The following is a 115,343-nucleotide window of genomic DNA, read 5'->3' as shown; positions in this document are numbered from 1 at the left end:
CATTTTAACAAAGTCCATGTCATCGTACGTAATGTTTTCGCCGCACATGCCCCAGATAAATGTATAGTTGCTTGTAGCCGTTCCGGTATGGATGGACCAGCTTGGGGAAATAACAGCTTGTTCATTTTTCATGACTAAGTGTCTTGTTTCGTTTGGCTGTCCCATGAAGTGGAATACGCGGGTATCTGGCTCCATATCAAAGTATAGATATACTTCCATCCGGCGCTCATGTGTATGACATGGCATGGTGTTCCAAACGCTTCCTGGTGAAAGCATGGTCAATCCCATTTGCAACTGGCAGCTTTCACAGACATTTGGATGAATATATTGGTGAATTTTTCTTTCATTTAATGTTCCTGGTTCGCCAGCTTCAAGCGGCTTAATTTTGTTAATATCGATTTTCACTGTTGGATATGTGTGATGTGCTGGTGTTGAATTGATATAGAATTTTGCTGGATTAGCCGCATCTTTAGAGCGGAACAAGACTTCCTTCGTGCCTCTGCCAACATAAAGTCCGTCATAGCGCACCATATCATATTCCACGCCGTCAAGAATAACAGAACCTTCACCGCCGATATTAATGATCCCTAACTCACGGCGCTCAAGGAAGTAAGAAACGCCCAACTGCTTGTCAAGCTTGATGGTAAGTTCTTCTTCAGCAGGTGTGACGCCGCCAAAAATCATGCGGTCCACATGTGTGTAAGTTAAATGTACTTGTCCTGGTTCAAACAGTGTTTCCACTAGAAATTGATTACGAAGTTCCTCCGTATTGTAGCGTTTAATTTCCTCTGGATGATTTGCATAACGTGTTTCCATTTTCTATTTCCTCCTTAAACCTGTTTATTCCTATAAAAATAGTTATCTAACAATTCTTCCCGGTGCACTGTTAGCAAAGGAAAGAATTTCATCCTCCGAGAAGATGTTGCAGTCGCCATAAACTGTGTGTTTTAACACGGATGCTGCGGTGGCAAAGCCGATAAGTTCTTCAGGCGCAAGCCCTTTCAAAATGCCATGAAGGACTCCTGCTGCAAAGGCATCACCACCGCCCACACGGTCGACAATATGATCAATTTGAAACACCTTTGACTGATACAACACGCCATCTCTATAGAAGTTTCCTTGAAGCGTATTGGTTGATGCAGAAATGACACCTCGGAAAGTTGAGCTTATATACTTAATATTGGGATACTGCTCGGTAATTTTTTGATAATAGTAAGTCAACTTTTCAACCGGTTCCAAAGATTCCTCTGCTTTTGCAATTCCTAATAGGTAGATGGCATCTAATTCACCACATGAACATATGTCAACATACGGCAAATAGGTTTTGATTGTTTCCGCCGCTTCCTGCTGGCTCCAGAGCTTTGCCCGATAATTAAAGTCGAAGCTAACGGTGACCCCATATTCCTTGGCTTTTTGTAAAGAATATAAAACTATTTCTCTCATGCCAGGTGCCAACGCAGCAGTAATACCTGTTACATGGAACAGCGAAGCATCTTTAAAAATTTCGTCCCAGTTGAGTTCTGCTAATGTCAGCTGTGAAACACTTGAGTACTTGCGGTCATAGGTCACTTGAGCACTGCGCGGACCCACCCCGGATTCTACATAGTAGGTGCCCAGCCGGTCTCCGCCTCGCAGCAGAAAATCCGTATGTACACCATATGATTTTAAATGACTTTCTACTGCTGCTCCGAGCACGTTTTCAGGTACTTTGCTGACAAAATAGACATCATGGCCAAACAGCGCTAGTGAGATGCTGACATTGGCCTCAGCCCCGCCATAATGCATATTAATTTGTCTTGCCTGGGTCACTCTTTCTCCCATATCGGTCGATAATCTGAGTAGGATTTCACCAAATGTAACGACTTTTTTCATAGATTTATGCCCCTCTAGCTGCCTGAACTTTTTCTACATAAAGCCGGGCCATTTCTGTCACCTTGTCAAAATCACCTGTTTTAGCCGGCGCTACCAAGTTGCCTCCGACACCGACTGCAACGCAGCCATTCTTAATCCATTGATCCACATTTTCTAAGCTAACCCCACCGGTCGGCATGATGTTCACCTGTGGAAGCGGTGCCTTAACCGCTTTCACGAAGTCTGGACCGAAAGCACTGCCGGGGAATAATTTGACAACATCTACACCGGCTTCTAATGCCTGCTTCATTTCCGTAATTGTCATGCAGCCTGGCATATACGGAATTTGATATAAATTACATAGTTTTGCAGTTTCGGCATCAAAGCTTGGGCTCACAATATACTGAGCACCCGCCAAGATGGCTATTCTTGCTGTTGGGGCATCAAGAACCGTACCGGCACCGATTACAACCTCTTGATTATTTTCATAGAAAGATGTTAGTTCTTTAATGACAACATCCGCATCCTTCACTGTGAAAGTGACCTCAATCCCATTGATGCCGCCTTTTACGCAAGCCTCCGAGATATTAATCGCTTCTTCTTTAGAGTCTGCTCTAACGACCGCGACTACACCACAATCTAATAGTTTTGTGAGCGCTTTTATTTTTTTCATTAAATCACCCTACCAGCTTTGATTTCTTATTTGGAAATTAAATTTATTATATAGAAACTTACAAGTCAATTATATATAATTGTATTAAGGATTACAATCCATATACTAAATCTTATAAAAACTATTAAATTTTTTACTACTTATCTTAAAAAATTAAATACGAAAAAGACGGGTGGAACTATGACAGAGACAAAGCAGCTTTACGGAACGGTTCTCATTAAAGCCGATCAAATACTAGCCTACTTGTCCTCAACGGACACGCCACAGACATTAAATCAAATTGCAAAAGGGGCAGGATTAACGAATTCAACTGCTTTAAAAATCCTCGATACCCTAGTTGTAATTGGTTATGTCCGGAAGGATGAGGAAGCCAAAAAATTTAAATTAGGACCTTCTCTGATCCGGTATGCCAATAGGGCCATGAATCAATATGATATCAAAGAACTTGCCCAGCCTTATTTAAAACAGCTGCAAATCGAAACTGGAGAAACTGTCCACCTCGGAGTCAAAAACAAATCTCATATTGTCTATATCAGTAAACTTGAAAGCAATAAGCCGATTTGTTTATATTCTCAAATTGGAAAAAATCTGCCGTTATACTGCTCAGCAATGGGAAAGGCAGTACTTGCAGAGCAACCTGATTCAGAAATCGAAGCTTATATCGACGAAACAGAGTTTACTCGGTTTACCCAATTTACAATTACTGAAAAGCAGCCGTTTATGGATGAAATGAATCGAATTCGCAAACTTGGCTATGCTTTTGATAACCGCGAACATGAAGATGAAGTGTTTTGCATTGGCATGAGCCTCAGTATAAATGAAAAGAACTTCGGTGCTTTTAGTGTCAGCATTCCTTTTTTCCGAATCAATGAGCCATTCCTTCACGAAATCCTAACAGCGATGAAGAAATGTAAACAAAACATTGTTATGGACTTGGAAGCTGCATTTCCGTTATAAAGACATAGCAAAACCTCCATCAGTAGAAATAAACTGTACCTGCTGATGGAGCATTTTTTAGAAACTTTTCCGATATTCTGCAGGTGTGTAACCTGTATATTTTTTAAAACAAATACTGAAATACTGTGGGTTGCTGTAGCCAACTTTGTCACTGACCTCACTGGTTTTTACTTTTCCTTCCCGAAGCAGTTCCATCGCTTTTTTCATCCGCAGCTCTAACAAATAGTCCCCAAAGTTAAACCCTTTTTCTACTTTAAACAGATTGCTTAAGTACGGGGTACTAACATGGATCACGTCGGCCAATTTTTGCAAGGTCAATCCCCGATCATGATAGTTTTCTTTCATATACTTAATCGCTTGGTCCACATGGCTAAAATTATTTTTTTCCTTTCGTTTGGACATGACCACCGACCATCGCTCAATGAGTTTATTGAGAATTTCCATCATGCCCGCGAGCGTTTGCAGGCGCATTATGTCCTGGTACATTTCTGAAGAGTTAAAGCTCTCCGTTTGTTCCTCATTCCATTTTTCCATTTCAAAAAACAACATCGTGCTGAATTTTAGGGCAAGAACCCGCAAATCAGACAATCCAACTGTTTTAGTATCAAGGATGGCCTGTTTTAATCTTTCAAGGGTCGACTTTGCCTTATCGGGAAGTCCTAACTTGATTTCATTTTCTATTTTGATTTGCAATTTCACGATTTCATTTTCCTGTTGTTCATCCCGCGAAACGGTTTCCTCAAAGGAGATGACTCTGCCTGTTCCCATGATATGCCGCAAATCCATGGCTAAGCAGGATTCCAGAAAAGCATTTTTAATTTCAAATAGGTTGGAGTAGGTTCTGCCATAACTAATGGTTACGGGGTCATTTGCTTCTCGGTTCACAAAATCTAACAGCTCCTGTGCAAGATGTGCTTTGGTGCCATCACCATTATTCTCAAGAGATAATACGATGGCGAACTGATTAAAGCTTACATCCATCACGACGGAATCTAGATTGATAGCCAATGTTTCAGCCAGTTGTACGGCCTGCTCTTTAAAGCCTGGCTTTTCTCCCTCTTTATTGTACTGCAAAAGAATAACAGAGTAGTACGGCCCCGCCATTTGGATCCCCAAATCAGATAATTCCTGCTCAATATCCATCTGCCGGTCGCCCTCTTCAGCCAACCTTTGGAAAAAGCTTTGCTGTAGAAGCGGCAAGGATTCATGGATACGTTTTTCATTTAGCATCTTTGCTTCCCATTCAGCTACCGCCTCTTTTGCTTTCTCAAGCAGCTGTTCACCCGTAACAGGTTTTAACAGGTAATCAAATGCCTTCAATTTGATAGCTTCTTGGGCATATTTAAATTCTTCGTATCCAGTTAAAAAGATAATCTTCGTGTCTGGGCTGACTTCTTTTACATGTTTGGCCATTTCAAGGCCGCTCATAAACGGCATATTAATGTCAGAAACCACCACTTGCGGTTGTTCTTTTTTTATTAAATCAAGAGCCATTGCACCGTCAGCGGCTTCCCCTGCTACGAAAAATCCGTGTTTCTCCCAAGGAATGGCCTGGCATAGTCCCCGTCGAATAATTCTGTCATCTTCTACAACAATTACTTTATGCATGTTTCACACTCTCCCCTTTTGTTTTGGGAATTCGGATCTTCACAGTTGTCCCATAACCTGGTTCACTCAAAATCGTCAGGCCATACTCTTTTCCAAAATGAATCTTAATTCGCTCATTGACACTTTTCAAGCCAATTCCGATAAACGTCTTTTTATCTTGATAGGAAGACTCCAACTCTCTTGTAATCTCATGTAATTTACTTTTTTCTATTCCATTGCCATCATCCGCAACTTCTAAGATAATGTCATTGTCCAATTGATAGCCCTTTAGGGTGATAGTGCCCTTGCCACGCTTTTGTTTCACACCATGGTAAATCGCATTTTCAATCAAGGGCTGTAACGAAAGCTTAATAATATTATAGGATAAAATTTCCTCTTCGACATCTATGTGGTAGGCAAAGTCATCGCCATAGCGCATCTCTTGAATATATAGATAATGCTGGATATGCTCCACTTCCTCTTGTATGCTGATAATTTCCCTTCCTTTGCTGATACCAATTCTGAAGAAACTGGACAACGCACTGATCATTTGGCTGGCATCGTGGTTGAGACCCATATCGCACAATCCCTTAATCGAATAAAGTGTATTGTATAAAAAGTGCGGGTTGATTTGGGCGTGCATAATCGCAAATTCCAATTGCCGTTTTTCTTCTTGTTCCATTTGAATCTGGTCCATTAACGTATTTATCCGTACAATTAATTCCTTGAAGCCGTTATGAAGTACTTTCATTTCTTGTGGTCCTGATAACGGATAGTCAAGGTCCAAATTCTTTTCATTAAATCTCCCCATTTGATAGGCCATCTTTTGGAGTGGTTTTGAAATGTATCGACCGATAAAGTTTGCTAGAAATATAGCGAAAAAAGCCAGCATGACGATCAATAAAATCGTAAAATGCTTGATATAATTCACCTTGTTCAGAATCTCACTTTCAGGAACAACGGCAGCTAGTTTCCAATTGTTTGAATTGAGGGTGTCGTAGATCACAATCATATTTTCACCCATACTGCTCTTATAGGTAAACTGTCCACTTTCTTTATCTTCCATTTGTAAAGAATGCAGTGTTACATCGTCGAGCTTGTACTCTTTTTTTACATTCTTTGATTCGAAACTTCCATCCGCGCTAACTAAAGTCAAGTAACCATTTTTCCCGATTAATGATTTATTCAATACCTGTTCAAAAAAATCCGCCCGCAGGTTGAATAATACGGTACCTCTGGTTTTTTCACTTTCCATTAATCTAAAAACCGATATGACCTTATTGTTCTTATTAAAATTGAGGTCAGGATGTAGATTCTCCCAATAGTACCCTTCGTTATTCCCTTTGAATTTAGAAAAGTAATCTTTATAGTTAATAGTTGGATACGTATTATAAGGAGTTCGATAAAAAGGGTGCTGCCCTCGTTCATAATCGATCAGCACTGATTCCAGAATGACGTTATACCGGGAATAAATCATTTGCAGATTGCGGTCAATTTCGATCCTTGTTTCAGGTTCAACTTCTGACTCCTCTGCGTACAGGAGTGATTGCACCTTTGGGTCACTTGATAGCGACACTAGCTGCAAAAAGACATCTGATAGCATGTAATCGAGATAGTTCTTCGTTTGAAAGATGGTATCATTGACATTTTTATAGGCATTTTCCTCAATTTGTGAAGTAGCAAGCATGGATGAGACCCAGCCTGAAATGAATATAAAAATAATAATGATAGGAAGATACAGTGTATTAATTGTGGATTTAAAGGAATTGAAAAAATAACGTTGGAAAAGCTTCTTTATCTTTGCAGCCATCATTACCAGACTCCCTGTAAGCAATTCATGGAAGCGTTTGCTCCTACTTAAACAATAAACTATATTTGCCGCTTGGTAAACAGGTATATTTTATCTGAAATTCTTCATTCGCGAAGTGAGTTTTGTCTCATTAAAGGCAAAGAGAAAGCTTTCCACTAGTTGGAAAACTTTCTCTTCTTTTAAAATATGATTATTTTATTTTTTTGGACCGTTTCCATTTCCATTACTGCGGCTAAAATCCTTGTTAAGGGTAAGGGTTATGCTTGGTCCAGACCCACTCCATCTATAGCCTGGAACTGCTACAAGACCGTTAAGATTTTCCTCACTGCCAGCTAATCTTTCACGTTTGGAAAATTTGATTCCCTTTGCGACAGCTTCCACTTTAAAGGTGTATTCTTTCCCTCTCTTAAGATCTGTAATGGTATAAGAGGTTTCTTTTGTGGTCATGTCAGTATTGATTGGGGTAAATTCTGCCCCTTCAGGTTTAATCGGTTGGCCATTCACATATACACGATAGCCGAAAACTTCTTGATTAGCAGCGGTTGCTTCATTCCAAGAAAGGGTTACACTTTTCCCATCGTCTCCCATTTCCGCATGGATGCCGCCGGCAAATTTTGGAGCCCCGATGCTATATGGGACAGCTGTTTCCAGTTCATAGGAAGAACCATATCGGGCTGTATTTCCTGCCAAGTCGACTGCTTCAATTTCAATATTATATTTGGTACCAGGTTGAAGGTCAGTTAAGGTATAGCTATTGGTTTCAGCAAATCCATGTAATTCTCCGTTAGCATAAACATTGTATCCGGCAATACCCGTGTCATCGGTTGCTGCCTGCCAAGTAACCGATGCCCAAGTGAATCCAGGGTATACCACCTCTACTTTTTTCCCGCTAAAAGTATCACTTGCAGGAATAGTTGTTACAGGCTCTTTTATTTCGACATTGCTTGGAACAATAGGAGCAGTCTCATCTGCTTTTCCACTTGTTGTTACTTGGGTTTTCGGACCATCGGAAGTACGGTTTCCCGTTGCATCCGTTGCTTCCACCTTGAAGTTGTACTCCTTGGCTGGGGTTAATCCAGTAACCGTAAAGGTTGTATTTTTCGTTGTTGTATAAGTGTTTCCGATTTTCTTTCCATCCTTAAAGATTGTATATCCTGCAACGCCTGTGTTGTCTGACGCTCCACTCCATGTTAATGTTACACTTTTACCGTCGACCGACGAAACTGCTTCTACAGCTGCCTCTTTAGACCATTCCGGTTTCTGAACGGCATCGTCAGGAGCTGCTGTTGTATTTTCAAATACAAGACCTGTTGAGTTTGCAATCCTCCAAGGATTTCCACCATTATCGAGAACATTTGTAAACGATACATTAATGAATTTTAAATCCTTTGCGTAGTTCAAATTAGTCGAAAAGACTTTATCAAATTTTACATTTTTAAATATAATGTTTTCGTGATAGACCTCACCAACGTCACTGTTTCCTGTTACCAGAATCGATTGTTTCTTGCTTCCACCTTGGTTGCGAACTGTTGTATTCTCTACTCGAATGTTCTTAAATTGCGATATTTGCTGTGCTGGCTCATAAAGAATAGCGGCATTGGCATCTTCATAAGAGGATGTAAAGACGAACGGGCCGTCACCATCAATGCCTTCCAATGCATTGTCCCGGAATAGGATATCCCTTGCTCCGCCTCCCATTGGCGTGTTCGTTTTTGCGCGCAGGCCGACATCTGTTTTATACATGATATTATCTTCTACTAAAAAGTCCTGGATCCAACTGCCGGTATGGCTTCCTGTAACCACTCCACCGTGGCCTTCGCGAATATAGTTATTAAAAATCCAAGCCTCTCCAGTAGGTTCTTCATCAGCTGCAGCTTGTCCCATTCCTGCCGCAAAGTTGATAGCATCATCACCAGTGTCTACAAAATTATTAAAAACCATAATGTTTTGCGAATCGCCAAACTCGAAGCCATCAGCATTATTGGCATCATAGGTTTTAGCTGTGGTTCCATTTACGACAATATTTTTGCTATGAAGGTTGACAATCCCATGGAAAGACGGGTTCAGTTGGGTAATTCCCTCATAATACATGCCATCAACACCGCGTACCGTAATGAGATTGGAACGAGTAGAATAGGCCGACTTAGCATTCATCCCATCCACTTGAGCTGCATACGTTTGGGCTGCTGCCAATATCCCGTATGTATTAGGAGAATCAAGGTGGAGCGGGCTCATTTTTCCATTTTCAACTTTTACATCGCCAGTTACTTTGGAATTGTTACCGGCCAGTAAGCGAGGCAATTCATTCCCTGCTTCATCGACGGTTGGGGAATTGGGATCCTGCTTCCACCCATTTCCATCTATCGTTCCTTTTCCAACAATGCGGATATTCTTAATACTTCCGTAATCATAAGTATGGGCGTTAATGAGTGCATAGGAGCGCTCATCTGTCGAATAATCGTATACCCAGAAATTTCCGCTGTAATCTTCAGGATCTGGTGATCCAAGTAAATAGCCGTCAACTTGTAATGTCATATCAGATTTCAGCCAAATGGCTCCAGAGATAAACTTGCCTTCAGGTATTACCACTTTCGCCCCAGGTGTTGCGGCATCGATCGCTGCCTGAATTGCTTTTGTGTCTTTCGTATCATCGTTTGGAGTAGCTCCATAATCTACAATATTGAAAACGTCAGGCACAGGCGTTGTTTTTGCCACAATTTTATTAGATGGTGTAGATTCAACACCATCTGTATTGACAGATGTCACATAAAACTCATATGACTTGTTTGGTTTAAGATTTTCTACTGTGAAATTATGAATCAGAATATCAACGTGGAAATTGTCTTTGTCGATATTTTTATAGAAATTATCAATATAGGCCTTTGCTGGTCCTCCGTTATCTTTTAAAGCGCTTCCAATCCTTTTGCCATTCATATAAACATTGAAGTCTACGATATCACTGTAATCCTGTGGTTTGTCCCACACTAGGGTAATGCTGTCTTCATCAAAAGCAAGGTTTGGTACTTGTAAATTTACAGGCGATGAGGGTACAGAGGTGTCTGTCTTTGCAAATGTTTTTGCACCGAAGTTACTGAAAACCAGTAATGTTACTAACATCATCGAGAGAAATACATTATATCTCTTCATTTACTTTAACCACCTTTGGCATGTCTTTAGTTTTACAATCTAGTAAAATAGTCCTCCTTCCCCAAAAATTATAGAAACCTTTCCCTATGCTTCAAATGCAGGCATAAGGAAAGGTTAATATCTACTGTCCGTATGTTAAAAACTTAGAAGTGAAATCAAATTATTTAATAAGGTCGTAATAAGCCATGCTGCCTAAAATGAAGGCACCCATTCCATGCAAGTCGTTCGTGGAGGTAGGACGTTCCACATAATAATCATAAACACCTGCTGATGTGCCGATACAGATACCATTTAGATTCAGCGTTGTTTCTTTTTCTTCTACCATGTACTCCAGCAACCCTTTGTAGGCCTTGTCAACGACTGCACGATAAGAATCATCCACGTAGCCGTGTTTAATTGCTTTGGAAATGAAGTAAATAAATAATGCAGAGCAGGAGGACTCGAGCCAGTTGTCTGCCCGATCACCTTTATCAACGATTTGATACCAGAGACCGGTCTTTTCATCCTGGAATTGGACAATGGCTGGGATAAAGCTTTGAAGCGATTTGATTAATTCTTCTTGACCACGTTTCTTGTCACCAAGGATTTCCAGCAAATCGATTAAGGCTGTGCCATACCAACCTACAGAACGTCCCCAAAATTCCGGTGAACAGCCGGTTTCACGGTTTGCCCATGGCTGTACCCTTTTCTCATCCCAAGCATGGTAAAGCAGACCGGTTGTTTCGTCCGTCATATGCTTTCTCATCAGCTTTTCTTGCAGAAGCACCATTTGAATCAATTCTTCTTCATGGAACTGCTGGCTATACAACAGCATGAAAGGTCCACCCATAAACAGGCCGTCTAGCCACATTTGATATGGATATTTTTCCTTATGCCAGAAACCATTTTCGGTCGTTCTGTTAATGGTGTCTAAAGCACTCCTTAAACGTTTTGCAGCAATCAGATATTTTGGATTTTTAGTCTTTTCATATAAAGGGAACAGTAAAATTCCTGCCATTGTTGAATCCAATTGGTCACGATCAAAGCAGACGTTGCCTTCTTCATCAATCAAGTTATCGTAATATGCCTTGATATATTCAAAATACTCTTCATTACCTGTTGCTTGATACACTCGGTATACCCCATAGAGATAAACTCCCTGATGATAATGGAAAGCATTTACTGGTGGAAGGTCCTCAGCACGGAACGTTTCCATCAGTGCACGGCTTGCCTTTTCCGCCATCAATAACGGAGTTTCGGTTGTGATTTGTTTGGTTGTCATTTCTCCTATCTCCTTTACCTATAATGTCCGTTTAATTGCGAGAATACTAGTTTCTTTTGCGGATTCTGCTATTTGATTTGCAAATTTAGAGGTATAGACAAACTGGGTGTTAATCGTATCAACACCCAGTAAGGCTAGCTTATTTTTTGCTAAAAGTCTTGTCGTATTTTGCTTTGGAATCTTCGATTGCTTTTGCCCATTGATCTAAGAATTCTTTAGCAGTCATCTTTCCGCTCATAACACTTTGTACGCCTGGGTCAACAATAGTGTCAAGGATGGAGCGGTAGTCAGGCAAATAGAATGGTGGCATATAGATTTTTGTTTTAGGATTGTTGTAAACTTCGAATGCCACTTTAATATGTTGTGCGTTTTGTACCCAATCATCATCTAATACATCTTTGTTAGTCGGAATTTGACCAGTTTGTTCATTCCAGTAACTTTGAGCATCTGCAGAGTTCACGAATTCGATAAATTTCCAAGCTTCATCAGGATGTTTTGTTGATTTGAACATACCTAGGTTAACAGCGTTTCCACCTTCAGCCACATATTGGCCCTTGTCGGTTGTTGGAAGTGGAATCATCTTATAAGTGCCTGCTGGTAATGCTTTGCTGTGCTCGCCATAAGAACCTGGGTTATGGTGCACCATTGCTACAACACCAGTATCAAATGCAGCTGTCATTTCTTTATAGCCGTTTGTAATATCGCTCTTTGGAGTCCATTTGTCATAGTAAGAGAAGTACTTTTCAACAAACTCTACGTGTTTTGGATCATTGATGTTCGTTTTGCCATTTTTATCAAAGTAATCTAAGCCGCTGTAAGCAAACATCGCTCTTTGAATGGTGAAGGACGCACCAGCACCACCGCGGATAGTAAAGCCATACCGATTTTGAGCTGGGTCTCTTAATTTTTCGATATCAGTGAAGAAATCGTCCCAAGTTTTTGGCTCTTTTACGCCTGCTTGCTCAAACCAATCTGAACGAATCCACAGGGCATCCAAGTTTTGTGCATATGGAATACCATAAAGTTTCTTATCTTGGGTAATTTCTTTGTTTACATTAATAGCGCCTTCGTTCAATTTCTTGCTGACTTCTGATTTCTTATAGTAAGAATCAAGTGGTTTCAAAGCTCCGCGAATAGAGAACTCTGGAAGCCATGTAGTTTGCATAGAACCTACATCTGGAGTATCTTCAGCAGCAATGGCTGCATCATATTTTGATTTTGCGGAAGCGTTCGGAATTCCTACATATTCAACAGTAATATTAGGATACTTAGCTTCAAATCGCTTAATGACTTCTTCCCAAACTGGTGTACGAGCTGGCCCTGCGTTTTCATCCCAGAATGTTAATGTTACTGGTTCATCAGTTTTAGCGGCTGGTTTTTTTTCTGTGCTGGCTTTTTCCTCTGTGCTGCTCCCGCCACATGCAGTTAGAAACATACTGGATGCTACGGTAAGCGCAAGAGCAGTCGTTGTTAATTTTTTCTTATACATGAAATTGCCTCCCTTTATTTTTTTAGCCGACAGGGTAGTATAAAACTTTCCTGTCATGCATAAGTACAACTACGCCTCATGAACCGCCCTTTAGGGCTCGCCAGTCGGTGAGTTTTCTAATATTAACCTTTCACAGCCCCACCCATACCATTGACAAGGTGTTTCTGCGCATAGGCGAATAACAAGATTGCCGGAATTAAAGCGATTACACTTCCTGCTGCCAAAGCCCCATAGTTAACGTTAAACTCACCCATCATGGAACTTAATCCTACTGGGAGGGTAAACTTGTCTTGTTTGTTGGTCAACATCAAGGCGATTAAGAATTCATTCCAAGTATAAATGAAAGTGAATACCCCTGTTGCAACTATACCTGGTAATAATAACGGAAACACTACATGGCGCAATGATTGCAGTTTATTACAGCCATCTATCATAGCAGCTTCTTCTAATTCTTTTGGTACGTTTGCAATGAACCCACTCATTAAGATGGTAGTAAACGGAATTTCAACTGCTGAATACGTAATGATTAAGGAAAGAGGACTACTGATTAATCCGAGATTTTTGAATATGATAAACAATGGAATAATCATCATCGCTCTTGGGATAAATTGGGTACATAAGAGCATGAGCATGAAAGCCCGTTTTCCTTTAAACTGGTATCTTGCTAACGCATAACCTGATAAGGTTGAGCAGACAAGAACCACAATCACAGCTGTTACGCCGACGATTGCACTATTTTTAAAGAAAGTGGCAAATCCGATATTCGTCCAAGCATTAACAAAGTTATCAATTGTCGGATGAGCCGGTAGATACTGCAATGGACGTTTGATAATATCTCCCTCTGGCTTAAACGCTGTGTTAACTGTCCAGTATAGAGGGAAAATGGTGAAACACAGCATGAAAGTTATCGGAAGGTACATAGTTAGCAATTTATCAACTTTTTTATTATTAAATAACATCCAGACGTCACTCCTTTTCATAACGGGATAATTTCAGATAAATCATCGCAAAGATTAACAAGATGCCGAAGGAAACGACTGTTAATGCAGAGCCATACCCGAAATTGCTTCCATGAACCGCTAAGTCAGCAATGTACATGGTTAGTGTGGTTGTAGAATGTGCTGGACCACCGCCCGTTAAGTTAAACAAAAGATCGACGTTGTTGAATTCCCAAACAACCCTTAGTAAGGTTGTCAAAACAATCGTATTTTTCAATTGCGGTAAGATAACATAGATGAAGGTTTTCCATCTACTTGCGCCATCCACTTTAGACGCTTCATATAATTCTGTAGGAATACTTTGTAAGGAAGCCAGCAAGGTAATCGCGAAGAATGGAATTCCTCGCCACATTTCGGCTAGGATTACCGCTGTAAATGCTGTAGTGGTACCAGCCAAGAAAGCCTGTGGTTCATTCACCAATCCTAATTTCAAGAGTAAATCGTTCAGTACCCCCATATGTTCGTTGAAAATTAACGACCACATTGATGAAGCAAGTACCCCAGAAATCGCCCAAGGAATAAAGGCAATCGCCCGTACCAATCCTCTAAGTTTAAAAGTTTGATTCAACAGTAAGGCAACGATCATACCAAAAACCAATTGAAGTCCTACTTCTGATACAACCCATTTCAAGCTGTTTAACAAGCTTGGCAGGAACATTTTGTCTTCCGTAAAGATGGTTTTAAAGTTGTCCAGACCAGCAAAGCCATTATAGAAAGGCGCTGCTATATCATAGTTTTGAAGACTGTAATAAAATACAGTTCCTATTGGGTAAAAAAGAAATCCTATTATTAAGATAAGGGAAGGCAGTATAAAAAGATAGGGGGTAAGATTACCCTTATTTATTTTCTTTTTTTTCACTGTCTTTTTGCTTTCGATCGATGTTTCAGTAACTCCACTTGAAAGATCCATCTGATTTCCTCCTTTCTTGATTCCATTCTAATGAAAACGGTTTCTTTAATAAATTAAAGATTTTAATATGTTTTATTAAAATTTTAAGATATTTTAGGCAATTTTTTGTCTAAATTTATCGTAACCTGTCAAATCGATTTTATTAAACTGCGATTATTCCATTCTTTTAGTGCCTGCCATTCCCAAATAGATCAACAATATGGCCTGCCTCAAACTTCTGGTCCGAATAGTCTCAACGCCTTCAATGGATCATCCCCGTTATTAATAATGGTAAAACTGGAAACTTGGGATGGTATGAACAATTGGTCACCTTTGTTTACGTTTTGGGTTATTCCATCCGTAATGATGGATGCGTTGCCGGATAGGATGTAGATTCCCGAAAATACTCCGTCCCCTTGAATCCTCATCTGATCAGTAATTTCCAATTGGGTCATCCGAAAATATGGTGTTTGCCTGTATCCAATTAGTTCGGTTTCCCGATTCCCCTCTGATTCAGTTAAGACTTGGGGATTGACTTGCCATTTTTTTAGCGTTTCTTCCCAAGAAAAAGACTCATACTTAAAGATATCGAACATTTTATCGAAACCGATTCCCTGGTGAATTAAGTAATCTTCAATATACAATCCTGAAGGGGATGTTCTTTCCATTCGAATCGTGTAGTCTGTCGGTTCCTGAATTTCTACCAATAAACAGCCTGGCCCAATGGCATGGGGAACGCCCGCCTCAATGAGGAAAGTATCACCAGGTGAAACATAGTATTTATGAAGGCAGCTGAGCATGCCCTGGATATCTTGATCCAGAAACAGCTTTACCCACCGTTCCCTTGTGACACCTGCTTTAAAACCAACATATACATGAGGCGGTTCCCCATTGATTACTCTGCCCCCCACGAAGTGCCAACACTCGGTTTTACCATATTTTGAACCGAAGAAAGCTTGTGCCTTCTCCTTATCAGGGTGCACCTGAATAATTAACCGCTCGGCAGAATCGATCAACTTGACTAAAACCCCTGTCTGAGAGCCGATTCTTTCAACATGTCTTTTTCCTAAAAACTCTTCGGGATTAGATTCCACTATTTCTTTTAAGGTAATGTCCGTATCTGAAAGGTCAATCTTGTTCAACCCATCGTCTTCGCGGCCAATTGTTCTGCTTGAAACAATGGAAATCATCCATTCTTCCGGGAAATGGCTATCCTTTGGATCGTCAATTCCATGCAGTTGATCAATTAATTTTCCACCCAAATAGGTACGCCAAGATCTGGTTGGCTTTAGCTTTATCGGCTTGGAACTCTCAATTTCCACTTGTACATCCTTCATAACATGCTGCCTCCCTGCAAATTGGTTGTTCACTTCAAATGTTAAATGAAAACGATTTCAGTTGAAATTAATAATTTTTCGGACTTTTTATAATATTTTAAGATAATGAGAGAATGCAAGTTTTACACGAGGCAATAAAAAAAAGAACATCCACCTGTCTCTTATGAGACTGGAGGTATGTTCTTTCAGAGAAATTATTTTTGGACTAATTCCTTTGGTTCTTGGAGTAAATCCTTAATCTTGATTGGCTTGTTTTCCTGAACAGAACGCCATACTCCTTCCCCAACGGCAATTGAATAAGCACCTGCTTCTGAACCAGCTAAAATTGGGTATTTTCTGGCCGGGTCTGGTCCTAGGAATAAATCCGCAATTAACACTGGATCCCCTCCGCCATGGCCCCCAGCATTTTTGACAACTTCAATGGTTTCTTTGGCGCCGAAAAGCGGAAAATATTCAATGGTCTGCTCAGGGTATTTAAACGGTATCCGCGAAGGTTCATGGAATTCTGTTGTTTCGATACGGCCTTTTGTTCCGTTAATCGCCAGACGGTACCCTTCATACGGAAGAGAAAAATTGATAGAATAGCTCAGCAGACTGCCACCATCATATTTCACTGTTGCAGTGTAGGTATCTTCGATATTAATCTCTTCATCATATATACAAGCATCAGGACGATAATTAGTATATGGAACATCTTTATACACACCTGCAAGAAGGTGGTCATCTTTTACATTGTTGGTGCCGCTGCGAGGATTCCATCTCATGAAGTAATCGCAATTTGCTTTATCCTCACATGTTCCGCAAAACCGGCTAGGCACTTTGCGAGGATTAAGGTCGCCGTTCGGACCATAATAGTTTAGGGCACCAAAGGCAAACACCTCTTCGGGCTTTTGGTCGAGCCACCAGTTCACCAAATCAAAATGATGGGTCGATTTATGAATGGATAAGCCTCCAGAATTTTCACGGTTACGGTTCCATCTCCTAAAGTAGCTGGAGCCATGGAAGGTGTCGATATACCAGTTTAGATCAACTGATGTGATTCTTCCCAATTTTCCTTCAAGAATCATTTCCTTTATTTTACGATGGAAAGGGTTATAACGATAATTGAACGTCACAATTACTTTTGCTTTGCTCTCTTTTTCCGCCTGCATCACACGATAGGCATCGGCAGCATTCGTTACCATAGGCTTTTCTGTCATTACGTCTATATCGTTTTGTAACGCTCCGAGGATATAATTCACGTGGGAATCATCTCTGCCTGCAACAACAACATAATCAGGTTGGGTTTGGTCAATCATTTGATTAAATTGCTCTGGTGAATAGGTAGGGACGTGTTCCAACTGTGGAAATTGCTCTTTGCAAACGTTAAAACGCAGTGAATCTGGGTCGAGCAGCCCAACAATACGATTCTCTTCTGAGAATTCGTTGATTAATGGTTTTATAAACATATTGATTGCCCGATTACTGACTCCACAAATAACGTACTTTTTCATTCTGCGGCCTCCTTGAGTTTGAGTTCCTTGTATTAATGTTAACGTTAACATTTAAAAGAACACCATAATGTCATCGCTTTCTTTTATTTTAATAGATTTTATTTTTAATTCAATGAAGAATTGATGAAAAATTGTTTTTTTGTTTGAATACAACCTAAAGTTGATTATGTTTTTTCCTAATGATTGTATAGTGGTGCCCATTTCACTCCTATATAGGCAGAAGTGAAATGGAAATCCTGATGTGAGGCTTTAGCAGGCCAGTCCGCAGGAACATCTTGTTTTCCCTAATAATAGTGAGTACGCGGACGGAAACTCTTGGTTGACACGCTGGACTTCTTTTGCAAACTCCTCTTCGGTTTTTGGCACTTCTTTTAATGAATCGGCTTTTGTTTGCGTGTCGATGTAGGCTCCTGGAGGGACAAAGCTTTTAGGCTTTAGTGTCACTCCCCCAGTCACAACTGCCGCAGAGGAAATAAAACTGCCTTCTCCCACTCTAGCGTTATAGACAATTGCTTTAAAACCGATAAATACATTGTCCTCTAATAAACTTGGGCCATGGATGAGGGAACCGTGGGCACATGAAACTTCATTTCCAATATAAATAGAAAATGTTTGATTATTTTTTTCAACATATTTGTCCTTTAGACCATGAAGGATCACACCATCCTGGAGATTGGTATTACGGCCAATATAAAAAGGAGTGCCCTCGTCTGCACGGATACTGACGAACGGAGCAACAAATGAGTTTTCCCTAATGGTGACATCCCCGACAACAAAGGTAAACGGACTTAAAAGAGCATGCTGATGGATTTTGGGACTCTTGGGAGATGGGTTCCAAGATGTAGGTGGGTTTGTACCGACAAAATAACTGTAAATATTATAAGGCCCATAACCATTCATTGGATTTCTCAAAGATCTTTCTCCTTTCTGTGAATGTTTTGCTTTTTAATACTTACGTGCGGTATTGGAAATCATGCATTCCACCTAAAAATATATAAATGAATTTGATGTAGAACGTATTTTAAGAAGCTGAGTAAGGCCCAATGGATTTAAATTTTTTTAGAATAAAGCCATTAATTGGGTGAGACATTAAGGATGGTTAGAACCGTTTGTTTGACAATTAAATTTTCCCGTAATATCTTAGTAAAGGTCTAATAATATTATTCCAATATAATAACTAGGAGTTGAAAGACATGAAGAAATTTGCACTTATCTTTACCGCAATCCTTTTTGCCTTTGCCTTAAGTGCATGCGGCAATAATGATGATAAAAAAGAGAGTACTGGCGAAAAACAAAGCCATTACGATCAAATAAAAGAAAAAGGTGAAATCACGATTGGAACAGAAGGAACCTACGCTCCGTTTACCTTTCACGATGATTCAGGAAAGTTAACTGGTTTCGATGTTGAAATTGCAAAAGAAGTTTTCAAACGTCTGAAAATTAAACCTGTCTTTGTTGAAACTAAATGGGATGGCATGATTGCCGGCCTTGATTCCAAACGTTATGACATGGTGGCAAACGAAGTGGCAGTTCGCCCTGAGCGCTTGGAGAAATACGACATGTCCGATCCGTATATTGTTTCAAAAGCCGTTTTAATTGTAAGTGAAGATAATAACGATATCAAAACTTTGGATGACTTGAAAGGCAAAAAAGTAGGACAATCTCTAGACAGTAACTACCGCAAAATTGCTGAAGAACATGGAGCTACCAATACCGTGGTTGACGGATTTAATCAAGCCATAGACCTGATTACTTCGGGCCGTATTGATGCAACACTTAACGACAGTCTTTCTTACCTTGATTTGAAAAAGCAGCGCCCGGAACTGCCAATTAAAGTCGCTTATGACAAAATTGAGAGTACAAACAATGCGTTCCTTTTCAGGAAAGGTGAAGATGAACTGGCTAAGGCTGTGAATGGTGCTCTTGCTGATATGAAAAAAGATGGTACGTACCTAAAAATTTCAAACAAATATTTTAACGAGGACGTATCTAAGTAAAGGACTGGAGCCAAATGTTTGCCGATCAAGAACGATTTGACCGTATTGTAGGAATCCTTAGTGATTCCTTTTTTCCTATATTAAAAGCAGGAATCCAGTTTACGATTCCATTGACATTAATTACTTTTGTATTAGGGCTCATTTTGGCCTTTTTTATCGCCTTGGCCCGGATTACCAATATCAAGGTGCTTAACGTAATCGCCAGATTCTTTGTCTGGATCTTCCGTGGCACCCCCTTGCTAGTGCAAATTTTTATTCTATTCTATGGATTGCCGAGTTTAGGCATTACTTTAAACCCGTTCCCTGCAGCCGTGATTGCCTTTACGATTAACGTTGGAGCATATAGTTCAGAGATTATCCGGGCCGCGATTCTTTCTATCCCGAAAGGACAGTGGGAAGCTGCCTATTCCATTGGGATGACCAAATCTCAGGCGATGCGGCGTATCATCATTCCACAAGCGATTCGTGTATCCCTGCCGCCGCTTGGCAACTCGTTTATCAGTTTAGTCAAAGACACATCGCTTGCGGCCACAATCACGGTAACGGAACTGTTCCAGAAAGGACAGCAAATTGCTGCCTATACCTACGAACCGCTTTGGATCTACATCGAAGTGGCCTTCATTTACCTGATATTCAGTACCGTTCTCTCTTATCTCCAGAACTGGTTAGAAGCCCGGTTTGAGAGAAGTGTCGCTAAATAATGGAGGTGAAACTCGATGATACAAATTCAGAACTTGCATAAATCGTTTGGTACGCTTGAAGTTTTAAAGGGAATTGACCTATCCATTCCAAAGGGGACAACCGCCGTCATTATCGGACCGTCTGGCTCGGGAAAAACCACCTTGCTCCGGTGTTTAAACCTTTTGGAGATTCCGGATCAAGGTAATATACAGCTAGGTGATCAAATCATCCAGTTTAAGGCAGGAGCGAAACTGAAATCAAAGGAAGTAGTGGATTTTCGAAAAAACACCGGGATGGTCTTTCAAGGCTATAACCTTTTTCCTCACTTGACTGCTTTAGAAAATGTCATGGAAGGGCAAGTGACGGTTTTAAAACGATCAAAAACTGACGCCGAGGCAAAGGCAAGAAAACTTCTAGAAAAAGTCGGACTTAAAGAACGGGCCGATATGTATCCTCATCAATTATCTGGCGGTCAGCAGCAACGTGTTGGGATTGCCAGGGCGATGGCGATGGATCCGCAGGTATTACTGTTTGATGAACCTACATCCGCCTTAGACCCCGAACTTGTTGGAGAGGTTTTAAAAGTGATGAAGGATTTAGCCAAAGAAAATATGACCATGGTCGTTGTCACTCACGAAATGCAATTCGCCCAAGACGTGGCCGATCAGGTCATCTTTATGGACCAAGGTGTTGTCGTCGAAAAGGGAACACCGGAACAGGTTTTCCAACAAACCAGCAATCAGCGAACCTTACAATTTTTAAATAAAGTATCGAGTCGATAAAAAACTGCTAGACAAAATGAAGCTGTTTAATTTCAGCTTCTTTTTTTATATTTCCAGTTACTGCCTCCTAATGTAATGACGCAGGTCACAGACGTTCTCATAAGAATCGTTTAAGATTATTGATAGGACTGGAGGAAATAAGCATGACACGATTTGAACTTCAGAGAAATTTTTTAAAGTCTAACTTTGTTGAATTTAAGAAAATCCGAACAGACAAGATGAACGGACTTCCAAAGCCTTCAAGTATAAAGGCATATGAACCCGAATCAACGATTGTCCCTCTCCCAGAGGTTACGGAAAACGTGGTGAAAAAACATGACATTTACCATCTTATTAAAAATAGAAGAAGCACCCGTTTTTATAGTCAAGAGTCATTGACGCTGGAAGAATTATCTTATTTGCTTTGGGCCACTCAGGGCATTTCCGGTTCGACTAAAACCGGACTGACATTGAGAACTGTTCCCTGCAGTGGAGCCACCCATACGTTTGAAACCTATCTATTTATCATGCGGGTTGACGGCATTCCACAGGGAATCTATCGGTATTTACCAATCGAACACCAGCTATTATTTATGTTTCAGTTGGATGAAATTGACAACAAACTCGATGCAATCACACTCGAGCAGCCATTTGTCCCGAATTTCGCCAAAAAAGCAGCCGTAGCCTTTGCGTGGAGTACGACCCCTTACCGCTCGGAATGGAAATATGACGTTTCCGCCCACAAGAAGATTCTTATCGATATCGGACATGTCAGCCAAAACTTGTATTTAGCCAGTGAATCAATTAATGCTGGAGCCTGCGCTATTGGCATATATGACCAAAAGATGGTGGATGAGATTTTGCAATTAGACGGAGAAGAGGAATTTGTCCTGTTTTTGGCAGCTGTCGGAAGAAAAAGAAAGTAATTCGCCTACAAAGGGGTGCCACTGTCAATAGGCTGACTCCGAAATGAGCCAGCCTTCCATTATCATTTACTTTTGATATTTATTCAATTTAGAAAATACGGATTCCGTGGATTTATGAGGCGTTTTAGCCTTTAAACCGGAAGCCCAAGAAACTTTCGACTCATAGTTTTGGGTATGCTCCTTATTGACTAGGCTTTGCAAGCGTTCCTTATTTTTCTCAAGGGTTTCTTCAAGACCATGGAGGCGATGGCTGGGAAATGACAGCCCTGCTAAAATGGTTGTTACCGTCGGGTCAGATTCAGAGATATAAGTACCCTCAAATAATTCCAGCGGCTCCCCTACTCTTTCAAAGATTGATGGGATATTGATCAGTTTAGCGATTGGCTCAGGACCTTCATAAATTAATCCGGCACGAATTACGCCTGCAGATTCAACCGGACAAAAGATGGAGGTTGCCCAAGATTGTTGTATTTTGCTAGCCACATCTGCTGTAGTCTTGGCATCAGTGATGGCAGTCGAAGCTATGACCGTTACACCTCTAGTATTGAGAATATTCATAAGGTCAGTTTCATCAAAATTCCCATAAAAGGAGCTTTTTTTGGTTACTTGCAGCACATGATTGATGGATTCCATTACTTGTCGATTAGAGGAAAGATAGATTTGATGTTTACTGGATTGCGGGTTTAATTTGCGCAACTGGTCATTATCCACGAGGAATACAGACGAAAGCCCAGTTATTTTAGAAAGCTCCTCCATGCATTCCGCAGCGTTAATCCTGTTGCCCGCTAATACATTGCGGTCTGGCAATACTGGAATGGCACCAATATGAATACCTGGCAACTGGTCTATCAGTAAATCTATAAGTAACGGGCTCATGCCGGACCCGGTGCCGCCGTCAGTAGAGAAGGCCACCAATAAAAGCCTAATATTTTTAAAAGACTTCTGTACAAAATCGATAATTTCCCGGTAGTTTTCATTAACCGCCCGCACACCGATAGAACGATCCTGCCCGGCACCACTGTAACCCGGAACAAAGTACTTTTTCTCCACTCTGGCATTGACCGCGCCATCGCGCTGGTTCGTGTTGATCAACGCGGCTTGAAAGCCCATGGTGGCAGCTATTTCGGCTATATTCCCGCCGGCTTGGCCGACGCCTAGTATTCCAATTGATTTCATCCTATCCCTCCTTCTCTTACTAAAATCATACTCATGTTTTAAAAAATTAGACTGTTTCATTTGCACTTGCACGAAAATAGTTGGGAGCAAAAAGCTTGTTGCTCCTGTCCTTTCCTTAATAAAAAAGCCGGCACAGGACCATTGGCCCCGAGCCGGCTTCATTGAAAAAAATACAAAAATCATTTACCTGGTAAAAACAAAGACTAAATAATTGCGATCGTTCTCATAATCCCATAACATAAATAAATCTTCAATAATACGGGGAAATAAATCCTCGAATTGGATCTTGTGCATCATATATCCCCGCTTAATCTCAATAGATTGATAGAGCAGCAGGTCCATGTTCCCTTTCTTAAAGACAAGTTCCTCCAGCTGTGACAACACTTCTTTTAATTCAATCGCACAAATATTGTGTGTGTATTTCACAACCTTTAATTGGGATGGGCTTTTATGATAATGCATGCCTACCTTTTCAATTAGCTGAGCCAATTCCCTTTCAAAAGGCATGTCAATTTTCGCCACATCATTAGAGAAACCATTTTCCAACAGAATCATTCCTGTATTTGTGTCACAATTCCAGTCATGGTAAAAGCGGTCAAACTCCACTCCCAACACTTCTGAGACTTCCGGAATAAATTCCTTGATAACGGCATTAATCACTTTAGAACGGAATTTATGTGCCAGATACAACTCATCACTTTCCAGCAAAACTTCTTCTGCCGGCGTCAAATAGCTCTTTAAGTAGACGTATAATCTCATCCCCTTAAGAGACACATAACACGTCTCAGGGCCTTTGCCAAATCTGCGCTTAACCAGTTTGCTGAACACACTGCTAAGATAAAGCAAATTTTCTTGGGTCGATTTAATGACTATCCCTCCTTTTTCGGCAATAACAAAAATGGCCCAACTTCCAGGTTAAGAAGTCAGGCCACGGTAAGACGACTATTTATATAGTTTCTTCCATTTACCATACATATGTTGAGCATCATTTAGTTTTTTACCAATATAGATTGCAAACCTAATGACTGCTAGACATTAGACTCCTTTAGTGTAACACGATAACAACTTATCTAGCAATATTAAGTTACCATTGGTAATTGGACCTCAACGCAAGTTCCTTGCGTATTGCTCATAATCTTAACCTTCCCCTTATGCTCTTCAATAATTTGGTAACTAACAGACATGCCAAGTCCCGTTCCACTTTCTTTCGTTGTAAAAAATGGCTCGTGAATTCGTCCGATAATATCTGATGGGATGCCTCCCCCTTGATCAATTACTCGAATCTGGACCCAGGATATATCTGAATAAGACCCCTCAATGAAGAGACTTCCTCCATTTGGCATGGCCTCAATGGCATTTTTGATATAGTTAATAAACACTTGCTTAAGCTGATTTTGGTCGCCGATTATGGTTTCATCCGTAAACCTATACTTTTTTTCAACCTCTACATTATATAATAACGCCTGAGATTCCATCAGGGCGAGAACTTGTTCTAGCAGCACATGGATGTTTACTTCTTCATAGTGGGTTTGGTTTGGTTTAGCAAGAATCATCAGTTCTTTTAAAATGCCTTCGATTCTATTTATTTCTGATTCTACCACTTTAAAATACATCATATCCCCTGTATATTCACTCATGATTAACTGTAGGAATCCTTTAATTGCCGTGATCGGGTTCCTGATTTCATGGGCGATTCCGGCTGCCAGCTGTCCGGCCACTGCCTGCTTTTCAGCGAGCAGCTCTCTCTCCCTTTTAATCATTGTGATATCCTCTAGAACAACATAGTTGCCCACTACTTCCTTATCAAAAAGAATTGGGAATGCCGTAACGTTCACATCCATGAATTCCCTCGATTTTAGGGTGATTTTTGAATCAAAATTTATTAATTTATCCCGGCTCTTTTGATGAAAAAAGGATTGACTCTCATCTATAAATGTCGGACTAAAAAGATCATTGAGAAATAGCTTTTCTAATTCTATTTTAGGGCACTTCAAAAGTAATTCACAGTGTTTGTTCACATAGGCCAATTTTCCAGACATATTAACGATAAAGAAGGGATCTGCATCGTTTGATAGAACGGAGAAATAACGTTCCAAATTTACATCAATATATATATCGAGCAAACAGTTTCGTCGTTTTACTTCATCGACTCCATGTTGCATCCAATCCCTCCCCTCCACCGCATATTAGAAAATAAAAAAGCCAAAATAAGCGCACCCCTAACAGTGGCTTATTTTGGCTTAAGTTCTAGCATCCATCTAGAAAATCATTGCCTTCTAATTTAAATGTCTTAATGACAAATTAATCATTATAGATTAGAGCAAATTTTCTCTATATCCAATATTAATACTATACTTTTTTGGATAATATTTCTAGAGGTTTTTAATAAAAAATTTTCTTATTTATTTAAGAGATGTTTTACAGCATAAACCGGATGATAGACCAGCATCCATGGGCCGGAATAACGCATGACCGTTTTTATTCGGTTTTGGTAATCACGCTGGTAGCAATGGACTTTACAATTAGAACACGCCGTTTTTCCCTTCCCAAACCGACAATAGGAAAGCCGTTTAAGAGCATAGTCCTGTAAGTCTTGACATTTTGGGCATAGTTGACGCTGATGATGTTTCTTTTTACAATACAAATGGATCATTTTAGTGGCGGTTTCTTTTTCCTTTTGGATTACTGGACCACTGTTCAACTGTTTTACCATTACAATTCACCCTTTAATCGACCATTGTTTCCAAAAACGATAGCACGGTTTCCATATCTAGTACGTAGCGATTCCTTACAATTTCCTTACAATTGGGATGTAACGCATTTAAATAGGGCCTATCTATAAAAAGACAGACCCTTTAGCCATACTATTTATCTCTTATTATACAAGCTTATGTGCATACCACTTTTTCCCTTTAAATCTCCAAACAAAAATCGTCCCCCGCACACCCCACTCGATAATCATGGCGACCCAAACCCCAATTATACCAAATCCAAAGGTAATACCGAGTAGATAACCAAGCACCACTCTTAACAGCCACATCGACAGTAACGATGCAACAGAAGTGAAATTTGAATCTCCTGCTGCTCTTAATGCAGCGGGCATATTAAAACTGATCGGCCATAATAATGGCTGGGCAATCGCAGATACTACAATTAAGGTAAAGATAGTTGGGACAATTTCATCTGGTGTATGAAACAACTTCATTAACAACGGGAAAAAAGGAAGTAAAATCAAAGATGTGACCACAAAAAGAATCGAAGAAAGTCCCATCAATGATTTGGTAAATTTCCTTGCATCCTGTATATTCTTTCTTCCAATGCATTGGCCGACTACTGTCACCAAGGCAATACCAATGGCATTGGGCCCAATTTGAAATAATAGAGTAACCGACCCGCCGATCGCATTTGCCGTCATCGCTAATGTCCCCAATGTTACGATAAACGTTTGCGTGAGCAGCTTACCCCCGTTGAAAAAAATTTGTTCAGCCGCAAAAGGCAGTCCGATAAACATGACCTTCTTTAAGATGGAAAAATCAAAATGAATGGCATTTCTTATTTTAAAATGAATCGTATCGTTGTATTTAATGATATACAATAACGATGCGGCCATACCCAGCAATCTCGCCGCAATCGTCGCGATAATTAGACCTTCCACACCCAAATGGAATACGATGATCAATAATACGTTAAGAACTGTATTGCTCAGGTTCAGTAATAACGATAGGTTTAAGCATGGTTTCGTTTCACCAACGCCTCTTAGCGCACCTGTTACTGCTTGGAAGATGGCGATGAACGGATAGGATAGGCAGCTGCCGATTAAATAGATTCTGGCATTTTGCATAACATCGGCTTCCGCCTTTCCAAACAGAAGGGTTAACATCTGCGAATGAAAAACAATCACGAGTGCCCCCAGCAACAAAGAGAAAATCGTCACAGCCGATATCGCTTGTGTAGCTGTTTTTGATACCATCTTCATATTACCGCTGCCCTTAAATTGGGCCACGATTACCGTGCCCCCAGTAGCAACCGCTATAAAGACATTCACCAAAAAGATATTCAATGAATCTACCATACTGACAGCACTCACTGCCGCCACACCAGCAGAACTCACCATTGCCGTATTCAGCAAACTCATTAACACCAAGAAGGCCTGATCGACAAACAAAGGAATAATAATATCAATGATTTGATTGTAATCGATCGAATCACCGGTTAAATATTTATTTAACAAAAAAACCGTTCTCTGCCTCGTCCTCAACGCCATGCTCTTCATTTCGCTACACTTCTTTTTTTATAAATGTAAACTCACCAATAATACGCAATATTATAACACGATTGCTAAGAGAAAACAGCGATTTTTCGCCTATCTAAATAAAATGTTATCGCCCCTTTTCAATGGCCCCATAATGAACAGTGTTACTTTCGAAAGAATCCTATAAAATAGGAATAAAAGTATGTTAATAGAAGGGAAAGTTATGATGAACATTACATACGAAGTGCTGACTGAAGAATACTTATATTCAATTCAAGATTTATGCAACGAGTTAATGGCCTACCAGAAGACGAAGGCGTCTATTCATCCGGAGTTTTTTGAAAACATGAGTTTTGAAACACGAATGATTCCGTCGGTTCAAAGTGCGACTGCAAATTATATTATTACCGCAAAAGTGGGGGAGAAAATGGTGGGATATGCGTATAGCAATATTTCTCCAAAGGAAACCTATTCGGGTGGTTTTGCTACGTTAAATTGTGACGCATTTTTCGATTTCGGCTCCGTCCAAACGGAAGAAGTAGGCTGCCTGTCCCAGTTCTATATCAAAGAAGACTATCGAAGTTTAGGAATTGGCAGCACCCTTTTTCAAAAGTCTATGGATTGGCTGCAGTCATTTGAAACCATTACAGATCATTTTATCTTTGTATCAAACGGCAATGACCAAGCCTTAAAATTCTATCAGCGCAAAGGCTTTACAGTCAGCCACCACATACTCGACGGATTTATTACCGTATTAAGGAATAATTAACAGGGACGGTTCTCCTGCTTCATGCATGACTCCATTCTTGGACCCATAATTTTCTCCTTTTATATGGAAATTTAGTGTAAAATAATTTTATGCATTACCATAATAAGGGGGAAAACGATGAAAATATTAATTCGTGGAGAGAAGGTTAAGTTATCCGACTACACTCCTTCTACTCAGCTTCAAATCGAAGTCAATGTAGCCTCTGGCTTTGAAATCGACATTACCTGTTTTGGCTTGAGCGGAGAAAAAAATCTAACGGATGACCGTTATATGATTTTTTATAATCAGCTCCAATCGCCTGCTAATGAGATTCATCTGCTTTCGCACCGCAGCGGCTCCGGCACTTTTCAGGTCGATTTATCGAAGCTGCCTGCAGCTGCTCAACATCTCGTATTTACAGCAACGATTGACGGCGAAGGAACGATGGGAATGATCTCCTCTGGGTCACTTAAAATCCAAGCAAATGGACAAACCATCCTAGAGTATTCCTTTACAGGGCAAGACTTTAAAAATGAAAAAGCTGTCATTATTGCTGAGATTTATAATAAAACAGGGTGGCGAATCTCTTCTGTAGGACGGGGATTTGATGGTGGATTGGCTGCTTTATTGAAGGACTTTGGCGGCGAGGTGGCCGAAGAGCAAAATCAACCTGCTACTCCTTCCATACCGACAACATCGGCAGCGCCAGTGCAAGCATCTCCACAGCAGCCTCCTGTTGCTGCAGCTCCAACACCGCCTCCGGTTAATACGAAACGGGTCATGCTTGAAAAAAAGATGGAGCAAAAAGCACCAAAAATATTAGACCTTTCCAAAAAAGCCAAGGTTTCCTTAGAGAAGGTCGGCCTGCAAAATCACACTGCCAAGGTTGCTTTATGCTTGGATATATCCGGGTCGATGTCGGGCCTATACCGCTCTGGAAAAATTCAAGAGTTTGCGGAAAGAATTTTGGCATTAGGTACCCGTTTTGATGATGATGGCTCGATTGATATTTTTTTATTTGGCGGCAAAGCGCATGATGCAGGCGAGTTGACGATTGATAACTTTAACGGTTTTGTGAACCGGTTAATCAAACAATACCCACTTGAGGGAAGCACCTATTATGGAAAGGCAATGCACGTAATCCGTCAGCATTATATCGGGTCAGCTTCCAAGCGGAACAAGCCATTCTCAAAAGACATCCCTGTCTATGTCATGTTTGTTACGGATGGAGCTACTTTTGATGAAAAGGAAACCATTAGTCATCTGCAAAATTCATCTTACGAACCTATATTTTGGCAGTTCATGGCGATAGGAAAATCAAACAAAGGCACCAAAAAACGTGGATTCCGCGCCCTCTTTCAATCCGACTTTACCTTTTTGGAACAGCTGGATAACTTAACGGGAAGATACATAGACAATGCTGATTTCTTTAGTGTGGAAGATCCTCAAGCCGTTTCGGAGCAGGAATTGTATGACTTGCTGATGCAGGAATACCCGGAATGGGTCAAAACCGCATCTGTAAAAGGGCTCATTCAACCGGCGGCAACTGCCATTCGCTAACGATTAAACAATTTTGCAAAATAAAGGAACCTATCTTAATGCGACAGGTTCCTTTTTTGCTAATAAAATATGCCCTTAAACCACACGAGCACTGGCTTAACGACCTGTCGATAAACCCAACGGAGTGGGTAATAAATAAAGGTCTTCCACATCCAGCGGACAGGATAGTAGACGAGATGAAGCCATAACCATTTAAGACCGTTAAGCAAGTACTTTAGAATGAGTCTACAAACGCGCAAAACCGGAATAAAAATCTCTCGGTAAAACCAACGCAGCACATATTTCCACAACAGATAAAACGGATAATAAATAACATAATACAGAAGCGGAAATAACAGATAATACCATACAAATTTTAAAAATGGAACTAATACATTATTCCAAACTAAGGAGAAAAGAGGAAACAGGATTCTGTGCCACAACCAACGAAACGGAACATAAATAATATAATGCCAGATTGGTATTATAATGATTTTCCATATAAATACAAGAACCGGCAAAATAATTGTTTCCCAAAGCCATTGAAGCGGTACACCAATTAAATAGGTCCAGATAAATTTCAAAGCCTGCCAAATCAGGTAAAAAGGAAAATAAACAATGAAAACGATGCCGCGGAGAATATATTTTATAAGAGACCCTATTTCTCGCAAAAACTTCACGTCCTTCAATCAACTTGTTAAAAATCCAAGGTGCATTTATTCTACCAAAAATTTGACTGAATAGAAGGGATTAGATCATGAAAAATCTCATAAACGATCCCGCCAGCCATCACTAATGCAGGTACAATTAACATTCCAAAAAAGATATAGTTGAAAACAATCCTCGTCTTTGATTGGCCAAACCAACTTATCATTTTATCAACCAAATAGGATAGAAGAAGTCCGCCCAGAATAAACAATGCAGAAAATAAGCCAATTCCTAAAGGAGCTTGGGGACCAAATAAATCATTGTCAGGATTCGATAAGAAGAAAGGGATCCCATAAATCACCAAGTTTATACAACCATACAGTACTCCCTTGCGTACCCACCCCGTTGGCAAATAATGATAAATGGCCGTAAAAATAATACTGTTCGCCAATGAAAAGCCTACACCCACAATTATTAATATAAACGTTCCTTGAAAAGTAAACCCTCTCGCCATATGGGGGAAGGCAAGGGCAATGATTCTCATGATGAAGCGAAGCAATAGCCCAGATATAACTCCCGTGATCACGGCTGCTAAGAAGCCAATCCCTAACCTCCTAGCGACTCCTGTAATCCGAATCAAAATGGAATTCCTTATCACTGAATCGTTTTGTGTTTGACTCTCCAATTCGGCTCTCTCCTTTTCATGCTAAATGAATTCTGTTTTAATATATTTTATCGTTCGTAATTAAGAACAACCAATCGAATAAATATATACTCATTTACTTGAAAAATGCAAACCTTTTTTAGTCCTTTGCAGATAAATGGGAAGCAGGAACCATTATCCGGTTCCTGCTTGTTCAACTGCATATTTTTTGTTTTCTAGTTTTCATACTCAATCTTGACGAATTTATCCAATGCCGCCAATGATCGTTTGACTTTTTCCGTATCAATGCAATACGCCATCCGGAAATATCCTGGACATCCGAAACTATCGCCTGGTACCAGTATTAAATCATATTTTAATGCCTTCCTACAGAATAGGTTGGCATCCTCTTCCAATGCCTTTGGAAAAATATAAAATGTACCGTCTGGCTTTACGCAGGTAAATCCCAGTTCAGTTAATTTGTCATAAAGTAAGTTCATATTGGTTTCATAGACAGTCATATCTGCTGTCAAATCCACTACTTCTGCTACAGCGAGTTGAATTAAAGATGGCGGGCAGTTGTGACCGATCCCCCTCGAAATTTGACCACACATACTCACAATTAAATCAGAATCCTTACAAGCAGGATTGACCGCAACATAGCCGATTCGTTCTCCCGGCAGTGATAGAGACTTAGAATAGGAATAACAGGAAAGGGTATTTTCATAGTAATTAGATGCATAGATGGAGTCTACCCCTTCGAACAAAATCTCTCTGTAAGGTTCATCAGAAATAATAAAAATTTCATGCCCGTATTCTTTTTCTTTTTGACGAAGAAGATTGGCCAGTTTCTGAACGGTCTCGGAAGAATAAACGACTCCAGACGGATTGTTGGGAGAATTAATTAATATGGCAGCGACCTTCTCGGTCAACATTTCTTCAAACAACGAGAAGTTGATCTGAAAATCCTCTGTATTAGGAGGAACCACTTTCAGTACTGCCCCTGTCAAATCAATATATGGATGGTATTCAGGAAAGAACGGTGCAAACGTCAGCACCTCATCTCCCGGTTGGGTCACGCACCTTACAGCATGGGCAACTGCTCCGGCCGCACCTGTGGTCATAAAGATATGATTTTCCGTATAATCCATGTGGAACCGTCGATTTAAGGAATCCGCTATTTTTCTCCTGACGGACGGAATTCCTAAACTTGGACTATAGCCATGAAGTTCTGCAGGGTTTTTAGTGGACAACAAGTCTATCATCACCTGGGTAAATTCTTCCGGAACAGGAACCGAAGGATTGCCTAGGCTGTAATCAAACACATTCTCATAACCGATTTCTTTGCCGCGCTCTGCCGCAAATTCCGACAGTTCTCTAATAACTGATTTTCCTTGTAACATCTGCTTGTATTTTTCTGAGATCATATGATTACCTCTTCTCCTTCAATCCAAAGTATATAACAATACTATAAACCTTCTGGGAAGTGAGGGCTAACGTTTTGAGAAAAAATTATGAATTATCCAACAGATGGTTGGAAATAAAAAAAGCACCCTCAAGTTCGAGAGCACTTAATATTATTCTAAACCTTTTTTGCCACATACACTCCACATGTGCTGAGTATGCGGCATCACATGGGGTGCTGTTAGTATGAAATTTATTATTCCTGGACTGATTCTTCATTAAATATAGATTTCGATAAATTATGGATAATATCTCCACGGCTTATAATCCCTACCACTCTCCCTGCTCCATTCACGACAGGAATCTTTTTAAAATGATGTTCGGATATTAACCGAATGGCAGTTTCAAAGTCATCATCAGGGGATAATGTCTTAATATGTTTCTTTACCATAATTTCCTCAATTGGGGTATTCATTTTTTCCCTTAATACATCTTCTATTTTTTGAGCGTCTTCTAAATAGGTTATATAGTAAGCTAAATATAATTTCTCTTTATGTGGGGAAAGAAATCGAACGATATCCCCATCTGATACAATTCCCACTAAGTTTCCTTTATCATCAACCACTGGGACACCGCCAATTCGATTGGTCTCTAGAATAGAAATTAGTTCTTTGACAGTAGTTGAATGCTTAGCAGTAATTACTTTACGAATCATAAAATCTCGTACTTGCACGTAGACCGCTCCCCTTTCTTCTCTCCTTTAAGGGATCAATTACCTTTTAGTTATACTCTTCGACTACATGACGATCCTCTGTTTTCTTCCTGCCTGCTAAAGCGAAGTAAGCAAAACCTCCTACCACGATAAGGACGATTCCAGAAATAAAAACACTGCTATATCCGAATGAATTTGCTGCAATACCCAGCACAAATGCACCAATAGCCATTCCTAAATCCATTGAATTAAAGAACAATGAATTGGCAATTCCGACACGATGTTTTTCTACCGAACTAATAACTTGTGTTTGGAGAATTGGTGTAACAGAACCGTATCCGATTCCAATAATCGCACCTGCCACAATCATAATGACTGCTGTTTGAGGCAATGAGAGCATCACCATCCCAATGGCAAATAGAATAATACAAGGATAAACAATTTTGTTTGCCCCATAACGGTCAGCCCATACACCTGTAAATGGACGGAACACAAACATTAATCCCGCATAAAGAATAAAGAACGTACTAGCGGCTTTTACAAGGTCAATTTCTTGTGCATACAATGCTAAGAACGAAGCAATCCCTGAATAGGCACATGCTAAAATAAATACGACAAGTGCAAATGGTGCGGCTTTTTTATCAACCAAGTCATTAAGATTAAACCCTTTACTCGCTATTGAAGCTTTTTCTGACTGCTTTTGTTCTGGAACATGAATAACCATTGACAGTATGATATTTACTACTGAAATGACAATACAAAGAATATATGCTGTGTTGTATGCTCGAATGTTAGCTAAATTAAGACCTATTACCGGCCCAACAACCATCGCCAAACCCATTGCTAATGAGAACCAGCTTAGCCCTTCACCTCGCCTTGAATCTGGTATGATCTCTGCACTAATGGTACCTTTCACAGTAGTTATGATTCCAAAAGTGATACCATGTAAAATTCTTAGGATATATAATGCCCAAATATTTGAGACAAATGGATAAAATAATGTGGCAACAAAAAATGCTGCTGCAGAATAAATCAATATTTTCTTTTGTGATCCTCCACTTACCCACTTACCAGCAAATGGCCGAATAACAATAGCTGCAATTAAAAATAATGTTAATAATAAACCAGCCTGGTCCGCACCCCCGCCAAATTCTTTCGTTAATTGAATTGGAAGTGCCGTTAATAAGATATAAAAAGCTAAAAAAATAAAAAAGCTGATAGTAGTAATATTTATGAAGTCTTTAGTCCATAGTTTTGGTTTACCCATATCCTATTTCCTCCTTAAATTCTCTTTTTTAGTCAATTGAATGTTCTACTACTGTTTTCTTGTAAGGAAAGCGACCCTTTTATTATACGCCCCTGAGTTATGCGTACATAATTGTATTTTTTATACCATCTATGCATAATAGTAATATCATTTCATTACAAGGAGAATATTGAATGGATTTTGACCAACTTTTTTATTTCCATGTCGTTGCAAAACATAAGAGTTTTACAAACGCCTCCGAGAAATTAAATCTTTCACAGCCAGCATTAAGCCGCTCTATTTTGCGGCTCGAAGAGGAAATAGGTGTCCCTTTATTTGAAAGAAAAAGCCGTGGTGTCGTGTTAAACCAATATGGGAAGGTTTTTCTTGACTCTGCAAATCAGGTTTTATCAGAAATGAAAGAAGTAAAACAAAAAATCCATGATATGGTCGATCCTAACCATGGAACCATTTCGCTCGCATTTATCCAAACGCTTGGCTCCACTTTTGTACCTGATTTAATCAGTGATTTTCAAAGAGAATTTCCCAACATCCAGTTTCAATTATCTCAAAATATTTCGAGTAAAATTTTAAAAGAGATACAGGCCGCTAACATTGACATTGGCTTCTGTTCGCCGCTGGAACCGCATGAAGGTCTGTGTTCCATACCCGTATTGTCTGAAGAACTATTCCTCATAGTTCCAACTGCACACAGGCTGGCAGGAAAAGAGCGGGTAAATTTAAGTGAAGTAGCGGACGACCCATTTATTTCTTTCAAGCCGCAAACAGCCCTTCATGATTTAATAGACAATCTCTGTCATGAAGCAGGATTCCTTCCAAGGAAGGTTTTTGAAGGATATGAAGAGAGGACAGTCTCAGACTTAGTTGGAGCCAATTTAGGTGTTGCCATTGTGCCTTACATCCCGAATCTTGACGAAAGTAAAATTTCACTGATTCGCGTACAGTCACCAAAATGCTTTCGAGCCATCCAAATGGTATGGAGGCTAAATGGATATATGTCACCTGCTGTAAAGAATTTTAAAGAATTTGTGGAGAAAAGAGCTATAGGCACTGCAAAGGAGAGAATTTAAAACAATATAGAAAATGCCTGGCACCCCCAGTATGATGGTTTTAATACGAAAAGTTTTGGGGTAGTCTAGGTAATTTCTTTAATCATCTATCTTTTTCCTAATAAGTTGTGCCACACACTCCAATACGAGGACTGTAATGGACAACACAAAGAGATATTGGTAGATTTACTTAGATTTTTTTCAAGAATACACCTTACAACAAATTGTGGAACCTAAAGTACCGTACCTGCATCAGAATCATTTATAGTTTTTTTCAAAATTAAAGACTCCTTTGTTGAGGACTTGCTTGACTCGGAGACATACCAGGCCAACACCTTCTACAACAGGAGCTTTAATATAAAAAACCTTTATTTTCCCAGCAAATTATTTCCTATAATGTATAAATCCGCAGCCGAATTCAAATATGGTCCGGCATTTGTTATTGATTGACCATTATTATTTCTTAATCCTTCTAAGATGTATTTGTTCGCTTTTCTTTGTTCTGCAATCATTTCCTTTGTAATAGTATACAGCTCCTGATCGGCATCATTACTCGGCTTTGCGTCATTTTCATATACTTCCAATAGTTCATTGAATTCATTGGCCCAGGTAATTAAGTCATCAATTAAATCTGAGCTGTAATCCCCATCCTTTATTAATTCAAAATTGCTGCCAAGAAGATCCAAATAATTCTTATAGGATTTGTAATACTTTTGGTTATATTCTAAAAATTCTTGTGAAAGTTCTCTTCCCTCATTTGGTTGGGTTTGATTATTTTTTTCTGGTATCGTAACATTGGTTTTTAAAGGATAGGTGTTCTCTGAATTGACGGTAATATTATAATGAAATAAACTATAGTCCTCATCGCTGATAGGGTCTTCTTCCAATATCCTTTCGACAAATACCGTATCTGAATCACTATACTCCTCGTCCAATTCTTGAGAATCCCCGCCGACTCTCGGATCATCAATCATAGATGTATTTACCTTATAGTCAGGATTATCAGGATCATAGTACACACTGATAAACAATTCTATCCCATAGTCGCTGCTAATTACTTGGTTGCCTTCACTTATAGGAAAGGTAAGTTTTGTATTTTTTCCTTCATGGATTGTCGCATCGATGTTTACATCTTGTGCAGACAATTCATCTGGAAAATTGAGCCAAGCAGTAACATCAACCCCATCTGGTAAATTTGTGGAAATTTCTGCATATACCTTATTCCCTTTAGGGTCATAAGACATATTTTCTATCTTCAGTCTTATTTTTTCCCGCTTTATTACCTCATCAGCTTTTTCATCTTGCTCATCGCCGTTTCGAAAAGAGAAAACAATCAAAAATAAACCTATGACCGTAACTACGGCGATTAAACTTCTTTTAATTGTTTCACTCATTTCGGACTTTTTATTGTTTATAGTCTTTTTACTCATTAATGCACCCCGTTGCATTTTAACTAATTTTTAGTAATGCCCTATAAATTTTTTCCTATGTAAGGTACTTAGCAGGGGGCAATATCAAAATAGAGTAGATAAATTACTCTTTTGAAGATAACTCAATGTTATGTTGGGAGAGTTGCTTTCTACCCAACACAAGAATCGTAACTCTACACACAGCTTTATAAGACTTTTTTAAAGAAACTATTAAGTCCAGTTCTTTAAAATAAGAAGGATAAGGAAGCTATTGCTACCCTTTCCCTTAAATCGTTTAATTCTCTTTTTGACCACTTATGTTTTTCAGCAACTTCTTAATCCTTCTTTTAATGAATACAGCCCCTTCAAACTCATTTAACAAATTTACAGGCTTATATTTCAAGAATACCTACTAAAATAATGACGTTGAATCATGCACATTCTTATTGCATTATGATATTCATATTCAACGTCAGCAAAAACTCATCGATTAATTCTCCTTCATACTGAAAACCGAGTTTCTTATAAATATATATTGTTCTTTTATTAATCTTCTTTCCCCCTGATTATGAATATGTTTATCATATAAATCCTGCAATCCAACAAATGACTTATATGATTTCTCAAACCAACAGGACATAATATTTAATTGGTTCGGAAAAGTTTATTTTAGGGTTACACCTTTAAAAGGAGTAGCGGCACACTCCACATGCGTAGAGTATATGTGGCAACACATGGGGTGTTGATAAGTTTACAGTTGTTTTAAAAAGGCATAGTTTAGAAGTCACCCAACTTCTTCCTGTTTTCTGCATTTATCACCATATAGGAATAACTCATATTTTACCTTCTGGTTCTGTTGTATAATAGAGACTTACCCCATTGTTATACACCCGCGTATAAATTAATCAATAATCTCATTTTATTAAGATGGGGCAGACTTTAATTTTCACCAAAAAAAATTTCAACATATAAAAAGAAGCAAAAATCTAGTAAAATATCCACATGTGACATTAGATAAGGAGTTAAAAGAATGAGCGTATTAAACGTACAAAATTTAAGTCACGGTTTCGGTGATCGTGCAATTTTTAATAATGTGTCTTTTCGACTTTTGAAAGGAGAGCATGTTGGCCTAGTTGGAGCAAATGGTGAGGGTAAGTCCACTTTCATGAATATTGTGACTGGGAAGCTGCAACCCGACGAGGGAAAAGTTGAGTGGTCACGAAAAGTTCGTATTGGGTATTTAGATCAGCATGCTGTACTCCAAAAAGGTACAACGATGCGCGACACTTTGAGTACTGCTTTTCAATATCTTTTTGATGCTGAAGCAGAGATTAATGAACTTTATGCCAAAATGGGTGATGAAGGTGCTGATATCGACGCATTACTTGCAGAAGTTGGAGAGCTCCAAGAAACGTTAGATAGTAATGATTTTTATCGAATTAATTCAAAAGTTGAGGAAGTTGCTCGTGGTCTTGGATTAGACGACGTTGGACTTGACCGGGATGTAGATGATCTTAGCGGCGGGCAGCGTACGAAAGTTTTGCTAGCTAAGCTTTTGCTAGAAAAACCTGAAATCCTATTACTTGACGAGCCAACGAACTATTTGGATGAGCAGCATATCGAATGGTTGAAGCGCTATTTGCAGGAATATGAGAATGCATTTATCTTGATTTCACATGATATTCCATTCTTAAACAATGTTGTTAACTTAATCTATCATATGGAAAACCAAGAGTTGAATCGTTATGTTGGTGACTATGATAACTTCTTAAAAATACATGAAATGAAGAAGCAACAGCTAGAGGCAGCTTACAAGCGTCAACAACAAGAAATTGCGGATTTGAAAGATTTCGTTGCTCGTAACAAAGCAAGTGTTGCGACTCGTAATATGGCAATGTCCCGCCAGAAGAAGCTCGACAAAATGGAAATTATTGAATTGAGCGCAGAGAGACCGAAACCAGAGTTTAACTTCAAAGAAGCTCGAGCAGCTAGTCGTTATATATTCACGGCAGAAGATCTTGTTATTGGTTACAATGAACCGCTTTCCCGCCCTCTAAATTTAAAAATGGAACGCGGACAAAAAATTGCATTTGTAGGTGCAAATGGTATTGGTAAATCAACTCTATTAAAAAGTATCCTTGGGTTGATTGATCCCCTGGAGGGTAAAGTGGAACGTGGTGAGTATCAACACATTGGTTACTTCGAGCAGGAAGTGAAGCAGGCCAACTATAACACTTGTATTGAAGAAATTTGGAGCGAGTTCCCAAGTATGAATCAGGCTGAAGTCCGCGCGGCTCTAGCAAAATGTGGATTAACGACGAAACATATTGAGAGTAAAGTCGAAGTCCTTTCTGGTGGCGAAAAAGCCAAAGTTCGCTTGTGTAAAATTTTAAATACAGAAACAAATATATTAATTCTAGACGAACCTACCAATCACTTGGATGTGGACGCAAAAGAAGAATTGAAACGTGCTTTAAAGGCATATCGCGGAAGTATTTTGATGGTATCCCACGAACCTGATTTCTATCGTGAAATTGCGACCGATATTTGGAATTGTGAGGATTGGACCACGAAAGTCTTTTAAATAAAAATTAAGGGGTACCCACTGGCTGAAATCTCCACATGGGTACCCCTTTTTATCAACCATCTAAAATTTTTTATAACTTACCTGTTTCTCTTCGAACGATTGGAGCAATTTCCGTTGCCAACAATTCAATACCCTTTGCTACATTCGTAAACGGTTGACCACCTATATCTAACTGCGCTAAAAAACGTTGGTGCCCAAAGAGTTCGTATTGTTGAAGGATTTTTTCGACTACTTGCTGCGGACTCCCCACGAACAAAGCGGTTTCCGGACTAGCCATATGTTCAAAGTCATCTCTTGACATCCTTGTCCCCATTCCACGTTGACGGTTCACATATCCCCAGTAATTGGAATAATAAGGATAAAACTCCTCTTTGGCTTGCTGGGTTGTTTTAGCTAGATAAGCATGGCCAGTTACACCAACCTTCAATGTTTCTGGCGAATGTCCTGCGCCTATTCCTGCTTGACGGTAAAGATCGACAAGTGGCTTGAAACGTCTTGGATTACCACCCAATATAGCCAAAGCCATTCCAACTCCAAATCTTCCAGCACGAACTGCACTTTCAGGTGTACCTCCGACTCCAATCCAAATTGGCAATTTTTCTTGTACCGTTCTTGGGGCAATTTCAGCATTATTTAATGAAGAACGGAACTTTCCCGACCATGTGACGGTCTCCTTTTGGGTCAGTTTTAAGAGAAGGTCCATATGTTCTTCAAACAATTCATGATAATCGTTTGTGCTATACCCGAATAGAGGAAATGATTCGATAAATGCTCCTCTTCCAGCCAGGATTTCAGCCCGCCCATCCGAAAGTAAATCCAATGTAGCAAAATCTTCAAATAGACGAACCGGATCGAGCGTACTTAAAACACTTGTTGTGCTTGTTAATCTAATACGATTGGTTACTTGTGCAATAGCAGCCAATAGTACTGCTGGAGAAGAAGAGGCGTAATCCAGACGATGGTGTTCTCCTACACCAAATACATCAAGTCCTGCCTCATCAGCAAGTTTTGCAGCTTGAATAATCTCTTTTACTCGTTCTTTAGCTGTTATCGTTTTTCCAGTCAGGGGGTCCGGGCCAATATCTGCAAGTGTGTAAATACCAATTTCAATACCGGCACCTTTTTTAGTAACCATTTCAGAACCTCCCATCCTATACAGCTAACTCGATTTTGTTTCCAGAAGGATCAAAGGTGAAGAATTGATTGTTTTCTTCTAAAACCTTTGCACCAATCTGCTTCAAATTCGTTACCGCTTGGCTACGAGCCACTTCATTATCAAAAATGAGCGTAAACGATTCAAGTCCTACACTATTGTTGGCGGGAGATGGAGCCCCAATGCCATTCCATGTGTTAACCCCAACATGATGGTGATAGTTTCCGTAGGAAAGGAATAAGGCCTGTTCTCCAAATCGATTGACAACATCCATTCCCAGTCCTTTTACATAAAATTCTTCTGTCTTTTTAAGTTCTGACACGTGTAAATGAATGTGACCCATTACCGTTTCAGCAGGCATTTTTTTCCACGGATTATCCGGTGTAGCATGCATTAACAACTTTTCAAAATCTAATGGGATAACAGCCATTGCCACTTCACCGCCGTCCCAATTCCATTCAGCAGGAACACGATCACGATAAATTTCTATCTCATTCCCATCGGGGTCGTGAAGGTACAATGCTTCACTGACAAGATGGTCAGAAGATCCAAAGCGAACTCCTTTTTCCTTCAAATGAAAGACAATATTGGCTAAATCCGTTTGGCCTGGCAATAGAATTGCAAAATGATATAAACCAGTCGTTCTTCCCTGTTTTGGTATGACATTTTCAGGTTGTTCCAGTGATAAGAAACTCGTTTTCCCATCTGTTGTTAGTTTGACTGTTGAAGCTGTTTGTTCTAAAATATCGAATCCCAGGATATCTTTGTAAAATTCGATTGAACGTTGTAAATTTAACACTTTCACTTTTACATCCCCAACAAAAGTTGTTGGTTTCATGTGAAATACCATATAGTTAACCTCCTAGAGTACATTTTTTTATTAAGTTACTTTATGTAAGTTAGTATATTTATATAATCAAATAATGTCAAGTAATTAAATATCAGTTTGTAATTTAGTATCTACTTTGTGGTATAATAGAGATCAAGAGAGGTGCATATATAATTATGAAACAACCTACAATTTGCCCCAAATTTGAAAAGGCCATTTCCCTTTTAAGTCAGAGATGGACAGCTTTGGTTATCTATCAATTATTATTGGGACCGCAACGGTTTAATGAAATTCAGTCTTCTATTGGTATAAGTGGAAAGGTATTATCAGATCGTCTAAAGGACCTCGAGTCTCAAGGGCTAGTAAATCGTAAGGTAATACCAGATACTCCTGTCATCATTGAGTATTCTTTAACGGAAAAGGGGCTTTCCATGGAACCCATTTTAAGAGCAATTGAGAATTGGTCCCAGGCCTGGGTTAAACCGGACTCTGAGTTCTCTGAGGATTAGTTTTCAATAGTGTTCATACAATGAAAAGAAGGGTTGTCCTCTAAAATCATTTAGCTGATTTTGCCGAACAACCCTTTTACATGAAGATAAGATTACTATCACTTATTCCTGTTCTTCTATTTACACTATTCATTATAATTCCCTCAAATTGAATATCGTATCACATCATAATTCTACGAATGGTTTCAAATTAAAAGGTTTTAGGTTAAGATGCAAAAGGATTCATTATGTATAATCCTGATGGTTATATGTCCGCACAAATCATGGCTTCAAGCCGATCTGCAGGTCCCGCACTCTCTAATTGAAAAGTATACTTTTAACCACGATGGCACTATCCATATTCACTACAGCTTTGTAAACCACTTTAAAACACAAAAAAGGCAATGCCCAAAGGGTTAGTTGCCTTTCTTGTGCCTAATTAACTACTCAATTCCTCGTTATTCCTTTGTTCGCTATTAAAATAAAGGTTTTCCTTCTCCCCGCTTTTTCATTATTGTTGATATGTTGGGGATAACTGGCTTTTTCACTTACTTTTTTATACAAACTTTATTTCAATGTTAATAAGATGTGGATAAAGTTTATTTTACGATATTGGATTTCTTTTTTTAGTCACACTTTAAAATGAGCTGCGCCACGCACTCCACATGTACGGTATGAGGAAACAAATCAACCGGCTGTACAGCCTTTAACTCGTAACCGAACGGTTCCAATTCTTTAATATCTGTTGCGAACGTATCTGGATTACAAGAAATATAAACGATTCTTTCTGGTTTCGAGCGGCCGATTTTTCTCATTACCTTGCCGCCTGCACCTGAGCGAGGAGGATCCAATACTAATAACTCTGGATTCCCAAAGCTCTCCAACACCTCGTCAATCCCTTTGCGCGCATCTCTAGCTAAGAAGTAAGTATTAGTAATTCCGTTATCACTGGCGTTTCGTTTAGCTGATTCAATCGAGCTCTCGACAATTTCAATACCGGCCATTTTTCCTACACGGCTGGCAAATGGCAATGAGAAGGTGCCGACGCCGCAGAAAAGGTCAATCATTTTTTCCGTTTTCTTTGGCTGACCCATTTCTAAAGCTAAATCCACCAATTTTTGCGCCTGTGTCGGATTTGTTTGAAAAAACGTATCAAACCAAAGACGATAGCGATAGCCGCTCATTTCATCGTAAATAAAATCCCGGCCTGCCAAAACATTTGTATTTTCCGATTGTGTGCGGTCAGCCCAGTCGGTATTTTCAAGCCATAACAAGCTTTTCACTTGAGGAAACTTCTGTTCTACCCGTTTCACTAAATCATCTGCCGCCTGTTGATGTGCCTCAGGAGCCTCTGTTGCAAATAAAGCCAGCATCATTTCCCCTGTTGCAAACGATTGTCTGACCATCAAATGGCGCAGCAAACCCTCGTGAAGGTCCTTGTTATAACCTGTTAAGCGGTATTCTTTTGCCCATGCTGCAATTTCCATGGCTGCTTCAACCATTTCCTTGCCGGCAATCAGGCAGGATTCAAGAGTAATAATCTTTCTAAAATTGCCTTGTTCGTGGAGACCAAGGGATCCATCCGTAGCGAACGTAAACTCCATCTTATTGCGGTAATGCCAAGGCTCGTCCATGCCAATCGTGTCTTTTACAAGATTCGGGTCAAATCCTTGTGATTCGACAGCATGTTTCACATGGAACGTTTTTTGGTTTAATTGGCCGCGGTAATCCCAATGCTGCCATACACAGCCGCCGCAGGTTTCGAAATGCGGGCAGGCCGGCCCAATTCTTTCTGGATGTGTCTCAAGGATTTCATCCGGCATTGCCCTTCTTCTTCTGCGATCCGGCTTGTCCACCGTTACACGCACTTTTTCTCCAGGGAGCGTTTGCGGGATGGTAAGCCTTAATTTCCGTTTGTTACCCTGTTCAGTTTCAAGCCAAACGCTAACTTGTCCTGAACCCTTTTCATCTAATTTCTTTATCTCAACAACCATTTCTTCTGGTTTTGTAATAGTCAATTTTAAACCTCCCCATGAAATAAGGAATTCATAAACATTTATTATACGTCAATTTTAGCCACTAAACTAGTATATCGAACAATGAAACAATTGGGAATATCGTATATCCTAGCAGTTTTCGCTAACATATTATACTTGTTGCCATATTGTTAAATGGTTAGACATATTATATTGGGGCAGCAGAAAATTTGGGGAATAGGAGGAGTTGCTTTATGGCTGCATTAAAGCCAGGGGAAATAGCAAGGCAATCAGGTGTTTATGTGGAGGTAGGACATGGCGGCGGCAAAGTCAAGAACGCCCGACGTGTAGAGGTTAAACAAGGTGAATCATTGCCGGAATTAAAGCCATATACAATTACGATTGAACATAAGGGGATAAAGAAAACAAGGACCCGTCAACACAGCTGGAGGCTCGAGTAATCAGGAAGCTTTTCTACGATTTCTGGAGATGGCTTGGTGTGCCACCAAGTCATTTCTATTTTATGGTTTAACCCTTATCCACAAAAAATAGAGAAACACTATGGTAGTCATTTCCCTGCACCGCTCCATTATCATAGATAAGGTACTTTCTATTCACAAAGTTGAAAGGTCTTCAGCACAGCTTCCCCTATTTTATAATTATTGGCTTTTTCGTCTAGAATGTTAGTTTCCCTCTTAAGGTTACCAGTATATGTATAACCACGGCTGTCTTGGCTTCTTTATTTAGGAACAAATTCATAACCTGTTTCCTTATTAATAGAACCACTTGATATAGATGTAATCTCGTAGAGTCTTTTCACCAGTAACCATCCTCCGGCCTTTTCAGCAATATTTGGCTGTTTTCGTGGATATTGTTGTTTTCTTATTTGAAGTACTGATAAAGTGCGTCTTCAAATACTCGTTATCCAATTAGGGGTATAATCGGACTTGAGTTTTGTCACGAAAAGGCTATTACCTACCATTCTCGCGATTTTTTCGGGAGTTCGGTCGTTAATAAAAAGCTATTAGCTACCGTTCTCGAGATCTACTGGAGAGATTGGTCGCTAATAATAAACCGATCTGCTTACACTTCGTCCGAAGGTCTATAAATGTAAAAATAGCAACAAGCCTTTAGAAAAGAGCCAAAATAGTTAGATACCCCAATTTTCATAAATCTTGTCTTCATAGAACGAACTACTGATATTGTATCCCATAATAAAAGCCGAGACCTAGTCCCGGCTTTAGCTTTTCTATAAGTTTTCTCCATTAGACGCGATTACATCCTTATACCAGAAGAACGACTTTTTCCGGCTGCGCTCAAGAGTGCCGCTGCCGTCGTCATGTTTATCGACATAGATGAAACCATAACGTTTCGAGTATTCACCAGATGAAGCACTGACAAGGTCAATACAGCCCCAGCTTGTGTACCCCATTAAATCAACGCCATCCTCAATCGATTCGCCCATCGCCTTGATGTGCTCACGAAGGTAGTCAATGCGATAATCGTCATTAATAGAACCGTCTTCTTCCACCTTGTCATATGCACCAAGGCCATTTTCCACAACAAACAAAGGGACACGATAACGGTCATATAGCTTGTTCAAAGAAATGCGGAGACCTTCAGGGTCGATCTCCCAGCCCCAGTCGCTGGCTTTCAAGAATGGATTCTTGACGCCGCCAATCATATTCCCCTGGCCAATCTCTTCCTGTGTCTTATTCTTCTTCTCGGTACGGGACATATAGTAGCTGAAACCGATATAGTCCACTGTTCCTTCCTTGATCAATTCAAGGTCACCAGGCTGAATTTCCAGGTTGATATTATGCTCCTTAAAGTAGCGCTTAATGAACGCTGGGTATTCACCGCGCACCTGAACATCACCGCAGAAGAAGTTAAACAAGCGCTCTTGATCAAGGGCATACATGACATTTTCAGGGTTGCAATCAAAGGAATAGGTCGGCGCAAAAATAATCATGCAGCCGATTTGAGAACCAGGGATGATCTCATGTCCAAGTTTCACTGCTTTGGCACTTGCGACAAATTGGTGATGATAGGCCTGGTAGGTCGGCTGATACTTGTCTTCTTCCTTTTGAATCGCAAAACCAAGGCCCATGATTGGCATCATTAAACCGCTATTGATTTCGTTAAATGTCATCCAGTATTTTACCTTGTTTTTATAACGGTTGAAGATAGCCGTTACATAGCGTTCAAAGAAGGTCACCACTTCACGGTTTCTCCAGCCGCCATACTCTTTAACGAGGGTTACTGGCATTTCGTAGTGGGAAATCGTCACTACCGGTTCGATACCGTACTTATGAAGCTCGTCGAATACTCGGTCATAGAACGCCAAACCTTCTTCATTTGGCTCGAGCTCGTCCCCTCTTGGAAAAATTCGTGTCCAGGCAATCGACATCCGGAATGCCTTGAAACCCATTTCCGCAAACAGAGCAATATCCTCTTTGTAACGATGGTAAAAATCGATACCCTCATGGTTTGGATAATATTTGTTAGGATCGATTTCAAAGTTAAAACCAGGCTCTGCCAAAATGCTGAGCCGCTGTTTCCCGCCAGGAAGAACATCGGCAATATTTAAGCCTTTGTTGCCTTCATGAAAACCACCTTCCATTTGGTTAGCAGCAGTTGCACCGCCCCATAAGAAACCCTTTGGAAATTTGTATCCCATGGTTTACTCCTCCAGTCTTCCTTATTTCGCTAAATTATTTGTGCTTAACGTTTCTGCTAAAGAAGCAAGTGCAGCATCTTCGTCACTGCCATTTGCAATAATTTTAATATCTGCGCCTTCACGGACACCGAGAGACATTACACCCATGATGGATTTTAAGTTTACCGCTTTTCCGTTGTATTCTAGTTGAATATCGGAATTAAATTTACTTGCAGCCTGTACCAAAACGGTAGCCGGTCTTGCATGAAGCCCTGCTGGGTCAATTACCTTAAATGTTTTTTCTGCCATGTTGCATTTCTCCTTTCAAAATAAAAAACCTAAATAAGCATGCTTTGGGTACACCAATAGCATTCCTACTTAGGTTTTGCCTGCCGGACAGTAACAATCCTTAAAAGTCAGATAAAATTTTAAAGTTGTTCACCATTAGAGGCGATAACATCTTTATACCATTTAAAGCTTTTTTTCTCAAGTCTTTTGAGTGTTCCATTTCCTTGATTGTCCCGATCGACATAAATATAGCCATAGCGTTTTTTCATTTCGCCGGTTCCAGCGCTTACCAAGTCGATTGGTCCCCAGCTGGTGTATCCGAGAATCTCCACGCCATCTTTAATCGCTTCGCCCATGGCGGCGACGTGTTTTTTCAAATAATCAATGCGGTAATCGTCGTTTATTTCTCCTTCAGGAGTCACCTCGTCAACAGCACCAAGACCATTTTCGACAATAAACAACGGTTTTTGATAGCGGTCATGCAGCTGATTGGCGGTAATTCGTAAGCCTTTAGGGTCAATCGTCCAGCCCCAATCGGATTTTTCGAGGTATGGATTTTCTATGGACCCGAACACGTTGCCTCCGGTTACATTTTTCAACACTTCCGGATCCGTGCTGGCAGTGCGGCTGGCATAATAGCTGAACCCTATATAGTCAACCGTGCCTTCTTCCAGAAGCTCCAAGTCGCCTTCTTCCATTTGGATATCTAATTGATTTTCCTCGAAAAATCTTAGGGCGTAGCCAGGATATTTGCCTCGGGATTGAACATCAATGAAGAAAAAGTTTTCCCGGTCCTTGTTCATTGCCTCAAATACATCATCTGGATTACATGTGTATGAATAAGTTTGTCCTGCTGCCAGCATACAGCCAATCATGGCATCTGGAATCATTTCATGGCAAGCCTTAACGGCAAGGGCACTTGCCACAAGCTGGTGGTGTGCTGCCTGATACTTAATTTGATTCTTGTCTTCCCCTTCCTTGAAAACTAGGCCAGCGCCTACGAACGGAAGGTGAAGCAACATATTGATTTCGTTAAAGGTCATCCAATATTTCACTTTATCTTTATATCGTTTAAACAGTGTTGTAGCATAGGTTTCAAAAAGGTTTACCAGTCTGCGGTTTCTCCAGCTTCCGTATCTTTCGACCAACGATAAGGGAACATCAAAGTGGGCAATGGTCACAACCGGCTGGATCCCGTATTTTAACAGCTCGTCAAACACATCATCATAGAATTTCAGACCCGCTTCGTTTGGAGTTGCGTCGTCGCCGTTAGGAAAAATTCTTGCCCATGAAATCGAAAGGCGAAGCGCCTTGAAGCCCATTTTGGCAAACAGAGCAATATCCTCTTTATATCTATGGTAAAAGTCAATCGCTTCATGGGAAGGATAAAACTCTCCTTCTTCTGGTTGAAAAGACTCAAGATTACCTTGGGCAATTTCCCAACGCTTTTTACCTGTGGGCAATAGGTCCACTGTTGTCAGTCCCTTTCCACCTTCTAAATATGCTCCCTCAGCTTGATTGGCAGCAATCGCGCCGCCCCATAAAAAACCCTCTGGAAAAGTTGTTTTTGTCATTATGTAAAACTCCTTTCAAAATACGGAAGGAAAGCATTCAACTGCTTCCCTTCCCATTTACTAGTAGTTATTATGCTTGGATTAATAGATCTCCAGCTTTTAATTGTTTTTTCTCAGTAGTAACAATCTTATATTGATCAGGGTTGGTTACGACAACTGGAGTGGTTACAGGATAACCTGCTGCTTTAATTGCCGCGATATCAAATTCGATTAACAATTGGCCTTTTTCTACTCGTGCACCTTGTTTTGTATGTGCCGTAAAGTGCTGGCCGTTTAACTGGACAGTGTCCATACCAATGTGAATCAATAGTTCTGCACCTTCATCAGTAGTAATTCCGATAGCATGGTTCGTTGGGAATAGGACGGAAATAGTACCGGAAACCGGTGCAACCAATTTGCCTTCTGATGGCTCGATCGCAACACCTTTACCAAGTGCACCTGAAGCGAACGCCGCATCATTGATTTCAGATAGTGACATTACATCTCCTGTTAATGGGCTGGCAACCACTAAATTTGCTACTTTTACTTCTGTTGCATTAGCTTGAACCTTTTCACTGCCTGCAGTTTGACCTGCTTCTTTTTCTTTACCCATACCGAATAGGTAAGTAAGAACGAAACCTAATACAAATGCTACCATAATAGCGATTACAGAACCAATAAAGTCAGAACCGATTCCTTTGTCAGGAGAGATATATGATGGAAGTCCGAAGATTCCAAGACCACCAATGATGTATCCTTTAACACCAAAGATACCAGAAATCGCACCGCCGACACCTGCTGCGATACAGCTGATGATAAATGGCTTTTTCGCTGGAAGCGTAATACCGTAAATAGCTGGCTCAGTTACACCGAAAATACCTGAAATGAAAGCTGGAATACTTAAGGATTTAAGCTTTTGGTTTCTCGTTTTCAACCAAACACCAAGTACAGCACCTGTTTGAGCAAATGATGCTGCGAAAACAGTAGCTAAAATAGTGTCATAACCTAAAGTTGATACGTTATTGATGGCAAGTGGCACAAGACCCCAGTGAAGTCCGAAGATAACGAATACTTGCCAGAAAGCACCTAAGAACAGACCTGCAACAATTGGGCTTAGATTATAGATCCATAGAGTAAACTGTCCTAGTAGTTGTCCTGCCCAAGTAGCAACTGGTCCAATGACCAAGAAAGTTAACGGAACAATGACTAATAATGTAAAGAATGGAACTAAGAATGCTTTTACTACATCTGGAGTGACTTTCTTAAACCAGTTTTCTAATTTAGCACCAAAAAACGCTGCGACGATAATTGGAATAACAGAAGATGAATAGCTCATTAAAATAACTGGTAATCCAAGGAACGTGATATGAATCTGTGATGAGAATAAAGTTCCATCAAACAACGTGTACAATGGCTTACCTGCTGACAATGTCGACAAGGTTGGATAAACCAGGGAAGCACCGATTGCCATACCGATAAAATGACTCCCGCCGAATTTCTTAATTGCTGTATAGCCAAGGAAAATAGGGAAGAAATAGAATACGGAATCACCGACTGCATTTAAAATATGATAAGTTCCCGATGTGTTTTCATATAGTTTTAGTGATAGAAACAGTGCATTAAAGCCTTTAATCATACCAGCAGCTGCCATAATACCAAGGATTGGCGTAAAAATGCTGGAAATCATGTCAATAAAGCGGTTAAATAAATTTTGTTTTTTGCCATCTGTTTCTTCGTCTGCTGCTACAGGAGATGCTGATTGGAAGCCTCCGATTGCAACAACATCTTTATAAACATCTGGAACATGATTGCCAATGACCACTTGATATTGGCCGCCGCTTTTCATAACTGTCACGACGCCGTCCATATTTTTCAACACTTCTGTGTTAGCTTTACCTTCATCTTTTAACTTAAACCGTAAGCGGGTGATGCAGTGAACAACACTGATAACGTTTTCACGACCGCCGACATTTTGGATGATATCTTTGGCTAATTGCTCGTATTTCATGGTTTGGACCTTCTTTCAAATTGGATTTTTAGAAATAAAAAACCTGATCCGGGTTTGAATACACACACTGGCATGTATGTGTTTTCAAACTAGATCAGGTTATGCCCTTTACAGGTAACATCCCTTCGAAGGATTACTATTTAACTTTATATTAGGATAATAACACGCTTACATTTTAGTGTCAACGTTTTCATAAAAAAACTTTTATTTTTTTTCTTCCTTGTTTTTGTTGAGCTGATGCCGGTTTGTCACTCGATGGATATGCACGGTTAAATAAATTTCTTCATCCCTAGACAGATACCATTTAAAGTTGCTTTCTAAATAGGTAGCAATCTTTTGGGTACAATTAAAGGCCTCAGAGTATTTTAAAGAAATTTGATCATAGAAAAATTCATCAATGGTATCTTCCAGCTTTTCTCTTCGTACAAAACGGACAGCGAAAAAGCGAAGATGGGTCAAAAATCGCTCATAATTTAACGAGTTTTCGTCCAGTTCCATTTTGAAATGGTATTTCACGATGTTCAGTATGTTATTGACCATTTCAGTGACTTGAATAGCCGCTGCCATATTTTCACCTGAAAGCTGACTATTGACCAAATGCAGCGCAATGGATGCCGCTTCGTCTTCCCCAAGCCGCACACCTGTCGCTTCCTCGATTATATTAAGTCCCCGTAATGCCACTTGGTATTCTTGTTTATAGTATTTGCGTATCTCCCACTGCAGAGGATTTTTCAGCTCAATTCCCTGTTTATGTCTGCTGATGGCAAAACTTAAGTGATCGGTTAGAGCGACATACAAATAGTCATCCAATTTATACGATAGCTGAGACTGAGCATATTCAATGATTTTGGAAGCAATATTTAAATATTTCTCTGGCGTTTCTTTTAACAATTTTGCCAGTTTTTCCGTCATGCCCTGTGTCTCCAGCACAAACGTCTTCTCTATTTTAGAAGCATCAATTTCCTGACCGACTTTTTTCTGGAAAGCTAGCCCTCTGCCCATGACCACAATTTCTTGATGTGCTGCATTAGTTGATACGACGACATTATTGTTTAAGATTTTTACTATTTCCATAACGCACTCGTCCTCGATTAATGTATTTATAATAACGATAAAAAACAAACCTAAATTTGCAAAAAGACACAACTAAATAGTCATCTTTTTACAAATTTAGGTTTTGCCTGCAGAGCAGTAACAATCCATCTAATATTCAATATAAATAATAATTGATTTTAAACTTTTTCAATCGTGGCTGTCAATCCTATTTTTGCAAAATTTGTCGAATTCACACGTTTTTTCTAAACACATAGTTTCCTTCACCGATTGCAAGTGTCGTTCCATCTAATTTTTTTGATGTGGTTTTAAAATGAATTTGGGTGAGCTGGTTGGTATCTCCTTTTGTGAAAATAAATTGCTTGCCTCCAATTGCCAGACTTGAAGAACCAACCATCGGGAGATTAAATAGTTGCTGCCAATGCATTGCTGCAGCCTCAGGGTTTGACACAGTAAAAACGGCACTTTCAATGGAAACATCACCCGCCGGATGGTTCTGGATTACCCCTGTTTCAGCTAGATTCTTTAACCGTTCCTCATCGGACTCCTTCCACTGAATAAAAAACGGATATACCAGCCCATGAAAATCACCATCAATGGTGACCATCTTCCATTCAATCAATTTGCCTCGGGAGTCCAACCGTTTTCCTGCCATAACGGGTGACGGCTCTATACCGTTTGCCGTTAACCTTCCAACTGTCTCATCTATATTGTCTGTACGAATGGCAATTCGTCTCAATGCCTCATTATTAGGCAATAACTTAACGGTGTCTTTAACTAATACGTTTGGCCCCTCCAAACGAATAGCCACGTCCCGATGCTCAACCGCTAAAAACTCAACATAGGTCAATCCAAAATAGCTCAAAGCATTATATGTTCCCCAATTTGTGTGAGAACCTCCTTTGAAAGCAAATAGTCCGTTGTCCCGAAACATTTTTATTGGTTTTTGGAGATCATTAACATAATGAACGACATGGTCCCAATGCAAAGTCGTCAATATACCCACTCCCATCACGGCGCTTGGCTGCTTATAAAGCTAATTGCCTTTCTTTAACAATAAAATGGAGTAACACTGATTTCAAGTTTTATCCAGAGTGTTTACAAAAACAAAACGTACAAAGGAATTGACTTAGGGAAAAATACATCTGAAACTACAAATAAGGCTTTATGTTACAATCATTGTATTGGAATAAATGGAGACTTAAACTGCAGGGTGTGTGTTTTATGAAAAAAGTTGGATTAGTCATGAGAAAGATACAGTTTACAGAAAACCATGGACCTCGAATTTTTGCGGAGCGATTAAAAGCGATCTGCCATGAGTTTGGGGTTGAGATTGTGTTCATATCACCGGAACGGTATGTTAGTGGATATGACCATCTTCCAGGGTACGAACATGAAAAAGGCGATTTAGTCAATTACGATATTGTTTTGGACAAACTCTATGCTGAAAACATTGACCATGTAATTTATACGGTATCAGGTTTTACTTTTTTAAAGATGTTTATAAAAAATAGCGTGCTATTTCCGCATAGTTTTCCTGATCCAGCCCTGACTGGCTATGAAATGATGAAACCTTTTTACGCCATTGTCGACAAGGCCATCGTTCAGACCGATTTTCTCAAACAGGAGTTGCACTCAAAGTTTGGTGTCAATGATGTCACGGTGATTCCAATAGGGTTTGATGAACGTTTAGCTGAAAAGCATTTTGACCCTTCGCAAATCGTCGACAACCGGGTGCTTTGGATTGGCAGGGACGAAGAGAATCGCCAGCCCGCTCTGGTGTTAGAATATGCTAGACAAAATCCTCATGCCGAAGTGGTCATGGTATTTGGCGGGGAGCGATATCGGGAAAGTGTGAAGAAATATACAATACCGGACAATGTGAAGCTAAAGTTTGCACTATCACAGGATGAAGTTTTTGCTTTGATGAATACAGCTAAAGTGTATTGGAATAGTTCTAAGTTTGATACGTTCGCCATGCCGTTAACGGAAGCGTTGGCAATGGGAAAAATAATTGTGAAACCCTCACATCCTTGTTATAGCCACATAGATTCAACACATGCTTTTTCAGGTAACGATCAAAACTGGTTTGAGCTAGTAAACATGGCTCTTGCCTCACCTGTTAAATATTCCTTGGACAATCGGTTAGCTGGTTTCGAGAGATTCTCCAGCACCGTGATGAAGCAGGGATATTATGACTTCTTCGATCAATGGTTTGCTGGTAAATTAACGGGGCCTGTCCCCCAGCCGATTAACGCTTTACCACAGTAAATATTATTGCCCCTTCTCCTAATTAGGAGGGGTTCTTTTTGTTTATCATTTCACGTTAGGTATGCATGAGATATAATGATATTTAAGGAGAGGTGAATACATATGAAATACCGTGCATTAGGAAATACTGGATTAAAGGTGAGTGAAGTAAGTTTCGGGACATGGGCAATTGGCGGCAGCTGGGGAAAAACCAATGATGAAGAAGCCCTAAAAGCTCTCCAATACGCCATTGATCAAGGTGTAAACTTCTTTGATACTGCTGACGTATACGGTAATGGGCATAGTGAGGATTTGCTAGCTAAAGCAACAAAAGGGAAGGAAGATCAAATTTATATCGCTACAAAGTTTTGCCGTCAAGGGGATATTACCGACCCCAATAATTATTCTTATGAAACCATAAGCTCTTATTGTGACGCTAGTTTAAAGCGTTTGCAACGAGAAGCGATTGATCTCTATCAAATCCACTGCCCAGCAACGGAAATATTAAGAGACGGAGAAGTTTTCCATGTATTAGACAGGCTCCAAAAGGAAGGAAAAATCAGAAACTATGGGGTTAGTGTAGAATCCGTCGAAGAAGGATTGATTTGCTTAGAACACCCTAACGTGAAAGCGTTACAGGTTATCTTTAATATCTTCCGTCAAAAACCATTAGAAGAACTTTTTCCAAAAGCCTACGAACAAGGAGTCGGCATACTTGCTAGGGTACCGCTTGCTAGTGGATTACTGACAGGCAAATTTACAAAAGAGCATGTCTTCGAACAGGACGACCACCGCCGATATAATGAAAGTGGAGAATCGTTTAATGTTGGTGAGACATTTGCCGGCGTTGGGTTTAAAAATGGCGTTGAACTAGCAGATCAATTGAAGTGGATTGGCAAAGGAAGACCATCAATGGCCAGTGCTGCATTACGCTGGATTCTTGACCAAAAAGAAGTATCCTGTGTAATTCCAGGATTTAAGAACGTCCAGCAAATCGACAGCAACCTACAAGCATTGGATACAGTATCTTTCACTCAGGAAGAACTGGACAAACTCAAAAACTTCTATCATGCTCAAGTTAAAGATATAATTCAAGGCGTTTATTAATAAATTGACGATATAAGTGAAATTTTAAAAGAGCATCCAACCGATGGATGCTCTTTCACTGTACAATAATGTTATCCCATCAAGAAGCTTTCCCCGGGAAATATCGACAAGATCCGTGTATTTTCATTTTAAATATTGGTTTCTGACCAGCTCCGTCAGCCCTATTTTTTCAAGATAATGGATTGGAGCAAGAAAGGTAATCGTCACAACCCCAGGGTGGCGCCCTATTTCTATTGACCCAGTTATAGTAGCGCGGTTCATCACTTCAGGGATGGTTATACCAAATAATTCGGCTGCCCGTTTTAGTCCAATATCGGTTGCCTCATTTAGGTTTGCACCGGTACCGATGATTGAGATTGGGAGTGATTCTTCCAATTTCTCTACTCCCCATTGATTCGCTACACTTAGCGCCCTCTCTTTCTCAGCATTAGTCATCGGCTTTGCTAAATATGGCAAATCCTCCTCTACTGGTAAAAGGATTGGTCCTTCAAGTTTCAGGCCTTTTATCACATGTACCTGCAGCGAAACAATACCGGCAACATCAGTTGTATGACCGGCAATCTCACCATTTCCCTGCATGGCATGCATATCCCCTATATAAACACCGCCACCAGGGACTTTTACCGGACATAAAACAATTGCGCCTTCACGGACCCGATTAATATCCATATGGCCATCCGTGCGCTCTTCAAGTTGTTCTTTAGAAAGTCCGTATTCATGTGGGGCATTGATTAAAAACTGCCCAAAATCACCAGCATTGTGTGAGTCAGGAAACTTTCTCGAAGGAGTGGTTCCAAGCTGGCCCAGAAATGGCCGAAGTCTAGCAACCGTTCCAACCATATCGTGTGGCGCAAACGTCACAATAGGATTTTGAACAGAGTTTTCAGGAGTTGACATGTATTTTTTCCCGTCTGTTGCGACCTTTTCAGCGGCTGCTTTATTTAATGTAACCCCGATTTTTCGATCAGGATCGAAAGCAATTGTATAGCCGTTTGTAAACACAAATGGAGTCACATCAGCCCCGCAATTTTTACAGCGGATTGCCTCTGGCCCTGTTCCATCTATAAATGTTTCAGGGTGCATTTCTCCACATTCAGGACATTTGACTGCAACAAATGGATCACCTAGAAACCTACCCTCAACAGGTTTATCATTTCCGGACGAAGTAACGGTTGACGTAACTTGAATATTTTTAATCTTGATTGCGATTGCATCACCGACTTCTGCTCCTTCAACATACACGGGCTTTGTCACTTCATGGCCCCCGCGAAGGCAAGGAGTAATCATCGGTCCCCAACAGCCTGGCGCTGTATTGGCAATAATGTGCCCACCATCTTCGACAGGTCCAAGCATCTCCTGGTCAGGATCCAAAATTCCATTGGTAAATTCATTTACAAATATCGTTTGTTTCGCCACCATTCTCAATCCCTCCTAAAAGTATCTATGTAATTACATTCATTATAACGCATACTGCTGTATATTTTTGGTAATAAACTGAATTTTCACAGGATATTAATTTTTAGCCACTAAAATTGGTTATAAAAAAGATGCCTGATTTCCATCACAGAAATCAGGCTCTATTTTTTCAAAAGAAATAGTAATTATTTACCGTTATATTTCATTCCCATATAAGCATTGCCGGAATAAAGTTCATCGATCATTTGCTTTAATCTTTTTTCCCTTGTTTCTGGCCGTTTAGCACGAGTAATCCAACCAATGTAATCATTCTGTTGATAAGGAGGCCTTACCTTGTACTTTTCCATTAGCCCCTCCTCCTCTAATTTGTTTTTTACATCCTCCGGCATCGGATAAACTGGGCGTTTTAACCTTGACGCATCGATAAAATCACATCCTTTTCCTTACCTACGAACTTAACCACAGCTCCATTGCCGCATCGAGTTCTTTGGATAATTCCAGCTTTCTAGCATACAGCCGATTAAGTTCTTCATAATCTATTTGTTCGGTGATCATAGATAAATCAATTAAACGAATCTCCCTTTCTAGGATTTCAATCTTTTCGAGAACCTTGACCGCTGCCGTATCCTTTTTGGAATCCTCCAAATTACCTTTTCGTTTGGTGCTTGCTTTTTCAACGATTGCAACGGGCCTCTGCCATACTTGAAGGGCTGCTTTCTCTTTTTCGCTCTTATAATCATCATAATTTCCAAGGTAGTTTCGCAATAAACACTCTTCTAAAGCTATTACCCGATCAGCCATTTTATTAATAAAATATCGGTCGTGTGAGATAAAGAAAATCGTTCCCTTGAAATCTTCAAGCGCTTCCTCTAAAGTCTCAATCGAATCGATATCCAAATGATTAGTCGGCTCATCCAATATTAAGAGATTGATTTCCTGATATAAAAGTATCGCCAGTTTCAGCCTACTGCACTCGCCTCCTGACAAATGCTTTACCTTTTTAAAAACACTTCTTTTGTAAAACATGAATTTTGCCAGATACTCCCGTGCTTTTCCCTCGAGGATAGAAATATCCTCCCTAAATGCCTCAAGTACCGTAAGTTCTTCATTTTTAAAAATAATGTTCTGCGGCAAATAAGCTGCCTTTACATTTGCACCTAATTCAACCACTCCTTCATCCGGCTGCACTTCACCCAACAGCATCTTTAAGAATGTGGTTTTCCCACTTCCATTCCGACCAATCAAACCCACTCTTTCTCCGTAATGAATCATCAAGTCGGCATTCTGTAAAATCACCTTGTCCTCGTAGCTTTTAAAAAGTCCGATTGCTTTAATGGTTTCTTTTCCGGACCGCTGTGTCTCTTTAAAATCAAGCCGCATATTTCTTCTTTCCAAAATCGGTTTATCGATACGCTCCATTTTATTGAGCTTCTTTTGAATACTTGCCGCTCTTCGGAAGAACTTGTCATTCCCTCCGCGCATCGCCCAGTCCCTCAAAGTCGTGACCGTCTTTTCCATATTTCCTATCTTTTTCAGCTGCTCCCGAAAATGCTCAAATTGGATTCGCATATTTTCTTCTTTCTGGCTGACAAACGAAGAATAATTGCCCTTATAGGTGATGGATTCCATATCCGCGATTTCTACAATTTTCGAAACCACTTTGTCGAGAAAATAACGATCATGTGACACAATCAAGACAATTCCTCTGTAGGTCTTCAGATACCCCTCCAGCCACTCGATGGATGGCATATCCAAGTGGTTGGTCGGCTCATCCAGCAATAGGATATCGGGCTGATGGATTAACAGCTTCCCGAGCACGACCGTCGTTTTTTCTCCCCCGCTGAGCAGGTCAAAATCCATGTTTAAAAAGCTATCGGAAAAATCAAGGCCAGTACAAACCCTGCTTAATTTCTCTTCTCGTTCGTAGCCGCCTTTTACTTCATATAACTGAAGCAAATCACTATACTTATTTAAGGCTTTCTCCAGGCCAACACCTTCCAGCGTCTTCATTTGTTCCTCTATCTCGCGCATTTGCTTCTCGATGCTGTCAATTTCCTCAAATGCCAAATTTAATACCTCAATGACTTTCAACCTTTCCGGATAAACGGGTGTCTGCTCAAGATACGCCCTGGTCGCTCCTCGTGGCTGGTGAATGAGTCCTTCATCGTATCCTGGGCTTGATGTTTGCGGATACCCTGGGTAATAGTTCATTGGTTCAATGCCTGCGATTAATTTCAAAACCGTGCTCTTGCCGCTGCCGTTCGCACCAACAATCCCAACCTTCTCTCCTTCATAGGCTTCAAAGGTTATGTTTTTTACGACAAGAGTCGCTTCCATGAATTTTTTAATACCGTTCACTTTTAATTCCAACATAGGACTTCCTTCTTTCATCCATGATTTGCAATCTTATGGACAAGGCAAAAAAGACACTATTTACTTTTCAAATGGCTCTGTTAAACGATAATGTTGATTTTTTAACCCTGTTGATTGAAGCGGAAGGCGCTCGACTCCTGCGGGAGTACGGGGCTGGGGAGACCCCGCAGGCGCTAAGCGCCGAGGAGGCACCCCGGCACGCCCGCGGTTCGCTGAGCGACAGGAGCGGAAATCAACAGCCAAATTTAACAGAGCCTTTCAAATAAAAAAGACCATAAGAAGAGGTTCTTCTTACAGTCTTGTGCACTCATGAATATAATCATGCAGCCAAAGCAGAAATTTGCTAAAGCATGCGGAATACTTAGATAAAGTATTCAAATTATAATCCCGATATCAGTAAAGAAAGTTACCATCTAATTTACCTTGGTCCATAAAGAGCATGACAAATAAGCCTGCATAATTAGGCAATTTTTCACTCCTTACAAACTCCTATTAATTTTTAGAAAATTAATATTGGCAATTAGCTGGTTCCATAAACTTACTTCCCTCCTTCGCTATTTCCCTTATTATCCCATTTTTCCATTGATTTGTAAATTATGAATTAGCCTGCGTACCCCTGAGTTAATTGATTGTTGTAGAGATCGGAATAAAAACCCTGCTTCGTTAGGAGCTGTTCATGTGACCCCTGTTCAACAACTTTACCATTATTGATGACCAGTATCGTGTCTGCCTCACAAATGGTACTGAGCCTGTGGGCTATGACAAAACTGGTTCTACCCGTCATTAGAGCCTTCATTGCCTCTTGGATATGGAACTCCGTTCGGGTGTCCACACTGCTGGTTGCTTCATCTAATATGAGAATGGCAGGACTAGCCAACACGGCTCTGGCAATAGTCAATAGCTGCTTTTGGCCTTGGCTAAGATTGCTTCCCTCCGCTTTTAACTCCGTGTCATATCCCTTGGGGAGCTTTCTGATAAACGAATCAGCATTCGCTAGACGCGCAGCTTCCTCCACTTCTAAGTCAGTCGCATTCATACGGCCATAACGGATGTTTTCCCGAATCGTTCCGGAAAACACATAAGCATCCTGCAGCACAAGTCCAATTTGTTTCCTTAAAAATTGTTTGCTCATTCTACGGATGTCTTTCCCGTCAATAAGAATCGTGCCGGATTGAATTTCATAGAATCGCGTCAACAAGTTAATAATAGTCGTTTTCCCTGCCCCCGTTGGGCCTACCAAGGCAATCATCTGGCCAGGCTGGGCATGGAACGAAACATTTTTCAGTACAGGAGCATCTGGTGCATACCCAAAGCGGACCTGGTCAAAAACGACGTCTCCGATTATTTTTTGATCAAACTCTGTTGCCTGCTCATCTAAAAATTCCGATTCATGCTCCATTACCTCAAAAACCCGCTCTGCACCGGCAATGGCCGATTGAAGTAAATTATACTGGTTAGCCAGTTGATTAATCGGCTGGCTGAATTGGCTGGAATAATTAAGAAAGCTTACGATAATTCCAATTGTGATGATATCGTAATAGGTAAAAACTCCGCCAACGGCGGCAATAATGACAAAAGTCAGATTGCGTGTCGCATTCATCAGCGGACCCATCGAACCGGAAATGCTTTGAGCTTTTAATCCCACCGCTCGCAACCGCTCATTCATTTCCCGGAATTCTTCAAGTGATTTAGCTTCCCTTCCAAATACTTTAATGACCCGCTGACCCGATATACTTTCTTGGACAAACCCGTTCACTTCACCCAAGCTCTTTTGCTGCGCAGAAAAATACTTGCGTGTATATTTGGTTATTCTTTTCGTAATTGTGGTAATGAACGGCACTGTTAAAACGACAATCAAAGTCATCCAAACACTCAAGCTCAGCATCATCACTACGCTGCCCACGAGCATAAACACACTGGAGATGAGCTGAACTACTGTCTGGTTTAGTGTATTAGACACATTTTCCAGGTCATTGGTTGTTCGGCTCATCAGTTCCCCATGTGTCCGTTGGTCAAAAAACGGAATCGGCAACTGTTGATATTTTTCAAAAAGATCTTGGCGCATGTCCCTGACGGTATTCTGGGCCAGCCCCGCGCCACATATTGCTGGAGCCAGGTAAATACCGCACCTAAAAGGTAAACACCAAGCAAAGCCAAGCCCATGTGCAGAAAACCACTTAGTTTGTGCGGAACAATATAATGGTCAATCGTTTTTCCGATTAAGTAAGGTCCCAATAGCGTGAAGCAGGAAACTAAAGCCGTGCCAATGACCACGAGCCACAGGGCTTGACGCTGCCTTTTTAAATAGGACCATATCTTAAGCAGGGTCGCCCTCGCATTCTTTGACCTTTCTTTCGGAACCTCCCCTGGACGCGGTCCCCGGTTAGACATTTGGAAAGGGTTTGGATTGCTGTTAGCTTGATTGCTGTTGTTCGACATAATCCTTCTCCCCCCCGCCGTATTGGGACCGATAAATATCTTGATAGACGGCACATGTTTCCATCAATTCTTGATGGGTCCCATATCCTGCAATCGCGCCATCCTCCATGACAAGAATTTTTTCAGCGTTGATTACAGATGAAATCTTTTGAGCGATTAAAAACGTGATACTTTCTTTCATTATATTGGCTAAGGCATCACGGAGCCGTTTTTCCGTTCCAAGGTCCAGAGCGCTCGTGCTGTCATCCAATATTAAAATGGGGGGCTTGACCAGCAGGGCACGGGCAATGGCAAGTCTTTGTTTTTGTCCGCCAGACAAATTGACGCCTCTTTGCCCCACCTTTGTTTCATAGCCATTTGGAAGTCTTGTGATAAAATCATGCGCCTGGGCGATTTTGGCAGCATTCTCAATCTCCGCTTGTGTCGCTTCGGGTTTACCAAAGGCAATATTTTCACTTATGGAACCTGTAAATAAAAAAGACTCTTGGAGAACCATTCCGATTTGGCCTCTGAGCTCTGGCAAAGGCAGATGGCGGATATCCTTCCCGTTCAGTAAAATGGAGCCCGACGTGACATCATATAATCTAGGAATCAACTGGACAAGCGTGGACTTTCCGGAACCTGTCGACCCGATGATGGCGACGGTTTCCCCTTGACCAGCCTCAAAGCTGACATCCCTCAAGACCAACTCTTCTTGATTAGATAATCCTCCATATGAAAATCCAACTCTATCAAACTTAATATGTTTTACTTGAATATTGGAATCCTTTGCTATTGGGTCACTGTTAATAGTCGGTTCCGTTGTCAGGATTTGTTGAATCCGTTTGGCTGAAACATTGGATTGTGAGATGTTTACAAGGAGGTTACTCACCATTAGCAAGGAAGAAAGAACTTGTGTGACATAGTTAATAAACGCCACCAAATCCCCCACTTGGACAGACTTCACCCAAACCAGGTTTCCTCCGTACATCAAGATGCCAACTAAGCAGACATTCATGATGAGTGTGACAATCGGCGTATTCATCGCGATAACCCGAGCAGCTTTTATGGCCGACTGTGCGTAGTTTTTATTGGCATGATAAAATTGTTCATTTTCATAATCCAAGCGGACAAAGGCTTTTACGACCCTAATGCCGGCCAAATTTTCCTGCAGCCGGTTGTTCACTGCATCTAGCTTAGCCTGGACGTTGGAAAACAGTGGATAAGAATATCGAATAATGACAATCAGGATAATAACCAAAATGAACAATGTCCCCAAAAGGATAAGTCCTAAACGGAGGTTCAGCAATAAAGCCATGGTCACGCTGCCGATTAATAATCCGGGTGTCCGGATTAGTGATTGTAGAAATATTCTTAATAGATTTTGTACCTGGACGACATCGTTGGTCATCCGGGTAATTAATGATCCTGTTTGAAAGGTATCCAGATTATCAAAAGAGAAGGTTTGCACCTTTGTGAATAGGCCTTCCCTAATATCGGCACCAAAATTCTGCGATGCCCGGCTGGCAAAAATATTGCATCCAACCCCTGCTAGTAAACCAAGTACCGCTACCATAACCATCAGTGCTCCCGTGTGCTGGATAGTTTGCAAATCCCTCCCGACCACTCCTTGATTGACGATTTTGGCCGCAAGGGTTGGCTGGAGCAAATCAGAAAATACTTCAATTAGCATAAATAAGGGTGCGATTAAAACTGATTTCCAGTATGGCTTTATGTAGTGTCTTAACCCCCACATGAAATTTCTCCTTTCACCTGACATTCTATCTACCTTTGGCGGCTTATTTTCCTCCGCTTGGGCTTTTGGTGCTCTCTCTAGTTACCTCTCTCGCTCTTTTCGACTCCTATCGGGCGTTTGGGACTTCTCCTAGTTACCCTCCCAGCTCTTTTTACCGCCTTTCGGGCATTTGGGCTTATCCTTTGGGATTATTCTGAGGTCTTTACATCCTCTCATTCTCCCAATCTCGCTGTCTCTTTCATGTCTTCTACCTCATAGAGTTCAAATTGCTGGATAAATTCATCTATGATGAGTTCAATCGCTTTTAACTCACCAAGAATAACCGGTTTAATATCTTGGAACTCTGGCGCCTCTAATTGCTGTTTTAAGGATAACCGCTTTAGCCGGAGTCTTTCTAAAAAATCTATTGCTCGGCCTCGTCGGAAGGTTTGGGCCCCACCATGATTCTTTCGCTTATGACCCCCTCCCCGATGCTTCTCACCTTTCAAGTGACCATTCAAATCCTCATGCTTCAATTAAACCCCTCCCTAGCATACATTTGTATACAAATATAATTTATAGCATATAAATTTCCAGACAAGATGTCAATAATTTGGATATAGTAAAGCACTCGATACAATATCGTATCGAGTGCTTCGAGAGCTCTTTTTTGACGTTTTTATTTAAGTGCTGCTTTCACATCATCCACCATTAATTGTGTGGATTCAATACCATTTCCTGCAATGTACCAATTGATCGGATCTAGGTAGATAATTTTCCCATTTTTATAGGCAGTGGTTTTCTTAACCAAGTCATTTTCCACTGTTTTTTTCGCACCAGCTTCTCCACCGATTGCAGCTGAACGGTCAATAACAAATAGTATATCTGGGTTTTTCTCTAAAATGTATTCAAATGAAATACCTTGACCGTGCTGGGAAACTTCTAGATTTTCATCTGCTGCTTTGAACCCAAACACATCATGAACAAATCCGTACCGTGAGCTTGGTCCAAACGCACTGACTTTTCCTTCATTCGCTAATAAAATTAATGCTTTTTTATCAGAGGCAGAGGCTTTTTCGTTTAGTTCAGCAACACTTTTTTCCAGCTGCTTCATTTTTGTATCAAGAACATTTTCTTTTTCAAAGATTTCCGCTAACAGGTTGAAATTCTTTTCAAGCGAGGACATGTAGTTCGTGTAATCCACATCCATATAAACGGTTGGAGCAATCTCTGCAAATTGATCATATAATTCAGCCTGTCTTCCTGAAATGAAGATGACATCTGGTTTTAATTTGTTGATTGCTTCAAAATCGGGCTCTTTTAAGCTGCCTACATTAGTGTATTCAGACCCGGCATATTTCTTTAAGCTCTCTGGCACGATCGCTTGCGGAATACCAACGACTTTCACCCCTAATGCATCTAACGTATCCAGTACTCCAAAATCAAACACAACGACTTTCTTCGGGTTCTTTTCAAGCACAACTTCTCCATATTGATGTTTGATGGTCATTTCTTTTGATTCTTCTTGCATTTTTTTCCCTTCATTGCTTGCGCTTGTACTCGTTTTCTCTTGACTTCCACAAGCAGCTACTATAATAAGTATTGTGAGAATCAGAGAAAACAAACCTAGTTTTTTCCTCAATCCGACCAACTCCCCTTTATTATGTAATTGATAATGATTATCATTATCATAAATATATAATATAACCAAATTCAACCATCGTCAATAACAATTGAGAACATTTTTCAATTAGGTTTTTAGCAGGTAGCACTGGTTTCTTCTCAAGACAGATGATTGACAAAATTACCCCGCATGATAATGGACGTTGCCTTCCGTTTGACACATTTACATCAAATTCCGATGGTATGGTACACTGTAAAGGACATATGTATCATATGGTTTTATATTCGAGGTGACTCAAGTGAAAACAGTAGTAGTAATTGGTGGCGGAATTACAGGATTATCTGCCATGTATGAATTACAAAAGTGGAAGATGACTACCGGTGAGGATGTCCGGCTGGTTCTAGTAGAAGCGTTTGAACAGCTTGGCGGAAAAATCCGAACCGTCAAACAAAATGGATTTGTCATGGAGGCAGGGGCCGACTCGATTGTAGCCCGCAAAATAGAGACGATGCCGCTATTTCAAGAACTTGGTCTTGAAAACGATGTGGTCTACAATGCAACAGGCCGATCCTTTATTTATATTGATGGTGAATTAAAGCCTATACCGGAGGATGCGGTTTTCGGTATACCAGCAAGCATTGAGTCCTTAGCAAAAAGCACCCTGATATCAGCAGAAGGAAAAGTTGCCGCGCTGAAGGATTTTTATACGAAAAATGAAACGTTTACCAAGAACGATTCCATTGGTGCGTTCCTTGAGTATTTTCTCGGGAAGGAAATTGTAGCAAAACAGATCGCCCCAGTGCTTTCCGGTGTCTATTCCGGCAAACTCAGTGACCTGACCATAGCCTCCACCCTACCGTATTTAATTGATTACAAGAATCAATATGGAAGCATCATCAAAGGGCTGGAAGCTAATAAGCAGAAATTTAAAGGCGGGGAAAGGAAGTTTGTTTCTTTTCAAAACGGCTTAGACTCCCTTATTGATGGCCTAGAGGCAAAGCTTGGTGATACGGAAATTTTAAAAAACACGAAAGTATACACTATCAAAAACAGCCATAAAAAATATCAAGTATTTCTTAGCAATCAGGATGTGATTGACGCGGATTCCATCATCCTTAGCATCCCACATTCAGCAGCGCAAGACATACTTGATAATTCGAATATTCAAAGTGAATTTTCCGGATTGAAAAATAGCTCGTTGATTAGTGTCTATCTTGGTTTTAATGTTCCAGACAGCATACTTCCAGCCGATGGGACGGGCTTCATTACCGCTAATACGGATGAATTATCCTGCAACGCCTGCACATGGACAAGTCGGAAATGGGAGCATACCTCAAAGTCTGGAAACCTGTTGGTCAGGCTCTTTTATAAAAGCAGCCATCCCTCCTTCACTTCCTTGAAGGATTTGAATCGCGAAGAACTGATCGGGGCGGCGCTTGAAGATGTTCACAAAAGCCTTGGGATAAATGCTCAGCCTGTTGTAAGTCAAGTAACCAAATGGAACGATCAGATGCCGAATTATTTGATTACCCATCCAAATAGTGTGAAAGCACTTGAAAGCAAAATGGCAGCTTCCTATCCTGGAATCATCCTTGCGGGTTGTTCTTATTATGGTGTGGGGATTCCTGATTGTATCGAGAACGGGATCGATTCGGCAAGGAAAGTTATACAAATGTTATGATTCATTGTGGAGGATATCTTGCCCTTAAAGCGGTTATCCTCTTTTGTTTGTCTCGATGTGGTTTTTCCTTTCAAGCTTTATCAGCAAACGTTAATCCAATTGGAGTAACAATCCCATCCATACTTAAAGAATTTTTCTTTTCTCGATATTCCACTAATTCTTGTTCACCCTTAGTAACAGCCCATTTTTGCAGTGTATCCCTTTCACCATCGTACGAATAATAAGGTACGCTAAAACCACATGATGTTTTTACCTTCTCAATTTTGGCATAAATAATTTGCCGCGCACCGGGGAGAATGTTGAAATGGCCGGCAATGTTATCCCATTCACGGGTTTCAGGTAGTATCACTTTCCCTTTCCCGTAGAGGCGCAGTATCATCGGAGGGCCTTCAAAGGCTAAGAACATAAAAGTGATTCTTTGATTCTCTTTTATGTGTGCACTAGTTTCATTGCCACTTCCTGTTAGATCTAAGTAAGCTACATCAGTTGGTGAAAATATCCGCAGAACATCATGCCCTTTCGGGGAAATGTTGACGTGTCCGTCCCCTGACATTGGTGCTGACCCGACAAAGAAGATGTGCTGCTTTCTTATAAATTCTTCGTGGCTTGGATGTATCGACGAAAATACTTTCCCCATATATAATCCTCCTTAATTTAACCTATTGGTTTTTAAAGCCTTGCATCTAATGGATTTATAGACCCCTAGGCAGCACTCTTCATCTTCCTCCCAAGGTTCGTACGATTAAATTTTTTTTATCTTATTATGTGCTAGGTCATGCGTCAACCAAAATTTTCCTTTAACAACAATAAAGTGCCATCACCCAGTCGGATGAGGCACTTTTATATTTTCTATTACAATTCTTCTCCATTTGTCGCAATGACCTTTTTATACCACTCGAAAGATTTTTTCTTTCTTCTTTCCATCGTACCATTGCCATAATCGTCTTGGTCGACATAGATAAATCCGTAACGCTTGGACATTTCGGAAGTGCTCGCACTGATTAAATCAATGCAGCCCCAGCTTGTGTAGCCCATTACTTCTACCCCATCTTGAATCGCTTCACCCATTTGATCAATATGGGCCCGCATATAGTCGATCCGATAGTCATCGTTGATGGAGCCGTCTTCCTCGACTTGATCGTATGCTCCTAAACCATTTTCAACGATAAATAATGGCACTTGGTAGCGGTCATACATTTTCTTCAAAGTAATCCGAAGCCCTTTAGGGTCAATTTGCCAGCCCCAATCAGATGCTTCTAAATAAGGGTTTTTGACTCCCATGAAGAAGTTTCCGATTTCCTTTTCTTTATCTGCACCGCTGGCAACCATGGACATGTAGTAGCTGAAGGATAAGAAGTCTACTGGATGCTGAAGAAGGAGTTCTTCATCGCCAGGAAGCATGTCGATTTGGATATTATTTTTTTCAAAATAGCTTAGCATGTAGCTTGGATAATAGCCGCGTACTTGAACATCAGTAAAGAATAGGTTCTTCTGGTCTTCTTCCAATGCCGCTAATACATCATCTGGGTTGCAAGTTTCCGGATATACCTCCATACGGGCCAGCATACAGCCGATTTGGGCACCAGGAATGATTTCATGACAAGCCTTTACTGCTCTTGAGCTGGCAACAAATTGGTGATGCAGCGCTTGGTACACAGCTTGCTCTTTATTTTCCACGCGGTCTACCAGAATCCCCGCACCAATGTATGGAGAATGCGTAGAAATATTGATTTCATTAAACGTTAACCAGTATTTCACTTTGTCTTTATAACGCTTGAATACTGTTTCAGCATAATGGACAAAGAAATCGACCAAGCGGCGGTCGGTCCAGCCATTGTATTTTTGCACTAGGTGAAGCGGGATTTCATAGTGAGATATTGTAACCAATGGCTCAATACCGTATTTTAGCAACTCATCAAATACTCGATCGTAGAAAGCTAATCCTTCTTCGTTTGGTTCCAGCTCATCTCCATTTGGAAAAATCCGCGGCCAAGAGATGGATAAACGGAAGGTTTTAAAGCCCATTTCCGCAAACAACGCAATATCCTCTTTATAGCGATGGTAGAAGTCGATACCGCGGCGTTTCGGGAAGTTGCCCTCACCGTTATCGGCCAATAATTCTTCCAATTCTTTCTCACTATATACATCCATCGAGAAGTCATTCCCACGTTCTTCCTTTGGCACAAATTTCACCATATCGAAAATGGACAAGCCTTTGCCGCCCTCATTATAAGCACCTTCTAATTGATTGGCTGCTGTAGCGCCACCCCATAAAAACCCTTCAGGAAAACGAGACTTTTTCATACTATTCCCTCCTGCTTATCTATAATTCATTCAAAATATGATTAAAAGACTATGCAGTAATCGTAATCGTTTTACCATTCATAGTAAATAAGAGAAGGCAAACTAGTTTGATATAACGTCAATAGTCACTTGTTACAAAAATGTAACACCACGTTTCAACCCGGCATGCTAAAATAGAAACACAAACACTTTGTATGATAACGCGTTAATTGAGTGGGGGCCTGTCCCCCAGCACAGTAGCGCGTTAATAAGGAGGGGGACAGGCCCCCGGCACGTTAATGTGGTGAAGGGCTGACCCTTTAGAAGGGAATATGATTCTATGTTTTCTAGTGACATCATTGCTTCTTTCAACGAGTTAGAGACTTCTATATATAGTTATATTTGCCACAACGGTGATAAAGTGGCTTATATGCGGATTCGGGAGCTGGCGGATGAGACCCATGTATCGACTGCGACGATTTTGCGTTTTTGCCGTAAACTAGATTGTGAGGGTTTCTCCGAGTTTAAGGTAAAGTTGAAAATGCATTTGGAGAAAGAGGCTATGACGACGATTAAAAGTTCCCAGCACTCGATCGTAGAATTTTTTGAACGGACCTTAAAAGGGGGTCTTGACCAAAAAGTTAAGCAGGCTGCAGAATTAGTTACTCTTGCAGATAACGTTATTTTTATTGGGATTGGCAGTTCCGGCATTTTAGCGGAATATGGTGCCCGATATTTTTCAAGCTTAGGGAAGTTCTCCATGTACATTAAAGACTTTTCTTTCCCCATCCATTCGAAGCTGCGGCATAACAGCATCACAATTGCGTTATCCGTCTCAGGGGAAAATGAGTATACCGTCACCCATCTTAACCAGCTTAAACAGATTGGAAGTAAAATTATCAGTATTACCAATGATAAACTTTCAACGGTTGCGAAAATTTCTGATATCAATATCCCTTACTTTGTTACCGAAGAATTTTTTGAACACGCAAATATTACGACACAAGTGCCCGTTGTCTATATTTTAGAATCCATAGCGCGGGAGATACACCGACTTCAGGAATAATGCAGGGGCATTCACAACCGCCCCTTTCTACATGATTTCATACATCAAATCTTAGTAAATGAAATGCTCGCAATATTGTCAAAAAAATTCACAAAAATGACAATATTTCGTCAACATTTTTATATTTATTCCGATATAATATAGTTGTATAAGTTCAAACATTTTTACCTCTTCATACCCCATACGGTTAAGCTAACTTTCTACTATTGTTAACACCTATTTTATATATCATTTCAGAAAAAAATAAGGAGGTATCTTACCATGGATGTTTGTATTAATTGTGGCCAAGAATTAGCGATTATGGAGAGAAATCGGACTGAGTGCTGGGAGTGCCGAGATAAAGCAACGGAATCCTACTCAGATGATGATGATGTGGAGCTAGCAGGTTAGGAGTTGGTCCATCCCCAACATACCCATTTACTCGAAATCCACGAACAATCTAGAACGATCACACAAAATTTACCCGCAATGACCATTTCCATTTATAGGTGTTTTTAACAACAAAGCAACGCATGCAGGTGCGTTGCTTTGTTTCATTATCAATCTATGAAAAAGTTATTCCCCATTCACAGCATTGGGATATTCCAGCGGTTCATCAACAGGGAATACGCATGCTTTCAAGGCATCTTCTACCGCTATAGTATGTTTTCGTGTATCCTCATCCGTCCATTTGAAGCAATCTGCCATATAAGCAATCACTTGTGTTTTCCATTTTTGTACGTTTTGAATATGGAACAGCAGGTCTCCTGTCCTGCGGTTCAGAAAATCAATCGGAGTTGCGACCATTTCATGTTCCATGGCATAGACAAGACGGATAAATAACTCCAATGGCAAATTGTATTGTACTGCCTCTTCACTTTTCGCAGCTAACAGTTCGTATACTGTATCCACATTAGAGCCGTATATCCTAACCAACTTTTTCGCCTCTTGTTCTGATAGTCCTGCATCGATTCCTTTTTGATAGTGAGTCGATATATAGGAGTTGAAGTTCTCTGAACCTCCGACGTCACCTCCAGAGATTGGCAGGTTTTTCGTCTGGCAAGCCGGATAGTTTTTACCTTCTTCCCCATGAAACATATCAGCTAGAAGATCAACGACAGTTTCTGCCATTTTGCGATAGCCTGTCAATTTTCCACCGGCAATTGTGATTAAACCGGTATCCGATTCCCATATCTCGTCCTTTCGGGAGATTTCCGAGGCGCTTTTTCCTTCTTCATTGATAAGTGGACGGACACCGGCCCAGCTGGATTCAATATCCTTCTCGCAGATTCCCACCTCTGGGAACATGTAGTTGATGGCATTGATAATGTAGCTGCGGTCGTTAACGGTCATGTATGGACTTACCGGGTCTTCACTATAAAAGGTGTCAGTCGTGCCCACGTAGGTCTTGCCATCCCGTGGAATCGCAAATACCATCCGGCCATCTGGCGTATCAAAATAAATTGCTTGTTTCAAGTGAAATCGCGACTGGTCAATGACCAAGTGCACTCCTTTGGAGAGCTGCAGGGTTTTGCCTTTTTTTGAACGATCCATCTCACGAATTTGGTCAACCCATGGGCCTGTTGCATTAACAACCTTTTTGGCCCGAATTTCATATTCTTCGCCAGTCAATTGATCCTGAATCAAAGCACCAGCCACTTTATTATTTTCATAGACCAATTTTAATACTTTTGAATAATTAAGAACCATTGCCCCTTTCTCAACGGCAGCTTTCATGACTTCAATCGTTAACCGGGCATCATCTGTCCGATATTCGACGTAGTACCCGCCGCCCTTGAGTCCAGTTTTTTTAATCAATGGCTCTTTAGCAAGTGTTTCCTCTGCTGACAGCATGGTGCGCCGTTCTGACTTTTTGACTCCAGCGAGAAAATCATAGACTCTTAAACCGATGGATGTTGAAAGTTTTCCGAAGGTCCCGCCTTCGTGAATCGGCAGCAACATCCACTCCGGGGTGGTAACATGCGGACCGTTCTCATAAACAATTGCCCGCTCTTTTCCAACTTCGGCTACCATTCCAATCTCAAATTGCTTTAAATAACGGAGCCCGCCATGGACGAGTTTAGTCGAGCGGCTGGAGGTTCCGGCAGCAAAATCCTGCATCTCAACAAGCGCCGTTTTCATGCCTCTTGTCTGGGCATCAAGGGCAATTCCCGCTCCAGTAATCCCCCCTCCAATGACTAATACATCATAATTCTCCTCTTTAAGCTGCTTTATGATCTTATCACGATTCAAATTTGAAAATTCCATGGTTTTTCCTCCTAGAATTAGAAGCCTTTTATTTTATGCTAGAGGTACTTAAAAAGAGTCACCAGCTAATTAGATTTCAAAAATCTTCTGCATTACTGTTTCATGAAAACAAACATTGGAACAGTTTCATAATTTTTGTCCTTATGACCGACCGTCTTTCTTTGAAGTTAAAATCAATTAAAAAGAGACCACAAAAGACATTACCGTTATAGATAATGTTTTGTGGTCTCTCCAAATCTCCTGACAATTATTAACTTATTTTTATTATATCATATACTATTCACATTGTTTATGTTTTTATTTAAAGGCAATCGCCGCTTGAACTGCCTTTTTCCAGCCATTATATAATTGCTGGCGGGTCTCTTCCGGCATTTTCGGCGTGAATTTCCGTTCAACGTTCCACTGCTTAGAAATTTCATCCTGGTCTTTCCAAAAGCCAACCGCCAGCCCTGCCAAATAGGCTGCGCCTAAAGCAGTCGTCTCGTTGATAACCGGTCTTTCCACCAAAACATTGAGAAGATCACTTTGGAAATCCATTAAAAAGTTATTTTTGACAGCACCGCCGTCCACGCGAAGGGTTTTCAGCTCGATACCGGAATCAGCCTCCATAGCCGACAAGACATCCTTTGTTTGATATGCAAGGGATTCAAGCGTAGCCCGAACAAAGTGCTCTTTCGATGTGCCACGAGTTAGACCAAAAACCGCCCCGCGGACATCACTGTCCCAATAAGGGGTGCCTAGTCCAACAAATGCAGGGACCACATAAACGCCTTCTGTTGATTTGACCTTTAAGGCATATTCCTCGCTATCCTTGGCGTCCTTAAGCATCCGAAGGCCGTCGCGCAGCCACTGGATCGCAGACCCTGCTACGAAAATACTGCCTTCAAGCGCATATTCCACCTTGTCGTTTAATCCCCATGCAATCGTGGTCAACAAACCATGCTTAGAATCAACCGCCTTCACTCCCGTATTCATTAGCATAAAACAGCCCGTACCATAGGTGTTTTTCGCCATTCCCTGTTCAAAACAAGCCTGGCCGAATAAGGCCGCTTGCTGGTCTCCGGCAACACCGGCAATCGGCACTTCCCTGCCAAAGAAGTGGTAATCCACAGTATTAGCATAAATTTCCGATGATGGGTGGACTTCAGGAAGCATGGATTTCGGCACTCCAAGAATATCCAACAGTTCATCATCCCATTTAAGCTCATATATATTAAACATCAGCGTGCGTGACGCATTCGAATAATCAGTCACATGAGCCCTGCCTCCGGAGAGCTTCCAAATTAACCAAGTGTCAATCGTGCCAAACAGCAGCTTCCCTTGCTCCGCTTTTTCGCGCGCACCTGGAACGTGGTCAAGGATCCATTTCACTTTTGTCCCTGAAAAATAAGCGTCAATGAGCAGACCGGTTTTTTGGTGGAACAAATTATCATAACCTTGTTGTTTCAATTCATCACAAATTTCACTCGTTTGTCTGGATTGCCAGACAATAGCATTGTAAACAGGCTGCCCGGTCTCCCTATCCCAAACCACGGCCGTTTCCCGCTGGTTGGTGATACCTATGCCTGCTATTTGTTCTGGCGTAATGCCCGCTTCTGATAAAACCTCTGAAATCACGGAAAGAATCGAGCCCCAGATTTCGTTCGCATTATGCTCTACCCAGCCTGGTTTCGGAAAATATTGCGTAAATTCCTTCTGTGCGCTAAAAACACTTTCTCCTTTTTTATTAAAAAGAATCGCACGAGAACTTGTCGTGCCTTGATCTAAAGACAGAATATAATTTTCCATTTTATTGCCCCTCCCCGTTGAAAATACTGATTTTATCATTTTAACCTTTGCTGGCAAAATAGTCCCATAATTCCCATTTTGAAGTGGTAATCGCCTCTGCGCCGGCTTCCAGTGCTGCTTGGACTTCTTCAGCCGTACGAATTAATCCTCCGGCATAGATAGGAATATGAACTCGTTCCTTAACCTCTGTAATCATCCACGGCATCGCGCCAGGAAGTACTTCAATATAATCTGGCTGCGTCTTTTCAATTAATTTATAGCTCTTTTCCAAGGCATGGCTATCAATCAAGAAAACCCGTTGAATGGCAATGACTCCTTTTTGTTTTGCCTTTTGAATAACGTTTGACTTGGTTGAAATCAGCCCGTATGGTTTAAATTCCTGGCAAATGTATTCGGTTGCGTATTCATCACTTTTCAACCCGTGGATTAAATCCACATGGTAAATCATCTTCTTTCCATTTTGTTTTGCCATCTGACTGATATGCTTTAATTGAGTCACATGCATATCCAAAAACACCCCAATTTCATAGGGGCTTTTCAAAAATCGCTCGAATTCCTTCATGTTGCCCGAAGCAGGCAATATTTTCTGGTTCATGGGTACTAGCATCCCTTTCCTTCCTCACGGTGAAACCCTTGCCTTCTATAAAATGACAAGAGAACCGTCCCCCTGCATCACAAATGTGCATTGATCCATTCTATTATATCGTTTTGGACTTCGTTTTTATTGATTTCGTTTAGTAGTTCATGGCGGGCTTCCGGGTATAGTTTGATACTGACGTCTTGTAGGCCGGCATTTTTAAATTGCTGCATGGTTTGGATGACACCTTTTCCTTTTTTTCCTCCGACTGGGTCTTGGTCTCCCGATATGAGGAAAATAGGCAGATTGGTTGGAATCACGCCTATATTTTGGGGCATGTTGGTAGTCAGAAGTCCATCGAGTAAGTCATAGAAAAAACCAGCGGTAAAAATTCCTCCGCACAGCGGGTCCGCTATGTATTGATCAACTTCCTTTTCGTCCCTTGTTAACCAATCAAACTCGGTTCTGTTGGGCTGAAAAGCTTTATTGTAACTGCCAAAAGTCAGGTTATTTAAAAATGGACTTGGTGTCTTTGAACCTTTCTTTTTGGACTCTCGTGCTGCAATCACTTTGCCGATTTTCCCCATGATGCCTGGATTTCCGCTAGTTCCGCAGAGAATAGTGCCAGACAGCAGTCCCCCAAACCTTTGAATATACCGTCTGGACAAAAACGATCCCATGCTATGCCCAAACAGGTAGATGGGAATATCGGGGTATTCTTTTTCTATAATAGTAGTGAGATTCCGCATGTCTTCAACTACTTTTTCGAAGCCCTGTTCGTCTGCAAAATATCCGATGCTGTTTGCCTTTTTTCCTGTCTCGCCATGACCGCGATGGTCATTCCCGTATACAAACACATTTTCCGTGACCAAATTCCTCGCAAAGGTATCATAACGTGCGATATGTTCCGCCATTCCATGGGCAATTTGAACGATGGCTTTTGGCGTGCCCACATCTTTGTTCATCCACTTTTTTGCAAAAATATCAATACCATCCATTGTTTGAAAAGTAAACTCGGATACTGTTGCCATGGATCTCTCTCCTTTAGGTTGCTTCGCTTTTAAATAATATCGCAGACTAATAGAGCGCTTACATTCCCTCTCTCTCTCCCTAGCATACAAGAAGAACAGCCAATATTAAAGATTTAATCACTCCGTTTAATCTGCGGTCTTCATTTCTCCCCTGTAAAACTCACTTTAAATATGCAAATAATGAACAAATATAATGGTTTTGTTTATTATTGAACAGAATGAATTTATTTAACAATTGTAAGCATCCTGTTTCTGTTTATAATGGTAACATTGCATTATTAATCTATTTGTTAAGTAAACATTATAAATCTCTTAAAAACATCTAAGTTATCAAAAAGGAGACAACGTTATGAAGCTTATCGCACTTGATTTAGACGGTACAACACTGAATTCAAAAAAAGAAATTAGTCCAGAAAACTTACAAGTCATAAAAAAGGCCCAACAACAAGGACATATTGTTATGGCACTTTCAGGACGTTCACCAAAATCGATTAATATGGCTATAGCAAAATACGGATTAGATTGCCCAATTGGCGCCAATAATGGCACAGCATTATATGCAGATGGAAAATTGATAGAATTAATCTCTTTCTCCCGCTTTCAAGCACAAAAAATTGCTCTTGAGATTGAAAAAGAATTCATGCCGTATAACTTTACTACTAATAAAGGTTCATTCGGCCTTAAGGATTGGAAAGAGCGATTTGATAAAGTTCAATCTTCTGGCCGTGTTCCACAGCAATACACCGAAAGTAAACACTATAAAATGTTCACCACACCTCCTTGGGAATATGGTCATACTTTGTTTGAGAATTACGAGGACATTCTCAACAATCAGAAAATTAAGGTACAAAAATTCCAAGTATTAGCACTTGATCCAGAACAGAAAGAACGATTACGTACAAGATTAGAGGCAATTGAAGGCACCTATGTTACTTCTTCTTCTCCATTTAATCTTGAACTCACACATATTAACGGAAATAAAGGGAATGGACTAAAAGCCATGGCCCGGCATTTTAATATACCATTAGTGGATACGGTAGCAATTGGTGATGAGAAGAATGATATTCCAATGTTTCAGTCTGCCGGACTCTCTATTGCTATGGGAAATGCGGAAGAAGAAGTGAAGCAAAATAGTGACTTTGTCACTTTAACCAATGATGAAAATGGAGTTGCCTACGCCTTTGAGAAATATATTTTAAAAGACTAATCATTAGACTCATAAGGGAGGTATCTACAAGGCATTCCACCATTTCCTTGTAGATTACTATTAAATTGGCTTTATTTAATACTTGTATGCAGCCAATTTCTATTTATAATCAAATACATGTGAAGGTAATCTATTTAGGCTTATAGTTGGAGGAAACATGACGATACAAGTTCAAGATTTAAATAAATCTTTTCGCGTCCATGTCCGGCAGGAGGGCTGGACGGAAGCACTACGCAGTTTGTTTAAACGGGAATACCAAACCGTTCAAGCAGTGAAGGACGTGTCCTTCACCATTAATACCGGTGAGATTGTAGGATTTTTAGGGCCAAACGGAGCTGGAAAAACAACCACGATGAAGATGTTAGCCGGCCTGCTGCATCCTACTTCAGGAACCATTGAGGTAGATGGCTTTAAACCACAGGAACAAAAGAATGAGTTCAAAAAAATTATGAGTCTGGTCATGGGACAAAAAAGTCAATTGATATGGGATATCCCGCCGATGGAGACATTTCTTGTTAATAAGAGTGTGTATGAAATTGATGACCATTCGTTTCGTCAAACCTTAGACGAATTGGTTGAATTGCTGGAATTACAGCCATTACTCGGGCGGCCCGTCCGGAACATGAGTCTAGGACAGAGGATGAAATGTGAATTGGCTTGCTCATTATTACATCGTCCTTCGGTTTTGTTTTTAGATGAACCAACAATTGGGTTAGATGTTAATACGCAGGAAAAAGTGCGTCAATTCATTGCCAACTATAATCGGGAGCATAAAACAACGATTCTCTTAACCTCGCATTATATGGGGGATGTAACCGCCCTTTGTGATAGGGTCATGATTATTAATCATGGGAAGCTTCTTTACGACGGAGAACTGCAAGTTTTATCGGAAAAATTAACTCCTTATAAATTGTTGGAAGTACGACTTCCTTCCAGTACCCGTGGTCCTTGGGAATCTTACGGGGAAGTGGTTACATTTGAAGATGGAAAATTGACGCTGCGGGTTGCTCGGGACCGTGTCCCCCTTGTCTCCTCTGAACTGCTGGCTAATTATGAAATCAATGACCTCAATATACAAGACCCGCCGATGGAAGAAGTCATTACCCTGGCGTTCCAGGAGGAGTCCCATGATCACTAAGTATCTGGCGATTTTGCGGATGAAATATGTAGAGATGTTTGCTTACCAGCTCTCTACCATGGTCTGGATGTTCGGCACGATGGTCCAGCCTTTGATCACCATGATGGTATGGATGAATATATATCCGGATCAAGGAGAATCTTTCGTGCTATATTTTGTGGCCCTGATTATGGTGGAGCGCCTGACAAGTGCTTGGGACGTCTGGGAAATGGATCGACAAATACGGGAAGGCACCTTTTCCTATCAAATTGTCCGGCCCTTTCATCCAATTCATTGGGCAATTGCCGAGAATATTGTTTATAAGGGGCTGTTTTTAGTTGTCCTTGTCCCTTGTTGGATCATCTTAGCGTTGTTTATTCCTTCACTTCGGCTGCACTTATCTGTTACCGGATGGGGCCTGTTTTTAGCTGCATTGTTACTTGGAGCAGTGATCCGTTTTGCGATGAGTTTTTTATTTGGGATTTTATGTTTTTGGATGAACAAAGTGACCGCCATCTACGCCATGTTCGAAACGGTCTCACTGTTTCTGTCCGGGCAAATCGCACCTTTTTCCCTTTTACCGCCTGTCGTCAAACAGATCAGCACCTTTTTCCCTTACCGTTATATGATTGGATTCCCTTTGGAAATCCTGACAGGTACAGCAAATTCTCATACCCTCATGATCGGATTTATAGGATCGTTCATTTGGGCGGTCGTTCTGATTGTGATAATCAGTTTGCTGTGGAATGCCGGTTTAAAGAAAAACCAAGCGGTGGGGGGATAACATGAGGCGTTATTGGCGTATATTTAAAGAATTCTTTCGAACTTGTCTGGTTGAGGAACTCGAATACCGCAGCGAGTTTATGGGGAACCTGTTTTCCAGCCTTCTTGGAATTATTGTTTCCATCCTAATGGTCCAAATCTTCTTCTATCAAACGGATCAACTTGGTGGCTGGGCTTATGCGGATGTTTTGATTCTTCTTGGCATTTTCAATACGTTGCAGGGGTTAATTAATTTCGCGCTCCGCCCCAATATGCCCCGGCTTCTTTTGCATATCCGGATGGGCACTCTCGATTATGTGCTGACCAAACCGATTGACAGCATGTTTTTCGTAAGCCTAAGGCATCTTGTTTTCTGGCGCTTGATTGATGTGGTGTTGGGGATAGGACTCGTCATTTATGGACTGGGGCAAAAACATTTCATTCCATCCTTTCTTGATGTCGGGTTCTTTTTGCTAAGTATCCTAGCTGCGTTAGTGATTATTTATTCGTTATGGATGCTGTTGATGACGACCGCTTTTTGGGTAATCCGAATGGATGATTTGTCCTTCCTGTTTAATTCCTTCTTTGAAACAACACGCTTCCCGATCACGATGTATAAGGGATGGCTGCGAATGGCATTAACGTATGTGCTGCCAGCAGCGTTTGTTACCTTTACACCGGCAAGTTCTTTAATTGGCAAATGGGATGGCGGGGCAACCCTAGCATCTGTACTGGTTGCAGTTATTTTCTTTTGGCTGGCCCGCCGGTTTTGGAAATTTGCCCTTGCGAATTATACCAGTGCAAGCAGTTAAAAGTTGGGGCCTGTCCCCCACTGCGTTACTAATTTAAAGTAGTGGGGGACAGGCCCCGTTTTTTCTTTTTATTTGGAAGTTATAGCACCTACTACAGGGTGTGGAGCATAAGGCTCTTCCATATACGCTACCTCTTCAGCTGTTAATTTGACCGCTAGAGCCCCCACGGAATCTTCAAGATGGGAGATTTTCGTTGCTCCAATAATAGGGGCCGTTACTGGTTCTTTCTGCAGTAACCAAGCTAATGCCACTTGGGATCTTGGAACGCCGTGTTTTTCAGCAACCTCCGCCACCCTCTCCACAATAAGTCGATCGTTATTTTCAGTGGAACCGTATTTGGATTTCTGAGTTTCATCGGTTTCGGAGCGAAGAGTGCTTTCCGACCAATCACGTGTCAACCTTCCTGATGCAAGAGGGCTGTATGGAATGACTCCGATTTTTTCTTCTTTACATAAAGGCAGCATCTCTCGTTCTTCTTCACGGTAGATCAGGTTGAGATGATTTTGCATTGATACAAATTTAGTCCATCCATGTTTTTCAGCTGAATGGTTCGCTTTCAAAAACTGCCATGCGTACATGGCAGAAGCACCAATGTATCTTGCCTTACCGGCCTTCACCACATCATGCAATGCTTCCATCGTCTCTTCAATCGGAGTGTTGTAATCCCAGCGGTGAATTTGGTACAAATCCACATAATCCGTTCCGAGGCGTTTAAGGCTTTTATCAATTTCGCTCATAATATGCTTACGGGAAAGTCCCTTACCATTCGGACCCTCATGCATTTCGAAATACACTTTTGTTGCAACGACCACCTCATCTCGACTAGCAAAGTCCTTTAAAGCACGTCCCACAAATTCTTCACTCGTGCCATCTGAATAAACATTTGCCGTATCAAAAAAATTGATACCTAAATCAAGGGCCTTTTTAATAATGGTACGGCTGCTTTCCTCATCAATTACCCAAGGATGCATCCATCTTTCCTTTTCTCCAAACCCCATACAACCAAGGCAAAGTCTCGATACATCTAATCCCGTGTTACCAAGTTTTGTATATTCCAATTAATAACCCTCACTTCCAATAGATAATCTATGACAATAATTAACATCAATTGTGTATAATTATATTCCAAAAATGAATGTAAACAATTGTTAAATAACCTCAATTTGTTCATTAATGCACAAATTTTTTTAAAATGTTTAATAACGTTAAAAATTTTTTTGTATTCAAAAAGAACAACTAGTTTTATCCATCATTTGGGAACGCACCTGATAGAACCCGATATACACGTCAAATGCCCCCATACAAGGAGATAAGGGGGGATTTGACGTTACGGTTATAATATTTATAGATAATTAATCCTTTACAAGCACTTGTTGAAAAAACTCCAGTACTTTGGGTAAAGCATCCCTTGCTGCAGTAACATTGTAGGATGACCTATTATCATTAAAGAATGCATGAGGGGTGTCTTGATACATTTCATATTTAAAAATCTTTCCATTACTTTTCATATGATCGGCAAAGGCGGGAATATGATCAGAGATTTTCTTATCAAGAGCACCATAAAATCCATATAGAGGACAATGAATGTTTTTAATCTCTTCCTTAGATGGCGAATTACCATAAAAAATGACTGCCCCTTTTAATTGCGAATCCCTGCAGGCAAGTAAAGCAGAAAGAGCACCACCCATACAAAAACCGATGGAAGCAACACCTTGTCCTTTTGAAGCTTCACATTCCTCACGCAAAAAAGAGTTGGCTGCTAATAGGTTTTCAATATAAACAGAGGAATGGATTCCGCCAAACATTTTTTCAAAGGTCTTTGTTACACGTGTCTGCTTACCTTCTTCAAGTTGACGAATGGCTTCCTCCCTTTCGCCTGGATTATTCCAAACTGTATGTGGTAACGAATCTAAAAACTCCCTCACCTCTACCACGCGTTCCTCTTTTAAATCTTCCATTCTATTCCCGTTTTCAGCATAAAGATCTGGTGCGAGAGCAAGGTAGCCTGCCTTTGCGAATCGATCGGCAATATCTTGAATATGAGCATCTACACCCCATATTTCTTGGATAACAAGAACCGCTGGCAGACTATCATTTACTCGATCAAGCTTTGCCATGTATCCGATATATTCTTGATTCTTCCCATAACGAACCCATTTTGTTTCTAATGCCATGCCTTAGTCCTCCATTCAACAAATAAATAATAAGTAAGTACACAAGTAAAAATTGTATTCTCTACATCCTGCTAGTTTTTATCACAATAAATACCATGTATATTAATTTAACCATATCCTTCCACAAACTCCAAAATAGTTTAATCCGGTATCTACTTTTCCTTTACTAATATACAGCGTTGTTTTTTAAGGATTGTAAGAGGGACCGTACTAATTGGCGGTGAACCTGCCTCGAATAGGGCATCTTACAATAAACAATGGCCACCTAACTTTTTATTGTTATATTTTCTTACATTACTATAGAAAGTACTGTAAATTACACTTAAGATTTAATTGGGAGGGTTTTTTATGGAGATTAAAAAAGATGATTTAACTGGGGCTGAGGTGGTTGAATTAATACGAGAGCATCTTCATGGCATGACGTTGAATTCCCCGCCGGAGAGCATCCATGCTTTAACTTTAGAAAGGTTGAAACAACCGGACATCACCTTTTGGAGCGCCTGGGAAGACTCTGAATTGGCAGGTATGGGAGCGCTAAAAGAACTCGACAAATATCATGGAGAGATTAAATCAATGAGAACTTCCACCTCATTTCTAAAAAAGGGTGTAGCCACACGAATGCTCCAGCACATACTTGGGGAAGCCCTGATCCGGGGCTATAAACGGGTCAGTTTGGAAACGGGATCAATGGCTGCTTTTGAACCGGCAAGAAAACTATATGAGAGGTTTGGCTTTGAATATTGTGAGCCCTTTGCAGATTACATCAAAGACCCGAACAGCGTTTTTATGACAAAGGAGTTGGGTAGTTCTGCTTAGTAGGCAAGCAAATTCCACGTGCATTTTAAATTGGACATATTGCATAACATGCTTTCCGCAAAATATAACAATAATACATTAACGTACCCATGATTATTATTATAAACAAATTAACTTAGCTACATATTTGCCACATAAAAAAATGTGACTCATTAGTGCCGTTAATTTACGACCTCCTGAGTCACCGTTCCTTAATACGAATTAACAATCAATATTTATAGATTCCGTTCTAACAAAATGCCTACCTGTTCCGCCATAACATCAGGCGGATAAGGCATATCATTGGTGATCCACCATTCCACAATTCCCACATAAGAGGTCACAATAAATTGAAGAATGATCTCCCCATTTAATCCATAGTTTTTTCCTTCCAAAATATTGACTTCATCCTTGAATTCTTCGATGAGAAACTCATGGAATTGCCTACGAAAAGAATGAGCCCCTTTACTCGCTAGCATCGTCGAAAAAAATAAATAATTCTGCTCCAAATACTCAAACCAAGGCAGATTCGCTTCTGCAAATTCCATATCAGCGGTTGAAGCACATAATATCTTCATTTCGTTAATATGTTCTCCAATCATCTTATCCAGCAAATCAAATTTATCCAGGTAATGAAGATAAATCGTCCCTCGGCTGACGTTAGCCCTGTCTGCAATATCTTGTACAGTAATATCATCAAACTTTTTTTCAGACATTAGTTCAATAACTGCATGCTTAATTGCTTCCTGACTTTTAAGTATTCTTCTATCTACTTTAGTCACTTGCGTCACCAAACTTTCCTAAAGACCAACATTGTCATATGGCTGTTTTATGTATAAATAATTATATACAGCTGTTCATTAATGTTTCAATGTTTACTATAGGACGAGTGATAGACTTTTGATTTTGTTTGGTGACAAAGGTTTACTTAAAACATACTCAATTGATAATTTTTCGATAAAAGTTCCAGCAGTTTAATCCCAGCCACACTGTTTCCTTTGTCATCCAGTGCTGGACCATAAATTCCAATACCAAATCTCCCTGGAACAGCCCCCATAATCCCGCCAGAGACGCCGCTCTTGGCAGGAATACCGATTTTGATGGCGAATTCACCAGAAGCATTATACATCCCGCATGTCACCATAAATGTTTTGCAGATTCGAGCCACATCGTCAGGCATAATCTGTTTTCCAGTCAGCGGATCTTTACCATCCATCGCAAATATTAGCCCGATTCTTGCTAAATCCAAACAATTCATTTCTATGGCACACTGTTTTGTATATAGATCCAATAAGGTCTCCACATCTTCCGTGATAATATGATGCTGCTTAAGAAAATAACATAATGCCCGGTTTAAATCAGCCGTTTCGAATTCAGAACGAGCTACCCTCTCACAATAGTCAATCGAAGGATCATCCGCTAATCCCCTGATAAAACGTAATAACCGATTGAACCGGTCCTGTACAGTATCTCCTTTAATCATATGCGTCACTACCAGTGCGCCAGCATTAATCATCGGGTTTAGCGGTTTAGCTGGCGCCATGGTTTCTAATTTGGCAATAGAATTAAACGGGTCACCAGTAGGCTCCATCCCAACCCGCTCAAACACATAACGAAAGCCTCTATCCATTAAAACGAAAGCCAAACTAATCACCTTTGAAATACTTTGCAGGGTCATTTTTGTTTGGATATCCCCTGCCGAAATACATCTCCCATCAGGATAATGAATCGCAATCGATAATTGATCTGGATTCGCTTTACCCAGTTCCGGAATGTAATTGGCAACCTTGCCCTCTTTTGTATGCTTTTTTGCTTCTTCCACAAAATGTTGTAATTCGTCACTTGTTTGACATAGCATTTATGCATCACCCATAGTAGTATTGGCTATTGGTACATTGTTGATGCTCTATGGGTTGGAAACAAGGCCTATAAATACAATCGTTCCCGATTCTTCTTCCGTAATCGCAAAGAAAAATGGCCGGTTCACTTCCATTTGGAATGGACCCCCCAATGGTGCCATCTCCTTTTTCATCTCAACAGAGGTCGCAGCAGCAGCTTCCGTCCCTTTCTCATTGACCACTAAATAGCTTTTATGTTTGACCCTATCTATCCATATTTGATTTTTCTCGGTAACCAACTTTGAAAAATTAGCGCGCTCGTCGTCAAACGCCGATACCATACCAAGTTCTTTTAATGGTTCATTCATTAACTGCTCATATTCTATTTTAAATTTGGGCAATCGAATTTTTCCTTCTTTTACGGTGAAATTGGTTTGCCACTTCTCCCAATTATCAAACGTCAACCGATCCTGAAATTCTTCTAAACTTGAATTCTCATTAGGAAGAAATATTTTCATGCTCCACTTGCCGTCACCATATGGGAGGGAAACTGCTTGAAAATCTTCAGTTTCCAAATAGGGCAATTTTTCATTCAATTCCATAAGAGGTACTTTTTTTGTCGCCCCATCTGTCAGATGAAAGGTTCGTTTTTCCGTTTGCCTTTCATTGAATTCATATTTCCAATCCCCTTTAAAATAAATCGCGTTAATAAGGATTGCGACTAAATCGGGAGCCAATGGAGACTCGACCATTTTTTTTATTCTTCTATTGGTCGTCTTGTTTACCCAATCATTAATCCTTTTAGGGGATTGCTTATCCATCACATTTATTTCCTGGATTTTTGCATGATAATACTCCTTGCTGTTGTCAGCGAATTCAGTCTGAAAATGAAACCGATTATTGAGCCAAATGGAATTTGCCATATTTATATTTATTTGCTTCGAGTTTCGTTGAAGCAGTGACATCAAGGAGGCATTCGCTTTGTTCATCTCAATGGAATCGATGCCGGCAGACTGTAGAACCTTGCCCATTTCTTCCTTCGTCTCTCCATCGGCGCCGTTATAAACCATCGATAACGCCATAAACAAACTAACTGGAGAAATAAGTGTGTTGCCGTTCTTATTCCCGCCGATTATTTTTAAAACATCCAACCCAAACTGATTATTCGAATTAACCACTTTTTTGTAATCTTCATTTTGAAAAACAGTTCCACTTGCGTATCCTAGATGATTAGAGAATCTCCTCGTGTCCTCCATATTTCCAGATTTGCTAGCCCAAACTAAGACAGTAAGGACACATACTACGATCATTACAACAAGCCATTTCTTCAAGTACATCACCGTCCTTTACCAACTTAGACTATCGTCATACGCCTAAGGTTACACAGCCAATCCAATAATTGTATGTTCATAAAAAAAACAACGCTAAAACTGCGTTGTTTTTTAACTGTTGGATTTTTGTGCTAGATTTGTTGCGGTGTTTGCAGCTGTTAAATCTACCTGCAGCTGTTCGCTTAATTCATGTGGGTGATAAAATCCCTTTGCCATCATAAAGTTAGTAATATTCTCATGTGTTTGAATCGCCGCCAGCAACTGTTCCTTTAACACAGCCCGCAGTTCAGGAGTTGCAGCCTCAGTTATGGCAACTGTGTAATTTCGAATTCCCGATTTAGTCGAAATTAAAAAATCCGTTGCAATCACCTGATCGGTCATACCGCCCATACCAAGTAAATTTTGAACAAATTGATTCATTGCTGTGCCTCCCGGTTCGTTAAGAATTGCTGCAATTGTTCAATATGTTGTTGTCCAGTCGTCACATCGTTTTCCAGTATCGCCTTTAATTCTGGATCTTGCGCTAACGGACTCATTGTTGTTGATTTCGTCAGGCAAAGATTTTTAAAGGTCAACAATTCATGAAGGTCAATCGTTTCATGTAGTCCTAAATATTTCACCATTATTGTTCACTCCATCATTTTCTTTCATTACTTCCTTATGTTTTCAATAATTGAAGCCCTCTATTCCATTTTTCATTCATTCAAAGTTATTTCATTTCACTATATATATTGCATAAAAAAAAAAGCAGGTTGGGGAAAATACTTATGTTACCGAATATGGAGGTGAGTAGATGGATAAAGAAATGTTAGCTTTGCATGAAACATTAGAAACCCACGAAATCATTAATATAAAAACCGTCTGTTTACTAAGATCCAAACTAATGCAGGGTATTTGCTTCAATAATGAGCTAAAACAGCTCATGGAGAAAGACGTACAACTTAACACCAAGCATATCAATGAACTGCTGCCATTTTATCAGCAAAGCCAATTACTTCATTAGGAGGTGGAAAAGTGAAAGATTACCTAGACCCCAGGAACGCAGAAGGGATGCCGAACTTGGCTGACTCAGCCTTTGCTCTTGATTTTTTAATCTCGGTGAAAAACGGGATCCGAAATTACGGATTCGCCATTCCCGAAACAACAAACCCAGAGCTCAGGAGAGTTTTGACAAAACAGATGATGGAAGCCCTTGATTTACATGGAGAAATTTCCGATTTGATGATCAAAAATAAATGGCTGCATCCCCATAATTTTAAAGACCAGTACCCTGTTGATTTAAAAGGGGCCGAAACCGCCATGCAAATTGGCCAAATGAACCTCTACCCTATCGATACCGACCGCGGCGGAATGTTTGCCACACCAAACGAATAAAAGGAGGGATAAACTTAAATGAAAGCTGTTACCTACCAAGGGATAAAAAATGTTGAAGTCAGAGAAGTAAAAGACCCCACCATCAAAAATTCAGACGATATCATTGTGAAAATCACGTCTTCAGCCATTTGCGGGTCCGATCTCCATTTGATACATGGAATGATTCCCAATACGCCAACAGACTTTGTCATTGGACACGAACCAATGGGAGTGGTCGAAGAAGTAGGACCAGGTGTCCGTGATTTAAAAAAGGGCGACCGGGTCATCATTCCGTTTAATGTCAGCTGCGGCTCCTGCTGGTATTGCCAGCATGACCTGACCAGCCAATGTGACAATTCCAACCCACACGGCGACATGGGCGGTTTCTTTGGCTATTCCGAGACCACAGGCGGCTATGCGGGCGGGCAAGCCGAATACATGAGGGTTCCTTACGGGAATTTTACCCCGTTTAAAATCCCAGAGGATTGCGAAGTAGAAGATGAAAAACTCGTACTGTTGGCAGATGCTGCTGGGACCGCGTATTGGTCCGTTGACCATGCCGGCGTCAAAGATGGAGACACTGTCATCGTCTTGGGCTGTGGTCCTGTGGGCTTACTGGCGCAAAAATTTGCTTGGTATAAAGGGGCAAAGCGTGTGATTGCGGTCGATTACATTGACTATCGCCTGCAGCATGCGAAACGGACAAACAATGTAGAAATTGTTAACTTTGAACAGCATGAAAACACTGGCCTATACCTAAAAGAAATCACAAAAGGCGGAGCCGACGTTGTCATTGACGCAGTAGGAATGGATGGAAAGTGGACACCGATGGAGTTTCTGGCAAGCGGGCTCAAGCTTCAAGGCGGGGCAATGGGCGCTATAGTAATCGCCAGCCAAGCTGTCCGCAAAGGCGGCACGATCCAAATTACCGGAGTTTATGGCGGCCGCTATAATGCATTTCCACTGGGCGATCTATTTCAGCGAAATATTGACCTTAAGATGGGACAGGCACCGGTTATTCCTTATATGCCTTTCTTGTACGATTTATTTGCCTCAGGAAAAATCGACCCGAGTGATGTGGTGACACACGTGCTACCGTTAGATCAAGCCAAGCATGGCTATGAGGTTTTTGATACAAGAACAGAGGATTGCATTAAAGTCATACTAAAACCATAAAAAACAAACCCAGTTCAAAACGTTCGTTTTAGACTGGGTTATTATCTATTCCTAAAAGAAGATCTAATATCAGGATGGAAGGAAGACTTCGACGGGGTTTTTTTCCTCTAGGTCCAATTTGTATAAATGCCATTCCCCATTATTGTCTTTCCCAAATTTGGAATCGACCATGAAATAAACAGTCTGCCCTTCAGCAGCAACCACTGGGTGTGAAGCATAACTTTCCATGTTGGTAAGCTGCTTTCCCTCCTTGGTTTCAAAATCATATGAATATAACTCATACTGGAACGTCCCGCCACTCTCCAGGTTGGCGATAGCTTGATAAATTAAATGTTTCCCGTCAGGTGTAAAGGCAAAATCAAATATATCTAAGTTTTTATCTGGTTCGGAAACAACGTAATGACCGGGGTCTTCAAGTGAAATGGAAAAAATCCGTTGTTTTGTATCAAATATTTCTTCTGCCGTTTTCGCCTGCGAATCATCATCACTTTGTAGATAAAGCATGCTTCCATCACCTGAAACAACCAATGAGGTCATGCTATATTTTTTCATATCAGTCAACTTTTCAATTGCTTCTGTTGTAAAGCTGTATTGAAAAATATCAAAATCATGCGGCCGTTTCCCGGTAATGGGCGAGTAATTCGTAAAGGTACCGGCACCGAGAAAAAACAAGGACGTATCATTCTTTCCAAACTCCACTTCAGTGACAAGGTCTTTATTCGAAAAAAGCTCCCTCGTCTTTTTAGTTTCAAGGTCAATAACACGTACACTTGAAAACGGGTCGTTTTCCATATCCTTGTTTTGTACAACAAATGCCAAAAGTTTTCCATCTGCTGAGAAACTTGGGTCTAAGATACGTTTATCATTCTCCAGTTTAACGATGGTTTGTCTCTCGTTATTTTCCTCATTATATACATTCAAAACTGGAGTCCCAAGTTGATAAGTTACATAAGCAATCGTCTTGTTTACAGAAACATCGTATTGATTCGTAAGTCCTTCATCCTTTTCAGTGTCTTCCTTAGCCAAGAGAACCCCTGCTGTAAGAAGCGAAATTAGCAACAGTGCCGGCACACATAAGACAATCAGCCATTTTTTCCTGTTCAATAATAGCAACTCCTTATATAAATAATGGCAGCAGGAGATAGCCGACGATGATAAGGGATAATAGAACTGGGAGTAGAGGCGTCCAAAGCACAATCTCCTCGCGCTGTTCCCACTGTACTAACTGCAGTCTATATAAAGCCCCCCAAACAGCCAAAGGAGTTAAAAATATCAGCATCATAAAATGGAGCTTTCCGATCATAACTAGCCCGCCATAGATAAAAAACAAACATGCTGCACAAATAATCAAGCCTGTAGTGATGTAAAGAATATGAATCACTTTTTTGCCGCTAGGAACTTTCGTTTCTTTCGCACCTGGCAAAAGTGCTGTTTGATAAAGCAGAACTGCGGTCAAAATAAGATTCAGCCATGTTAGAATTAGCATTAAGCTTTCAATTGTACCACCTGAAAGGTTCGCCGCACCAAGCAGGCCATATGACCACAACAGCAGATGGACAATAAGAAGGATGATGCTCCAGCGTTTTCTCAAGGTACTCCTAAAATGGGAAAATGCCAGCACAAGCAGAATGGTTCCAATGCTGATTGATGTGATCAGCCAGTCATACTCGGCATCCCCATTAATTAACAGGTGGGCGAGGTAGAGACCCGAAGCGGAAAATAGAGAGAGCATTGCCAAGAAGATAAATAATTGCTTCCGGTACGGATACAACACTTGCTGCATTTCTCGTCCTATTTTTTCATGATTGCCAAACTGCTGTATGGCCATCTTAGCCGCCTCCTGTTCTGAAAGACCCTTTACCATGTTCTCTTTTGCCAATAATTCGAGATGGACAAGCATTTCTTCTTCCATGTCAGCCTTATCTTCAGGAGTTCCATCAATACCTGCAACAATATGGTTTACATAGTTTTTGAGAAGCTCGTTCATGTTAGCCCCTCTTCCACTTTGCGTACTAAATTTTCCACCAGGCTCCAGTTCTTACGCTTTTCTTCCAGCTCCGCAGTACCCTTATCAGTGAGATGATAATATTTCCTTCTGCCCGAATCGGTATCCTTCCAGTAGGACTCAATCCATTCCTTTTTTTCGAGCCGTTTTAGCGCGGGATATAGTGTCCCTTCGCCCATTTCATATTGCTCGCCGCTCGTCTCCTTCAGGATTTTCATCATCTCGTATCCATACATATCGCGATTTGAAATCATTGACAACAGCAACAGGTCGATGCTCCCCTTAAGCATTTCTTTGTCCATAGAGACCTCCCCCTATCAAATTAACAACTATATCGTATCACCTTGTATATCGCATTACAAGGTACATAACAAAAAATCCTATATATTTTTCTAACTGACTTACTTCAAAGCTGAAAAAGGCACAACCGGCAGAACGCCCAATTGTGCCTAATGGTAAGTATAATGTTTATTTACATGTTCTTAGGGTATCAACTTAGTAGACTTAGCCTTTTCTGCGGTACGATCCAGCCAGGGGCTAAGAGGCTTTTTTAATACGAGTGCGATGAGAAAACTTAATCCCGCAAAACCAAGCAGATATACAACATCCTTGATGACCACTTCCTGGATCATTCCCCCAACGGTCTCTCGTAACATACTCACCGCATAAGTGAACGGCATAAACGGATACAATTTTTGAAAAAAAGAGGAGGTGACAGTTACAGGAAAAGTGGCCCCAGAGCTTGAAATTTGCAGCACCAAAAGAATGATGGATAACCCTTTCCCAATATTGCCAAATACCGAACATAAAGTGTAGGTAATAATGCCAAACACAATGCTGATAAAAACACTTAATAACACAAACCAAAGCTTGTCCACTACATAGGAATGGATAATGTATAAATCACCAAGGGACACAATGATGGCTTGGAAAACCCCAATCGTAAGAAAGGTGAATAGTCTCCCAAAATAAAGCTGGTAATTCTTATATTGCTTATCAGGATTTTCAACATCCACCCTCATTGACGAGATAAGCAGCATCCCCCCTACCCATAGGGCCAACATTGTATAAAATGGTGTCATCGCGGAACCGTAGTTTGGAATCGGGAATATCCTCTTCGTTTTTAACTGGATCGGACTTGATAAAAAGTTACTTTCTTTTCCTGGATCGTGCATTAAAAATTCGATTAAATCATGAATATTGACACTTTGATTAAATTTCCTGATTTTGTCTGCCGCCGTCCGTATCTCATTTTCAAATCCCGGCAAATCATTTTTGGCCAAATCGGCTGCTTTATGAATCACTCTCACTACCTCAGGTAGCTTTGTCCTTATTAAATCCGCAGCTTCTCTGATGTTATCTTCAACCTTCGGCAAATCGTTACGAACAAAATCTGCCGCTTTATGAATCTTATCCTCAATTGTCGGCAGATCATTTTTAATGAAATTGGCTGCTGTATTAATCCCCCCCTCTACTTTGTCCAGCTGTTGCTGAAGATTGGTTCGATGGTCTTGGATATCCTGACGGATAGTAACCAGTTCATTAAGAAGAGACTTCAACTGTTCCTGATTGACGGATGTGTCTGTTTGTTCCGCCGCAATTATGTTGTCAAGTGCCTGGTTAATTTGAGATTCGACTTCCGTTAGGCTGGCTACTACGTCGTTCATGACAGCAGATGTACTTGCAATGTTAGACAGCCGAGTCTGCAGTTCCGTAATCCTGTCACCAGCTTCATCCACTGTTGGCAAACTTGCTTCAACCTTTAAAATACTGTTACCGGCACTATCCAGTTCGGGAATTCTTTGTTCTAACTGGATGATTTGCTGGCCTTTCTCTTGTATGTCGGGCAGTTTTCCTTCTAATTCTATGGCTTTATTGCCCATGGCTTCAATCTGTGGCAAAGCCTTTTCCAGCTCAAGGATTTGGCTGGCAACATTCTGGATGGATGGCCACTCTTTTTGAAGCTCGACACCAGCCTCGTTAAAAGCTGAAAAGATCGCGCTTCCGACTGTTTCTGTGAAGGCATCACTAATTTGAGCCATAACGCTTGATGCGCCAGAACTTGTTATTTTTGGCGCAATCGCATTGATTTTCTCGTTTAAGCCAAATATAATTTCTGGTTTCTGAGGATTTGCTTCCAGAATGCTTGTAAGTTCCTTAGAAAAGTTTTTGGGGATGATGAGGTAGGCATAATAATCCCCATGTTCTACCCCCTTAATAGCCTGACTGCGGTTTACAAACACCCAGCCAAGTTTACGGTTTTTTTTTAACTTATTAACCGTCTCAGCCCCAGCATTAAATGGTTTCTCGAGCACTACCGCTCCCTCATCCTCGTTCACCACTGCAACCTGGATGCCTGACGTATTTCCGTAAGGGTCCCACATCGATTTAATATTAAACCAGGCATATGCAGACGGAAGGAACATGAGTCCAACCACTAAAAGGAGAACCGTAGGAACTCGGAATATATTTTTCCAATCTGTTTTATAAATGTGCCAAATGTTGCCCACTTTTAACCACCTCTACCAGTAAGCACTATTTTTAGTATTAGAACTGGATGGGTTATTATCCATTATTTCATTAAACAAACAATAAAAAGACGGCTCAAATGAAAACTCACCTGAACCGTCTTTTTATTCTTGGGCCATCACACCGTTATGACTACTTTTCCTAGCGCATGTCCTTCTGAAAAATAACGAAATGCCTCAGGAACTTCACTCAACGTATAGATTCTATCAATTACAGGCTTTACTTTACCGGATTCCAATAATTCCTTCATATAAATAAGGTCCTTTTGCTTTGGTCTTTGCAAAAAACTGCCTATTTTCTTTTTCCCTGTCATGGAAATCCACGGGCCTAGAGTCATGGCTTGAAACATTTGAGAGCCGGAAGCGCCAACATGAACAAAAGACCCATTTGGGTTAAGGGCCCGCTTATATACGGAAATTGGCTGAGCCGTTCGTGCCCAGAATTAGGTCATACAAATCTGTTTTTTTAGTAAAATCCTCTGTCTTGTAATCAATCACATGGTCTGCCCCAATAGAACGCACTGTTTCTACTTTGTTTGTGCTGCATACAGCTGTTACCTCAGCGCAGGCTTTTCTACCTCTTTTAATCCCAGGACATCAGGTGGACCATATCTTTGATAAACAATAGCTTTCATCGGCTCCTCATATTTACCTAATTTTACCATTAGGTAAATGGGAAAAGAACGGCAATTAGAAAAAGAAAAAAGCTTGAAACTAGTTATGTTTTCAAGCTTTCAGCATATTGAATAGCTGCAGGAAATACTTTTTCAACATGAAATAATAAGTTCATGTAGTGTCCGTCGTACTGCCCCCGGACCCTTTATAAGACGTTTAAAATAGTCTTCTACTTTACCTCCCACCCCAATTTCATATAAACTCATGCCAAATATTCTTTCGTTTGACAGAATAGGTTGTAATTGTTGACCCACAGAATCAGGATTGCTGAATTCTATGTTTTTAATATATTGTTTCACTTCGTCCAAAAGTGGGTCGGGACTAAGCTTCATTTCGTTCCCCTCATCATCAACCCCCATCAGATAACGGCACCACCCTGCCAACGTCAGAGGGATAAATGTTAAATCAGCGACATCTAAGTCGTCCCTCTCGACATACAACTTAATGGTTTCCCCAAACCGAATGGCCATCTTTTGCGAAGTATCTGTTGCAATCCTTTGCGGTGTATCCGGATTGTTTGGATTTGGGAAACGCACTTCAAGGACTTCTTTAATAAAGTTCATTGGTTCAATGATGCCAGGGTCGGTGACTGTCTTCATCCCTTCCACATATCCAATTTTTTCAACCAAGGCTTTTAAATCTTCATCCTTCATTTCATCGGCAATCGACGAATAACCAAGTAAACAGCCAAAAATGGCCAATGCTGTATGGAGCGGATTTAAGCAGGTGCATACCTTCATTCTCTCGACTTGGTCAACAATGTTTTTTTCCGTAAAATACACTCCAACCTTTTCCAATGCAGGACGGCCATTTGGAAAACGGTCTTCAATCACTAAATACTCCGATTCCTCCGTATTGACAAAGGCAGCGATTGCCGGACGATTTGGATTTGTATGAATCAACTGGGCACTTCCATAACCAAGTTGGATTAATCTGTCCGCCACATCTTTTGATGGCTGGGGGGTAATTTTATCAATCATGCTCCAAGGGAAAGTAATTCGGGTTTCATCATCCAAATATTCCATGAACCCTTCTTCCACAAAGCCAAGTTCCTGCCAAATGGCTGCGACTTTTACTACTGCCTCTTTGAGCTTATCTCCATTGTGGGAGAAATTATCTGTACTCACCAACGCTAATGGAAGTTTTCCTTTTTGATACCTTGCATATAAAAGAGATGCTATGATAACCATTGTATGGTTGGGATTATCCAGCCCCTGTGCGATTTCTCTTTTTACTTCTTCACGGATTTCACCATTTAAGTTTGTTAAGTCATACCCTTTTTCTGTGATGGAAAACGTAACAAATTGAAGTGATGGCTGCTGAAAGATTACTTTTAAGCGCTGCCACGATTCAGGATTATTTTTTGTCGTGATGCTTTCTGCGATGCTAGCGATCACTTCCATATCCAGTGTCCCATCTAGTTTCATAACGACATTAAGACTTAAGTTATCGTGGGGACGGTAGATTTTTTCTGCTACCTCATTGCTATTGGTGGAAACAATAATAATTCCTTTGTCCGTTTCACCTTTTTCGATTAAATGCTGCTGCAGGACTGAATGGAAGGCCCTGAATAAATTTCCGGCACCAAAATGAACCCAAATAGGGGATTCTTTGGTGTTCTTCCAAACCTCCTCAAAATCATAGGCAGGTGTCTTGATGCCAAGTGCAGAAAAACGTTCTTTCTCATTTTTGAGTTGTTCTTTTCCTAAATAAAGCAATCCTATTACCCCTTTGTTTATATTTAAGTTTAACATCTAAGTTAATGGTGTCAGCACTGGTTGTCAATTTACATTAGTATTGAATCCCTACCTCTGGTTTTATTTTACAAGTTACTTGATAAAGAGAAAAGGGTTTCACTCTTTTAAATATGACGATAGGCTCTTTGACTTAATAGCAAGTCATGGATGAAGTTATGTAAATTCAATAGTACGTTCTCATAACACAAAAAAATCACCTATGGTAAGGTGATTTTTTCGGTTAAGCCAATTTTTCACAAAGATAGATAAAACTGCTTGACGTCCATGTATGGGCTTTATCACATAATCCATCGCCGGTGATGGCATCAAAGTTTTCCGCACAACCGCTTTTCTTTATAAGCTTACAGAATTTCTCGGTGAGTTCTAACGCAAAGTCAGTTTCTCCACAGTCCTCCAGTGCTTCAATCAAAAGCACCATAGTTGGTGCCCAAATTGGGCCTCTCCAATAACCGTTAGGCTCGTAGAATGGACTGTCGACGGCTTCTGTAGCAAGTCCATACTCGGTTGTAAATTTAGGACTTTTGAGTGTGGCTATCATAGAGCTTCGTAATTCTTCCGGTAATCGAGAGCCTAAGATTAATAGAGTATAAGGCAGGATTGACTCGGAATAAATGGCTTTCTTTCCTAGGGTTTCTCTAGCAATTACTTGGTTGTTCTCAACAAAAGCTGCCAGTGCGCGTTCCGTCAACTCTGCTGCTCGGCGATTCCATTGAACTTGCTCATGAACTCGGCCAAGCTTTCCGGCAACATTAGCTAGCAAGTCCATCGCTTTGATTAAGAAAGCGGATAAATCGGGTGATTCAACAATAAAGCCGTTCGCAAAAACAGTGCTATTATCATACCCTGAATCATTGCCATGATGGTATTCACAAATCCCATCTTCATCGCAATCCTTATAATTGAGCCAGAAGTTGATCTGTTTTTCAATTCCCTCATAAACTTCGATAAGTTGTTCTGGTGTGAACTCCATTTTTTCCATCATTTTCTCCACAAAAAGTCCATGGATTGGAGGCTTAGCAAAATTCCAGCGGAGGGTAGAATCACTGACAGAACCCGGCAGCTGGCCTTTTTCATCCTGATGGTCAAACAGAATCATCATTTGATCATAGGCAAGCTGGTCGTGGACCCCAGCAAGACCAATGGCATTATAACAGTGATCCCAACTCCAAATTCCAGGAAAATGATTATTGGACATATAGACAGAATCCCTGCCAAGTAATCCTTCTTTTCTAACGGTACAAGACCATGTCACATACACAGCTAAACGATTCGTCTCATCATATTCCGGTCTAACTTTCGGAAACTTTGCATAAAACTCTTCAAAATCATTAAGCGTCTTCGCTGCACTTTCCTCAAATGAATAATTTTTTTTAGTTGGCTTCATCATGTGGGTTGGAATTTCCTCAATGACAATTAAGAATTCACTTGATTCGTCTGCATTCACATCAATATAGGAAGCCAAACTTCCTAACATGGTTTCGCTGTTTTCCTGAACAAGTTTCGTTGTACCCGTTACATTTTTTACAATATATTTGGTCAATGTCTTGTAGCTATTAATAATATGAAAGCTTTCAATCTCATTTTCTAGTGTAAAATTATAATCATATTCATTAATCGGCATACAGTCTAAACGCAGACCAAGCTTTTCACCGGTGCCTTTGATGACGATCCGTGAATCGCCATCAAAGGTAATACCAATTTTACCGGAAGCAGTTGTTAATTCTATTTTCCCATAATCTGCTTCATACGTATAATCAACAGGCTTTTGTTCAACCAAAGGAACAAACTTGCAAACCGCACTATTTCCCCTTGATTTTCCACGAACGGACTTTAAATAAAGACCTTCTCCCTGTACATTCTTAAACACTTTTAAATAGCTTTCGTCTCCATTATAATAAGCGATTGCCATATAGGAACCATAAACGCTAAACGGTACATCAATAATATTCATAACAAACTCCTTCTTCAGCTTTCATTAAATTTCCACAGAATTAAGCAGCGGAGGAATTCTCCATGTCGCCTTCTTCTTTGCATTTTTGGCGGTCATACATTTTAACAAATGGGATGGAGAATAGGATATAAATGACACCTAGTATTAGCTGCCAAACCAAACCAGAAATGTGTCCTCCGGTTGCTAAGAATCCGTATATTCCAGGAGGTGTTGTCCAAGGCACACCCGTACCGGTAAGCTTGGCTACCCAGCCAAGTGAAGTGACAATATACGTTAAGATCACACCAATAAACGGTGCTACAATATAAACAAAGCCTAAGAATGGGTTAAACATAATTGGATAACCGAACACTAATGGCTCATGAATTCCGAAGATTGCAGGCACAATACCCACTTTTGATATTTCCTTCATTTGCTTACTCTTTGATACAATTAAAGCAGCGATACATATGTATAAACCAACACCACCAGTATAAGAGAAGAATTCATAAGTCAGGATATTGGGCAGATCCACACCTGCTTGCACAGCTTGTCTGTTAGCATCACTCGCCATGAGCAAGACTGGGGCAATGGCGCCAAACATAATAATAGAGGAACCATGAATACCAAAAACCCATAATAAATTGGTTAAAAATACACAAATGGTATATCCGACAACGCTAGTCCCTAAACCGGAAAGCGGCTTGCCTATCACTGTATTAATAACGACATGGATGTTGTCAAATGGTGTTGCAAGTAGAATTAACTTAACTGCCCAGAATCCAAAGAAGATAATTGCCATTGGGATTAACGAAGCAAACGACCCAGCAACAGCAGGCGGTACGGAGCTTGGCAATTTGATTTGCAATTTCTTTTTCATTAACAAGCGATAGATTTCAGGAACGATCAGGGCAATAACAATGGCAACAATTAAACTCGTAGCCCCCAATTTTCCAAACTCAAGCATGACTGTTCCTTTTACCACTTTTAAAGGCGTTAATAGGAAATACACACACAAACTAATAATGCTGGAATACATCGGATCCGTTTCTTTGTACTCTTTAGCTAAATTATAGGAAATGAACAATAAACAGATGATTGATGCCAGGTCCATTGTTCCGTTCATAAAGTAATTAAGCTTATCCTGCCAAATAGACGGGTCTGAAAGCCCTAACATTTTTGTCACAAAGTTTATGTAGGCTTTCGAAGGAAAGTTAGCGATTAACAATGCTACTGACGCAATGATTGTGAACGGTACATAGGCTATCATACCGTTCTTAATCGCATTGATATGGCGATTTGAGGTAAACTTTTCAATACCGTCAAATAAAACGTCTTTTGCTTTATCCATGTTTAAACCCATGCGGTACCCCTCCCTAGGATTAGTTAAACTTTTGAAATAGTTCTTCTGCAGATTTCAAAACAGCTGCACCATCGCACTTACCATAGTCAACTGGATTAATCGTTGCCACTGGCGCTTTTCCATCTACTAGTTTGGTTATTTTTCTTAATTGATAGCTAATTTGCGGTCCTAGCAACAACACATCAAAGTTACCCAATTCGCTTTCAACTGATCCTGAGTCCACAGCCCAGATTTTGTAGTCTTTTCCTTGTGCCTTAGCTGCCTCTTCCATTTTTGCCACTACTAGACTTGTAGACATACCTGCGTTACATGCCAACATGATTTTCATTATGATCCGCTCCCTTTAACGTTTGATTTGATCTTTCAATTCTTTAATAATTTGATATAATTCAATAAATTCTTCAGCCTGGTCTTTCATTAAGATAGCTCCAGATAAATGATCTTCTGCATGAACTAGAATAAGATTTACCTCTACTTTCTCCCCGCTCGCTTCTTTTTGGATTAGAGAGAAATGGGAACCATGTGCCCCTTTTAGTTTTTCATTGGCTTTCTTTAAATGTTCCTTTGCCTCTTCGAATTGAAATTCCCTAGCACACTCAATGGCTTGCATTGATTCCGATTTGGAATCCCCGGCAATGGCAATTAGTTCAAAGGCCGCTGCATATTCCGTATCAACCACTAGTCCTCCATCTCGCTTTCTACTAAATTTAATAAACTGATCAGCGTTTCAAAATTGCTTTTTCTCAATAATTCACTTATTAAATTTTTGTTGATCAGCAGCTTTGAAGTGGTTTTATAAAATTTTTGGATTTCCTTACTTGGATGATTTTCTATAGATATCAGAAATACGACTTGTACTTCTTGGTTATCCCAATTTATTGGTTGCTTTAATATTGCGACACTTGCAAATGTCCGCTTACTTAGAGTCCGGCTTGGATGGGGAATCGCAACCAAATTGCCAAACGAGGTTGGAGCAATTTTTTCTCTTTCTAAAACGGCTGCTTGAAAATCCTCAGGTACGTCCTCAACTTCCTGAATTCTTTGGCACAAATATTCAAGTACATCTTCTTTTGTTGAAAGATTCAGTCCTGTAAAAAATAAATCTTCACTATAATATTGTGAAATACTGCCTCCAGAGTCCTTCGTCAGGACTTGAATGACATTCTTAACATCCTTATTTTCTAAAAAGTATTGGACTTCCAATATCGGTACCTTCACTTTTTCAGAAATTGGAACAGTGGTAATAATATAATCAATTGAGTCCAAATTCTTTTTAGACACCCGATGCACATCACATGTTTCTATTTGATTAATGTAATTCCCGAATTTTTCGAGGTATTTGTATTTCAGAAACTGGGCGCTCCCTACTCCCGAAGAACACACAACCAAAATGTTTTTCTTCCGGATGTTGTACTTATCACGCTCCAAAGCCAACTCAAAAGACATCGCAAAATAGCCAATTTCATTTTCATCTAAAATTTTTCCATAATGTTTGCCCAAAATACCGCAGGCAAAAGTCGCAATGGAATAAGCCAAAAGGAACCGTTCCTTAATTTCCATCAGCAACGGATTTTTCATCGTCATATCAAATCTTAGCCGAACTTCTAAAGGAACCATGTGCTGACTTAATGACATGCGCAAATCTAAGTTATCTCGAAAATCGATTTTAAAAGATTCATAGATTTTCTCTAACATCTCGGTCACTAAGTTATCAATATTTTGACTAATGACAAAATTCTTCCCCTGTTTGCTGCTTCGATAGATCCTTTTACCAGCAAGATGAATCGCCAGGTACTTAATTTCCGACTTTGGAAATGTAATCGAGATTTTTTGCTCAATTGCTTTCGCCAATTCACTTGCCAGGAGGATTTCGTTTTCTAAAGAAAAAGGACTTAACTGGTCATCATCAATGACAATTTGATGGTTTTCCCTAATTCTTTCAATTGCTATAAAAATGTGAATCAAAAGATTTTGCAGAGCTACATTTGAAATTTGAAATTCATTCTGCTGTAAGATGGAATTTATACTAATCGCAATTTCATCCATCTTCTCCTGAGAGTCGACTGTCAAACCTTTTGTCCCATATTTCATCCCCATGCAGCTTGCAAGACATAATCTTAAGTCGAATTCATCGCCTTGGATTTTGACTCCGTAATTTGGTTTGCGAATCAACTGCAAATTATATTTTTTGATATCATCTTCTATTTTTTTCAGATCGTTAGTAATCGTTTTCCGTGAGATGTAAAGCTCTTCACTTAAATCATCCAGCTTTATATACTCAGAGTTCTTCAGCAGATACTCCTTAATATAGAGAACCCGCTCTTCTACGCTATTTGGCAATTCATCTATACCTTGATTTATTTCTTCATTAATATAGACAGTAAACTGTTTGGGGTTCGTAATTTGAAGTCGGTAACCCTGTCCGTGTTTAATTTCGATAAACGCACCATGTTCTTTAAAAATACGACTTAAATCTTTAAGAAGCGTTCTTGCCGTTTTATCGCTTACATTGATTTTCTGAGCTAAGCATAAGGCCGTTTGATATTCATCTTCTTTCAGCTGTTGAAATAAATCAATGTACCGTTTTTCCAGCATTTCTTCATCTCCTTTCTTGTCGTATTTTGTAGTTTGATAGTATCATTCTGTTTTTTAAAACTCCATGGAGATTTTTTCCCTTATAGAAGTGGAAAACGTTTCCCTACCTTTTATATATTGGCTCTGTTAAATTTGGCTGTTGATTTCCGCTCCAATCAACAGAGTTAAAAAAACTAACCGTATCGTTTAACAGAGACACCCATGCAAAACTTTTGCACCATGGGGTATGAAAATAAGCGACCTTGTCTATAATGTTTGGTCATTATTTTAAACTCGCTTATTTTCAGGGTAGCTTATAAATTAATTAATAGAAACACCATCAGGATGGATTTCAGGTGCCCAGACCAGAGGCTTTATAAATTGGATAATCAATAATATAATAAGTGCCGCAGTTACCTATAAGCTTGAAAATCTTAATCGTATAAAAAGATGTAATAGATACAAAATAACTTGGAATATAAAGTTGAGGTGATGTAGACAATGAAGGCAATTGTGATCGACCAATATGGAGGCAAGGAAGAACTTAAAGAGAGGGATGTACCGAAACCCATTCCCCAAGAAGGAGAAGTCTTAATTGAAATGCATGCGGCAGCCATTAATCCGATTGATTGGAAGCTGCGTGAAGGACATCTTAAAGAAATGCTGCCGTTTCAGTTTCCCATCATTTTAGGCTGGGATGCGGCAGGTGTGATTTCAGAAGTTGGCCCGAATGTTACCAATTTCCGTGAGGGTGATCGGGTATTCGTAAGGCCTGAAACTACAGCACAGGGAACCTATGCAGAATACATCGTGACACAGGAACACCTGCTGGCAAAGATTCCTGACAATATCAGTTTTGAAGAGGCAGCTGCGGTCCCCCTTGCAGGATTGACAGCTTATCAATGTTTGGTTAATTTTGCACAATTAAAAGCAGGTGATAAAGTATTAATTCACGCTGGTTCCGGCGGAGTCGGCAGTTTAGGTATCCAAATCGCCAAAAGCCTTGGTTACTTTGTTGCCACTACCGCTAGCAGCAAAAATGAGGAATTTCTAAAATCATTAGGTGCCGATCTGGTCATTAAATATGACCAACAGGAATTTGATAAGGAACTGGAAGATTATGATTTAGTGGTTGATACAATGGGCGGCGAAATTCAAAATAAAAGCTTCCAAGTGTTAAAAAAAGGCGGTACCCTAGTGTCGGTTGCCCAGCCCCCCGATGAAAAAAAGGGAGAAGAGTTGGAAATTAATGTGAAATTCCATTGGCTTGTCCCGAACGGGAAACAACTTTCCGAATTGGCCGATTTCATGGCGGAAGGTAAATTAAAGCCCATCATTGGGAGTGTATTTGAGTTTAGTGAACAAGGACTCCGGGAAGCTCATGCGCTCAGCGAAACAAACCATGCAAAGGGGAAGATTGTCATTAAAATAAAATAAAGATATATTCGAAAATGCACGATTCTCCTCTTTAATTGTCACCAATTTGCAACAACGTTTAATGTGAATTTATTGAAAAAACGACAAATCTGGCATACAATCAAATTGGAAGGGCTTTCAAAAAATGGGAGGGATTTTTATGAAGCTTTCTAATAAAGTAGCCGTCGTAACAGGGGCTGCATCCGGTATGGGAAAAGCCATTGCTGAGTTGTATGCCAAAGAAGGGGCAAAAGTCATAGCAGCTGACCTCAACATGGATGGGACAAAAGCAGTTGTGGAAACCATCACGAAGAACGGCGGAACAGCCATTGCAGTTCAATCGAATGTCGCAAAATTGGAAGACATCGAAAATATGATCGATACAGCAGTGAAGGAATTTGGCACTTTAGATATTTTGGTTAATAACGCGGGCATCATGGATGGTTTTGAACCAGTCGGTGACATTAACGACGATAGATGGGACTTAATTTTTGATATTAATACAAAAAGTGTCATGCGTGCTATGCGAAAAGCCATCCCCATTTTTTTGGAAAAAGGAAAAGGCGTCATCATTAATGTCGCTTCCACCGGAGGCTTAAATGGAGCTCATGCTGGTGCTGCTTACGGCGCATCGAAACACGCTGTGGTCGGCCTTACTAAAAATACAGGCTACATGTATGCCAATAAAGGTATTCGCTGTAATGCCATCGCACCGGGCGGCGTAAAAACAAACATTGCTGCCTCAATGAAAAATATTAATGAATTTGGAATGGGCCGTACACAAGCGGTACATGCTGTTATGCCAAGAATGGGTGAAGCAGATGAAATCGCCGCTGTTGCCCTATTCCTCGCTTTAGATGAGTCCAGCTTTGTAAATGGAACAGTTTTGGTTGCCGATGGCGGCTGGACAGCAGCATTTTAATTAGCAAACACCTATGAACTAGTTTGAAAATCACGCTCAGGGACGTTGTTCCCCGGGCGTTTTTATTTCCAAACATCCCTCTTAAAATAAACACATCCTACGTGTTTTTTCAATACCTTTTCCGCTTCATATCTCCTTTCGGGCTCCATTAGTTTTTTCAAGTTAAATCAAAAAGACCAAATCGTTGCGATTTGGTCTTTTTTTCTATAAAACGAAACTATGTTACCTCGAGGAACGTCTATCTTAATGTAATACTCTTGAAGCGCTAGTGAATTTAGATGGGTTAAACGAAGCAATTTTTACAACATCACCTGTTTGAGGTGCGTGGATATATTGACCGCCTCCGATATAAATTCCAACATGATATGCAGGTGATCCCCTGAATACTAAATCTCCCGGTTGTACTTGGCTTAAAGGAATTCGTGTTCCAAAGTTTTGCTGGTCGCGTGATACCCTTGGAAGACTAATGCCCACTGAATTTCTAAATACATAGGAAGTAAATCCAGAACAATCAAATCCACTTGGTGTTGAACCACCCCAAACATATGGAACACCTAAGAATTGTTTTGCGTAAGCAATAACTTTACTTGCAGCTTCAGGACTTGCAGGGCTGACAGCAGTAACGGTTGGTGCTGGTGCAGAAACTGTTTTCCCAGCACTAGCCTTTGCAGCTGGCTGTGCAGATGTTGTTGATTGTGCAGGTGCTGCTGATTGGCTTTGAGCTGCTAATCTAGCCTGGTTCTCTGCTTCTTCTTGGGCACGTTGCTGAGCTAATTGTGCTTGGCGCTCTGCTTCTTGCTGCGCAGCCAACTGGCTTTCTTGGCTATCGAGTTTAGCCTGTGCCTCTTGCAACGCCTGGTTCAGTTCTTGTTTGTTGGCTTCAATTTTTTGCTGCTCAACAGCTAATTCAGATTTGCTCTGCTCCAATTGATGCAATTCTGTATGTAATTTTTCCTCTGCACTGTCTAATGCTTCTTGTTTATCTTTTAGACCCTGCAGTAAGTCTGTATCGTTTTGAATAATTTTCGAAATAGCCGTAAAACGAGTTAAAAACTCGGAAAGGTCTGTAGATGTAAACAGTATTTCTGCGTAGGTGGCAACAGACTGTTTACCTTCTGATTGGATGCTCTTTAAACGTTCAGCATAAACTTGCTTGTGAACATCTAACTCCTTTTTAGCTTGTTCAATCTCTGCTTCTGTTTCTTGAATTTTTACTTGCTGTGATTCTATTTGGCCGCTTAGTTTTTGGCTTTGCTCCATTGCTAAGCTAATTTGGTTATCTAATTGCTGCACCTTGGTTTCAAAGTCATCAACCTGTGCTTTGGAAGCATTTATTTGTTCTTCTGTCACCTTGTCAGCGAAAGCAGGTGTAACAGATAGCTGAATCATCGTGGCAAGGATGGCAGCGGATACAGTGTATTTAAAAAACGATTTTTTTATCATTGAAAGTCTCCTCTTGTAACCTATTAGTATTTCAATCTCCTAATATATTTAATAGTTTATCGTTCAAAAGACCGAAAAACAATGATACCGTCGGATTTGTAATATAATTGTAAAGTAATGTAGAAAATTCTGTTAACAAGTCGAGTTTCTGTCCTCAATTTGTAGAAAAAACTTTAAGTAAAAAAATGGAACGTCGCAAAACTTAGGCTTTTGCAGCCTCCTATTTAGCTTTATAATAAATTCAATTTACTGTAATTAGTGGCAATGATGAGGAAAAGTAGAATGATGATACTTTCAACAGAGAGCTTCGGGAGCTGAAAAGGAGCAAAGTGATTCATTTGAACAATGGCCTCTGAGCCCCGTACTGAACCTAACTTTTTGATAGTAGTAGGCTGCGGCGAGAGTTGGTACTCGTTATCAAAACCACAGTATAAGAGCCCTAAAAAGTGCTCCGTACTTGCAGAGGCTAATTGTGTGAGCAGTTAGTGAATTAAGGTGGTACCACGTGGATTAAGAACCCCGTCCTTATCTATTTTTAGATATGGACGGGGTTTTTTGTTTTTACAAAAAAGGGGGAAGTTACAATGACTATTTTTATCGGAGGAGCTTGGCCGTACGCCAATGGCTCTCTGCATCTTGGACATATTGCAAGTTTACTTCCGGGAGATATTTTGGCACGTTATTATCGGCAAAAAGGGGAAAAGGTTTTATATGTTTCCGGAAGTGATTGTAACGGGACCCCTATTGCCATCCGGGCCAAACAGGAAGGTGTTACTCCAAAGGAAATTGCTGACCGTTACCATGAAGAATTTGCAACTAACTTTAAAAGATTGGGCTTTTCCTATGATTGTTACACACGCACCGACACCACCCATCACCACCAGACGGTACAAAGGATTTTTCTCGAGTTGCTGAACAATGGCTATATTTATAAAAAATGGATTGAACAGACCTTTTGCACAACCTGTGATCAGTTCTTACCTGACCGATACGTAGAAGGAATCTGTCCAAACTGTGGGCAGCAGGCTAGGGGCGACCAGTGCGATTATTGTTCTGCTATCCTGGACCCGGTGGATTTACGGGAGAAAAAGTGCAAAATCTGCGGCAACACTCCTGATGTCAGAAAAACGGAGCACTTTTACTTTTCTTTACAAAAATTTGCAGAACCACTGAGACAACTAGTCGATCAATCCAGAAAAACCGCTTCTTGGCGGGAAAATGCGATTCATTTATCCGAACGGTATATCCATGAAGGCTTACAGGATAGGGCTATATCAAGAGACTTGCCCGTCGGCATACGTGTTCCTGTCGAAGGTTACGAGGAGAAAAAAATCTATGTTTGGATTGAGGCAGTTTCTGGCTATTATTCCGCGAGTAAAAAGTGGGCATTGGACAAGGGGAAGGATGATTCTGAATTTTGGAGCAAGGACGCCGTTTCTTATTATGTTCATGGCAAAGATAATATCCCTTTCCACACGATCATTTGGCCGGCCATTCTTTTAGGAATTCACCAGCAAAAGCTGCCGGACCGGATTGTCTCAAACGAATATTTAACATTGGAAAAGAAAAAAATTTCGACAAGCCGGAATTGGGCGGTATGGGTGCCGGACATTTTAAATCGATATCACCCTGATTCGATTCGCTACTTTTTAACAATCAATGCCCCAGAGAACCGCGATACGGACTTCTCTTGGCGGGAATTTATCTATAGTCATAACTCCGAACTGCTTGGTGGTTTTGGAAATTTAGTCAATCGGACACTAAAATTTATTAGCAAATATTTTAGTGGCCAGGTGCCACAAAGTTCGATTGATCCGGCGATTAACAAGAGAATTGAAACATTGTATGTGACGGCAGGGAATTTAATAGAGGGAAGCCAATTTAAGAGGGCTTTGGAAGAAATTTTTGAACTAATCCGGTTTACCAATAAGTATTTTGACGAACAAAAACCTTGGAAACTGATCAACGACGATCCAGCCGCCTGTGGGCATGCCATCTATAACTGCACCGTAATTATTTCCAATCTAGCCCAGCTGCTGGCGCCTTTTTTACCCTTCACAAGCGGACAATTGAATGAAATGTTAGGAAGCGAGGAACTTAAGTGGAACTTTTCAAGCTCTGTTCCACGTGAAATTGTGGACATCAAACCACTGTTTGAACGGATCGATATCTCTGAAATAGAAGTGGAAATCGAAAGGCTAAATCAACAACCTGCTAAATAGGTTGTCCAAGTTTAAAGGCTTAACTAAGGTACACCTTAGCTAAGCCCTCATCCTTGTTTATCCAATAGGTCCCTAGAGAGCTTTTTTGATAAACTCCAATGTACCTTCTATAATGGCCTGTTGGTCATGATCTAGCGTGGCAACATGATAGCTGTCGTGCAGGTGGCGAATTTCCTTAAGCTCAGACTCGATGCCATCATAAATAATTTGCGCATTATCTGGCGGAACGACGTGGTCCTCATCCGAAACAAAGATTAAGGCGGGGCAGGTAACTTGGGCTAGATTGGCTTTTACCTCTTCCATAAAAGTCAAAATCTCTTTCACAGAGCGAACAGGTGTCTTTTCATAAGCAAGTTCTGTTACCCCCGGCTTTTTAATGTCTGAACCAATTGCATCTAAAAATCGCATATCTTCTAGTTCACGAACCGGTTCCATCCCCGGTATGCTTATGGCGGCATTAATGAGGATAATAGCCCGAAGCTCCGGGTGATTTTCAGCCATATAGAGTGTCAACGTGCCACCCATGGAAAGACCTGTAACAAAAATCGTGTCACACCGCTCCTTCAGCCATTGGTACCCTTCTTCAATTGAGGCAATCCAATCCTGATAGGTAGTTTGTTCCATATCTTCATAATGGGTGCCATGGCCTTTCAGCCGCGGACCACATACCGTATAACCGGCAGCAGCATAGGCCTCGCCTAACGGCCGCATGCTTTGAGTTGACCCCGTGAATCCATGGGATACCAAGATTCCCACTCGGTTCCCTTCAAAATAAAATGGCTCTGCACCTTGCAAAATTGGATATTGTTCAGACACTTTCACATTCCTCCATTTACGTTGAATCTACTAGTGAAATACGGTTTTGCCTAGGATTTAATAAATGGAGCTCACGTTTTATAACATCCTATTGTAATATCCTGTGAGCTCCATCTTTCAATCTCGTAATATGAACTTACTATCAATATAAGTAACTATGAAAACGCTGTCAAGGCGTCAACCAACAATTATCATCATATGCCAAATACGCTTTAAAAACTAAATGGCAGATTGATAATATTTTGCACAAACTAGAAACTGGCATAAATAGTCTGACAAACTAGAGCCAACCCCAACACAATGGCGGGAACAAATTTCGTCTGTACTAATGCTGCCTTCCTTGCCGGATTACTTTTTGACAAAAAGCTCTGTTTACATACTCGAATGGCGCAAATAATCGACTGGACAAAAAGGACACAGGCCAGAAAAATACTAATATGAACAAGAATGATTTCGTAGTTGACCGACACCGGCAAGACCATTTGATGGCGGAATAGGGAAGGCATGGCCGTTTGTAAATGGAAGTAGACCGGCACGGCCAACAATACCACAACAGAAAGTCCCCATATACAGATAAATGACCAAATGATAGCTGCCTCGTGCAACTATATAAAACAGTCCGAGGGCTGCCATTGAAGCGCTTGTATAGCCTGCGTAGGAAATAAGGGCCTTTTTGAATGGTGAGGCAAGCTTCCCACTGGTTTGGCCCGAACCATCTCGAAGTAGTAGGATTTTATTTCTTCCGCCTTCCAAGCACACACTGATCACTAAGCTGACCAAGTTATGGACATGGGCTAAAAATACCCGGATAAAAGGGAGCCTGCTTCCCACAAGCGCCGCCCCCAAGTAAAGCAGTATTAGTGTCGTTGTACTCATATTACCTAACCTCCTCTCTCTTGCATTTTGTTCCTTGATATATTGAATAATAATAGTGAATGGTGAAATCTTGGTGAAAACTTTTTAAAAATATAGGTGTTAATTTTGACCATTACGATACACGCTATAGCGATTACCGAATAAACCTGATAGAATACGTTGAAATCAACTTACAGGAGCTATAATCATGAAACAACAAATTTCATTTTCATCATACGCAGTTATTGGAACGATGCTGTTCGGTTTATTTTTTGGCGCCGGAAATTTGATTTTTCCGATTCAAATGGGACAACTTGCTGGGACCGACTTTTGGCCAGCACTAATTGGCTTTCTGGTTACAGCCATCGGTCTTCCTTTTATAGGAATCTTGGCGTTTGGGTTGTCGGGAAATAATGGCTTGCGTGACTTGGCAGGGCGCGTCCATCCCCTATTTGGCCTTGTCTTCTCCATGGCACTTTACTTAACAATTGGACCGTTTTTTGCCATTCCACGTACAGCCACCGTCCCTTTCGTGGTCGGATTCGAACCATTTATGAATCCAGAGCACACTAGTGTCTTTCTAGCGGTCTTTAGCTTTTTATTTTTTGCCATTGTTTATTATTTCTCATTGAACCCGGCGAAAATTATTGACTATATCGGCAAATACTTAACACCTGCGTTTTTAGTGTTTTTATTCCTGTTAATTGCGGTTGCCATCTTCAAGCCGATGGGCAGTTTTGAACAGCCTGTGGGGGACTATAATAAGTTGGCGTTTATAACTGGCTTCAGAGAGGGATACAACACGATGGACGCACTTGCCTCCCTTGCATTTGGGATTGTCGTGATCAACGCCATTAAGGGGCTAGGCATCACTGATAAAAAAGAGATTGCTAAAGCTACCTGGAAGTCAGGTATTTTCGCAATGGCACTAATGATGCTGATATATGCATTGATTACCTATATGGGGGCTTCGAGTGTCACAGCAATCGGTACATTCGACAATGGCGGGCTGATTTTTGCCGCAGTGGCGCAGCACTATTTTGGGCCATTTGGTTCTATATTGCTTGCGGTTATTATCGTACTGGCGTGCTTAAAGACTAGTATCGGCCTGATTACGTCATGCAGTGAGTTTTTCCAAACAATATTCCCTAAATTAAGCTACAAATCATTTGTACTCGTTCTTTGTCTCGTATCTTTTATGATTGCGAACTTCGGTTTAAACAATATCATTCAATTTGCCGTTCCGGTATTAATGTTGTTGTATCCGTTAGCGATTGTGCTCATCATATTGACTCTCTGTTCGCCGTTATTCGGCCATAAGCAAAGTGTATACGCGGTGTCGATGTTCTTAACCTTCTGCGTAAGTCTTGTTGACGGGTACAGCACGTTAGCAGGGAGCTTACCAGGGGCAACCGTTTCCTTGTTCGAGTCATGGAAAGGACTCTACGAACATTATCTACCGTTCTACCATCTTGGCCTGGGCTGGATGATCCCTGCTGCAATAGGTATGGTGGTTGGCTATTTTTGGCCAAAGGCAACAAAAGAGAAGCACTAACCTTAAATGGTGGTGCTTTTTCTATATAATGATTAACTTTTTATTTTTTCCTAAGACAGCTTATCACTAGAATCAAAATAGCAGTCCAAAAATAAGCGGCAGCTTTCCTAAAAGAAATTGAAACGCATTTAGAGCCAATAATCCGGAGGCAATAAGCACTCCCCAGAAAACAGCCTTTTTCACGACTACATTCATATCGCAATTTCCTTTCTTTACTTGGTGTAATAAATACTAGAGGAGATTGGTGAAAGATCAGTGAAAAAAATAAACTTATTTCATTTGAATTCTTTGATTCTAAAAAGTAAAAAAAGAGAGGCACCATCACTAAGCGGTGCTTCTCTTCTTAATTAAATTATAATGCAGGCGACTTTTCCTTCTTCAACTTCTCCATTTCCTGATATAACTCTTCTTCACTGACATAACTACTATAGGCCGCGTCAAATTTTGCTAACGGCGCCGCAAACGGATATCCTGCTTGTACTTCTGCTTCCATCAATAATATCCTCTCTTCGGCACGTGCCACACCTCTGGCAATATCATCTGTATGAAAGGAAACTGTTGCCTTTTGGATTTGCTTCATCGACTGCGCCACGTTAGCGCGGGAAGCTAACAAGATTTTCTTTTGCTGGATTTTGTTATACGTATCTTTCAACTGGTCCAATTTTTCAGTTAGAAGCTGGGTTTGTCCTTTAATGGCCTCCAACTGCTCTTGATAAACTTGTAACTGTTTTTCATGGTTTAGCTTTTCTTGGACAGCCAGCTTAGCCATTGCGTCATCCCCTTGGCCGATGGCCAGCTTCGCTTGACGAGCACGCTTCGCTACCAACTCTCTAGTTTCCGCAATGAGTGCTGCCTGTTTCTTTTCCACAAAAATTTGCCGTCTAAAGCTTGCTGGCCTTTTGTAATTTCCTGTTCCATTTCTCCGGAATACTCATTTAGCATAGCAATTGGATCTTCAATCCCATCCAATAGTCCATTCATTTCTGCTGACGTGATGGTTTTTATTCGTTTAAAAATACCCATTGTTATTCATTCTCCTTTTTAGATTTTTTTCCCATTGGTCTAAAAGGTTAGCATTTTGGTTTGTTACTGGTATATGTGTGCCTACAAGAGAGGTGTCGATAAACTGTTGCATAGAAGCTGCCTTTGATTTGTTTTTCAGCCATCTGACTACTAATACTAGAACAGCTAGTCCTATGATTAGGAAGAGCCAAGGAAATCCGCCATCTGGGTGAGGGGCATTCATCTGATGGGAAGCGAATCCGCCCCCATGCATTCCCCTGCCGCCAAAGTCATGTCCTTGTGGACCTCTGGCATATGCGCTGCTGCCTCCTAGTAGAAAGTGGAGCACATTGAACGCAAGTACCATAGAAGCAACGATGGCTCCCCAGAAAATACCTTTTTTACCTTTAGTATTCATCTTATATCCTCCTTTCCTACCTGATGTAATGAATAATAATAGAGAACGGTGAAAACTTGGTGAAAAAATAGCTTTTTTCAAAACTGATAGAAAAAAAAGAAAGGAACCTATCAAGGTTCCCTTCGACATTAGTTCTTATTAATTTTTACCATTGATAACCATAACATCTTTGTACCAATAGAATGATTTTTTAGGCTTGGTTTCAAGTGGCCATTTCCATTTCATTATGTCTATACAAATGGAATTTATATTTTCTCCCGGATCCAAACACTCATCTCCCCAGGTTCCCGGTTTCCCCAAACAAAGTACGGGACGGCTTTAATACGTATTTCCTCAAGCTCTTTTGGCTTGGTCCTGTAAAGCGTATGACCCCAATCGGATTTCTCTTCTTGAACAGCACACGTTTCTATAGTCACCACACCATTTAAGATGGATGGGTCGAATTTACCCATTAACACGGCATCTGATGGCAATAGAATCGAACCAATCGTCTTACCGTTGTCCACTTCCTCTAAACAATAAACGAACGGTCCCCGTTGCAAAGCGATTTTCCCTGCATTTGCCCTTACTTCTGGATGGGCGTACAGACGCTGGATTTCCATATCCATTTGCAGTTCTATCTGATCCCCTTGTTGCCATTGGCGGTGAATATAAGCATAACCATCACGAATTTCCGGAGTCAGTTCTTGTCCATTGACAACAAACCTAACGGCAGAGGACCACCCTGGCACACGGAATGACAATGTAAAGGAAATGAATTGTTCTGGATTCACCGTAACCTTCACACGACCGTTCCATTCATAATCACTATCCATCACTAAATGGACATTGCCTTGAGCAAGCGTAACATTTGTTTCGTTACCAATATATAAATGGGTGAATATTGTATTCTCATTGTATGTAAAAATATATTCACCTAATGAAGAGACAAGGCGAGCCACATTCGGCGGGCAGCAGGAACAGCCATACCATTTTTGCCGCACCGGTTTTACATGCCGTTTTCCTGGGTCCTTTTCACTCGCTTCAGGTAACACTTCAAGGGGATTGACATAAAAGTAATGCTTCCCATCGGCTGACATTCCCGCAATCAGGTTATTATATAACGCTCTCTCCAGGACATCTGCATATTCCCCCTTCGCTTCTAGCTGAAGCATTCGTTGGGCAAAGAAAATTAATCCGATAGATGCACAAGTTTCCGCATAGTTTGTATCGTTGGGCAGGTCATAGTTAAAAGTGAAAGCTTCACCTTGATAAGTGGAACCAATGCCTCCCGTAATATACATTTGCTTATGGACCATATTTTCCCATAGACGTCGGCATGCTTCAAGTAGGCCTTCATCATTGGTGTATTTTACAAGGTCGGCCATTGCCGTATACATATAGACCGCACGGACGGAATGGCCAACCGCTTCCGTCTGTTCCCGAACCGGTACATGTGCTTGATTATACTTTGGATAATGAGGTGCAGGTACTCTGCGTCCCGACCAATGGGACATCCCTCCGCGCTTCTCCCACTCCTCAACAAAGAAATTAGGCTCTGTGCCTCGTTCATCAATGAAAAATTGACTTAGCTTTAAATATTTCTCATTGTTTGTGACTTGATACAGTTTTACTAGTGCAAGTTCTATTTCCTGATGTCCATCATACCCACGGATTTTTCCGGATTCTACTCCAAAATGCTCATCAATATGGTCAGCAAATTTGCACATCGCATCAAGCAGTTTCCGCTTTCCGGTTGCGCGATAATAAGCTACTGCTGCCTCAATCATATGTCCAGCACAATACAATTCATGACATTCATACAAATTGGTCCATCGTTTTCCCGGTTCTTTAATGGTAAAATAGGTATTTAAATAACCGTCCTCATGTTGCGCTTCAACAACTAGATCAATCACTTCGTCCGCTGTGTTCTCCAGGTCGGGATTTCGTTCCGCAGAAAGAGAGTATCCGACTGCTTCAAGCCATTTCGCCACATCACTATCCTGGAAAACCATCCCGCCAAACCCGCCTTTTTTTCTGCCTGCTGCAATTTCAAAATTTCGGATGGCATAACTTGGTTCAGCATCCTTTATCCGATCGTTTAATGCCTCCCACTGATACGGAATCACAGTGTCTTTTACTAGATTCATATACTTTGTCCAAAATGGATCCTTTATTTGGACTTTCTGAAGAGGAACCGCTTGATAGCTACCTTTAGGACTTATTCCCATTATTATCACCTTAATTATAAATAGTTTTAATTCATAGGTTTGTATAATTTTCTTCCATTATAACTCTTTATTGGATATAAATACCATTTATAAAAAGTATGTTATAGTCACACATAATGAAAGAGGCCAGATGCCACCTCTTTAAGTGGCACAGGCCTCTTTCATTATTCTGTAACTGAATTTAACTAATTGTTAGGTACCTCAACCAATCCTTCTACTCCTGCCTGTAAAGAGGTCTTTGCGGCTACCACTTGCTCTAGCGTGGATTCAGGATTTTGCAATACCTCTTTGGCTGATTGAAATGCTTTATGGAAGGTTTTCCAGCTTTCATCAGTGTAATTCTTATGGTCTAGACTTTGATTATCATCATACACTTTCTGAAGTTTGGTTTTATCCACTTCCACTTTATTTCGGCCAGTAATGACGTCAATACCATCCAAAGTAAAGGTACCGCCTTTAATCACGACTTTAGCTGTATGCTTGGCATCTTTTAGTCCGCGAACGTTATAAGACGTTTGCCGGTCGCCCTTCGCGTAGATTCTGTAATTCTCATCAATCAATTGGCCATCGACATAAACGTCAATCAAGGCATCCGGAGTTGCACCAAACAAATTGAAACCAGATCCATCAAAATGGAAGACCATGCTGCTCTTAGGACTATCTGCTTTTGGTGTGCTATAGATGTTAACACCGCGATAATCCATGTAGGTTTCGGTTCTAGCATTATCTTTAAGAGATACCTTTAACGTATGAGCCTTTTCTTCTAGATCTCTGACTGAATACATTACACCGTTGGCATTTACACTAAAGTTGCCTGCATCTGTACCGTCAAGCTCAAAATTATACTTTTGTGCAGCATTAGGTTGAGCCAAAAAGTCAATTCCTGATCCAGTGAAATTAATAAGAACATACGGACTGTCATTGAAATTCGCCCACGCATTTGTGGTATTAGATCCCCAGTCAGATCCTTTTCTGAAGAGATAAACCGTGTTTTCTTTATTTTCAATCTTTGATTCATCTGATGTTTTAACAATATCAGTCGGTCCTAATTTTTGGACGGCTAATACTGGGTCAGTTGTTTCAATTTCAGCTTTGGTAAAGCTAATGTACTTTTCTTTAGCCACCACTTTCAGAGTATGCTCTTTATCTGCCAAATCCGCAGCAGACCAGACCATTTGCGTCACACTGCTATTATTTACGTAATTCGCTTCACCGACTAACTCTCCATCGAGGTAAACGTCACCTTTGCCGTTTGATGGATTGGTTTCGCCGAACAATCTGATTTCCGTTCCTTTAAATTTAATTTCAAGTGACCCGCCAACGGAAGCCCACGCGTTGCTGCTGTTGGAAGACCAACCTGAAGAGTAGAATACTTTGTTCAGTGTACCTTGCACCGCAGTAGAGTCCTTGTGTCCGACGGTTACACCGTTCCATACCGGAACAGTCGTTGTTGCCGTCATTTGGGTACGGTTAAAATGAGCATAACCGGCTTGGGTATAATCCCATTGGCCAAGATAGGCAATGGGATTCAAGGTATCCCTATTATTCAAAGCCGCCTCTTCGGAATCATATTTCTTGCCTTGAGCACTGTCGATTTTATCCGAAGTATAAGTATAGCCTTTAACCGGATCCACACGGAAGTTGTCCATCAGGGTTTCGTAATAACCAGATCCAATTGTTACTCTGCCTGCCATAACACTGGAATCCTTGTCCGTAAAGGCATCGATTTCTTTTCCATCCAGATACAGGGTAAACACATTTTCTTTTGCTTCAAAAGCTAGATTGTGCCATACCTTGTTATCGAAGTTTTCAATCGTTCCGCTCTTTTCCACTTTTCCAAGCTTAAGAATTTCATATTTACCATCCGCAAAAATACGGGCATTGTATGGCGCATTGGAATCCGTGCCGCCGGCTTTCACCTGTCTTACACCAATTAAGGCATAGTTGCTTCTGCCTGCTGCTTCAGGTGTATGCGTATCTAGTAAAAAGTCATAGGAAGCTTTATAGTTGACCCAGCGATGGTCACCAATATTGGTAAATGGATTGCTGGAAGATGCGGTTCCATCCTTTCCTCCCCAAACGGCCCAATCTGCTCCAATAATGTCTGGAGTCATTTTTTGCTGCAGCATGTTTCCATGAGCCTTTGCATCCGGAATTTGCAGATCAGTACGTGCAGCACTCCCACTTGCTGCA

General features: G+C 40.6%; 101 protein-coding genes, 2 pseudogenes and 1 other annotated feature (2 of these 104 running past the window's edge). Of the genes and pseudogenes, 29 read left to right on the top strand and 74 right to left on the bottom strand.

The annotated features are described in order from the left end of the window. The 3 genes in view from kduI to BN2425_RS16325 are tightly spaced (at most 42 nt apart) and all read right to left on the bottom strand, a layout consistent with a single transcriptional unit that may run on beyond the window. On the bottom strand, nt 1-816 hold the 5' portion of the coding sequence (gene kduI / locus BN2425_RS16335) for a 5-dehydro-4-deoxy-D-glucuronate isomerase (protein ID WP_042461653.1). Its footprint begins 15 nt before the window's first position; the window shows 816 of its 831 coding nt (coding positions 1-816); the start codon lies at nt 814-816; the stop codon falls past the left edge of the window. Between the two features lie 42 nt (nt 817-858). Beyond that, complete coding sequence (locus tag BN2425_RS16330; RefSeq protein ID WP_042461651.1) at nt 859-1,872, bottom strand: sugar kinase; 1,014 nt, start codon at nt 1,870-1,872, stop codon at nt 859-861. Between the two features lie 4 nt (nt 1,873-1,876). Continuing rightward, complete coding sequence (locus tag BN2425_RS16325) at nt 1,877-2,524, bottom strand: bifunctional 4-hydroxy-2-oxoglutarate aldolase/2-dehydro-3-deoxy-phosphogluconate aldolase (protein WP_042461649.1); 648 nt, start codon at nt 2,522-2,524, stop codon at nt 1,877-1,879. A gap of 180 nt (nt 2,525-2,704) precedes the next feature. Between BN2425_RS16325 and BN2425_RS16320 the strand changes: the two genes are divergently transcribed. Next, nucleotides 2,705-3,481: an IclR family transcriptional regulator gene (locus tag BN2425_RS16320; protein ID WP_042461648.1), complete on the top strand. Its 777-nt coding sequence runs from the start codon at nt 2,705-2,707 to the stop codon at nt 3,479-3,481. Nucleotides 3,482-3,538: 57 nt separating this feature from the next. On the opposite strand, the gene BN2425_RS16315 is transcribed toward BN2425_RS16320, so the two are convergent. The 10 genes from BN2425_RS16315 to BN2425_RS16270 all read right to left on the bottom strand — a co-directional run bounded on the left by BN2425_RS16315 (nt 3,539) and on the right by BN2425_RS16270 (nt 18,404). Beyond that, nucleotides 3,539-5,089 (bottom strand): response regulator, encoded by a 1,551-nt coding sequence (locus tag BN2425_RS16315; RefSeq protein ID WP_042461646.1) that lies wholly within the window; start codon nt 5,087-5,089, stop codon nt 3,539-3,541. Continuing rightward, on the bottom strand, nt 5,082-6,878 hold the full coding sequence (locus tag BN2425_RS16310; protein WP_042461711.1) for a sensor histidine kinase: 1,797 nt from the start codon (nt 6,876-6,878) through the stop codon (nt 5,082-5,084). The genes BN2425_RS16315 and BN2425_RS16310 overlap by 8 nt, the downstream gene beginning before the upstream one ends. A gap of 195 nt (nt 6,879-7,073) precedes the next feature. After that, complete coding sequence (locus tag BN2425_RS16305; RefSeq protein WP_052352909.1) at nt 7,074-10,025, bottom strand: fibronectin type III domain-containing protein; 2,952 nt, start codon at nt 10,023-10,025, stop codon at nt 7,074-7,076. Nucleotides 10,026-10,185: 160 nt separating this feature from the next. Continuing rightward, complete coding sequence (locus tag BN2425_RS16300) at nt 10,186-11,286, bottom strand: glycoside hydrolase family 88/105 protein (RefSeq protein WP_042461644.1); 1,101 nt, start codon at nt 11,284-11,286, stop codon at nt 10,186-10,188. 139 nt (nt 11,287-11,425) lie between these two features. Next, nucleotides 11,426-12,775 (bottom strand): ABC transporter substrate-binding protein, encoded by a 1,350-nt coding sequence (locus BN2425_RS16295; protein WP_042461642.1) that lies wholly within the window; start codon nt 12,773-12,775, stop codon nt 11,426-11,428. Nucleotides 12,776-12,897: 122 nt separating this feature from the next. Then, nucleotides 12,898-13,734: a carbohydrate ABC transporter permease gene (locus tag BN2425_RS16290; protein WP_042461640.1), complete on the bottom strand. Its 837-nt coding sequence runs from the start codon at nt 13,732-13,734 to the stop codon at nt 12,898-12,900. A 7-nt stretch (nt 13,735-13,741) separates the two neighbouring features. Then, nucleotides 13,742-14,683, bottom strand: a complete 942-nt coding sequence (locus tag BN2425_RS16285) for a carbohydrate ABC transporter permease (protein WP_042461638.1) — start codon at nt 14,681-14,683, stop codon at nt 13,742-13,744. A 209-nt stretch (nt 14,684-14,892) separates the two neighbouring features. Next, nucleotides 14,893-15,999: a type I phosphomannose isomerase catalytic subunit gene (locus BN2425_RS16280; protein ID WP_052352908.1), complete on the bottom strand. Its 1,107-nt coding sequence runs from the start codon at nt 15,997-15,999 to the stop codon at nt 14,893-14,895. 194 nt (nt 16,000-16,193) lie between these two features. Continuing rightward, nucleotides 16,194-17,492 (bottom strand): Gfo/Idh/MocA family protein, encoded by a 1,299-nt coding sequence (locus tag BN2425_RS16275; protein WP_042461636.1) that lies wholly within the window; start codon nt 17,490-17,492, stop codon nt 16,194-16,196. Between the two features lie 249 nt (nt 17,493-17,741). After that, complete coding sequence (locus tag BN2425_RS16270; protein ID WP_319922081.1) at nt 17,742-18,404, bottom strand: LbetaH domain-containing protein; 663 nt, start codon at nt 18,402-18,404, stop codon at nt 17,742-17,744. 281 nt (nt 18,405-18,685) lie between these two features. Between BN2425_RS16270 and BN2425_RS16265 the strand changes: the two genes are divergently transcribed. The 4 genes from BN2425_RS16265 to BN2425_RS16250 all read left to right on the top strand — a co-directional run bounded on the left by BN2425_RS16265 (nt 18,686) and on the right by BN2425_RS16250 (nt 21,857). Further along, on the top strand, nt 18,686-19,489 hold the full coding sequence (locus BN2425_RS16265) for an amino acid ABC transporter substrate-binding protein (protein ID WP_042461634.1): 804 nt from the start codon (nt 18,686-18,688) through the stop codon (nt 19,487-19,489). Between the two features lie 14 nt (nt 19,490-19,503). Continuing rightward, entirely contained in the window at nt 19,504-20,190 is a 687-nt protein-coding gene (locus BN2425_RS16260) for an amino acid ABC transporter permease (RefSeq protein ID WP_042461632.1), read from the top strand. Nucleotides 20,191-20,205: 15 nt separating this feature from the next. Then, entirely contained in the window at nt 20,206-20,952 is a 747-nt protein-coding gene (locus BN2425_RS16255; RefSeq protein ID WP_042461630.1) for an amino acid ABC transporter ATP-binding protein, read from the top strand. Nucleotides 20,953-21,095: 143 nt separating this feature from the next. Then, nucleotides 21,096-21,857: a SagB/ThcOx family dehydrogenase gene (locus BN2425_RS16250; RefSeq protein WP_042461628.1), complete on the top strand. Its 762-nt coding sequence runs from the start codon at nt 21,096-21,098 to the stop codon at nt 21,855-21,857. Nucleotides 21,858-21,923: 66 nt separating this feature from the next. On the opposite strand, the gene BN2425_RS16245 is transcribed toward BN2425_RS16250, so the two are convergent. The 5 genes from BN2425_RS16245 to BN2425_RS16225 all read right to left on the bottom strand — a co-directional run bounded on the left by BN2425_RS16245 (nt 21,924) and on the right by BN2425_RS16225 (nt 27,306). Next, entirely contained in the window at nt 21,924-23,033 is a 1,110-nt protein-coding gene (locus tag BN2425_RS16245; RefSeq protein ID WP_042461626.1) for a tubulin-like doman-containing protein, read from the bottom strand. A 183-nt stretch (nt 23,034-23,216) separates the two neighbouring features. Beyond that, on the bottom strand, nt 23,217-23,861 hold the full coding sequence (locus BN2425_RS16240; RefSeq protein ID WP_195891958.1) for a Na-translocating system protein MpsC family protein: 645 nt from the start codon (nt 23,859-23,861) through the stop codon (nt 23,217-23,219). Nucleotides 23,862-24,112: 251 nt separating this feature from the next. Beyond that, entirely contained in the window at nt 24,113-25,195 is a 1,083-nt protein-coding gene (locus BN2425_RS16235) for an ATP-binding protein (RefSeq protein ID WP_052352907.1), read from the bottom strand. A 236-nt stretch (nt 25,196-25,431) separates the two neighbouring features. Then, nucleotides 25,432-25,746 (bottom strand): nitrous oxide-stimulated promoter family protein, encoded by a 315-nt coding sequence (locus tag BN2425_RS16230; protein ID WP_042461622.1) that lies wholly within the window; start codon nt 25,744-25,746, stop codon nt 25,432-25,434. Nucleotides 25,747-25,911: 165 nt separating this feature from the next. Further along, nucleotides 25,912-27,306, bottom strand: a complete 1,395-nt coding sequence (locus BN2425_RS16225; RefSeq protein WP_042461620.1) for an MATE family efflux transporter — start codon at nt 27,304-27,306, stop codon at nt 25,912-25,914. A 202-nt stretch (nt 27,307-27,508) separates the two neighbouring features. Between BN2425_RS16225 and BN2425_RS16220 the strand changes: the two genes are divergently transcribed. Then, nucleotides 27,509-28,054, top strand: a complete 546-nt coding sequence (locus BN2425_RS16220) for a GNAT family N-acetyltransferase (protein ID WP_235714663.1) — start codon at nt 27,509-27,511, stop codon at nt 28,052-28,054. Between the two features lie 117 nt (nt 28,055-28,171). Continuing rightward, nucleotides 28,172-29,593 carry a VWA domain-containing protein gene (locus BN2425_RS16215; RefSeq protein WP_042461618.1) on the top strand — a complete coding sequence of 474 codons (1,422 nt, stop codon included), beginning with the start codon at nt 28,172-28,174 and terminating at the stop codon, nt 29,591-29,593. A 700-nt stretch (nt 29,594-30,293) separates the two neighbouring features. Here BN2425_RS16215 and BN2425_RS16205 read toward each other — a convergent pair. The 4 genes from BN2425_RS16205 to BN2425_RS16190 all read right to left on the bottom strand — a co-directional run bounded on the left by BN2425_RS16205 (nt 30,294) and on the right by BN2425_RS16190 (nt 34,246). Further along, nucleotides 30,294-30,905: a hypothetical protein gene (locus BN2425_RS16205; RefSeq protein ID WP_042461616.1), complete on the bottom strand. Its 612-nt coding sequence runs from the start codon at nt 30,903-30,905 to the stop codon at nt 30,294-30,296. 194 nt (nt 30,906-31,099) lie between these two features. After that, the gene (locus BN2425_RS16200; protein ID WP_042461614.1) at nt 31,100-32,290 is read right to left on the bottom strand and encodes a pyridoxal phosphate-dependent aminotransferase; all 1,191 of its coding nucleotides are present in this window, start codon (nt 32,288-32,290) and stop codon (nt 31,100-31,102) included. Between the two features lie 233 nt (nt 32,291-32,523). Further along, nucleotides 32,524-33,000 (bottom strand): CBS domain-containing protein, encoded by a 477-nt coding sequence (locus BN2425_RS16195; protein WP_042461612.1) that lies wholly within the window; start codon nt 32,998-33,000, stop codon nt 32,524-32,526. A gap of 46 nt (nt 33,001-33,046) precedes the next feature. Next, a complete protein-coding gene (locus tag BN2425_RS16190; protein ID WP_042461610.1) occupies nt 33,047-34,246 on the bottom strand; it encodes an MFS transporter in 1,200 nt (399 codons plus the stop codon). A gap of 173 nt (nt 34,247-34,419) precedes the next feature. Here BN2425_RS16190 and BN2425_RS16185 point away from each other — a divergent pair, with 173 nt between their 5' ends. Continuing rightward, complete coding sequence (locus BN2425_RS16185; RefSeq protein WP_042461608.1) at nt 34,420-35,316, top strand: LysR family transcriptional regulator; 897 nt, start codon at nt 34,420-34,422, stop codon at nt 35,314-35,316. Nucleotides 35,317-35,663: 347 nt separating this feature from the next. Here the strand turns inward: BN2425_RS16185 and BN2425_RS16180 are convergent, their stop codons facing one another. Together BN2425_RS16180 and BN2425_RS23145 are read right to left on the bottom strand one after the other, a co-directional pair. Next, nucleotides 35,664-36,725 carry a hypothetical protein gene (locus tag BN2425_RS16180; protein WP_042461606.1) on the bottom strand — a complete coding sequence of 354 codons (1,062 nt, stop codon included), beginning with the start codon at nt 36,723-36,725 and terminating at the stop codon, nt 35,664-35,666. 378 nt (nt 36,726-37,103) lie between these two features. Beyond that, nucleotides 37,104-37,359 (bottom strand): annotated as a pseudogene (locus BN2425_RS23145) (hypothetical protein); the annotation flags it as partial. 375 nt (nt 37,360-37,734) lie between these two features. Here BN2425_RS23145 and BN2425_RS16175 point away from each other — a divergent pair. Further along, complete coding sequence (locus BN2425_RS16175) at nt 37,735-39,288, top strand: ABC-F family ATP-binding cassette domain-containing protein (RefSeq protein WP_042461605.1); 1,554 nt, start codon at nt 37,735-37,737, stop codon at nt 39,286-39,288. Between the two features lie 73 nt (nt 39,289-39,361). On the opposite strand, the gene BN2425_RS16170 is transcribed toward BN2425_RS16175, so the two are convergent. Then, complete coding sequence (locus tag BN2425_RS16170) at nt 39,362-40,426, bottom strand: LLM class flavin-dependent oxidoreductase (protein ID WP_042461603.1); 1,065 nt, start codon at nt 40,424-40,426, stop codon at nt 39,362-39,364. Between the two features lie 16 nt (nt 40,427-40,442). Further along, on the bottom strand, nt 40,443-41,294 hold the full coding sequence (locus tag BN2425_RS16165; protein WP_042461602.1) for a VOC family protein: 852 nt from the start codon (nt 41,292-41,294) through the stop codon (nt 40,443-40,445). A gap of 155 nt (nt 41,295-41,449) precedes the next feature. Between BN2425_RS16165 and BN2425_RS16160 the strand changes: the two genes are divergently transcribed. Together BN2425_RS16160 and BN2425_RS23555 are read left to right on the top strand one after the other, a co-directional pair. Then, nucleotides 41,450-41,782 carry a winged helix-turn-helix transcriptional regulator gene (locus BN2425_RS16160; RefSeq protein ID WP_042461600.1) on the top strand — a complete coding sequence of 111 codons (333 nt, stop codon included), beginning with the start codon at nt 41,450-41,452 and terminating at the stop codon, nt 41,780-41,782. Between the two features lie 221 nt (nt 41,783-42,003). After that, nucleotides 42,004-42,087, top strand: a pseudogene (locus BN2425_RS23555) (hypothetical protein); the annotation flags it as partial. A 300-nt stretch (nt 42,088-42,387) separates the two neighbouring features. Here BN2425_RS23555 and rlmD read toward each other — a convergent pair. Further along, the gene (rlmD, locus tag BN2425_RS16150) at nt 42,388-43,755 is read right to left on the bottom strand and encodes a 23S rRNA (uracil(1939)-C(5))-methyltransferase RlmD (RefSeq protein WP_406603199.1); all 1,368 of its coding nucleotides are present in this window, start codon (nt 43,753-43,755) and stop codon (nt 42,388-42,390) included. 236 nt (nt 43,756-43,991) lie between these two features. Here rlmD and BN2425_RS16145 point away from each other — a divergent pair, with 236 nt between their 5' ends. Then, nucleotides 43,992-44,198, top strand: a complete 207-nt coding sequence (locus BN2425_RS16145; protein ID WP_042461596.1) for a YjzC family protein — start codon at nt 43,992-43,994, stop codon at nt 44,196-44,198. Between the two features lie 788 nt (nt 44,199-44,986). Here the strand turns inward: BN2425_RS16145 and BN2425_RS16140 are convergent. From BN2425_RS16140 to BN2425_RS16115, 6 genes are all read right to left on the bottom strand, one after another. Beyond that, nucleotides 44,987-46,417, bottom strand: a complete 1,431-nt coding sequence (locus tag BN2425_RS16140; protein ID WP_042461594.1) for a glycoside hydrolase family 1 protein — start codon at nt 46,415-46,417, stop codon at nt 44,987-44,989. Between the two features lie 21 nt (nt 46,418-46,438). Further along, nucleotides 46,439-46,705 (bottom strand): phosphocarrier protein HPr, encoded by a 267-nt coding sequence (locus tag BN2425_RS16135; protein ID WP_042461592.1) that lies wholly within the window; start codon nt 46,703-46,705, stop codon nt 46,439-46,441. Nucleotides 46,706-46,824: 119 nt separating this feature from the next. Then, a complete protein-coding gene (locus BN2425_RS16130; RefSeq protein WP_042461591.1) occupies nt 46,825-48,258 on the bottom strand; it encodes a 6-phospho-beta-glucosidase in 1,434 nt (477 codons plus the stop codon). A gap of 70 nt (nt 48,259-48,328) precedes the next feature. Further along, complete coding sequence (locus tag BN2425_RS16125) at nt 48,329-50,245, bottom strand: beta-glucoside-specific PTS transporter subunit IIABC (protein ID WP_042461589.1); 1,917 nt, start codon at nt 50,243-50,245, stop codon at nt 48,329-48,331. Nucleotides 50,246-50,449: 204 nt separating this feature from the next. Beyond that, complete coding sequence (gene licT / locus BN2425_RS16120) at nt 50,450-51,319, bottom strand: BglG family transcription antiterminator LicT (RefSeq protein WP_042461587.1); 870 nt, start codon at nt 51,317-51,319, stop codon at nt 50,450-50,452. A 211-nt stretch (nt 51,320-51,530) separates the two neighbouring features. Further along, nucleotides 51,531-52,295, bottom strand: coding sequence for a VOC family protein (locus BN2425_RS16115; RefSeq protein WP_042461585.1), 765 nt, complete (start codon nt 52,293-52,295; stop codon nt 51,531-51,533). A gap of 227 nt (nt 52,296-52,522) precedes the next feature. Between BN2425_RS16115 and BN2425_RS16110 the strand changes: the two genes are divergently transcribed. Together BN2425_RS16110 and BN2425_RS16105 are read left to right on the top strand one after the other, a co-directional pair. After that, nucleotides 52,523-53,569 carry a glycosyltransferase gene (locus BN2425_RS16110; RefSeq protein ID WP_042461583.1) on the top strand — a complete coding sequence of 349 codons (1,047 nt, stop codon included), beginning with the start codon at nt 52,523-52,525 and terminating at the stop codon, nt 53,567-53,569. A 102-nt stretch (nt 53,570-53,671) separates the two neighbouring features. Continuing rightward, nucleotides 53,672-54,655: an aldo/keto reductase gene (locus BN2425_RS16105; RefSeq protein ID WP_042461579.1), complete on the top strand. Its 984-nt coding sequence runs from the start codon at nt 53,672-53,674 to the stop codon at nt 54,653-54,655. Nucleotides 54,656-54,778: 123 nt separating this feature from the next. Here BN2425_RS16105 and BN2425_RS16100 read toward each other — a convergent pair whose 3' ends face one another. From BN2425_RS16100 to BN2425_RS16065, 8 genes are all read right to left on the bottom strand, one after another. Continuing rightward, nucleotides 54,779-56,074: an acetamidase/formamidase family protein gene (locus BN2425_RS16100; RefSeq protein WP_042461578.1), complete on the bottom strand. Its 1,296-nt coding sequence runs from the start codon at nt 56,072-56,074 to the stop codon at nt 54,779-54,781. Nucleotides 56,075-56,256: 182 nt separating this feature from the next. Continuing rightward, a complete protein-coding gene (locus BN2425_RS16095; RefSeq protein WP_042461576.1) occupies nt 56,257-56,460 on the bottom strand; it encodes a YdeI/OmpD-associated family protein in 204 nt (67 codons plus the stop codon). Between the two features lie 58 nt (nt 56,461-56,518). Beyond that, nucleotides 56,519-58,444 (bottom strand): ribosomal protection-like ABC-F family protein, encoded by a 1,926-nt coding sequence (gene abc-f, locus BN2425_RS16090; protein ID WP_042461575.1) that lies wholly within the window; start codon nt 58,442-58,444, stop codon nt 56,519-56,521. Nucleotides 58,445-59,045: 601 nt separating this feature from the next. After that, nucleotides 59,046-60,509 carry an ABC transporter ATP-binding protein gene (locus BN2425_RS16080; protein ID WP_235714660.1) on the bottom strand — a complete coding sequence of 488 codons (1,464 nt, stop codon included), beginning with the start codon at nt 60,507-60,509 and terminating at the stop codon, nt 59,046-59,048. Beyond that, on the bottom strand, nt 60,434-60,883 hold the full coding sequence (locus BN2425_RS23140) for a hypothetical protein (RefSeq protein WP_235714659.1): 450 nt from the start codon (nt 60,881-60,883) through the stop codon (nt 60,434-60,436). Before BN2425_RS23140 ends, BN2425_RS16080 begins: the two co-directional genes overlap by 76 nt. Continuing rightward, a complete protein-coding gene (locus tag BN2425_RS16075) occupies nt 60,858-62,618 on the bottom strand; it encodes an ABC transporter ATP-binding protein (RefSeq protein ID WP_042461571.1) in 1,761 nt (586 codons plus the stop codon). The genes BN2425_RS23140 and BN2425_RS16075 overlap by 26 nt, the downstream gene beginning before the upstream one ends. A gap of 212 nt (nt 62,619-62,830) precedes the next feature. Next, the gene (locus BN2425_RS16070; protein WP_195891956.1) at nt 62,831-63,133 is read right to left on the bottom strand and encodes a hypothetical protein; all 303 of its coding nucleotides are present in this window, start codon (nt 63,131-63,133) and stop codon (nt 62,831-62,833) included. A 143-nt stretch (nt 63,134-63,276) separates the two neighbouring features. Continuing rightward, nucleotides 63,277-64,239, bottom strand: a complete 963-nt coding sequence (locus BN2425_RS16065; protein ID WP_042461569.1) for a siderophore ABC transporter substrate-binding protein — start codon at nt 64,237-64,239, stop codon at nt 63,277-63,279. 280 nt (nt 64,240-64,519) lie between these two features. On the opposite strand from BN2425_RS16065, the gene hemG reads away from it, so the two are divergent. Further along, the gene (hemG, locus tag BN2425_RS16060) at nt 64,520-65,902 is read left to right on the top strand and encodes a protoporphyrinogen oxidase (protein WP_042461567.1); all 1,383 of its coding nucleotides are present in this window, start codon (nt 64,520-64,522) and stop codon (nt 65,900-65,902) included. Between the two features lie 70 nt (nt 65,903-65,972). Here the strand turns inward: hemG and BN2425_RS16055 are convergent, their stop codons facing one another. Together BN2425_RS16055 and BN2425_RS16050 are read right to left on the bottom strand one after the other, a co-directional pair. Continuing rightward, the gene (locus tag BN2425_RS16055; protein ID WP_042461565.1) at nt 65,973-66,539 is read right to left on the bottom strand and encodes a pyridoxamine 5'-phosphate oxidase family protein; all 567 of its coding nucleotides are present in this window, start codon (nt 66,537-66,539) and stop codon (nt 65,973-65,975) included. Nucleotides 66,540-66,754: 215 nt separating this feature from the next. Beyond that, nucleotides 66,755-68,206 carry a glycoside hydrolase family 1 protein gene (locus tag BN2425_RS16050; RefSeq protein WP_042461563.1) on the bottom strand — a complete coding sequence of 484 codons (1,452 nt, stop codon included), beginning with the start codon at nt 68,204-68,206 and terminating at the stop codon, nt 66,755-66,757. 319 nt (nt 68,207-68,525) lie between these two features. Here BN2425_RS16050 and BN2425_RS16045 point away from each other — a divergent pair, with 319 nt between their 5' ends. Further along, the gene (locus BN2425_RS16045; RefSeq protein ID WP_042461561.1) at nt 68,526-69,251 is read left to right on the top strand and encodes a MurR/RpiR family transcriptional regulator; all 726 of its coding nucleotides are present in this window, start codon (nt 68,526-68,528) and stop codon (nt 69,249-69,251) included. 261 nt (nt 69,252-69,512) lie between these two features. Further along, a complete protein-coding gene (locus BN2425_RS23355) occupies nt 69,513-69,641 on the top strand; it encodes a hypothetical protein (protein ID WP_264757812.1) in 129 nt (42 codons plus the stop codon). Nucleotides 69,642-69,806: 165 nt separating this feature from the next. Here BN2425_RS23355 and BN2425_RS16040 read toward each other — a convergent pair whose 3' ends face one another. From BN2425_RS16040 to BN2425_RS16025, 4 genes are all read right to left on the bottom strand, one after another. Further along, nucleotides 69,807-71,498: a glycerol-3-phosphate dehydrogenase/oxidase gene (locus BN2425_RS16040; protein WP_042461559.1), complete on the bottom strand. Its 1,692-nt coding sequence runs from the start codon at nt 71,496-71,498 to the stop codon at nt 69,807-69,809. 297 nt (nt 71,499-71,795) lie between these two features. Then, nucleotides 71,796-73,286, bottom strand: coding sequence for a glycerol kinase GlpK (glpK, locus tag BN2425_RS16035; protein WP_042461558.1), 1,491 nt, complete (start codon nt 73,284-73,286; stop codon nt 71,796-71,798). Between the two features lie 40 nt (nt 73,287-73,326). Beyond that, nucleotides 73,327-73,881 (bottom strand): glycerol-3-phosphate responsive antiterminator, encoded by a 555-nt coding sequence (locus tag BN2425_RS16030; RefSeq protein WP_042461695.1) that lies wholly within the window; start codon nt 73,879-73,881, stop codon nt 73,327-73,329. A gap of 77 nt (nt 73,882-73,958) precedes the next feature. Continuing rightward, nucleotides 73,959-74,894, bottom strand: a complete 936-nt coding sequence (locus tag BN2425_RS16025; RefSeq protein WP_042461556.1) for an alpha/beta hydrolase — start codon at nt 74,892-74,894, stop codon at nt 73,959-73,961. 349 nt (nt 74,895-75,243) lie between these two features. Here BN2425_RS16025 and BN2425_RS16020 point away from each other — a divergent pair, with 349 nt between their 5' ends. The 4 genes from BN2425_RS16020 to BN2425_RS16005 all read left to right on the top strand — a co-directional run bounded on the left by BN2425_RS16020 (nt 75,244) and on the right by BN2425_RS16005 (nt 78,792). After that, nucleotides 75,244-76,101, top strand: a complete 858-nt coding sequence (locus tag BN2425_RS16020; RefSeq protein ID WP_042461554.1) for a Cof-type HAD-IIB family hydrolase — start codon at nt 75,244-75,246, stop codon at nt 76,099-76,101. A gap of 157 nt (nt 76,102-76,258) precedes the next feature. Next, nucleotides 76,259-77,239 (top strand): ABC transporter ATP-binding protein, encoded by a 981-nt coding sequence (locus BN2425_RS16015; protein WP_042461552.1) that lies wholly within the window; start codon nt 76,259-76,261, stop codon nt 77,237-77,239. Beyond that, nucleotides 77,229-78,002 carry an ABC transporter permease gene (locus BN2425_RS16010; RefSeq protein ID WP_042461550.1) on the top strand — a complete coding sequence of 258 codons (774 nt, stop codon included), beginning with the start codon at nt 77,229-77,231 and terminating at the stop codon, nt 78,000-78,002. The genes BN2425_RS16015 and BN2425_RS16010 overlap by 11 nt, the downstream gene beginning before the upstream one ends. Nucleotide 78,003: 1 nt before the next feature. Then, nucleotides 78,004-78,792, top strand: coding sequence for an ABC transporter permease (locus BN2425_RS16005; RefSeq protein ID WP_042461548.1), 789 nt, complete (start codon nt 78,004-78,006; stop codon nt 78,790-78,792). Nucleotides 78,793-78,860: 68 nt separating this feature from the next. On the opposite strand, the gene BN2425_RS16000 is transcribed toward BN2425_RS16005, so the two are convergent. Both BN2425_RS16000 and BN2425_RS15995 read right to left on the bottom strand, forming a co-directional pair. Next, on the bottom strand, nt 78,861-79,850 hold the full coding sequence (locus tag BN2425_RS16000) for an aldo/keto reductase (RefSeq protein WP_042461546.1): 990 nt from the start codon (nt 79,848-79,850) through the stop codon (nt 78,861-78,863). A 294-nt stretch (nt 79,851-80,144) separates the two neighbouring features. Beyond that, entirely contained in the window at nt 80,145-80,966 is an 822-nt protein-coding gene (locus tag BN2425_RS15995) for a dienelactone hydrolase family protein (RefSeq protein WP_042461544.1), read from the bottom strand. Between the two features lie 348 nt (nt 80,967-81,314). Here BN2425_RS15995 and BN2425_RS15990 point away from each other — a divergent pair, with 348 nt between their 5' ends. Beyond that, the gene (locus BN2425_RS15990; RefSeq protein WP_042461542.1) at nt 81,315-81,782 is read left to right on the top strand and encodes a GNAT family N-acetyltransferase; all 468 of its coding nucleotides are present in this window, start codon (nt 81,315-81,317) and stop codon (nt 81,780-81,782) included. Nucleotides 81,783-81,997: 215 nt separating this feature from the next. Here BN2425_RS15990 and BN2425_RS15985 read toward each other — a convergent pair whose 3' ends face one another. The 5 genes from BN2425_RS15985 to BN2425_RS15965 all read right to left on the bottom strand — a co-directional run bounded on the left by BN2425_RS15985 (nt 81,998) and on the right by BN2425_RS15965 (nt 85,553). Then, nucleotides 81,998-82,543, bottom strand: a complete 546-nt coding sequence (locus BN2425_RS15985) for a TetR/AcrR family transcriptional regulator (protein WP_042461693.1) — start codon at nt 82,541-82,543, stop codon at nt 81,998-82,000. Between the two features lie 146 nt (nt 82,544-82,689). Continuing rightward, nucleotides 82,690-83,619 (bottom strand): glutaminase A, encoded by a 930-nt coding sequence (glsA, locus tag BN2425_RS15980; RefSeq protein WP_042461540.1) that lies wholly within the window; start codon nt 83,617-83,619, stop codon nt 82,690-82,692. Nucleotides 83,620-83,667: 48 nt separating this feature from the next. Then, the gene (locus BN2425_RS15975; RefSeq protein ID WP_195891955.1) at nt 83,668-84,930 is read right to left on the bottom strand and encodes a serpin family protein; all 1,263 of its coding nucleotides are present in this window, start codon (nt 84,928-84,930) and stop codon (nt 83,668-83,670) included. Between the two features lie 111 nt (nt 84,931-85,041). Then, nucleotides 85,042-85,350 (bottom strand): spore coat protein, encoded by a 309-nt coding sequence (locus BN2425_RS15970; protein WP_042461538.1) that lies wholly within the window; start codon nt 85,348-85,350, stop codon nt 85,042-85,044. Beyond that, nucleotides 85,347-85,553 carry a hypothetical protein gene (locus BN2425_RS15965; RefSeq protein WP_042461535.1) on the bottom strand — a complete coding sequence of 69 codons (207 nt, stop codon included), beginning with the start codon at nt 85,551-85,553 and terminating at the stop codon, nt 85,347-85,349. The genes BN2425_RS15970 and BN2425_RS15965 overlap by 4 nt, the downstream gene beginning before the upstream one ends. Nucleotides 85,554-85,723: 170 nt before the next feature. On the opposite strand from BN2425_RS15965, the gene BN2425_RS15960 reads away from it, so the two are divergent. The 3 genes from BN2425_RS15960 to BN2425_RS15950 are packed head-to-tail and all read left to right on the top strand — an operon-like array spanning nt 85,724 to nt 87,459. Further along, on the top strand, nt 85,724-85,933 hold the full coding sequence (locus BN2425_RS15960) for a hypothetical protein (protein ID WP_042461532.1): 210 nt from the start codon (nt 85,724-85,726) through the stop codon (nt 85,931-85,933). Nucleotides 85,934-85,944: 11 nt separating this feature from the next. Further along, nucleotides 85,945-86,304 (top strand): spore coat protein, encoded by a 360-nt coding sequence (locus tag BN2425_RS15955; protein WP_235714658.1) that lies wholly within the window; start codon nt 85,945-85,947, stop codon nt 86,302-86,304. Nucleotides 86,305-86,322: 18 nt separating this feature from the next. After that, entirely contained in the window at nt 86,323-87,459 is a 1,137-nt protein-coding gene (locus BN2425_RS15950; protein WP_042461529.1) for a zinc-dependent alcohol dehydrogenase, read from the top strand. Between the two features lie 69 nt (nt 87,460-87,528). Here BN2425_RS15950 and BN2425_RS15945 read toward each other — a convergent pair whose 3' ends face one another. From BN2425_RS15945 to BN2425_RS15895, 11 genes are all read right to left on the bottom strand, one after another. Continuing rightward, nucleotides 87,529-88,563, bottom strand: a complete 1,035-nt coding sequence (locus BN2425_RS15945) for a PD40 domain-containing protein (RefSeq protein WP_042461528.1) — start codon at nt 88,561-88,563, stop codon at nt 87,529-87,531. A gap of 13 nt (nt 88,564-88,576) precedes the next feature. Beyond that, nucleotides 88,577-89,446, bottom strand: coding sequence for a permease prefix domain 1-containing protein (locus tag BN2425_RS15940; protein ID WP_042461525.1), 870 nt, complete (start codon nt 89,444-89,446; stop codon nt 88,577-88,579). Continuing rightward, a complete protein-coding gene (locus BN2425_RS15935; RefSeq protein ID WP_042461522.1) occupies nt 89,443-89,766 on the bottom strand; it encodes a PadR family transcriptional regulator in 324 nt (107 codons plus the stop codon). Before BN2425_RS15935 ends, BN2425_RS15940 begins: the two co-directional genes overlap by 4 nt. A gap of 180 nt (nt 89,767-89,946) precedes the next feature. Beyond that, nucleotides 89,947-91,974: a YhgE/Pip domain-containing protein gene (locus tag BN2425_RS15930; RefSeq protein WP_042461518.1), complete on the bottom strand. Its 2,028-nt coding sequence runs from the start codon at nt 91,972-91,974 to the stop codon at nt 89,947-89,949. A gap of 137 nt (nt 91,975-92,111) precedes the next feature. Then, nucleotides 92,112-92,342, bottom strand: coding sequence for a zinc-binding dehydrogenase (locus tag BN2425_RS23450; protein ID WP_052352905.1), 231 nt, complete (start codon nt 92,340-92,342; stop codon nt 92,112-92,114). Between the two features lie 417 nt (nt 92,343-92,759). Then, nucleotides 92,760-94,385, bottom strand: a complete 1,626-nt coding sequence (locus BN2425_RS15920) for a mannitol dehydrogenase family protein (RefSeq protein WP_235714657.1) — start codon at nt 94,383-94,385, stop codon at nt 92,760-92,762. A gap of 259 nt (nt 94,386-94,644) precedes the next feature. Continuing rightward, nucleotides 94,645-96,375, bottom strand: a complete 1,731-nt coding sequence (locus BN2425_RS15915; protein WP_042461513.1) for an amylo-alpha-1,6-glucosidase — start codon at nt 96,373-96,375, stop codon at nt 94,645-94,647. A 40-nt stretch (nt 96,376-96,415) separates the two neighbouring features. Next, nucleotides 96,416-97,717 (bottom strand): PTS sugar transporter subunit IIC, encoded by a 1,302-nt coding sequence (locus BN2425_RS15910; protein ID WP_052352904.1) that lies wholly within the window; start codon nt 97,715-97,717, stop codon nt 96,416-96,418. A 19-nt stretch (nt 97,718-97,736) separates the two neighbouring features. Further along, nucleotides 97,737-98,045, bottom strand: a complete 309-nt coding sequence (locus BN2425_RS15905) for a PTS sugar transporter subunit IIB (RefSeq protein WP_042461507.1) — start codon at nt 98,043-98,045, stop codon at nt 97,737-97,739. Between the two features lie 15 nt (nt 98,046-98,060). Further along, on the bottom strand, nt 98,061-98,396 hold the full coding sequence (locus BN2425_RS15900) for a PTS lactose/cellobiose transporter subunit IIA (RefSeq protein ID WP_042461505.1): 336 nt from the start codon (nt 98,394-98,396) through the stop codon (nt 98,061-98,063). Then, a complete protein-coding gene (locus BN2425_RS15895; protein WP_042461502.1) occupies nt 98,396-100,312 on the bottom strand; it encodes a BglG family transcription antiterminator in 1,917 nt (638 codons plus the stop codon). The genes BN2425_RS15900 and BN2425_RS15895 overlap by 1 nt, the downstream gene beginning before the upstream one ends. Before the next feature lie 480 nt (nt 100,313-100,792). Between BN2425_RS15895 and BN2425_RS15890 the strand changes: the two genes are divergently transcribed. Together BN2425_RS15890 and BN2425_RS15885 are read left to right on the top strand one after the other, a co-directional pair. Continuing rightward, nucleotides 100,793-101,728: an NADP-dependent oxidoreductase gene (locus BN2425_RS15890; RefSeq protein WP_042461500.1), complete on the top strand. Its 936-nt coding sequence runs from the start codon at nt 100,793-100,795 to the stop codon at nt 101,726-101,728. 139 nt (nt 101,729-101,867) lie between these two features. Further along, on the top strand, nt 101,868-102,629 hold the full coding sequence (locus tag BN2425_RS15885) for an SDR family oxidoreductase (protein ID WP_042461498.1): 762 nt from the start codon (nt 101,868-101,870) through the stop codon (nt 102,627-102,629). A 243-nt stretch (nt 102,630-102,872) separates the two neighbouring features. On the opposite strand, the gene BN2425_RS15880 is transcribed toward BN2425_RS15885, so the two are convergent. Beyond that, the gene (locus tag BN2425_RS15880) at nt 102,873-104,072 is read right to left on the bottom strand and encodes a C40 family peptidase (RefSeq protein WP_052352903.1); all 1,200 of its coding nucleotides are present in this window, start codon (nt 104,070-104,072) and stop codon (nt 102,873-102,875) included. Nucleotides 104,073-104,327: 255 nt separating this feature from the next. Then, nucleotides 104,328-104,602: a binding site (T-box leader), on the top strand. A gap of 54 nt (nt 104,603-104,656) precedes the next feature. On the opposite strand from BN2425_RS15880, the gene metG reads away from it, so the two are divergent. Continuing rightward, a complete protein-coding gene (metG, locus tag BN2425_RS15875) occupies nt 104,657-106,294 on the top strand; it encodes a methionine--tRNA ligase (RefSeq protein ID WP_042461495.1) in 1,638 nt (545 codons plus the stop codon). 72 nt (nt 106,295-106,366) lie between these two features. On the opposite strand, the gene BN2425_RS15870 is transcribed toward metG, so the two are convergent. Together BN2425_RS15870 and BN2425_RS15865 are read right to left on the bottom strand one after the other, a co-directional pair. Beyond that, nucleotides 106,367-107,110, bottom strand: coding sequence for an alpha/beta hydrolase (locus tag BN2425_RS15870; RefSeq protein ID WP_042461492.1), 744 nt, complete (start codon nt 107,108-107,110; stop codon nt 106,367-106,369). Between the two features lie 432 nt (nt 107,111-107,542). Beyond that, complete coding sequence (locus tag BN2425_RS15865; protein WP_042461489.1) at nt 107,543-107,986, bottom strand: hypothetical protein; 444 nt, start codon at nt 107,984-107,986, stop codon at nt 107,543-107,545. 187 nt (nt 107,987-108,173) lie between these two features. Here BN2425_RS15865 and brnQ point away from each other — a divergent pair, with 187 nt between their 5' ends. Continuing rightward, complete coding sequence (gene brnQ, locus BN2425_RS15860) at nt 108,174-109,520, top strand: branched-chain amino acid transport system II carrier protein (RefSeq protein ID WP_042461487.1); 1,347 nt, start codon at nt 108,174-108,176, stop codon at nt 109,518-109,520. 72 nt (nt 109,521-109,592) lie between these two features. Here brnQ and BN2425_RS23350 read toward each other — a convergent pair whose 3' ends face one another. From BN2425_RS23350 to BN2425_RS15840, 6 genes are all read right to left on the bottom strand, one after another. After that, entirely contained in the window at nt 109,593-109,715 is a 123-nt protein-coding gene (locus BN2425_RS23350; RefSeq protein WP_264757811.1) for a hypothetical protein, read from the bottom strand. Nucleotides 109,716-109,872: 157 nt separating this feature from the next. Next, nucleotides 109,873-110,388: a PspA/IM30 family protein gene (locus BN2425_RS15855; RefSeq protein ID WP_195891954.1), complete on the bottom strand. Its 516-nt coding sequence runs from the start codon at nt 110,386-110,388 to the stop codon at nt 109,873-109,875. Next, on the bottom strand, nt 110,340-110,543 hold the full coding sequence (locus BN2425_RS22305) for a PspA/IM30 family protein (RefSeq protein WP_052352901.1): 204 nt from the start codon (nt 110,541-110,543) through the stop codon (nt 110,340-110,342). Before BN2425_RS22305 ends, BN2425_RS15855 begins: the two co-directional genes overlap by 49 nt. Further along, nucleotides 110,530-110,940, bottom strand: a complete 411-nt coding sequence (locus BN2425_RS15850; RefSeq protein ID WP_042461484.1) for a hypothetical protein — start codon at nt 110,938-110,940, stop codon at nt 110,530-110,532. The genes BN2425_RS22305 and BN2425_RS15850 overlap by 14 nt, the downstream gene beginning before the upstream one ends. Before the next feature lie 245 nt (nt 110,941-111,185). Continuing rightward, the gene (locus tag BN2425_RS15845) at nt 111,186-113,150 is read right to left on the bottom strand and encodes a glycoside hydrolase family 127 protein (RefSeq protein WP_042461482.1); all 1,965 of its coding nucleotides are present in this window, start codon (nt 113,148-113,150) and stop codon (nt 111,186-111,188) included. Nucleotides 113,151-113,335: 185 nt separating this feature from the next. Next, nucleotides 113,336-115,343 carry the 3' portion of a glycoside hydrolase family 30 protein gene (locus BN2425_RS15840; protein ID WP_042461480.1) on the bottom strand. 1,796 nt of this gene lie beyond the right edge of the window, so only the last 2,008 of its 3,804 coding nucleotides appear in the window; its start codon lies off the right edge, out of view — the gene reads right to left on this strand; its stop codon occupies nt 113,336-113,338.

The sequence above is a fragment of the Neobacillus dielmonensis genome (assembly GCF_000612665.1).
GTDB lineage: Bacteria > Bacillota > Bacilli > Bacillales > Cytobacillaceae > Neobacillus > Neobacillus dielmonensis.
Note: the sequence above shows the minus strand (reverse complement) of the source record. Positions and strands in the feature narration are given on the sequence as shown.

Excerpts from the sequence above, each read along its gene's own strand:
- BN2425_RS16330 (WP_042461651.1), bottom strand. The coding sequence starts at position 1,872 with ATGAAAAAAGTCGTTACATTTGGTGAAATCCTACTCAGATTATCGACC.
- BN2425_RS16325 (WP_042461649.1), bottom strand. The coding sequence starts at position 2,524 with ATGAAAAAAATAAAAGCGCTCACAAAACTATTAGATTGTGGTGTAGTC.
- BN2425_RS16320 (WP_042461648.1), top strand. The coding sequence starts at position 2,705 with ATGACAGAGACAAAGCAGCTTTACGGAACGGTTCTCATTAAAGCCGAT.
- BN2425_RS16315 (WP_042461646.1), bottom strand. The coding sequence starts at position 5,089 with ATGCATAAAGTAATTGTTGTAGAAGATGACAGAATTATTCGACGGGGA.
- BN2425_RS16310 (WP_042461711.1), bottom strand. The coding sequence starts at position 6,878 with ATGGCTGCAAAGATAAAGAAGCTTTTCCAACGTTATTTTTTCAATTCC.
- BN2425_RS16305 (WP_052352909.1), bottom strand. The coding sequence starts at position 10,025 with ATGAAGAGATATAATGTATTTCTCTCGATGATGTTAGTAACATTACTG.
- BN2425_RS16300 (WP_042461644.1), bottom strand. The coding sequence starts at position 11,286 with ATGACAACCAAACAAATCACAACCGAAACTCCGTTATTGATGGCGGAA.
- BN2425_RS16295 (WP_042461642.1), bottom strand. The coding sequence starts at position 12,775 with ATGTATAAGAAAAAATTAACAACGACTGCTCTTGCGCTTACCGTAGCA.
- BN2425_RS16290 (WP_042461640.1), bottom strand. The coding sequence starts at position 13,734 with ATGTTATTTAATAATAAAAAAGTTGATAAATTGCTAACTATGTACCTT.
- BN2425_RS16285 (WP_042461638.1), bottom strand. The coding sequence starts at position 14,683 with ATGGATCTTTCAAGTGGAGTTACTGAAACATCGATCGAAAGCAAAAAG.
- BN2425_RS16280 (WP_052352908.1), bottom strand. The coding sequence starts at position 15,999 with ATGAAGGATGTACAAGTGGAAATTGAGAGTTCCAAGCCGATAAAGCTA.
- BN2425_RS16275 (WP_042461636.1), bottom strand. The coding sequence starts at position 17,492 with ATGAAAAAGTACGTTATTTGTGGAGTCAGTAATCGGGCAATCAATATG.
- BN2425_RS16265 (WP_042461634.1), top strand. The coding sequence starts at position 18,686 with ATGAAGAAATTTGCACTTATCTTTACCGCAATCCTTTTTGCCTTTGCC.
- BN2425_RS16260 (WP_042461632.1), top strand. The coding sequence starts at position 19,504 with ATGTTTGCCGATCAAGAACGATTTGACCGTATTGTAGGAATCCTTAGT.
- BN2425_RS16255 (WP_042461630.1), top strand. The coding sequence starts at position 20,206 with ATGATACAAATTCAGAACTTGCATAAATCGTTTGGTACGCTTGAAGTT.
- BN2425_RS16250 (WP_042461628.1), top strand. The coding sequence starts at position 21,096 with ATGACACGATTTGAACTTCAGAGAAATTTTTTAAAGTCTAACTTTGTT.
- BN2425_RS16245 (WP_042461626.1), bottom strand. The coding sequence starts at position 23,033 with ATGAAATCAATTGGAATACTAGGCGTCGGCCAAGCCGGCGGGAATATA.
- BN2425_RS16235 (WP_052352907.1), bottom strand. The coding sequence starts at position 25,195 with ATGCAACATGGAGTCGATGAAGTAAAACGACGAAACTGTTTGCTCGAT.
- BN2425_RS16230 (WP_042461622.1), bottom strand. The coding sequence starts at position 25,746 with ATGGTAAAACAGTTGAACAGTGGTCCAGTAATCCAAAAGGAAAAAGAA.
- BN2425_RS16225 (WP_042461620.1), bottom strand. The coding sequence starts at position 27,306 with ATGAAGAGCATGGCGTTGAGGACGAGGCAGAGAACGGTTTTTTTGTTA.
- BN2425_RS16220 (WP_235714663.1), top strand. The coding sequence starts at position 27,509 with ATGATGAACATTACATACGAAGTGCTGACTGAAGAATACTTATATTCA.
- BN2425_RS16215 (WP_042461618.1), top strand. The coding sequence starts at position 28,172 with ATGAAAATATTAATTCGTGGAGAGAAGGTTAAGTTATCCGACTACACT.
- BN2425_RS16200 (WP_042461614.1), bottom strand. The coding sequence starts at position 32,290 with ATGATCTCAGAAAAATACAAGCAGATGTTACAAGGAAAATCAGTTATT.
- BN2425_RS16190 (WP_042461610.1), bottom strand. The coding sequence starts at position 34,246 with ATGGGTAAACCAAAACTATGGACTAAAGACTTCATAAATATTACTACT.
- BN2425_RS16185 (WP_042461608.1), top strand. The coding sequence starts at position 34,420 with ATGGATTTTGACCAACTTTTTTATTTCCATGTCGTTGCAAAACATAAG.
- BN2425_RS16180 (WP_042461606.1), bottom strand. The coding sequence starts at position 36,725 with ATGAGTAAAAAGACTATAAACAATAAAAAGTCCGAAATGAGTGAAACA.
- BN2425_RS16175 (WP_042461605.1), top strand. The coding sequence starts at position 37,735 with ATGAGCGTATTAAACGTACAAAATTTAAGTCACGGTTTCGGTGATCGT.
- BN2425_RS16170 (WP_042461603.1), bottom strand. The coding sequence starts at position 40,426 with ATGGTTACTAAAAAAGGTGCCGGTATTGAAATTGGTATTTACACACTT.
- BN2425_RS16165 (WP_042461602.1), bottom strand. The coding sequence starts at position 41,294 with ATGGTATTTCACATGAAACCAACAACTTTTGTTGGGGATGTAAAAGTG.
- BN2425_RS16160 (WP_042461600.1), top strand. The coding sequence starts at position 41,450 with ATGAAACAACCTACAATTTGCCCCAAATTTGAAAAGGCCATTTCCCTT.
- rlmD (WP_406603199.1), bottom strand. The coding sequence starts at position 43,755 with ATGGTTGTTGAGATAAAGAAATTAGATGAAAAGGGTTCAGGACAAGTT.
- BN2425_RS16145 (WP_042461596.1), top strand. The coding sequence starts at position 43,992 with ATGGCTGCATTAAAGCCAGGGGAAATAGCAAGGCAATCAGGTGTTTAT.
- BN2425_RS16140 (WP_042461594.1), bottom strand. The coding sequence starts at position 46,417 with ATGGGATACAAATTTCCAAAGGGTTTCTTATGGGGCGGTGCAACTGCT.
- BN2425_RS16135 (WP_042461592.1), bottom strand. The coding sequence starts at position 46,705 with ATGGCAGAAAAAACATTTAAGGTAATTGACCCAGCAGGGCTTCATGCA.
- BN2425_RS16130 (WP_042461591.1), bottom strand. The coding sequence starts at position 48,258 with ATGACAAAAACAACTTTTCCAGAGGGTTTTTTATGGGGCGGCGCGATT.
- BN2425_RS16125 (WP_042461589.1), bottom strand. The coding sequence starts at position 50,245 with ATGAAATACGAGCAATTAGCCAAAGATATCATCCAAAATGTCGGCGGT.
- licT (WP_042461587.1), bottom strand. The coding sequence starts at position 51,319 with ATGGAAATAGTAAAAATCTTAAACAATAATGTCGTCGTATCAACTAAT.
- BN2425_RS16110 (WP_042461583.1), top strand. The coding sequence starts at position 52,523 with ATGAAAAAAGTTGGATTAGTCATGAGAAAGATACAGTTTACAGAAAAC.
- BN2425_RS16105 (WP_042461579.1), top strand. The coding sequence starts at position 53,672 with ATGAAATACCGTGCATTAGGAAATACTGGATTAAAGGTGAGTGAAGTA.
- BN2425_RS16100 (WP_042461578.1), bottom strand. The coding sequence starts at position 56,074 with ATGGTGGCGAAACAAACGATATTTGTAAATGAATTTACCAATGGAATT.
- BN2425_RS16095 (WP_042461576.1), bottom strand. The coding sequence starts at position 56,460 with ATGCCGGAGGATGTAAAAAACAAATTAGAGGAGGAGGGGCTAATGGAA.
- abc-f (WP_042461575.1), bottom strand. The coding sequence starts at position 58,444 with ATGTTGGAATTAAAAGTGAACGGTATTAAAAAATTCATGGAAGCGACT.
- BN2425_RS16080 (WP_235714660.1), bottom strand. The coding sequence starts at position 60,509 with ATGCGCCAAGATCTTTTTGAAAAATATCAACAGTTGCCGATTCCGTTT.
- BN2425_RS23140 (WP_235714659.1), bottom strand. The coding sequence starts at position 60,883 with ATGTCGAACAACAGCAATCAAGCTAACAGCAATCCAAACCCTTTCCAA.
- BN2425_RS16075 (WP_042461571.1), bottom strand. The coding sequence starts at position 62,618 with ATGTGGGGGTTAAGACACTACATAAAGCCATACTGGAAATCAGTTTTA.
- BN2425_RS16055 (WP_042461565.1), bottom strand. The coding sequence starts at position 66,539 with ATGGGGAAAGTATTTTCGTCGATACATCCAAGCCACGAAGAATTTATA.
- BN2425_RS16050 (WP_042461563.1), bottom strand. The coding sequence starts at position 68,206 with ATGAAAAAGTCTCGTTTTCCTGAAGGGTTTTTATGGGGTGGCGCTACA.
- BN2425_RS16045 (WP_042461561.1), top strand. The coding sequence starts at position 68,526 with ATGTTTTCTAGTGACATCATTGCTTCTTTCAACGAGTTAGAGACTTCT.
- BN2425_RS23355 (WP_264757812.1), top strand. The coding sequence starts at position 69,513 with ATGGATGTTTGTATTAATTGTGGCCAAGAATTAGCGATTATGGAGAGA.
- BN2425_RS16040 (WP_042461559.1), bottom strand. The coding sequence starts at position 71,498 with ATGGAATTTTCAAATTTGAATCGTGATAAGATCATAAAGCAGCTTAAA.
- glpK (WP_042461558.1), bottom strand. The coding sequence starts at position 73,286 with ATGGAAAATTATATTCTGTCTTTAGATCAAGGCACGACAAGTTCTCGT.
- BN2425_RS16030 (WP_042461695.1), bottom strand. The coding sequence starts at position 73,881 with ATGAACCAGAAAATATTGCCTGCTTCGGGCAACATGAAGGAATTCGAG.
- BN2425_RS16025 (WP_042461556.1), bottom strand. The coding sequence starts at position 74,894 with ATGGCAACAGTATCCGAGTTTACTTTTCAAACAATGGATGGTATTGAT.
- BN2425_RS16020 (WP_042461554.1), top strand. The coding sequence starts at position 75,244 with ATGAAGCTTATCGCACTTGATTTAGACGGTACAACACTGAATTCAAAA.
- BN2425_RS16015 (WP_042461552.1), top strand. The coding sequence starts at position 76,259 with ATGACGATACAAGTTCAAGATTTAAATAAATCTTTTCGCGTCCATGTC.
- BN2425_RS16010 (WP_042461550.1), top strand. The coding sequence starts at position 77,229 with ATGATCACTAAGTATCTGGCGATTTTGCGGATGAAATATGTAGAGATG.
- BN2425_RS16005 (WP_042461548.1), top strand. The coding sequence starts at position 78,004 with ATGAGGCGTTATTGGCGTATATTTAAAGAATTCTTTCGAACTTGTCTG.
- BN2425_RS15995 (WP_042461544.1), bottom strand. The coding sequence starts at position 80,966 with ATGGCATTAGAAACAAAATGGGTTCGTTATGGGAAGAATCAAGAATAT.
- BN2425_RS15990 (WP_042461542.1), top strand. The coding sequence starts at position 81,315 with ATGGAGATTAAAAAAGATGATTTAACTGGGGCTGAGGTGGTTGAATTA.
- glsA (WP_042461540.1), bottom strand. The coding sequence starts at position 83,619 with ATGCTATGTCAAACAAGTGACGAATTACAACATTTTGTGGAAGAAGCA.
- BN2425_RS15970 (WP_042461538.1), bottom strand. The coding sequence starts at position 85,350 with ATGAATCAATTTGTTCAAAATTTACTTGGTATGGGCGGTATGACCGAT.
- BN2425_RS15965 (WP_042461535.1), bottom strand. The coding sequence starts at position 85,553 with ATGGTGAAATATTTAGGACTACATGAAACGATTGACCTTCATGAATTG.
- BN2425_RS15960 (WP_042461532.1), top strand. The coding sequence starts at position 85,724 with ATGGATAAAGAAATGTTAGCTTTGCATGAAACATTAGAAACCCACGAA.
- BN2425_RS15950 (WP_042461529.1), top strand. The coding sequence starts at position 86,323 with ATGAAAGCTGTTACCTACCAAGGGATAAAAAATGTTGAAGTCAGAGAA.
- BN2425_RS15940 (WP_042461525.1), bottom strand. The coding sequence starts at position 89,446 with ATGAACGAGCTTCTCAAAAACTATGTAAACCATATTGTTGCAGGTATT.
- BN2425_RS15935 (WP_042461522.1), bottom strand. The coding sequence starts at position 89,766 with ATGGACAAAGAAATGCTTAAGGGGAGCATCGACCTGTTGCTGTTGTCA.
- BN2425_RS23450 (WP_052352905.1), bottom strand. The coding sequence starts at position 92,342 with ATGTTTCAAGCCATGACTCTAGGCCCGTGGATTTCCATGACAGGGAAA.
- BN2425_RS15915 (WP_042461513.1), bottom strand. The coding sequence starts at position 96,375 with ATGAATATTATTGATGTACCGTTTAGCGTTTATGGTTCCTATATGGCA.
- BN2425_RS15910 (WP_052352904.1), bottom strand. The coding sequence starts at position 97,717 with ATGGGTTTAAACATGGATAAAGCAAAAGACGTTTTATTTGACGGTATT.
- BN2425_RS15905 (WP_042461507.1), bottom strand. The coding sequence starts at position 98,045 with ATGAAAATCATGTTGGCATGTAACGCAGGTATGTCTACAAGTCTAGTA.
- BN2425_RS15895 (WP_042461502.1), bottom strand. The coding sequence starts at position 100,312 with ATGCTGGAAAAACGGTACATTGATTTATTTCAACAGCTGAAAGAAGAT.
- BN2425_RS15890 (WP_042461500.1), top strand. The coding sequence starts at position 100,793 with ATGAAGGCAATTGTGATCGACCAATATGGAGGCAAGGAAGAACTTAAA.
- BN2425_RS15885 (WP_042461498.1), top strand. The coding sequence starts at position 101,868 with ATGAAGCTTTCTAATAAAGTAGCCGTCGTAACAGGGGCTGCATCCGGT.
- BN2425_RS15880 (WP_052352903.1), bottom strand. The coding sequence starts at position 104,072 with ATGATAAAAAAATCGTTTTTTAAATACACTGTATCCGCTGCCATCCTT.
- metG (WP_042461495.1), top strand. The coding sequence starts at position 104,657 with ATGACTATTTTTATCGGAGGAGCTTGGCCGTACGCCAATGGCTCTCTG.
- BN2425_RS15865 (WP_042461489.1), bottom strand. The coding sequence starts at position 107,986 with ATGAGTACAACGACACTAATACTGCTTTACTTGGGGGCGGCGCTTGTG.
- brnQ (WP_042461487.1), top strand. The coding sequence starts at position 108,174 with ATGAAACAACAAATTTCATTTTCATCATACGCAGTTATTGGAACGATG.
- BN2425_RS23350 (WP_264757811.1), bottom strand. The coding sequence starts at position 109,715 with ATGAATGTAGTCGTGAAAAAGGCTGTTTTCTGGGGAGTGCTTATTGCC.
- BN2425_RS22305 (WP_052352901.1), bottom strand. The coding sequence starts at position 110,543 with ATGGGTATTTTTAAACGAATAAAAACCATCACGTCAGCAGAAATGAAT.
- BN2425_RS15850 (WP_042461484.1), bottom strand. The coding sequence starts at position 110,940 with ATGAATACTAAAGGTAAAAAAGGTATTTTCTGGGGAGCCATCGTTGCT.
- BN2425_RS15845 (WP_042461482.1), bottom strand. The coding sequence starts at position 113,150 with ATGGGAATAAGTCCTAAAGGTAGCTATCAAGCGGTTCCTCTTCAGAAA.